The sequence below is a fragment of the Rathayibacter iranicus NCPPB 2253 = VKM Ac-1602 genome (genome assembly GCF_003149025.1).
Lineage (GTDB): Bacteria > Actinomycetota > Actinomycetes > Actinomycetales > Microbacteriaceae > Rathayibacter > Rathayibacter iranicus.
This window is the reverse complement of the sequence record NZ_QGDV01000011.1, coordinates 1-97,432: the sequence shown is the minus strand read 5'-3', so window position 1 is coordinate 97,432 and position 97,432 is coordinate 1. Positions and strand designations below refer to the sequence as shown.

Here is a 97,432-nt window from a genome sequence, read left to right as displayed (position 1 = left end):
CGATCGCGTCGCGCTTGTATTCCTCGGTGAAGCTTCGTCGGGTGGAACCCATGAAAGTAGTCTCCTACAGGTCGAGAACCCCAGCAACACACCCCGAGTCCACCAAAACGGGTACGGTCCAGTGCGCGGCGGACGCAGACCGTCGATTACCTCGATGTAGCGGTCCGTTTGGCCGTGCGGGTGCCCGACGTAGACCGTCGTGACCTCTCAGAAACTGTGGGTCACTTCTCATCCCCAGGAGTCTCGCGAATTCGTCAGCGAGATAGAGGCGCGTTGCTGAGAGAGCACATGAGCAGACGGAGCCGACGTTCGCCGCGGCGATGACCAAATTTCTCGTCGAGCTACGCAGGTGCTGGAGCAGGTTGCTCCTGCCGTCCGGGATCTAGCTGCTCAAGGCGCTCCACCTTCCCGTCCGATCGCGCAACTCTCGGGCGTGCGCCAATGTCTGACGTAAAGGGCAAGATGATCTGGTGACATGGAGCGCCCGCAACCCCCTCGACAACGCCACGCTTCGCAAAGCTCGTGGTGCGTTCTTCACGCCGCCGACGATCGCGTCCTTCGTCGCGAAATGGGCTGTTCGCTCGGCTCAAGACGCCGTGCTGGAGCCCTCCGCAGGTGACGCCGAGTTCCTCGTGCACGCCGTCGCCCGTCTACGCGATCTCGGGGCCGTCGAACCGCACGTGCACGGCGTTGAGCTGCACCAGTGGAGCGCCGACGTCGGCGCCGAACGAGTCGCCGATGCAGGCGGCAGCGTGGACATGACCGTCGGCGACTTCTTCGACACCCCGGCGGCCGCCCGTTACTCGGCCGTCATCGGGAACCCTCCCTACATCCGGTTCCAGGACTTCGCCGGCGACTCGCGCGCGAAAGCGCGCGCGGCAGCTCTGCGCGGCGGCGTCGCGCTCTCTGGTCTGGCCTCATCGTGGGCGGCGTTCACTGTGCACGGCGCGCTGAGCCTGCAACCCGGTGGACGCCTCGGCTACGTCCTTCCGGCGGAGCTCCTGCACGCGAATTACGCCGCTCCGGTGCGGCAGTTCCTGTTCGAAAACTTTTCGAGCGTGGACCTCGTGCTGTTCGAGGAGCGGGTGTTCGCAGAGGCGGAGACCGAATCGCTTTTGCTGCTCGCCGATGGCTACGGCGGCTCCACCGACCACGCCCGCGTCCGCCAGGTGAACAACGCTGACGCGCTCACTCCAGACATGCCGGCCGCCGCGACCTGGACCCCTACCGACCCGTCCGCAAAGTGGTCCGGGTCGACGGTGAGCCCGGAAGCCGCCGGCATCTACGCGAAGCTGATCCTCGGGGGCACGTTCACGGCGTTGAAGACCTGGGGTGAGACCACGCTGGGCATGGTCACCGGGAACAACAAGTACTTCGCGCTTAGCCCCGATCGCGTGGCTGAGCTGGGGCTTCTGCCTCGCGAGGTCCTGCGCCTCTCCCCGCCGGGATCGAGCCATCTTCGCGGGCTGGAGTTTTCGGCGCGCGCTCACGCAGACCTGGGACGCGCGGGGAAGCGGACGATGCTGTTCCGCCCGTCCGGGGATCCGTCCGACGCCGCCCGTGCTTACATCGCCCAGGGCGAAGCGGACGCCGTTCACACGGCCTACAAGTGCCGGGTGAGGAAGGACTGGTGGCGAGTACCTCTCGTTGCCAAGGCCGACATGCTGCTGACCTACATGAATGCCGACACTCCGCGCCTGACGACCAATAGTGCCGATGCGCTTCACCTCAACTCCGTTCACGGGGTCTACCTCTCCGCCGAGCACAAGAAGCTCGGCTGCGAGGTACTGCCCGTCGCCGCGCTGAACTCGGTCACGATGCTGGGCGCCGAGTTCACTGGGCGCGCCTACGGCGGGGGCATGTTGAAGATGGAACCCGGCGAAGCCGACCTGTGGGCGCTCCCCTCCCCCGCGGTAGTCGAAGCCGCGAGGGAAGAGTTGCTCGCCATCCGGCCGCAGGTTTCGGGGAAGCTCAGCACCGGAAACGTCGTAGACGCGGCGGACCTCGTGGACAACGTGCTCCTCATCGGCGCGCTCGGCATAAAACGGTCCGACGTCGCAGACATCCGCGCCGCCCGGGCGGCGCTTGCAGGTCGACGGGAAGCGAGGAGCCGACGTGGTAACGGTTGACGACCGGCTGGTGGCCGCGATCCGCTCCTGCGGATCGAAGCCCGGGAATGACGCCCCACAGGCGACCAAGAAAAACTACAACGAGAAGCTTTCCGCGGCAGTCGCCTTGGCGGTCTCGTCCGAGCTGCGTGCGCGCGGCATGGACGGCGCACGACCGATAGGCCCGAATGAGTCGGGTACGAGCGGCGCGGAGCGAAGGCTTGCAGGCGGTATCGGCGCGAAGAAGGTCGACGTCACGTGGGCCACAGAAGAGTCGGGCCTGATCCTCGCCGTCAGTGTCAAAACGATTCTTTTTCGCGACGGCAAGACCCTGAACTTCCAGAAAAATCTCACCAACCGCCGCGCCGACCTCCTCAACGAGGCGGTCACCCTGCATCGTCGCTTTCCTTATGCAGTGCTGGCCGCGCTGCTCATCTTCGACATCGGCGCCGAGAGCGACGGCACCGGGAGACGCCGGTCAACGTTTCTCAACGCCGGCCCTCGACTCCGACTCTTCACTGGCCGTCAGGATCCGGCAGGGCGCGATGAGCAGTACGAGAAGTTCTACGTACTCCTTGCCGACCTGAACGACAGCGCACCGTCGATCCGCGCGTTCGAAGCGAACGACCTCACGACCGAAGTGCCACTGGCGGAAGCATTTGACACTCTCGTCGCTCTGATCGGAGAGCGGAACTTCGATCTGTACGAGGGGCTCGACGGACAGGTCACGAAGGCCTGACCGGATCCGATATGACCTCCGCAGAGGAATGCGTCGATCAGGTCCAATCGCTACACACTTCTCGATGACGCAACCGGCCTCATCAGTACGCGAGCGCTGGCGGATAGACGGCACGTTGACGTGTCCTCATGACTGCTTGCTCGATCGGTTGCGAGATATCTCCCTGGCCCGCGCCCCCGCCCCACCCCTACGTTGGGAAAACGCACTCCGCACCCCACCGAGTTCCGATGGAGGAACCCCATGGCCACAACACCCGTGCTCCGCCGGATCGCGATCGCGTTGATCGCGGTCGTCTCGCTCGGAGCGGCGGGTGCCGCGCCGGCGTCCGCTCTCGACAGGCCCGTCTCCGGATACCTCAAGGACGCCGGGCTCTCGCCCGAGAAGATCCGCGACTTCCTCGGCGGGCCGGTCATCTCCCCCTCCACCTCGGTCGGCTACGGCGGCGCGGTCTCCTCGGTCGACGCCAACGCGAGCCGGGTGGGCCTGGAGGTCCTGAAGCGCGGCGGCAATGCCGCGGACGCCGCGGTCGCGACGGCCGCCGCTCTCGGCGTGACCGAGCCCTACAGCGCCGGGATCGGCGGCGGCGGCTACCTCGTCTACTTCGACAAGGCGACCGGCACGGTGAGCACCATCGACGGACGCGAGACGGCGCCGGCCGGCATCGCCTCGGACGCCTTCATCGATCCGGCGACGGGAGCCCCGTACCCCTTCAGCCCGGACCTCGTGTCCTCGGGCGTCGCGGTCGGCGTCCCCGGCACGGTGGCGACCTGGGATACCGCCATCGACCGCTTCGGCACCCTGCCACTCCCGGCCGTGCTGGCGCCGTCGATCGCGCTCGCGGCGAAGGGCTTCACGGTGGACGAGACCTTCCGCAGCCAGACACTCGAGAATCGCGAGCGGTTCCAAGCGTTCCCGGACACGGCGAAGCTGTTCCTCCCCGGCGGTGACGCGCCGAAGGTGGGCAGCACGTTCCGCAACCTCGATCTTGCGAAAACGCTGACCTTCCTCGCCGCCCACGGACCGAGCGCGTTCTATGAAGGTCCGCTGGCGGCCGAGATCGCCGACACGGTTCAGAACCCGCGGGTCGCCGCCGGATCGGACCTCCCCGCACCGGCCGGCTCACTGACGGCGACCGACCTCGCCGCCTACTCGGTGGTGGAGCAGGCGCCCACCCGCGTCTCCTATCGCGGACTCGACGTCTACGGCATGGCGCCGTCCTCCTCGGGAGGGATCGCGGTGGGCGAGGCGCTGAACATCCTCGAGAACCACGACCTCGGCGCGGAGGACACCGGCAGCGCGCTGCACCTCTACCTCGAGGCGTCCGCTCGCGCCTTCGCCGACCGCGGCGCCTACATCGGCGACCCGGCGTTCACCGACGTGCCCACCGAGACGCTCCTTAGCCAGGAGTTCGCGGACTCGCGGGACTGCACGATCGACCCGACGGTGGCATCCGTCCGTCCGGTCGCGCCGGGCGCTGTCGACGGATCGGGATGCTCGACCGCCCCCACCCCAGAGGAGTCCGACACCGAGAACATCTCGACCACCCACCTCTCCGTTGTCGACAAGTGGGGCAACGCCGCCTCTTACACGCTGACAATCGAGCAAACCGGCGGCTCGGCGATGACCGTCCCCGGGCGAGGCTTCCTCCTGAACAACGAAATGACCGACTTTTCCACGACGTTCGTCGACGGAGACCCGAACCGGATCGAGCCGAGCAAGCGTCCGCGATCATCAATGTCGCCGACGATCGTGCTCGAGGGCGGAGACGTCCGGTTCGTCATCGGCTCACCGGGAGGATCGACGATCATCACGACGGTGCTCCAGACGCTGGTCAACCGCATCGACCTCGGCATGACGCTCCCGGAGGCAGTGGCGGCGCCCCGCGCCTCCCAGCGCAACACCACAGCGACCTCGGCCGAGCCCGAATTCATCGAGGCGTACGCCGACGACCTCGCCCCCTACGCACAGCAGCTCACCCCCTCGGGCAGCACCTCCACCTCTGCCGCTCACATCGGTGCTGTGGCCGCCGTCGAAGTGGACCCTTCGGGCCGCATGACGGCGGTCGCCGAACCCGTCCGGCGCGGCGGCGGCGTCGGACTGGTGGTCGACCCGGAGAAATGACGCCGGTCCGACGACTCCTCCAGCAGCACCGTCGCCGCCCGCGGCCAGGCCCTTTCTGCGACGGAGATGTCGTCTTCGACCACATCGAGACGACTCCAGAACTCTGTCGCCGCGGGGAGCGCGGGCAGGAGCCCGCCGAGGTCAGCTCGGATCACGATCGGCCGCGTGCTTCTCCGATCGTGGCGGCGAAGAGGACTCCGGCTGAACAGACGTCGGAACATCCGCACATCCCCTCCCTCAGCTCTCTGCCCCACCCCTATCGTGGAGCCACTCCCCCACCCATTCTGGGGAGGCAGCACCCCTCATTCGACCCCGGGCACGGGCTCGGGCTCAACCTGAACACGGAGGTTCGAAGATGCCGTTTGTAACCACGGACGATGGCGTAGAGATCTATTACAAAGACTGGGGCAGCCCGGACGCGCAGCCCATCGTGTTCCACCACGGCTGGCCGTTATCCTCCGACGACTGGGATGCGCAGATGCTGTTCTTCCACGCCCACGGCTACCGCGTCATCGCAAGCGACCGCCGCGGTCACGGACGCTCGACCCAGGTGGGCACCGGCCACGACATGGACCACTACGCCAGCGACGTCAACGCCGTCGTCGAGCACCTCGACCTGCGCAACGCCATTCACATCGGGCATTCCACCGGCGGCGGCCAGGTTGCGCGCTACGTCGCGAAGTACGGCCAGCCGCAGGGCCGTGTGGCGAAGGCGGTCCTCGTCTCCGCAGTCCCTCCGCTGATGGTGCAGACGGAGTCGAACCCCGAGGGGACGCCGATGTCGGTCTTCGACGGCTTCCGCGAAGCGCTTGCCGCCAACCGCGCCGAGTTCTTTCAGGCCGTCGCCTCCGGCCCGTTCTACGGCTTCAACCGACCGGACGCGACTGTTTCACAGCCGGTGATCGACAATTGGTGGCGCCAGGGCATGACGGGCGGAGCGCTCGCGCACTACGACGGCATTAAGGCATTCTCCGAGACCGACCAGACCGACGATCTCACGGCCATCACCGTCCCCGTCCTCATCATGCAGGGCGACGACGACCAGGTCGTGCCCTACAAGGACGCCGCGCTGAAGCAGCACGAACTCCTCCAGAACTCCACACTCACAATCTACGAGGGCTACCCACATGGCATGTTGACGGTCCACGCCGACGTCATCAACCCCGATCTCCTGGCCTTCATTCAGGAGTAGCGCGTCGCCGCGCAGGTGCGTCCGGCAATTCCCGACGCACCTGCACACTCCCGGAAACGAGCACGTGTTACGAACACGAGAACTTCTGCTCCTCCATGAGCGGCTGAATAGCCCGAACCGCCACAATTACCCGGTCTTTCGACAGGAGTGAGCATCGTGATGGTTGCGCGCGACGAAATCCGAAAGGTGGATAGCCGACAGGAGAGTGGCGTCAATGACGGCCGTCGTCTCGCCGAGCGCGGACTCGACGTTCGGCTGCTCGTTGTCGTCGACGCCCTTGAGCATCACTTCAACCAACGCGATCGTGTGCTAAACGGTCGACTGATTGACGCCGATCGCCTCAGCAACTAACCTCTCGGTGAGCTTGTGGCGATAGTAGAGGAGGGTGACATGCGGCATTCTTGTAAGCGAGAGCTTGCAGCGGCCGTCCTCGACGCCGATGTCACACGACATCGTTCTCAATTCGTTCGGCGAAGATCGCGTATTGCTTAGCCGTCATTCCCATAGTAGTCTGGGTGCGTACGGGCTGGTTCCTTTGCGAAGAGCGTCTGTCAAAGGTTGCTCTTCAATCACAGCGGATCAGCCGATGTTATCCGTGACCGACACGCGCGAATCCATCTCGATCAATCGGATTTTACATAAGCCTCACTGTAGGCGTTAAGCCAAAAGGGAGAGGGGCAAGTAAAATGAGAGTAGTACTTGATCCAATCACTCAGGTTGAGTGGGTAGTGCCCCCTTTCGCAACTGCCGAGCGCACCCTTTTACGAGCTTCGAACGCCCGAGAAGGAAAGCTTTCGCGCATCGTGATCGGGCCAGATCATGGCACCCCGTATGCCCTATGGATAGATGACGACGCCGTCAGTGATCCTGAAGCTTTCAATATTCCGAAATCTCTTGCAGCAGCGCTGCGCGCCTGGCAGATTGCTTGGAGTACCAAATTTTTGCCTCAGGAACGATGGCTGGATTCAGTGCTGGAAGGGCAGTGGATCGCTGAGGGTCAACGCCTTCAAGCGAAAATAGAAGAACTGTTTTGGGATTCGGCTATTGTCGAACGTGGATTCTAGCGAGGTGGCACATCTCCGCTGATGCACCACCTCGCGTCAGATCAAGAAGGGTAGCAATTCAGGCGTCCCTGAGGGTAGCTTGTGATCAAGCGATCGCTATCATTTGACCAAATGGACAAATTTTTGAAGGTCCAAACGATCTTTCCAGTCTCAGTGTTAACAAAAATGATCTCTGCGACTCCACAGGTCTTTTTCGAGATTGAGTTTACCGCCCTGTAGTCGGGCCATGTAACGGTACTGCCGATAGATGCCGCCATGAGATCATCCCACGATTCAATCCCTTGAGCTTGCGAGTTCCAGCCAGCCTGACGCGCATAATTTAGATCGTTTTGCCACAGCTGCTCCTTACCGTTATTTCCATTTGTTCCTGATCGAATGTGCTTGTAACCATAATTATTCGTTCCGCACTTGAGGCGCACATCTTGGCCGGCGCCATCCCACCAGTGAACATACTCAGCAAACACTGCATTCTCGCTATTGAGGCCAAAGCAGTCTACCCACTGATTAAAGTCAATAAGCTGTGGAATCAGTTTCCTTTTAGAAGCGGTCTGCTTTGTGTTGTGCGGTAACTGGGCAATTGCGGCAGCAATTTTCTCGTCCGGGATAATGGATATTTCTCCATTAATTCGAGTCGCCATTTTCACGTGTGAGTCTATTCCACTCTCGGCTGATGCAAGAGGTGGTAAGCCCGCGGCTACCAGCACGATAGCGGAAACACTGATGATTATTCTGAACCAGTTTTTACCGCGCATCGCTTTCTTTGGAGATTTATCAAAATAAGCGAGTCGTACCCTAAACACGTTCGCACCCTATATGGCAGGGCAATGCCCTGGCAAGACTGCACGTGGCGAAATAGATACAAGTCGGATTTTGTGGGGACACATCGGGGGACATCTCGCGGTAGGTGTGAATCGATTCCAGCGTCGTGCCGCCAGTTTGAGAGCCACATGCAGTGAACATAATTTTGCTTTCTTCCCGCCCTTGCAGAGCGGGGCAGTAGTGCCCACGTCGAGACCACGCCCGCCAGCGACGTCAACGCCGATGTCAGCCTTCGACGGCTTCCGCGAAGCGCTCGCGGGCAACCGCGCCGAGTTCTTTCAGGCCGTCGCCTCCGGCCCGTTCTACGACTTCAACCGGTACCGAAGCCTCACAACCGGTGATCGACAACTGGTGGCGCCAGGGCACGAGGGGCGGAGTGCTCGCGCACGACGAGGGCTACCCACATGGCATGTTGACGGTCCACGCCGACGTCATCAACCCCGATCTCCTGGCATTCGTTCAGGAGTAGCGCGTCGCCGCGCAGGTGCGTCAGGCAATTCCGGACGCACCTGCGCACTCCCGGAAACGAGCACGTGTGCAAATAGAACTACCGGTCCTCGGCCTTAGTCCTTTATCTGCGCGGGCAGGGTTGCCTCGACCAGTCGAACCAATGCGTTCAGGTCGCGCTGTAAGCCCCCGGAAATGTCTCTCCGAAGAAGAGCCGCCCAGAGAAAAGCGATGGGACCTGACACTGTCGCGGAAGCCATCAGCTCCGTGCGCCCGTCCCGCTCGGTAGCCTCGTGTCTGAACACGAGCCGTGCCCCCGGGAGGAGTGTCGTGTCCTCGTAGAGGCGGTCAGGGACTAACGCAGTGACGATAAACTTCGAAGGTGGCCCCTTTTTGGGTCGCAGGACACCGCGTGTCCCGACGTGAAGCGGAGTAGGAGCGTCCATCGAGATCATATTCGAGCTCCACAGAGGGTGGTTGTGAAGGTCAATCCACTGAGCGTAAAACCCAGACGGGTGCGCGCGAGATACCGCTGAAGCTGAAGCGAGGAGAATCATGGCTACCACCATGCGGCATAAGTAAGCAATTGTCAACAATACGCGACAATCGTTGAATTCCTCCTTCTGATTCATCTGTCGCACGAATCGTCGGAAAGATGTTGCCGCTTCGAGAAGCCGCGGGGGTGAACGTGCGACGCATCGCAGCGACCCTCACTGCCGCGGTCGCGCGTCGAGACATACCAAACACGGCATTCTCTCCGTGGGACGATCATCTAATGGATCAGCTTCCCGTACAACGCGTCACCCTCGATTCGCTCAAGCTAGGCGAAGCCAGCTTTGCTACCGTCGAGGTCAGGCGCATCACTATCGCCCCGAACATCCACCCCGGCGCACACTGGCATAACGGGCCTGTGATCGGCATTGTGGAATCCGGGTCGGTTCACTTTCACGTGAAGGGCGAGGAGCCGGTGATCCTTCATGCCGGCGACACGTTCTACGAGCCCGCTGACACGACTATCGTCCGGTTCGACGCCACACACGAGGGCGTCACTTTCGTCGGCTGGTTCCCGCTCTCTGCCGGCACAGACACTGAACTGACAATGGGCGAATTCAGCCGCTCCTCACCTCGGCGCGCGTCTTCGCCGACCGACCCGCAGTAGCCGCCTCCTCTTACCCCACTCGTCTACCCGGCCGGAAGCTCCGCGTAAGCGCGCTTGACGCCGTTGTACCAGTCGAGCGACTTCCGGGGATGCCGCCAGCGGCCTTTCATGTCGTCGCGCGCTTCCGCGTGCGTCTCGTCGCCAGCCTTAACCGCCTCTCGCACGTGCCGGTCCTGAGCCTTGATGATCTCGTCGGCGGTCGCAGCCCGGTGCTCGACCGAGCAGGGTCCGCCTAGATCGCGGCAGGTCATGGTCTTCATCGCGTCCTCATTCCCGCCGTCGCGTCCGCGGCGACTCTCACTCTTTCGACGTTTAAGCGGCGGCGGATGTGACCGTCGACCTCAAGTCGAGGTAAACCCGCGCGTGTCGTCCTCGGCGGGACGCCGAACGACAGAGGCCAGAATGTCCGGCTCGGCACGGAAGACGATGGCCTCGACCACCCCGTGAACCACGGTGAAGTCGAAAGCCACCCGCGCTCGCCCGCGGTGAAACCAGGCCGCGCCCGGACGCCCGTCTACGAGTGCGGGTAGCGCCGCCCGCGCGCTGCCGTCGAAGAAGCCTGCGACCGCCTCCCGGCCCTCGATCCGCTGAGGTGTCCCCGCGGCAATGGCGGCAGCGTCGGCGCTCACACTCGCGCCGGGAGCGAGAAGGGCCAGCAATCGCATCAGATCGCTACCTCGCGCGGCCGCCATGAATGCGTCGACCACGTGCCGATCGGTGACCGGCCCGCCCCGCTGCGCGTCTGCGACCTTGGCGCGCGCTCGAGAGGCGAGCTTGCGTGCCGCGGCCGGAGTGCGACCGAGGATGTCACCGAGAGCGTCGAACTCGAATCCGAACGACTCGTGCAACACCCACGCGACCCGCTCGTTCGGCGTGAGGCGATCGACCACGACGTGCAGAGCCTGACCGACCGCCTCCCGCTGCATAGCCGCGTCCTCCGGGTCGCGCCCGGACGCCTCACCCCAGCCGGTCGAGTCGATCGGCAGTGGGATGCGCGCGCGCAACCGGTCAAGACACAGCCGACTGGTGACCGTCGTCAGCCAGGCACCGACATTCTCGAGCTCCGCCGTGTTCTCGTGCAGGCGCATCCAAACGACCTGCACGACGTCCTCAGCCTCGTGACGGTCATCGAGGATCCGCCCGGCAATACGCACCAGTCGGCCGCGCTCACGCTCGAAGATCTCCGACGACACCACGGGCTCACCCTAGGCCCGCCCCGAGACCCCGATAAGAGAGTGGCCGCATAGAGTTCTGGGATTCCGCCAGGAGGCACACCTCATCGAGAACGACCGAGGCCCGTCGGGAGCGAGTTGGGGAAGCCTGCGGCCGGATCCGGGCTGTACGGATTCTGCTCAAGAAGCATGTTCGGAGTTCTCACCCAGAAGGAAAAATTACTTATCTGCCGCTATTGTCACCAATCGCTCGCTCAAGCGACGCCATCCGGTCCGCGCCTGCCGCCCATTCGTCTCTGCGCGGTCGCGCCTGAACCATCTGGAGGAAGCCGCGCTCGGCGCCAGAGTTCCGCACACCTGGGACGCCGTCGCCTATCTAGCTGGGCGGTCTGCACGACCCAGACCCGACGTGCGGCTCGCGCCACCGATAGGCAGCATCTCCGTGCTCGTGTTCGAGAGAACCACGTTCAACGCGTCGACGAGGCAGGCCAGAGCGCTGCGATCGACGTGGAAGTAACGGCGCCGGACATCGACCTCGGAGCGGGGAGGCTCGACGGTCAGGATGCCGAGCCGTTCGAGAGCGACCAGGTGGTACCGCACGAGCACCTGGCTTACGCCGAGACGCGCGGCCAGCTCGGTGCCGGTGGCTCCGCCTTCTTGGAGGGCGAGCAGAGCGGCGACCTTGACCCGGTTGCCGAGCACATCAATCGCCCGGTCGAGGGCCTCCGTGAGATTGGCGGGGCGCACGTATTCTGACATTGAATCAGTATCACTGAGCTTGCCTCAGTCGGGCACGCAGTATTCATTCAGTTTTCGTGATGGTGCGGCGCCACCACGCGAGAGGGAAGCTCCTCCGCGAGACGTCGGACACCCGGCACGACTCCGCCACCTGCCACGGAAGCTCAGTCACACCGTGAAGTCCTCCGGCCACCCCCTCTCGACCAGCGACCGCCGCACCCGCTCGATATCCCCCTCCGAGGGCAGCTCCGAGGTCACCCCCGCGATCGCCGTGCCAACGTCGGCGCGAGAAGCGGGAGCTTCGGCCAGGCCTGCGGCCACCTCCGCGACCTCCGCGTCACTCAGACGTCGCCGAAGTAGCGCCAGGAGCGGTACGAAATCCTGCTCGGGCAACCCGGCCGGATACCCGGCGCGCAGCCAGCGCACGATGCGCGTGACCACGCCCTCGGGCGGATTCGGCTCGGCGAGTAGGTCCGGACCGGCGAGTGGCCAGCCCGCGCTCGCGAGACGCGCCGAGACTCGCGCGATGTCCTCGGGCAGCGCAGGTCCAAGCAGCAGCTGCTCGATCCGCCGACGCACGACGGCCGGTGACACGACGGTCTCGGCCCGCTCCGACTCCGACAGGAGCCGCGCGACGACCTGCTCGACCTCGTCGGTCGTGAGGCTCCGACGCAGCAGGCCGAGTAGCGGCAGGTAGTCCTGCTCGGGCACCCCGGCCGGATACCCGGCGCGCAGCCAGCCGACGACGCGGGCCACGATCCCCTCCCGCGCCGCGATCGGTTCGGTCGAGGCCACAATCAGCCCTTGGGGACGAACGTCGGGATGACGTGCTCGAAGCTGACCGACTGACCAAGTCCCGTGCCGATGATGATGCTGAGCCCGAGGGCGACGGCCGCCACGACCAGCGCGAAGCAGACCACGCCGATCCCGCGCAGGACCGGAGCGGGCAGGCCGCTCGAGGCATCGGGAGCACCCGCCACCGCGAACGAGCGGACGCCCACGGCGAAGAGCACGGGCAGGCCCGCTCCGAGAAGCACGGCGACAAGCGCTATCTGAGCAGCGGCAGAGAGGAAGAGGGGGAGCACGATGGGGTTCCTTTCGCTCAGACGTCGGCGGTCTCGGACGCGGGGCGAGCCGCGTCCTGCCACTCGTCGTTGACGTTGTGTGCGCCGATGCTGTCTCGGCGCGAGCGGAGGTAGATGGACGACGCGACGGCGACGAGAACCGCGGCCATGAGTAGGCCGCCGGCTGCGCCCGGAACCAGATGTCCGATCCACCACATGACGGCGCCGACGAGAGCCGCTGCCGGAAGCGTAATCACCCAGGCGATGACCATCCGAAGCGCCACTCGCCAGCGCACTTCGGCGCCAGGCCGGCCGACTCCGGAACCGAGGATCGAACCGGTGGCGACGTGGGTGGTCGAGAGCGCGAAGCCGAGATGGCTGGACGCGAGGATCACCGCGGCCGATGAGCTCTCGGCAGCCATGCCCTGCGGAGTGTCGATCTCGACGAGACCCTTGCCGACGGTGCGGATAATCCGCCAGCCGCCAATGTAGGTGCCGAGCGAAATCGCCAGCGCGCAGCTGAGTTTGACCCAGAAGGGGACCGACGCGGTGTCGCTCCAGCCGCCGGCCGCGATCAGCGCCAGCGTGATGACTCCCATCGTCTTCTGCGCGTCGTTAGTGCCGTGCGCGAGCGAGACGAGCGAAGCGCTACCGATCTGACCGATACGGAAGCCGCGGTGCAGGCTCTTCTCGGCAAGGTTCCCGACCACGCGGAACACGAGCCAGGTGCCGATTGCGGCGACCGCTCCGGCGAGCACGGGAGACATCAGCGCAGGCAGGATCACCTTGCCCACCACGCCGTCGAGCTTCGTGCCGTCGCCGGCCCAGTTCACTCCGTTGAGGCCGAGGCCCGCGAGAGCGGAGCCGATCAGGCCGCCGAACAAGGCGTGCGACGAACTCGAGGGTAGGCCGAGCAGCCAGGTCAGGAGGTTCCAGACGATGCCGCCGATGAGGCCGGCCAGCACGATCAGCAGCAGAGCGGATCCGCCGCCCTGAAGCAGCGCGGGATCCGGTGCGCCGGTCGAGTCCTGGATCTTGACCACCGCGTTGGTCACGGTCAGCGCGACCTCGATGCTCAGAAACGCCCCGACAAGGTTGAGCGACGCCGAGAGAGCCACGGCGACCTTGGGCTTCAAGGCACCGGTCGCGATGGAGGTGGCCATCGCGTTTGCCGTGTCATGGAAGCCGTTGGTGAAGTCGAAGGCAAGGGCCGTGACGACGACGAGCGCGAGCAGGATGAAGGGATCCACGGAGTCAGAATGCGCCCGCCTGAGGGAGCGTGCACGGCGTGGCGAGGAGGCTTCACCGAGTGTTCACTTGGCGGGGCACGCCCGCCCGAGTATACTGTGCGGATTCTCAGGCGGGCGGCACTCAGCGGTCGGCGTGCGGCAGCGGCGGGGTGAGGTCGGGTGTCCGCTCAAGATCAGGTGTCTGCTCCGGATCGGCCGTCTGCTCAGGGGCCGCTTCGGGCGCCGGCAGGGGGTGGGGCACGGAGGCGGAGGGGGCAACAGGGTCGGCGTCAATATCCGGGGTCGCGTCGGCGGTCGGCTCCTGCACAGGAGCGCTCGGCAGAGGCGGCGTGAGGTCGACCGGAGCGTCCGGTGCGGCATGTTTCGACGGGGACGGCTGGTTCTCGGCCGCCACGGCCCGCTTCGCAGCCTTCTGCTGCTTGCGCCGGAGCTTCTCGGTCTGCTCGGCCAACAGGCGCGCTTTCTTGCGCAGCTTCTTGCTGGAGTTGCGCACCGCCTCGTGCGCCGCTCGCACCGACTTCTCGGCCTTCTTCAGGGCCTTTTTCGCACGCTTCTGCGCGGCCTTATCCTTCGAGTCTGTGGACTTTTTGTCGCTGCCGGCCATGTCCCGATCCTCCGCTTCGTCGGCCGTATCCGGCCGTCATCGTCCACGGTAGCGACGGATGCTCCCGCGCGGACCGGCTGGCGACGACGGCTCCGGGGCGGTAGGGCGCGGGGCCTGGGAGTCGCGGGCGCGTCCGACCCTCCCCAGGGCCGAGTCGGGCAGTCTGAGAGGCATGGTCTTCCAGCGGAACCCCGGCGATCCCTCTGGCCACAGGGCCCTGCGTCGACCGCTGCGGGGTCCCCAACGCGACAAGTGGATGTGGTGGCGTCTGGGATCTGGAGTGGCTGCCACGGTTGCGGGACTGATCGCGTTGCTCGTCTTCACCGCGAATCGTTGAGGGAGCAGAGGCGCGATGTATCGAGGCGGCACACGCGGCAGCGTGGTGCATCAAAACGGCCACCTGCAATCGAGAGTCGATCGATACCGACAACCACTTGACTCCCTGGCGTTCTCTCAGGCGCGGTCCCCCCGAACACGGGTACTTTGGAGGGTCGCGTGACAGCGGCCCGCCCCCTGCCCCACCCGCCACTCCCACCCCTGAGCGGCGGCTGACCCGGAAACCTCTTCTACATGCACCGATTTGATCGCGCCTCGACTCCGACCCCCACCGGAGCCGAGACCGGCAGCCCGTCTGACCTCCCGACCCGTCGCTCCCTCCGCGAGCAGGAGTCTCGTCGCCGTCCGCACCGCGAGGCCTCGCGCCCGCGCGCCTCTGCCGTCGCCGCGATGACACTGGTGGCCGGGATCGCGATCACGACGACCATGCCCGCGTTTGCCGTCGGCGGCGCCGCCGACTCCGAGATCGCCCGCGACACGGCGAGCGCCGTGGCCGCCGTCCGTCCGCAGAGCTTCGTGGCTGCCGGAGTCGTGCAGCAGAGCGTCACGCGTGACGCGTTCGCCGCGGAGGCGAAGCCCGAGGTGCTGGTACCGACCGCCTCCCTCGACGCGATCACTGCCACCGCCGGCGAGTCGACCGCAGCCGCCGCAGGAGTCTCCGGTGCTTGGGTCTTGCCGATCTCCGGTTATGTCAGCAGCGGATACGGCCCGCGCCCCGACGCCCCCGTTGCCGGCGTGAATCTCTTCCACAAGGGCACCGACCTCGCCGGAGCATGTGGAACTCCAGTCCTCGCCGCGGCAAGTGGCACCGTCGAGGAGGCGTCCTACCAGGGCAGCTACGGCAATTGGATCCTGCTCGACAACGGCGGCGGCATCGAGACCGGCTACGCCCACAACAGCGAGCTGATGGTCTCGGTGGGCGAGACGGTGACCGTGGGCCAGGTCATCGCCCTGCGCGGCTCGACCGGCGCCTCAACCGGCTGCCACCTGCACTTCGAGACCCGCGTCAACGGCGAGCCCGTCGACGCCGAGCCCTTCATGTCCGCCCTCGCCATCCCCCTCGGCTAACCCCCGCCCGCCCCCCTTCCTCCCGAAATCTCGCGAAATGTCGCGAGATAGCTCAGTCCGGACGAGATGTGCTGCCGCGGCGGCCGATCTCGTCCGGACTGAGCTATCTCGTGGCAGACCCGGCGATCGGCGGGCCTTGGTTGGCAGCGGAGGCTGACCACGTGTCCAGGGTTGACCCCCAAGTAGGGCGTAGCGTGGAGCCCAATCGCATGCGGACGCATGGATAAGGACTCGCCGACCGCCCGGCTCCGAGCCCGCCTCTCATCGAGAAGGAGTCGTCATGACCAGTACCCGCTTCACCAACCGCACCGTCCTCATCACCGGGGGCGGCTCCGGACTCGGCCGTGCCACCGCCATCCGCCTCGCCGAAGAGGGCGCAAAGCTCGCCCTCGTCGACATCTCCGAGAAAGGCCTCGCCGCCACGGTCGACCTACTCCCCGAGGGCACCGAGTCGATCACCGTTACCGCCGATGTCTCGAAAGAGGTGGACGTCGACGCCTACGTCGCCCGCACCCTCGAGCGCTTCGGGCGAATCGACGGATTCTTCAACAACGCCGGCATTGAGGGCCGCCAGAACCGCACGGAGGACTTCACGGCCGACGAATTCGATAAGGTCGTCGCGATCAACCTCCGCGGCGTGTTCCTCGGCCTCGAGAAAGTGCTGAAGGTCATGCGCGAACAGGGTGCCGGCATGGTCGTGAACACCGCGAGCGTCGGCGGAATCACTGCGATCGGCAACCAGTCCGGCTACGCGGCCGCTAAGCACGGCGTCGTCGGCCTCACCCGCAATTCCGCTATCGAGTACGGCGAGTTCGGCATCCGCATCAACGCGATCGCCCCCGGCGCCATCTGGACCCCAATGGTCGAGAACTCAATGAAGCAGCTCGACCCCGAGAACCCGCGCAAGGCAGCCGAGGAGTTTATTCAGGTCAACCCGACCAAGCGCTATGGCGAGGCAGCCGAGATCGCCTCCGTCGTCGCCTTCCTCCTCTCGGACGACGCCTCCTACGTGAACGCCACCGTCCTCCCCATCGACGGCGGGCAGTCCATCAAATACTGAGCGGCCTGCCTGAGTGGGAGGGGCCCCGCACTACTGCGCGGCGCCCCTCCCCCGCCGAAGCAGCAACTCTGTCACGACGATCGCGATGGTGCAGTAGCAGCAGACGGGGACACTGAAGACGAGAGCCGTGAGCGCAGTGGTCCCATCGTCGGCGCCGAACCGGTCGGCCGCCACCACGACGACGAGGGCCAAGCCCAGGAGACACAGGACGGACGCAAGCCAGAGCGCAGGCCAGGGCGCTCGTCCGCGTAATGCATAGTAGGGAGCGCCAGCCGTGAGCAGACAGGCGACCGTGATCGACGCCGCGAGAACCAGCGGCCGCACGGCGTCGATCGCCTGCCACCCCGTTCCGTGCGCCGAGAGTAGGAGCAGCACCAGGGTCGCAACGACGGCGATCACCGCGCCGACGGCCACAAGCACACAAGCGACACTGAGAGAAGCGCGTAACCCGGGCGCCATGCTCCTCGTAGGCATCAATACTTCTTGCTTATTGCATATTTATCGAGAGCGCACGCGGTCTCGATCAAGCACATAAACCCTTGATTGTCTCGCTGGGAAACAGTAGTCCATGACTCAGTCCCCGCCGAGTCGCTGAATCGCGCATACATCTCATGGGCTGGCGCAGCACGACGATATCCAACAACCTCAACTATTCCGCTACGACATAATCTCATTCGTTCACCGTAACGGACGGCCCTTCGTGATTCACGTCTCGTATCCCCCGGAGGCACCGCCACCGCGGCACGGGCAGAATGGTGACGGTCCCGCCAGTGGCCGGACCTCGACCGCTACGGAGACATGCATGAACCCCACCGGGAGCTTTCGCGCCGCCCGCGACACCCTCCTGCGGCACCGCACCGATGCGGCGGCCGCACACGAGGCGTTCCAGTGGCCGGACGTCGGACCCTCCTTCAACTGGGCCGTCGACTGGTTCGACGCCATCGCGATCGGCAACGAGCGCACCGCCCTCTGGATCGTGGAGGAGGACGGTTCCGAGCAGCAGTATTCCTTCGACCGGATGCGCTGGCGCTCGGACGAGGTCGCTGCCTGGCTGCACTCGGTCGGCGTCGAGCAGGGCGACCACGTCATGCTCATGCTCGGCAACCGGCTCGAACTCTGGGAGTCAATGCTCGCGATCATGAAGCTGGGCGCGGTCATCCTGCCCACCACGACCCTGCTCTCGCCAACCGACCTGGCCGACCGCCTCGAGCGCGGCGAGGTCGCGCATGTGATCGCGGACGCCGCCGAGACGGCGAAGTTCACCGACGCGGCGGGCTCCTTCGGCCGCATCTGCGTTGGCGGAGCGGTCGATGGCTGGCTCGACTATGACGAGTCGCTCGAGCCGTTCGGAGTGAGCCCGTCGGTCACCGTCGCAAGCACCGACCCGTGCCTCATCTACTTCACGTCCGGCACCACCTCCAAGCCCAAGATGGTCGTGCACACACACGAGTCGTATCCCGTCGGGCACCTCAGCACGATGTACTGGCTCGGCGTCCGCCCTGGCGACGTGCATATGGCGATCAGCTCGCCCGGCTGGGGCAAGCACGCTTGGAGCTGCTTCTTCGCGCCGTGGAATGCCGAGGCGACAGTCTTCGTCTACAACTACAGCCGCTTCTCGCCGTCCGCCCTGCACCGCGAGCTCGACCGCGCCGCGGTCACCACCTTCTGCGCGCCGCCGACGGTGTGGCGGATGCTCATCCAGTCTGAACTCGGCGCGAAGCCGCGCGCGCTCGGCGAGATCTTGTCGGCCGGCGAGCCGCTGAACCCCGCGGTCATCGCGACCGTCGAGCGGGAGTGGGGCCTGAGCATCCGCGACGGCTACGGCCAGACCGAGACGACCGCGATCATCGCGAATCCGCCAGGAGCCCCGATCATGCCCGGCGCGATGGGGCGTGCGCTCCCCGGTATCGCGGTCGCGCTGATCGATCCGCTGACCGGCGAACCTGCCTCCACCGGCGAGATCTGCCTCGACCTCTCCGTCGAACCGGTCAACCTGATGTCTGGCTACCACGGCGACGACGAGCGGACCGAGCGCGCCCGCGTTGACGGCTACTTCCACACGGGGGATGTGGCGGTGCGCGCGACCGATGGGACGATCACCTTTGTGGGGCGCACGGACGACATCTTCAAGTCATCGGACTTTAAGATTTCGCCGTTCGAGGTCGAGAGCGTGCTGCTCCAGCATCCTGCTGTCGCCGAGTCGGCGGTCGTGCCGGCTCCGGATGCGGTACGTCACAGTGTGGTGAAGGCGTACATCGCGCTCGCCGAGGGCTGGGAGCCGACGGCTGCGACCGCTGGTGCGATCTTCGCGCACACCCGCGAACTGCTCTCCTCCTTCGAGCGGGTGCGGCGGATCGAGTTCCACCCACTGCCCAAGACGATCTCGGGCAAGATCCGCCGAGTCGAGCTGCGCGAGCGCGAGGAGGAGGCGTTCCGCCGCGGCGACGAGATTCCGACGGAGTGGCGGGCCGACCGGCTCTAGCCGGGGCGGCTCGCGCGCGGCCGAGACGCCGCGGTGCAGAGCGGAGACGTCACGTCCGGGCCAGTCTCAGCAGAGGGGTGCAGGTGGGAGCAGTACACCACGCCGTCAGCGGCGGACCGCGATCAGCTCGCCATGGTCGCGCGCGCCGGGGATACTACGCCGTGCGGTATGGGTCACGTCGAGGCGCGCCTCCTCGGCCAGCAGACGCAGTGTCTCGAGCGGATGGAACCAGGCCGGCGTGACCGCGTGGGCGAACACCTCCGTCCGCGGTCCCTCGAAGAAGCCGAGCAGGAGGCTTCCACCGGGTCGCAGCCGAGTGCTCAGGGCGGTGATCGCGCCAAGTAGCTCGGCGGGCGCGAGATGGATGAGCGAGTACCAGGCGAGAATCCCGCCGAGCGCATCAAAGTCTGCATCGAGTTCGAGCAGCGATCCAACCCGAAAGGAGGCGTAAGGAAATCGCGTCTGTGCCGAGGCTACGAACTCCGGCACCAGATCGACGCCCTCTACGGCGACACCGCGACAGCGGAGGAACTCCGTCTAGTGCCCAGGACCGCAGCCAACGTCGATGGCCGAGCCGGTGAGGCCGGCGACCCAGCGGGCGATCAGCGCCCGATCGTTTTCTGCGGCCGCCTCGACCGACCCGAGCAGTGCTATGTACTCGCCTGAGCGCGCCGCGTAGGCCTCCCGCACATCGCTCATCCCCCAAGCGTAGCGAGACGTGCCCCGTCCACCCCCAGCACCTCTCGAGAAGCCAAAAGTTGTCGCACTGGGCGTCGAGTGCGACAACTTTTGGACACTCGGGACACGCGGGTGGCGCGTTCTAGGGGGACGTTTGGCGCGAAAAACGGCGGGTTTCGACGGGACCGCGCGCCTGACTCCGAAGCCTTCGCGCCGACCGCTCCACGAGCCTGCGCCAGCCCCGATCATCAAGATGCTCCCGTGCTATTTCCGCCCTGAAGGAGAGCCCCATGGTCCTTGCCGCGTCCGACACGATTCTCCCTACCGCTGCCCTCGTGTTTCCTCTCCTTGTCGGCGCGGCTCTCGTCGCGTCTGGCGCGGGTGCGGCGTTCGTCGTGCTGCGCGATCCCGAACGGCGGACAGTCCTCCAGAGGTCCGCCGTTCTCCGCGCACGCACGGACCTCGCGATCGCGCTCGGCAACGCACGCGCCCAACGCGGACCGGTGCCGCGGATACTGATACTCGCCGCCCTGCGCATCGTCGCCGGTGTGCTGCTCCTGGTGACCGCTGGCCCGGCCTACACGACCGCCGCGATGGTCGCCGTGGCACTCTGCGCGTTCGGTCTCGCGGGGGCACTCCGGGCCTTCGCGAGCACATCTGTGGAACCGGCGCCGAGCCCGGCCGCCGTCGCCGCAGCGGCCGCCCTGCTCGCCTTCGCGACAGCATCCACAGCCCAGGGAATCCTTGGATTCACTGGCATCCCGGCCCAGCTCATGCGCCTCGACCAGCGCGACCTGAACTGGGCGGCGGCTCTCGTCGGTGTGCTCGCAGCGTGCACTCTCCTGCAGTTGGCGCGACGGAACTCAGCGCCCGAACAGGATGCGCGGAGGCACGGATGATACCTCGCCGCGCCGCCCCCGCCACCCTTTCGCGCCTCGTCCTGGACGGCACATACTCGCACGGTCTCTCCGAGCGACGAACCGTCCCCGTGATCACCTTTTGGATGCAGTTTCACAATGCAGGACCCGATGCGCTGCACGATCTCGCGCTGCTCTGTGGCACATTGACTGACGGCTCCGGTGCCGAACTCGAGTACGACGAGGCTCCGGTCACCGTTGCCGGGCGACCCGAGCGGGTAGCCCCGGGAGCGGGTTTCGTGGCCGTCGCGCACTACACGATCGCCGTACTGCGCGCCCCACGGATGCTCCGCCACTCGATCGTGCTGCGGGGCCGCACGGGCGAGGGGCGGGCCTTCACCGATGTCGCCGCACTCGACGTGCACCTCGACCCGCGACGCTCGCCCGGGGTCCGCTTCTCCGCCTCCTCCACAAGACCCCGAGCGTTGAGCTGGCGCTGAAAGGCGGATGCAGACGAATGAAAGCTGCTCAGAATGCTCCTTAATCGGGCAGGCTAGGGTCGTCGCGTCTCCCGAAGGACGCACAAGACGAGAGGACTTCGCCGTGATGGGGATCACAGAAGGCAGCAGAGCAACGATCGACCGCGGTGTGTCGCGACGCGATACAGCAGCAGCCGCCTGGCTCGCCGAGGGCGGCATGGACGTGCGCGCTCCCGGGGCGTTCCGCATCGTCGCCGATATCTTGCGGAGCGACGGCGTCGAGGTACTGCGGATTTGGCACACGCCTGGCCGCGTACACCGCACAGCACGCATCGGAGCCGGGGTGCGATTGCTGATCCCGCTCGAGGGCGCGCTGGTCATCCAGCCCGACGATCCGTCGGCGCTCGAGGTCACGCTCGATCCCGGCGATATCGCGTTCCTCCAGTGCGAGTCGTCGTACACGCTCGTCACCGACATCCCGAGCGCGCGCACGGAGATCGCGCTCGATCGCCCACTGCTCGGCCTCGTCGACTCGACGGACCGCGGCGCCGTCGTCACACACGCCGACGCGGCCAGCCGCGGCATCCTGCTCTCGACGGTCAACTCGACCTTCGGCTCGGCACTCGACGCCGACTCGCCCGCATTCCCGCTGGTCCGCGCCGCTCTCGAGCAGCTCGCCGGCGCGGTACTTGCCACCTCGCTCCCCCGAGAAAGCAGCGAGGACGTCTACACGCGGGCCCTCGCCCTGATCGCCGCGATGTCGGCGGATTCCCGCCTGTCAGTGCAGGAGATCTGCGAGCGCCTCGGCGTGCCCAAGCGCACACTCCAGCGCACCTTTGCGCGCAACGGCACCACGGTCTTCGACGAGATCCGCCGCGCACGCCTCACCACGGCCAGGGCGATGCTGGGCGGAAGCGAGGCCCCGCCCGCTCCGGAGCACGCGCTGAGCAGTTACGTGCGCTCGCAGCGGCTCCGGCGCGACCTCCGGCACCTCGAAACGGCGCCGACGGCGAACCTGGGCTGACCGGGGCAGGGGAGGGCGACCGCGGATTCGATGCCCTCGCCGCGTCTCAGTAGTCGATGCGGCCGCGGCGGTCGTGGAACTCGCCGGTCGGGCCATCGGGACCGAGCAGGGCGAGGGCGACGGTCGCATCGGTGCCCTCGGTGACGGTCTGGTGTCCGCCGTGGCCGTTGAAGTCGGTAGCGGTGTAGCCGGGGTCGCTCGCGTTGATGCGCATCGCGGGCAGGTTCTTGGCGTACTGGACCGTCAGAGCGATAACGGCCGCCTTCGACGCGGGGTACGGCACGGACGCGACGGGGAACTCGTCGCGACCCTCGGTGCTCAGCCAGCGCGGCCAGCCCACTCCGGAGGCGACGTTGACGATGACCGGCGCGGAGGAGCGGCGCAGCAACGGGAGGGCGGCCTGCGTGACGCGGACGATCCCGAGGACGTTGGTGTCGAGCACGCTCGCCATCGCGTCAGCGGTGAGGTCGTCGATTCCGGAGGAGGACCCGTGGATGCCGGCATTGTTCACGAGCACGTCGAGTTTTGGCAGCGACGCGAGAGCGGAGTCGACGCTCGCCTGGTCGGTGACGTCGAGACGGACGGGGTGGGCGCCGAGGTCGCGGGCAGCGCCGCCGTCGGCAGGATCGCGCATTCCCGCGTAGACGGTAAGGCCTGCCTCGAGGAGTCGTCGGGCGGTCTCGAGGCCGAGCGAGCGGTTCGCTCCAGTGATAAGTGTCGTAGTCATGGGTCCATCCTGCGCCGACGACGGCCGGACAGGCGAGCTACCGCTCGGCGGTCAGCAGCCGGTCGAGCGAGCGAGCGCTGATCCGAGCGCCGACCGCGATCGGCACGACTCCGGCGATCAGCATCGGAAGCGTCAGCATCACGAAGACCGGGTGGAGGAGCGTTTGCGCGCTCACTCCCGCCCAGACCGCGAGGAATCCCGCGACCAGCAGCGACCCCACGATCGCGATCACGGCGCCGGCCAGCACCGTCCTCGACCGCGCCCGGAGCATCGTGACGGCGGGCATGCCCATCGCGTCGAGGGCGCGGTAGAGGCCCGCCCGGTCGCGCAGATCGGCGAGCTGGGTCTCGATGCTGGAGCAGGTGGTCAGCAGGAGCGCCGCGGCGAGCGCCGCTCCCGCGCCTAGCTGGAGGTCGGGGTAGCCGGCGGCCTCGGCGGCGGGCATCGCCTCCTGAGAACCCAGCATCATCAGCATCAGCAGCAGCATCAGCACGACGAGAACGGTCGTGACGTACACCGCTGTGCCGGAGACCTGCCGCCACGTCATCCGTGGGTCTTCGAGCGCTGACCGCGCCGAGAGCAGCGTGTCGGCGGTGCGGGCCCGTTTCAGCGCGATCCCGGCGACGACGCGGATGACGAAGGGACCGGCAATTGTCATCACCGAGTTGTACGCCGCGATCGCGAGCGCCAGCGCGGGAAGAGCGAAGAGCCCCGCCGAGACGAAGGTCCCCGCGAGGATCGAGATCCCGAGGACACCGACCGCGGTGAGCAGACGCCGCCGGCCGACCCGGTAGGGACGCTGACGCCGCGACGCGCTGAGCGGATCGGCGACGACTCCCGCAATCGCCACTCGCGCGCTCAGCACGGCGATGCCGAGGATCGGGAGGACCACGGCGCAGACCGCTCCGAGGGGAGGGATGAGTTCCGCGAGGCCGGCGGCTCCGCCGCTCAGGGGCAGGATCGCGAGCACAGGGAGTGCGACGGCGAGGAGGAGCAGCGCGAGACCGATGCCCGCGGAGGTGATCGCGAGGGTCTCGATATCGACGACCCGCCGCAGGAGGCGGGGAGAGGCCCCCAGGAGCCCCAGGTGGGCGACCCGCGCCTCCCGCTCACGGGTCGACGTGCGTGCTGACGCGGCGACCACGTCGGCGATCGGAACGCTCAGCACCGCCGAGAGCACGACGCTCAGCACCTGTGCTCCGCCGTTGGTCACATCCTCGTGGGTCGTGCCGTACACGATCCACGTCACGAGGACGAGAGCGACGAACGTCGCGGCGGCCACGAGCAGGATCGGAGTGCGCTTGCGCGACTCCGATGCGCCGGGTCGCAGCAGCAGGGTTGCGATAGCCGGTGCGCTCATGCTGTCGCCGCCCGGACGACTCCACCGGCGATCTCGACCGCGCGCGAGCATCGGCGCGCGATCGCCGGATCGTGAGTGACGACGACCAGGGCGGCACCGCGGGACGTCGTCGCGGTGAGGAGGAGGTCGAGGACGGAGTGTGCGGTGCGGCCGTCTAGGGCGCCGGTCGGCTCGTCGGCGAAGACCACGGGCGCCTCGGTGATCTGCGCTCGGGCGATCGCCACCCGCTGTCCCTGACCGCCCGAGAGCTGGCCGATCCGCTGGCCCTGAAGGCCGTCGAGACCTAGCGGCGCGAACAGGCGATCGGCTCGCGTCTGCGCGTCCCGGCGGGAGCGACCCAGCAGCATCAGGGGCAGTGCGACGTTCTCGAGCGCGGTCAGCTCCGGCAGCAGGGCTCCGTGCTGGAACACGAAACCGAACTTCTCCCGCCGGACCTGCGCGCGGCGGGGGGAGTCGAGCCGCGCGAGGTCGAGGCCGCCCGTGAGGGTGACAGATCCGGAGTCGGGGACGAGGATGCCCGCGAGGATGTGCAGGAGGGTGGTCTTCCCCGATCCCGACGGGCCGAGGACAGCGACGGATTCACCGGAGTGAAGGGTCAGGTCGGCGTCAGTGAGCGGCGTGCTGGTCTCGTAGCGCTTCACGAGGCTGCGCGCTGTCAGAACGGGGGACGTGTCGATCATTGCAGGAGAATCCGTTCGGGTCGGAGGGAGGGGCGTCTGGCCAGTTCAGCGGCAGGGTCGGTCGGCGTCACCGCTAATCGGTCCAGACCAGCAGGGACGCGAAAACAACCAGGACCGGCACGCAGGCGATGAGGTGCAGCCAGCGGTGCTCGACGACGACTGCCGCGAACTCGCGGAAGAACGCACTGGGTACGAAGTAGGCGGATGTTCGGGCACCGATGACCTGCGCCGGCATCCCGAGTCGGCGCGTGAGGGTCGCGGCGCGGAGCACGTGGTAGTCACTGGTGACGACGAGGACGGGGCCGTGGCGACCGAGCGTGCCCAGCAGGGCTCGGGAGAGTTCGAGGTTCTCGCGCGTGTTCCGGGAGGCGGTCTCGGGATGGACGTCCTCGGGTCGTGCGCCGTTCGCCAGGAGGTACTCCGCCATCGCGGCTCCTTCGGCACGCGACTCGTCGGAGCCCTTGCCGCCCGAGGGGATCAGGAGGGGCGAGCGCCCCGCCTCCCGCTCGGCCCGGTACACCGCGAGCCCCCGGTCGAGCCTGCTCCGCAGCAGCGGGGGAACCTCGCCGTCGATCAGGCCTGAGCCGAGGATCACGATCACCTCGGGGACGAGAGCGAGGCGGATCCGCGCGTAGACCACGGAGTAGAGGGCGAACGCGAGGAACGCGGCGGCGAAGTACGCGGTGATCAGCACGATCAGCTCGGCGGGAACGGCCCCGTACTGGTTCAGCGGCCCGCCCGCGCTGCGTCTGTCACCGATTCCGACGCCGAGGTACAGGACCAGCACGACCGTCGGAAGCACGAGCACCAGAATCCCGACGAAGAGGGAGAGCAGATTGCCGAGGCTGCGGCCCTCGCGGCGCATCATTTGCACGCCGTTGACGAGGAGCGCGCCGCCCAGCGCCAGGATCGCGAGGGGCACGAGAACGAGAGCCGCCAGCGCGAGGTACTCGGCGACGACGGGTACCGCCTCGATGAGAAGCAGGAGGGGCGTGAAGACGGCGAAGAGGATCGCCGCGACCAGGAACACGCCGTTGCGGAGCATCCGCGGTTCACGCCAGCGGCCGTGGACGAAGAGCGCGAGGAAGAACAGGGCGAAGAGCGCACTCCAGAGGGCGGGCATCAGAGGGCGCCGAGTGCGCAGTCGCCGGGGCGGGGGCGCAGGGGCGGGGGGCTAGCAGGAGCGGCGAGGATGCGTCGGCCGATCGGGGGGCAGCTTAGGGGCATGGTGTCACTATGGTGGCCAGGAGTCGTCGCGCGCGTCGTCCCGCCGATCCATCTGTATGGTCCGCCGGAGGGAGGGCCGTCAGCCGGGCCCCGCGTCGCCGTTGCCGCGTGACCCGGACGAGGTCAGCGCGTCGGCACTGTTGCCGTCTCCCGGAGGGTCGCTCCGACGGAACCGGCGGCGTGCTGCATCCGACCAGTGGCGCTGGCTGGATACTCTGGTGGGTGACCTCGACACTTGTCGAGGTCCGTGGACGTCGAAGTAGGAGTCTTGCTGGATGGCTGAGCGAACTGTTCTGATAGACGATCTCACTGGAGCCGTGATCTCGGAGGGCCGTGGTGGCACGATCGTCTTCTCGATTGATGACTGCGATTACGAGATTGATCTAACCGCGGGGAACATCGGGAAACTGCACCTCGCACTCGCGCCGTTCGTCGCCGCCGCCCGACCGCTGTCCTCGGCTGCTCCCCAGCGCCGCGTGATCGCCGTTGCCGCCGGGGCGGGACGGAAGACTCCGGAGATGCTCTCGGCGATCCGGCACTGGGCACGTCGCCAGGGCTATGAGGTTCCGCGATCCGGCCGGATTCCGCGAGACGTCCAGGCGGCGTTCGACGCCGCTCACTGAGGCCGGCGGCGAGCAGGCGCGCGAGGACACTCGCACGACGGCAACTACTCCGGCCGCTCTTGTGCGCGGATTACTCCACCCGCGGCCACTCGCTCGTCATGTACGCCTCGATCGCGCGGTGCCGGAAGCTGTACGGCTTGCCGCGGTCGATGATCCCCCGCACGGTATCGAGGCGCTGCGCCGTCGTCCCGACCTCCGTCGCCCTCGAGAGGCCAATCTCCTGCGCGATCCGGGTGAGCGTCCGCTCGTGTGCGGGCACAGCCGCCATCGCATCGAGGAACATCCGCTCGCGCGGAGGCAGCCGCCCGAGGATCCGCTCGACGTGGGCCGCCGCCTCCCGCTGGGCTCCTCGCCACCCGGCGAGAACCTGCGACCGCGTGATGGTCGGGTCGGTCCCGGCGTACCAGGCGCTCTCGCCGGCGAGCTGAAACAGGAACGGCTCACCCCGGCAGAGATCGACGATCGCGGTGACCGCGTCGGCCTCCATGCGGATGCGGCCGGCCGCTCCTTCGCCGTTGGGCACCTCCCAGCCGGGCAGGACGAAGTCCTGAAGCGCCGCGACGATGTCCTCGTCGTCGATGGCCGTGAGCACCGTCGTCTTGAAACGGCGCGCGAAGGTGGCGCCCTTCTGCCCTCCCGCACGGTCCTCGAAGTCGGGCAGCCCGGTGAGGTAAACGGCGAGGGGCAGGAAACGGGTCACTCGAGCGCCTCCGGGCAGGGTGACGACCTCCTCGTGAGTAATGGCGTCGCCGAGAGCGATCAAGAGTTGTGAGAGGGCGCTCTCGTCCACGATGTTCTGCACCTCGTCGAGGTGAACGAGCGCGACGACCTCGTGAGCGATGGCCGCCCGACCCACTTCGACAAGCAGCTCGGTCAGCGCGGTGTGCGGCTCGGGCCCCTCCTGGCCGCGGAGGGTGAGCGAGAGACCCGCCGCGGCGACGGACTGCACGCGCTCGAGCCGGCTCGTGATCCGCTTCTCCCGTGCCGTGGCGAGACCAGCCATTTCTGCGAGCCCCAGCACTGCCGCCGCCACGAGTTTCAACGGATCGCCGCCCGAGGGGATCCGTAGCTGCGGCGTCACCCAGTCACCTTCGGCAGCCGCGTCCTGCGCGATGCGACGCACCAGGGATGACTTGCCGAGGCCAGGCTCACCGAGGATCGTGCGTCCCCGCTCGGGTAGGCCACGAAGGAGTCGGGGCCGGAGGACGTCGCGCCAGTCGCTCAGCTGCTCCGTCCTGCCCGCCCAGATTTCAGGGACGGCGTCAGAACCGGGACTGAATGGGTTGTCGAGAGCGGTACGCACGTTGGTAACGTTATCACCGGAGATGTTGGCGATAACTTTATCAAAATGCTTGTCCGGGCGACCGATGACGCTCCTCCACAGGGCGTGAAAAGGGCCTATCTTTCCCGTCGCGCGGGAGCGACCGCCTTCGTGGCGGTGGTCGGAGCGCTCGGTCCAGGCCGAGCCTCGTCGCGGCGGGCTCCTCGGAGTCTGGTCCGTCTCATCGGCGAGAGAAGCCGACGCGCATCCCGCCCACCATCGTGCCGGCCAGGTTGTAGAGCAGGGCAGCAATGGCGCCGAGTGCCGTGCTGACGATCGTGTTCAGCACACCAACGATGACCGTGAAGCCCATCACCTGCGGCAGCGACGGAATCAACTGCAGACCCTCCGCCTTGGGTCCGGCGAGCTGCTGAAGCAGAGCCCCGGCGTGGGCGAAGGCGTCCGTGCTAGCGAAGACTGCATAGGCAACGGGTACCGTGACGATCAGGATGACTGCCCCGGCAAGCCCAAGAAGAAATGCGATCTTCACCACCGACCAGAAGTCGATGTACGCGAGCGTAAGACGGATCCGCTCCGCCGGCTGGGTCGTCGCGGCCTTCTCGGCGGGTCCAGCCGCTGCACTCATCCTTGTGCCTCACTAATTGATGGGTGGCGCCTCCCCTGCAGACGGACGTCCGCAGGGCAGAAAGTAATCTCCGGTCCAGGAGATGCTCGGGCGGATGCCGCGGCGCCGACAACAGCCTGCCGAGTCTCCGGGCGGTCGGCGTCGCCCGCCGGTTCCATCCGGCTGCACCGCCCGGATGACATCTGCTCGGCACGCCTCCGCTCGGGCAGACGGGTGCCTCCCGAGTCACCTGAGTGCTTTCTCACAGTCAGCCCGCTCTACGCTCAGGGAATGGTGTCGGAGTGGCTGATGGTCGGGGTCGGCCTGGTCCTCACGGCCGGGACTGGCATGTTCGTGGCCGCGGAGTTCGCTCTGGTGAACCTCGACCGGCACGACCTCGAGGTACGGCAGGCGCGCGGGGAGAAGCGGCTGGGCGCGACAATCACAGCGCTGCGGATCACCTCCACGCACCTCTCCGGCGCGCAGCTCGGCATCACGCTGACAACCCTGCTGACGGGTTACACCTTCGAGCCCGCGATCTCGTCGCTCCTCGCCGGTCCGCTACGCTCCGCCGGCATCCCGGAGACGATCGTTCCCGGGATCGGCGCCGTGGTCGGCATTGTCCTGGCGACGGTGTTCTCGATGGTGATCGGCGAGCTGGTTCCGAAGAACTTCGCCCTCGCGCTGCCGCTGGCCACAGCCCGCTTCGTCGTGCCGTTCCAGGCACTGTTCACGACCGTCTTTCGCCCAGTGATCGCCCTGTTCAACAACACGGCCAACGCGATCATCCGCTCGTTCGGCATCGAGCCGAAGGAAGAGCTCTCGGGTGCGCGCAGCGCGGAAGAACTCTCCTCCCTCGTGCGCCGCTCCGCTCTGGAGGGCGTGCTGGATGCGGACCACGCGACGCTGCTCTCGCGCACCCTGCTCTTCAGCCAACGCTCCGCCGCCGACGTGATGACTCCGCGCACCCGGATGGCCTCGGTGCAAGCGGAGGACTGTGCCGCGGTCGTCATCCGCATTGCCGGCTCGACCGGCTTCTCGCGGTTCCCCGTGATCGGCCGCGACTCCGACGACATCCTCGGCATGCTGCACATCAAGCAGGCGTTCGCGGTCGCCCTGGACCGGCGCGCGGTGGTGACCGCGGGCGAGCTGATGGGGTCGCCGACGCGAGTCCCGGAGTCGATGGGCGTCGACACTCTGCTCGGGCTGCTCCGCGCCGAGGGGCTGCAGGTCGCGATCGTCTCGGACGAGCACGGCGGAACAGCCGGGATCGTCACGCTCGAGGACCTCGTAGAGGAAATCGTCGGCGAACTGGAAGATGAGCACGACCGCGCGCGCACCGGAGTCGTCCGGGCCGGCCGCTCGATCACCTTCGACGCTTCTCTGCGGCCCGACGAACTACTGGAGCGCGCCGGCGTCGCCGTGCCGGAAGACGAGGAATACGACACGGTCGCCGGCTACGTCACCGACGTCCTCGACCGCATCCCCGAACTCGGCGACGAAGTCACGGTCGCGGAGGGGGTACTGCGCGTCGAGCGGGTGGAGGGGACACGGGTCGACCGGCTCCGTTTCACCCCCTCGGCGCCGGAAGGGCAGGCGCCGCAGGACTGGATCGCCGCCAAAGACAAGCGCATACCCCAGAGGAGAAAGGACGTGACGTGATGGGCGAATACCTCCCCGGCATCATCTGGCTGGTGATCCTCCTGGCCGTCAACGCGTTCTTCGTCGGCGCGGAGTTTGCCGTGATCTCGGCCCGCCGCTCCCAGATCGAGCCGAAGGCCGAGGCCGGCAGCACGGCCGCGAAGACCACGCTGTGGGCGATGGAACACGCGACCCTCATGCTCGCCACCAGCCAGCTCGGGATCACCGTCTGCTCGCTGGTCATCCTCAATGTCTCCGAGCCCGCGATCCACCATCTGCTCGAAATCCCGCTCGGCGCCACACGCCTCTCCGGTGAGGCGGTCGGAGTGATCGCGTTCATCGTGGCGCTGCTGCTGGTGACGTTTCTGCACGTGGTGCTGGGCGAGATGGTTCCCAAGAACATTTCCTTCTCCGTTCCCACCCGCGCCGCACTGATCCTCGCGCCCCCGCTGGTGCTCGTGGCCCGGGTCCTCAATCCGGTGATCTGGACGCTCAACACGCTCGCGAACGCGATCCTTCGCCTGTTCCAAGTGGAACCCAAGGACGAGGCGACGTCGGCGTTCACGCTCGATGAGGTCGCGGGCATCGTGCAGCAGTCCACCCGCGAGGGCGTCCTGCTCGACAGGACCGGCGCTCTCTCCGCCGCAGTCGAGTTCACCGCGAAGACCGTCGGCGATGTCGAGGTGCCCATCAGCGAGATGGTCGTTCTGCCAGCCGGATCGTCGCCGGCGGACATCCAGGCGGCGGTGACGGAGCACGGCTACTCCCGCTACATCCTCACCGATGACGGTGAGCCCACCGGATACCTGCACCTCAAGGACGTCATGGACCTCGTCGAGCCGGCCAGCTTCACCGCACCCGTGCCGACCAAGCGGGTCCGCCGCCTCGCGTCCGCGTTCCGGGGCAGCGACCTCGAAGACGCTCTGGCGACCATGCGCCGCACCGGCGCGCACGTCGCCCGTGTGCACGACGAGGAGGGTCGAACCACCGGCGTGCTCTTCCTCGAGGACATCATCGAGGAACTCGTCGGCGAGGTCGACGACGCGACCCGTGTCTGACGCCTGGTCTCGGCGGGCATCCGGTTGGCGCCTGGTCGCGGGGAGTGTGAGCAACCGAGGTTGAGAGGGCCAATCAGCGCGTCAGGGGCACGATCGGACGCTCTCAACCTCGGTTGCAAACGAGATGCATCAGGTCCGGCCTTCTGATCGCGCTGGCCGGCGCGCTCCTCTCAGTGCCGCGTGGCTCGCTCGAGTAGCCCCGCGAACACGGCGTCATACGTCACCCTGACCTGATCCCAGGACGCCTCGAGGTCGACGCTCTCTGGCGCCTCGACCGCCGCAGCGAACCCGTGCTGCGCGTGCGGGACGGGCTGCGCGGGGAGCCGGAGGGTCTGGATGAACGCGCCGGTCTCGGGTTCAAAGGTGAGGGTGTGCGACGCGACGTTGCGGTCCCAGTCGGCGGACGGCCACGACAGGAAGGCGATATGCCGTAACGCCTCCCCGGGACCGGTCGCCGACACGTAGCTACCGAAGTGGTCCTCCCCCTCGGAGACGATCTTGTACGAGCCGTTGTCGAAGAGGATCAGCAGCGCCTCGGGGAACGGCCTCAGCCCGTACATAGCGGTGTAGCGCAGGGCCTCGACCGCGACCGGTCGGCCCAGCGGCACCGTGATCAGGGGAACGTCGTGCTCGGTCATTGTGTGGTTCCTTTCACCGTCTGGCTTGTTCCAGTGTGGAGTCCGGTCACCGTGGAGTCCGGTCACTGGCGGACGAGCACGAGGGTAGGCGGAGCCTGGTGAAAGGGACCCGGATGACGCTGAACGTCAGGTCAGCCTCGCCGGTCCGTCTCGCGCAGCGAGTGGATCATGCTCCGCAGCACCCGGGCCGCCGCGTCCCGTTCGTCCTCAGTGACCTCGCTCAGCATCCGCAGCTCGACGGAGCGGACCGCCGCCGACGCCTCCGCCAGGCTGCATCGGCCGCGGGCGGTGAGGCGGGCCGGCAGAGCTCTGCCGACCGGTGCCTCCGCGGGCCGCGTCACGAGCCCGTCGCGTTCGAGGGTCTGCAGCAGCACGTTCATCGACTGCCGGGTGACGAACGCGCCGCGCGCGAGTTCGGAATTGGACAGGCCGGGCCGCTGAGCCAGCAGCTCCAGGCAAGAGTAGTGCGTGACGCTCATGCCGAGCGGGCGCAGCACCGCCTCCATCGCAGCGCGCAGAGCGCTCGACGCCTCTTTCAGGAGGTAGCCGAGCGAGGTCTCTAGGTCGATACCGCCGTGACTCATGTCAACACTCTGACATATCTGTTGACTTGTGTCAGGTATCTGACATACCGTGGGGAATGTCACAAGGCTGACATCAACAGGAGGAACCCATGCCCGTCACCGGCCCCGACTTCATCTCTCTCCAGGTTCGCGACCTCGACGCCTCCCAGGCGTTCTACGAGCGCTACCTCGGCCTCGTCCGCTCCCCTGCCGGACCGCCGCACGCTGTTGTTTTCACGACTGCTCCGATCGCCTTCGCCCTGCGCGACATCGTGCCGGGCACTGACATCGACGCTGCGCCGCACCCCGGCGTCGGCGCGGCGATCTGGCTGCACGCCACCGGGGTGCAGGACATCCACGACGCCCTCGCCGCCGACGGCCACGGCATTGTCGCCGCTCCCGCCGACGGTCCCTTCGGCCACACCTTCACCTTTGCCGACCCCGACGGCTACCACATCACCCTGCACGACCGGGCCTGACTCCGGAGGCAGGGATGGTCGCCGTCAGGCCGTGCGCTGTAGGAGGAGCACACCGTCAACAAGCGTCACGCCGCCCCCGTCCGGGGCGGTCACCGAGCGTTCGCGGGTCTCGACCACGCGCGGCGTCCACTCGGCCGGATCGAGCGCGAGCGCCTTGAACTCCTCCTCCGGGCCCATCAGGTGCATCGCGCCGTGCCGATGCTCGTCGCCACTCGCCCACGGCGGAGGCGCGGCGTGCGAGACGACCGCGAGGTGGCCGCCCGGCGCGACGATGGACGCCGCGCGGCGCAGGACGTCCAGGCGCGGGAACTCGACCATCGAGTGCAGGAAACTCGCGGTGACCAGCTCGAACGGCCCCATCACCGGCCATTCCCCTGCGAGGTCCGCCTGGACGAAGACGACGTCGGCACCCTGCTTCGCCGCCGCCTCCCGCGCCCTGACGAGAGCGGTCTCGGAGAGATCGAGGCCGGTCACCCGCCAGCCGAGGGCGGCGAGCCAGAGAGCGTCCGCGCCCTCTCCCGCTCCAAGGTCGAGCACCCGCGCGGGCGGCAGCTCACCGACGAGCGCGACGAGCGCAGCGTTCGGCTGGCCCGACCAGATGCGTTCGGAGTCAGCGTAGCGAGCCTCCCAGTGCTCACGGGCGGTGGGCTCACGGGCGGTGCTCATGCGGATCCTTCTCTCCGGGCGGACGTTGCCGTTGCCCAGACTGACGATGCCGCTCCCACTCCACTCACGCCACTGATCGTGCCGATTCGGCACACCGAGGACCCTGGTGCGCCCTTCCCCGACGGGCCCTGAGCGCAATAGCGTCGAGGAATGGCCCTCCGTCTCGAAGAGATCATCGTCGACTGCACCGACTTCCGCACCCTCGGGCACTGGTGGCAGAAGGCGCTCGGCTGGGACCTCGTCGACGAGGACGACGACGGGATCGAGCTGCTCGCCCCCTCCGGCCGCGGCCCCAGCCTGCTTTTCCTCGACGTCCCCGAGCGGAAGACGCTCAAGAACCGGCTGCACCTCGACTTCGTGCCGGACGACCAGGAGGCGGAAGTGGCACGGCTCGTCGGTCTCGGTGCGACGCAGGTCGACATCGGCCAGGGCGAGCGCTCCTGGGTGGTACTGGCCGATCCGGAGGGCAACGAGTTCTGCGTCCTCTCGGCTCGCGAATAAGAGAACTCCGCTCCTTCGCGACACCTGTCGGGAGAGACCCGTCGAAAGAGCGCCTTCATGCACCGAATCAGCACGCATCCCAAGAAGTCAAGGGTAGAACGGGCGTTCTCACCGTCCTAGCATCGGCTGCAACGCGGATTCGGACCGGGCCGCGCAACGCCAAGGAGTGACCGTGACCGCAGAGGACGTGACCGCAGAGGAGAGGCCCGTCGCCCTGAAGGGGCAACGGCACTGCGACCTGTTGGCCGGGAACGTCCTCGAGAACCGCGGGACCGGGCTCTACGCCTACGCGTACCGCCTGACCCTCTCTGACGCCGCGGCCACGGCAGCCCTGCGCCACGCCGCCGTCACCCTGCGAACCGGCCGGCCTCAGGGCCTGGACGAGAAAGGCGCACTGGATCTCGCCCGCACCGAGATCGGCCGGGTCAGCCTTCAACGCGGCACACCCGAGCAGACCGAGTCGGCTCCTCCCGTGCTGGGTGAGAACGACCTGCTGCGCTCCGGATTCCACCGCCGCCTGCACGCCCTGCCGACGATCGAACGCCAGTGCTGGCTGCTGCGACACACCGGCGGGCACGACGTCGACGCCATAGCGGAGCTGCTGAGCATCCCGATGGAGCGTGTGCAGACGGCACTCGCCTCCGCCGCGCAGACGCTCGTAGCGGGCGAGCTGGCCGAGCTCAGCCACTGGTCGGAGTAGTTGCGGCGGAGTCGTCGCGGCGGGGCCTGAGAGCACCCCGGGTGCCCGAGGGACGCCGGGTCCAGCCTGCGGCGCCCCTCAGACGTCTGGTGCCCGACCGTCCAATGACGGCGGGAGGATCAGGTCAGTCGAGGTAGTCGACATCGTCCCACGGTTTGTGGAGGTCGCCGGTGTCCCGGTCGTCGTGCGGCACCTCGACCTCCTCGAAGATCACCGGTACTCCGGTCGAGATGAGGGCGCTGACCCGCCGGTTTCCGACGATGACGAAGTCGATCAAGCCACCGCCTGCCTGTGTCGCCTCGGTCGCCGAGCGCTTGAGACCATCGACATCGGTCCCTTGCGAGAGACCGTAGGCCTTGCCCTCGATGGTGACAGTGGTGCGGATCATCATGTGGCGCTGCTGCTCCTCGTCTCAGGTGCGATAACCCTACGAATCGAGGGCGCGTGCCTCCAGCCCTTGCGGCATCTCGCGAGGGGAGGGCGGGGAGGGCGGAGTCAACCCGGGTGCGTGGGGGCGGGCGGGCATCGTAGTGTCGAAATTCCGTACGTTCCGCATTCAGCGACAAGGAGGATCCGATGACTGAAAAGAACACTCCCGAGGACCCGCAGACCACCGACCCCGAGCACGTCGACCCCGAGACGGCGACCGACCCCGAGGGCGACCCCGTCGAGAACCCGTCCGGCTGAGCCTCCGCGAGACGGCCAGCTCCGTCCGCCATCCAGCGGGGGAACCCCGTCGAGGGGACCCGCTATCCGGGGCTCCCTCGATGGTTGAGGGTTCCCTCGGCAGAGAATTCTTTTGCGCGGACCGCTCCGAATTACCAGCACACCACAGAGAAGGAACATGGAAGGAAGACTGTGCCGATTCCCGCTGTCGACTACGCCCACGTCCGCCTGACCGTCCGCGACATCACGGTCTCACGCGCTTTCTACGACTCCGTCTTCGGGTTCGACGTCGCCTTCGAGGCGCCTGGGGAGGATGCTCCCGAGGAGCAGAAGGAGCAGCTCGCGTTCCTCTTCGGCGGGGTGATCTACCAGTTCCCCGGCGGACTGCTCGGACTGCGCCCCGTCGCCGCCGCGGCAGACAGCTTCGATGAGGACCGCGTGGGACTCGACCACGTGAGCTTCGCCGTCGCCGACCTGGCTGCCCTAAACTCTGCGGCGGAGGCACTCGACGCGCTCGGCATCGCACACAAGCCCATCAAGGACACCGGCCCGCAGAGCATCCTGGAGTTCCGGGATCCCGACAACATTGCGCTCGAGATCTCCTCGCCGAGCTAAGTCTCTGGACGAGTCGTGCGCAGCCCGCCCGCCCGCCCGCCACCATCCGGCCGTCGACTTCGGCGACCCACGACTCCATACCGCCGCCGCGCGAGAGCCACGCTACCCGCGCGTCGGCGAGAGCGACGTCAGTGTCCTCGCTGAATGCGGCGTCGATCATCGCGCTCATCTCAGACAGCAGTGCCTCGACGGGGCCGATCATGATCGACTCGGTGTCGGCGTCCGGGTGACGGAGACGGCGCTCGGCGTCTCCGCATCGGAGCGCAGCTGATCGCCGTAGGCGCGGAGGTAGTCGGAGCTCATCCGGGCAACGCTATCGGCTCACCCAGCGGAATCTCGGGCACTCTCGACCGTATCGAACGGCCCGTGAATGTCGGTCGCTGCGACGTTGACGATAACGCAGGTTCCGGCGACCGGCTCCGCGACACGCTGCACCTGCTCGCGCACGGCATCCAGTACGTCGCGCACCGGATGCGGGTACTCGACGACGAGGTCGATATCGACGGTGATGTCGTCGGCGGTCGCCGCGACCGTCACTCCGGGCCGTGTGCTCGTCCCCAGCACGTGGCGGGCGGCGCGGTCGAACTCGCGGGCCATGGCGCCGCCGAGGTGGTGGACGCCCGGGACGCGCTCAGCGCTCGCGGCCGCGGCAACGGCGACCCGGCTCTCGGTCGCCGCCGCTCCTCCCCTGTTCTCTATCACGCGCGCCCGCGAGCAGCGGCGGGGCGTGCACGGCTGATCGGTGAGAACGACACGACGATCAGGACCAGCCCGATCAGCGCGGCCACGGCGCCCGCCGCGGCGGTCAGCGCGATAGGGGTGGCAGCCGCGCCGAGCACGGCCGACGCTCCATCCTGCGGAGCCACGAGGAGAACGGGCTGCGCCACGAGCGCGAGCACCGCCTCCGTACTGAGCCATGCGAACAGGAGGAGGAGCACAGCGGCGAGCACGATCACGGCAGCCTCCGCACTCCAGGAACGCTGCGCGCGACGGCCGAGCAGGGACGACGTCACTGGACGCGGCTCTCGGACTCGTCCTCCGTGTCGTCCGCATCATCCGCGGGAATGTGCACGTCGGACACAGTCACATTCACTTCGGACGCCTCCATGCCAACGACCGAAGAGATGGCTTCGGACACAGCGGAACGGATATTGCCGGCAAGCGTCTGCAACGCGACCGGGTACTCTGCGACAACTGTGACGTCGGCCGCGACCTGCTTCTCGCCGACCTCGACCGAGATGCCCTGGCCGCGGTCTTGCGCGTTGATCGCGTGACGGATTGCGCCGAGAGCGCGGGCGGCTCCGTTGCCGAGGTCGTGCACACCCGGCACCTCACGGGCCGCGATGCCGGCGACCTTCTCGACGACCCCGTCGGCGATCGTGTTCTTGCCGACGGAGGTGGCGGTGCCGTGCTGAGCGGACGGGGCGGTGGTGGTCATGGCTTTCTCCTTTGGCTGAGGGCGAGGCCTGCGAGGCCGCGGTGCTCACAATCCGTGGCACATCATCAGGACGCGGCGCGAGTCCCGGTCGTCCCGGTGATTCAGCCAAGGTGCAGGAAAGACCGACGTCGGATGCGCTTCCCGGCCAGTTGCGTGCACGCACGAATGCCCGATCAGGTGGGCACGGCGGAACTGTCGTCCGCGCTCCTTGCGGTGCCGCTTTCGATTCCCATCGCGGGGACGGTCCATGTGGTGGCGGCGACGAGCGTGCGTCGGCCGGGATTCGCGGCCGACGGGTCTTCGATGCTCCAGCCGTCACCGAGGATGATGTCCTTCGTCGGGCCGATGAAATTGTCAGTCACTGCTTCTCCTCGGGAAATCAGAGATGGACGGGAGTCGCCCGCGGATGCCGCGCGCCGGCCATTTTCTGCACGTGCGCTCAGCAACAGTGCAGCGGCCGAGGCCTCCTGCGCGGTGCCTCCGCACTTTCTCGTCACCGCTTCTGCACACAAGCGTCTGCCTCTGGATTTATTGCACTCACGTCTCTTATGGTCGCTTTAGCAGGGCGACGAGGAAGGACCACGCGCATGACAAAGGCAGACCACGGGTGTACGCAGAGAGGCCCCGCCGCACGGGGCCTCTCTCATGATGCGTCGAATCAGGTGTGCACGTTAAAGCTGTTATCCGTCAGCTTGCCGTTGTTCCCAGAGTTGGTGTCCTCTGCGTTAGTCGGTCCAAAGAGGACGAAGGGTTTGATCCCGTCCTCGGTGCGGCCGGCGTCAGGAATTGTCCAGAAATTGATAACAATCTCAGCGGTTTGACCGGGCGCGAGTTTCTGCGAAGCGTTTTGGAAGACGAACACCCACCTACGGTTGTCGCCGGTGTCCAGGTAATCGATGACGTAGTCCCAGCCGTTTCCAGAGACGGGAAAGTGCGGGCGGGCGGAATTCATTTGGATACTGTAGTGCGGGAGGGTGAGGGAGGCCCTGACGCCTGTAATGGTATCCGGGCCGTCGTTGATCACCTTAGCGTGAACGAAGAGGCCGTTGTCCGCGTGGAATGTGCCGTCGGCCGGGACGTCCTGCTGCCCGCCCTGCGCATTCCAGGCGACGTAGGTGATCCGCAGATCCGCCCTCGCCGGCTGCGCGTTCGCGGCGGCCCCAGAGCCGGACGCAGCCGCCGCCGGAGTGGCGATCGCCACGCCCACCGCGGGCACGGTCCAGATCGCGGCCGAGACGAGCGTACGTCGGCCGGGATTCGCGGCCGAATTGTCTTCGATACTCCAGCCGTCGCCGAGGACAATGTCCTTCGTTGGGCCGGTGTGGTCATGAGTCATTGCGTCTCCTTGGGGAGTGAAGGAATGGACCGGAGGTATCGCCGGCCCCTGGCCCGGGCGTTCTCTGCGCAGGCACTCAGCAACAGTGCTGCTCAAGCAGCTCCCCGCACGGCGCTTCCGCAGCTTCTCGTCGCATTATCCGCAGAAAAGCGTTCAAGCCTCGAATCCTCCAATTTCGGTCTCCTAGGGTCACTCCGCGACAAGAAGAAGAAGTAGGAGAAGAGATCCACCGTGCGCGTGAGAAGAAGTAGGAGAAGAGATGCACCGTGCGCGTGAGGGGGCCGCCCAGAGCACGAACGGGGTGGTGATCGAACGGGGTGTGGGAGCGACCGGCCGAGCCGCCGCGAGTTGGCTGCACGCGAACGGTTTCGACGTCGTCGAGGACCCGCCCGTGGGCCGCGTGTTCGCAGACGTCGTCCGCTCGGACGGAATGACGGTCGCGCGGATGTGGCACTCCTTCTCCCAGCTGCAAACCCGGGATCACGACGCGGTGGACAACCTGACAATCACCCTCGTTCTCGAGGGCAGCCTGGCGGTGGCGGCCGGTCCTGCCCAGTTCACCCTCGAGAAGGGCGAGGGCTACCTGCGTCGAGCGGGCATCGGAGCGACGCTCGAGACCCTCGGATCGACCGGGACGATAGAGATCGCGCTCGGCGAGGACTTCGAGCGGCGCTTCGAACTCTCTGGCCTCTGGGAAGCGCTTCCACTGCCGGCGACCGGATCGACGCGGTTCCTGGTCGCGAGCAGCAACGCCTTTCTCTCCGCGTTCCCCACAGCCGGCCCAGGCTGGCATCTCTGGATGCTGGCCCTGGAGGCGATCACGGCGGGGACTCTTCTCGAGGCAGGCCGTTCAGCGGTGATGACGTCGCGGGCAGAGGCGGATATCGTCCGGCAGGCCAGGCGGATCATCCACGAGCGCTGCACCGACCAGGCGCTGACGGTCGCCGCCCTCGCCTCCCTCGTCTCCATCTCGGAGCGCCGGCTCTTCGAGGCGTTCGCCGCAGCCGGATCCACTCCGCGCGCCGAGATCGAGCGGGCGCGACTGCTCGTCGTGCGACGTCTGGCTGCCGGCCGGTCCACCCACCTTCTCGACTGGGAGGACGTCGCCGGCCGCACCGGATTCCGCAGCTCCCGAAGCCTGCGCGCGGCGCTGCGCAACCGCGCCCAGCAGGAGTGAGGGCGCACGTGGGCCGGATAAACGACTGCAAGCGCGGAGCGCAAAGCCTCACATGTCGAACATGTGTGTGCTGCGTACCTTCCTGCTTTTTTCCGCGCCACCTTGATTTAATGCTCGTCAACCTGACTAGAGTTTCGTCAGTGAAAAGCTAACTAAGGAGGACTAGCGTGCAAGCCACGAAATCTAGAATATCGCTCCGCCAGCTACCGCGACCGACGGTAACGGAAGTACGATCGTCTCCCAATGGAAGAACTCGGAGAAGCGAACGTTGTTCGTCCGATCAGGGGCGGGAATGGAAATAATGGTTTTGGTTGGGTGAAAATCCAGACCAAGCATAATCTTCACAAATTTCAAACCCTTCGTTTTGTGTCGAATAATCCGAAGGGGGCAACCTTTCAAGGCTCGGATGCTCTGTATGAGGCATATGCAAATAAGAAAGTGTGTACTGACGGAAAATGCATCTATACTGAGAGTGTGCCCGTGCGGCTCGTGATGGCATTCGAGTATGTTGAGACCTACTACGGTGTAGAGATAAATGGGACGTTGGGTGTCAAGACAAGCTACTGTCTCAACGAGAATAAGGCAGGTGATTGTCCCGACTGGGTTAACTCCGCTTTCGCGGATTCTGCCGCTTCGACAAGCTCGGTTGACGACGCGCCGACTGACAACAGCTCCGTCGAAATGAGCTACACCCCCCTGCACGGCGATGAATAAGGGGTGATTACCGTGTGCTCACCTCAAGTGTCCCGGTTCCTCGAACGGATTCGCGCCCGCGTGAACGACGGGCGCGATCCCCGAGCAGCGACCCTCGTCTGGGTTCGCGGCGCAGAAGACGCGGACGGCGCTGCAGTCGTCCTCTATCGGGAGCGCCCTGAGGGTCCGGTGCTCGGCCGGATTTACCGGCTCGGCGAATACGCGGCCATGTTCGACTCCCATTTGTCCATCGAAGATCTCGCCGACATCGCCTTCGCGGATGATCTCGCCGATCCCACTGGTACCGGCACGGAGAACCAAGTTCTGGATCGGCAGGCCGGCCTCGAGGAGGGCTCCGGAACGCAGTGGGTGTGAGGATCCGGACCGCGTGCGGTCAGCGTCGAAGCGTTTGGCTCGGCTTTTCGTCGAACCGCAGGCGATAGGCGCTCGCGAACCGGCCGAGGTTGCCGAAGCCCCACTCGCGCGCGACGGCGGCGACCGTCGTCGAGCAGGGGTCCCCCGCCGCGAGATCAGAGTGGGCACGGTCGAGGCGAATATCGCGCAGATAAACCGAGGGCGACACTCCGAGATGCCGCTTCGTCGCCTGCTGCAGGGTGCGAGTGTGCAGCCCGGCAGCGCGCGCGGCGTCGGCCGGGGTGATCGGTTCGTGCGCGTGATGCTGGAGAAAATCCAATGCCGCCCGAGTGCGGGAGCCGGAGGGTCGGCGCAGCGCGGCCGGCACCTCCCATGCCCGCCACGGGAACAGGAGGAGAAGCGCGCGGGCGAGGTCCAGTTCGGCGGTGAAGCGCACGAGCGGAGTGATCGTCGCCGTCGCCAGCGCGGCAGTCGCGGTAGAGACCGCGGCTTGCCAACGCGCCAGGACGCAGGGGTCCGCGTCGGCTCGGTAATCGAACGAGACCGGCTGACGGGGGCCCGTATGCATCTCCGTCGCGACATCCTCGAGGAACTCGGGCGCGAAGTGGATCAGGTTCAGCCGGTGCGGCTCGAACTCGAGCGCGAAGTGCCGCTCCGCCGGCAAGAGGAATGGCATCGAAAGCGCACCCGAGCGCGAGAACGGCGGCAAGTCCAGCCGTCCGCCGCCGGCCCGGAACCAACCGACGACGTACTCGCGCAGATTCGGCACGCGGCCGATGAGCGATCCGGAGCAGTCGGAGGTGCGCAGAGTGACGCGCTCGCTGCCGCGCACGGCATAGCGGTACGAGAAGTCGTGCTGCGCCGGGGCGACGCGGAATTCTCCTCCGCCGTATGCCTGGGAGTACACCGCGGAGGCGGCGGCGGGATCGTCTCCCGACGCCTCCAATCGCCGGTCGGCCCGCTGATCCCCGCTAAATGGGCTACCGCCCACGAAGGCCGACTCACCCCCCTGTCCGGACTCGCGAGATGCCATTTGTACTTATCTCCCTCGGCGTGTCGCGTACCCACGAGGCATCTCGTGGGACGGGATTCGGGCGGGGGACGTGGCGGTGTACTGGCGGGCGCACAGGAGGGTGGCAAGGGCGATCTCGAGGGCGTCGCCGCCGTAGTAGAGAAGGAGCGCGGCCTGCCGGTCGCTGTCCGACACAGCCTCGGCGTAGAGGACGGTGGCGAGCAGGGCGTGCGCAGCGATGCCCACTCCGAGCACGCCGAGGCGCAGGGCGAACGACGCGCGATGCGGTTGAGGGTCCACTCCGACGAGCGCCGCGGTCAGGAGGCAGCCGCTGAGCAGGAAGTGCACCCCAAGTACGAGGTGCAGCAGCGGATCGCCATGGGCCGCCACGAGCATGCCGGTCACGTGCACGACCCAGAGCGAGCCGGTCGACAGCAGCAGTGCCGTGACCGGGTGCGCGAGCACTCGCGCCGGCCGACTGCGCAGGAGTCGCGACAGACGGCGCGCGACGCTCACGTCGAGCGCACGCAGCGCGAGCGTCACGGGCGCCGACGACATCAACAGAAGCGGCGCCAGCATGCCCAACCCGAGATGCGTCAGCATCGCTCCACGCAGATCCGTATGCGACCACTGGGCGAGCGGCCCCACGAAGCAGAGCGCCGCGACCGCGAGACCGGCAAGCAGCAGCAGTGAGCGCCGGAGTGGCCACGGCCGCCCTCGCCGACGCTCAGCCGCTGCGGCGCCCATCGCGAGCACCGCCGCCGCGCTGAGCGGCACAAGCAGGAGAGCGCCGGGATCGAGCAACCCGTGCGCGGAGTGACCGATCACGCCGGCCGGGTCCGCAGACGCGCGAGGACCACGAGCCCGACGGCCAGCAGCGCTGCGCCGGAGGCGATCCACGTCGTGTCATAGAGCAGCAGATCGACGTCATAGCGCACTTGGTGCAGGCGAAGCACCTTGTGGTCGACGACTCCGTCCCACAGCTGGAACAGTCCGGCGCCCGTCACGACGCCGGCGATCACGGTCCGAGGGCGCAGCGGCGTCCGTCGCCGGGCGTCGGCCAAGAGGAAGAAGCCGCCGACGAGCGCGAGCACTTCCGCGGCGTGCAGCAGCCCGTCTGACGCCAGCCCGACCGCCGGGGTCGACCGGTCGTAGAAGTGGTGCCAGGCGAGGATCTGGTGGAACACGATCTCGTCCACGGCCGCCATGAGAGCAATCCCGACGAGGAGCGCACCCTGGAGGGTCCGGTCGCGCGAGCGATCGGTGTACCGCATCCGTCTTCCCCCCTCGCGCCACTGTGTGGCGCTGCCCCTGTCGCCCAGTCAACACCGAGGTACTCCCCCCTCGGGGCGCAAGCCCGCGCACGCCCCTCCCCCGTTCGAGGCCCGCCAATCCCTCCAACTCCTCCCTCCCACTTTTCCCTCGTGCACCCCGCTGACATGCCCAAGAATGCTGTCGACACGCCAAGGGCCACAACCATCTCGGGCACCTCGGCACGGGGGCTCGGGCACGGGGGCTCGGGCTCAGGCGCGCAGGCTCAGGGGCGGGTGGAGCTGCGGATCAGCAGCTCGGTGGGCAGCAGCGTCACGCGCTGCGCGTACGAGTGGTCGCCGCTGTGGTGCGAGACCACGAGGGCGCGTCCTGGCGAGGAGCTTGCCGCGTTAACTACAGCGGCTCAGAGGGTGTCCAGCCCGTCGCAGGATCGAAGTGCGACTGGGTGAGACGCCCGTCGCTACCGCGCCAGAACACGTTCCCTAGCCCGTTCGACTGCCAGGTTGCGGAGATCACCGGTGTGGAGATGCTGGAGCTTCCGGGCAGGTCGGAGGGAGCGGACCATCCGGTCGAGTACGAGACGTGCGCGATGGTGCGCGAAGCATTCCCATAGAGGACGTCGAGCTGATCGCCGCTGCCGGTGGAGACCGCGACGGGATCGACAGTAAGCCCCGATGCGAGGGCAACTCCCGTCTTTCGCCAGTCGGTGCCGTCGAAGGAGGACTGGACAAGGTTGCCCGAGGTGCTTCGCCAGAAAAGGTCGACCTTTCCGTCCTTCGCTACAGCACTCGGTGTTCCTGCGACGGTCTCGTCGGCGGGCAGTGCCGCGCTCGAGGACCATCCGTCCGGCTGGCTAGAAATGTGGAGGAGTTGCGCGCCGGGTCCTGCGTAGTACACGTTCACCACACCAGAGGTGGTGGCGACTGCGAACGGGTCGGCGGTGAGACCGGTTGCGAGGATCCCACCCGAACTCCAGACTCCACCGGTCGCGTAGGCGTGCCCGAGCGATCCGCGCGACCCGCGCCAAAAGACGTTGACATCACCGTTCTGACGGCGGACCGCGCTGATTCGGCCCGCAATCGAAGGACCCGCTGCAATGGGGGAGTCGCCGGTCCAGTCGGTGCCATCGAAGTAGTTGTGGCGCAGTGTTCCGGTCTGACTGACGTAAAACACGTCAATGGTGCTCTCCGCAAGGAGAACGCTCGGTGCCGAGCCAAGCCCGCCGCCCAGTGGGAGGTTCGCACTCCAGCCGCTCTGTGCCTGATAACGGTAATAAAGTTGCGGATCCTCGTCGCTGCCACGCCAGAACACGACCATACCGGCCGGATGCGGGACGGCGCTGACTGTGAATCGTGTCGAGTCCATCACGACCGGGTCCGGTGTCGAGACGGCGTCGAGCCGCGCGTTGATGAAGGCGTACGGATCGACGGCCGTCGTACCGGTGTAGCCGGAGGCCGTCGTTGCGATCGTGAGGTGAAGACGGTTTCCCGCAGACTGGGTACCGGTGTCTCCGACGTCCCCAATGGTCTGGCCCCGAGTCACGGACGTTCCGACGCTCAGGCCAGGACCGATCAAGTGGCAGTAGCCAGAGAAGTAACCGTCGGCATGGGAGATCACCACCACGTGCCCGAATGCCCCATTCCACTCGCTGATGACGACCGTGCCATCGGCGACCGCTGGTACGGACATCCCCGCCCGCTGCGAATAGTCGAGCCCGTTGTGAGCGCGGCCCGCATTATTGACCGCCGGAGCCTCCGCAAAACCATCGACCAGATCCGGATTAGCGAACGGATGGCGATACTGGACTGCGACGGCTGCCTGGGCGGACAGTGGTAACCCGACGAGGCCCGCCACCGTGAGCGCGCCCGCACCGCCCAGTACGACACGCCTGCGAAGTCCTGTCGGACCGACAGTGTGCATGGTTTCTCCAATGTGTGACTGTGGCAGAGGGCAGAGGGCGGTCACACATTTTTCACTGAGCACCCCACTCACGGGGCTGAGAAAAAACTTCCGACGATTATTCGCCTTGCGACAGGCAAATCTATTGTTTTCGACGGTCCTTGTCCAGAGCCTTACCCGCCCTCCACGCCACCCGTCTCTCCGCAGGGCACCTCCGTCACGTCGTCAGCGCGACCGCCGGCGGTGTGCGGGCCGCGGACACCGCCGGATACAGCCCGGCCAGCAGTCCGATCGCAAGAGTCGATCCGACGCCCGCGAGCACGATCCCCATCGGGACCGTGAAAGGCGCCGCGTTCGTTGTCGCGAAGACGGCGACGGCACCCGCGCCGATCCCGACACCACCGACTCCGCCGAGGAGCGAGAGAAGGAAGGCCTCCATCAGGAACTGCACGCGGATGTGACCGCGGGTGGCGCCCAGGGCCCGACGCAGGCCGATTTCGCGCCGACGCTCGAGAACCGAGATCACCATGGTGTTGGCGACGCCGATCCCGCCGACGAGCAGTGCCACTGAGCCGACGCCGAGGAGCAGCCCGGTGAAAGAAGCGTCAACCGCGGCGCGAGCGTGCAACGCGTCCGACGGACGCGTGACGCCGACGTGGCGGGGATGCTGCGGATCGATGCTTGCAGCGATCAGCGTCTGAATCCTCTCGACGGCGGAGTCGGCCGAGCGTTCGTAGACCGTCGTCGGACGGCCGTCCCAGTGCAGATCGGAGGTCGCGACAGAGGACGGTACCAGGGCGTTCAGATCGAGTTCCGGGGCGAGCGGCGATGGAGCGAGGAGGCCGATCACAGTGAAGTCGTGTCCCCCGAGCCACACAACCGTTCCGACCTTCTCGATCCCGAGGACTCGGGCGGCCTGCGACCCCAGCACCACGCTGGGGACGGCCTCGGTGGCTGTATCGAACCATCGGCCGACGGCGAGGCGGCTCTTCGTCACCTCGAGCAGCCGGTGATCGGCGACACTCACCATCAGGCCACGAGTGCGTCCCGGATCGACGAAGGAGTTGCGGTAGACGTTCGTCGTGGAGAGGTATGACGTCGCCGAAGCTGCCTCCGTTCCCTCGATCCTCAGGACTCTTTCGACGGCATTAGGCGCAAGAGGTGCCACCTCTGCTCCCGGGGTCGCCGCAGCCCCCGCGGTGAGGAGGTTCGTGCCGAGGAGATCGAGCTGCTGACCGAGCTTGGCCTGGCTGGTCGAGGAGATGCCGACGACGGCGACCATCGCGGCGATTCCCACCGCTATGCCGAGCGCGGAGAGAGCGGCTCGGAGGGGGCGGAAGCGCAGACCAGAAGCGCCCGCGCGCAAAAGGTCGACAGGAAGGAGTCGGGAGCGGTTCACGGCAGAACCTCCTCGGCAGGTGTCGCTCCACAGGTGTCAATCCGCCCGTCTCGGAGGGCGACGACCCGCGGCAGACTGTCGGCGAGCGCATGATCGTGGGTGATCACGACAACGCTCGTACCCCGCTCGTTGACCTCGCGGAGCAGAGCGACGACTCCGGCTCCGGAGACGGAGTCCAAGGCCCCCGTCGGCTCATCGGCAAGAAGAAGCGGCGCCTGCGAGACGAGTGCACGCGCGATGGCTACGCGCTGCTTCTCCCCTCCGGAGAGCTGGTGCGGTCGATGATCGAGCCGATGCCCGAGCCCGACACGTCCGAGCGCAGCGTCTGCGTCTCTCCTCCTGATGCGCCGCGGAACACCGGAGTAGAGAGCTCCGTTCGCGACGTTGTCCAGGGCGGTCAGGGTCTCATCGAGGTGGAACTGCTGGAAGACGAAGCCGAGTGTCGAGGCCCGGAGCCCGGAAAGCTGCCGCTCGGACAGTGTGGCGATGTCGACTCCCTCGATACGGACGCTGCCAGAGGTCGGCCGGTCGAGCAGGCCCATGATGTTGAGCAGGCTCGACTTCCCCGACCCGCTAGGGCCGACGATCGCCATCAGCTCGCCTCGATCGATCCGGAGTGAGATGTGGTCGACCGCGCGTACCGGCGGTGCGCCGTGATCACGGACGATGTCGTCGAGTTCGATCAGTGTGCTGCTCATGGCTGCGCCGACACCACCGTCGTACCCTCGGCCAAGCCTTCACCTGAAACCTCGACGAGAGCGTCCTCGTACAGTCCTGTCGTGACGGGCACAGTGCTGCGTGTCGCCCCATCGGTCACGACCTCGACGGCGAAACCGCCGCCGGGTTGAGCCAACAGCGCATCCACGGGAACCGCGAGAACGTTCTCGTGCCGCTCGCCGACGAGATCCACGGCGACCGGCCCCTCCTGGACGGCACCGAGCTGTGCAAGATCGGTCAGGGCGATCTCGATGGGGACGAAGCGGTCAGGGACGCTCTGGCCACCGGAGTCGGACTGCTTGCCTGCCTCGGCCACCGGCTGTCCGACGGAGCTGATAGAACCCGAGGTCGTCCTACCGTCCATGAGGGTCACGGTGACCGAAGAACCGACGGTCGCGAGCGCCTGCTTCGCGAGCGGCACCTTCACTGCCACGGAGGGCATCCGAGTGGTGAGGGCGGCGACTACCGTGCTGGCATCGACGACGGCACCCAGAGCGGTCGACGTCGACCCGACGCGCGCCGGCTCCGGGACGAACACGATCGAGGACTGAGACACGACGCCGGTCTCGGAGACGCCAATCGCCTTCTGCCACTTCTTCACGGCCTCCGTCGTGGGCTCGAGGAACTCCTCATCCGGGACACGGGAGAAGTAGCCGAGATCAGCGAGATTGCGCTCGAGCTGGAGCACGTCCTCCCCCTTCGCTCCCTGCGAGAGATCGCGCCAAACGGGGAACGATCCCCCGAGCAGAACCACCGGGCTCGTATCGACGCGGAAGAGCACGTCCCCCGGCGCGGGCTCGGACGTAGCGGCGGGCACCGCAGTCAGCGTTCCCGCCGAACGCGCCGTCAGAGTCGCAAGGGCGGGATGTCGGAGGTCTCCGGTCAGACGCTGAGTCGTCGCGAGGGTGGTCGACCTGACCTGCGCGACATATGCAGGCGGCACGGGAGCGGGAGCGGAGTCAGGACGAGCGCTGCTCGCAACGGTCCACACGGCGAGTGAACCGGCTGCCGTCAGCATGAGAGCGGCGGCGATGACCGCGACTCGTCTCCGTGAGGCGGTCACTGGTCGCCGCCGTCGGCGCAGACCTCGAACTGCTTCCAGTCGAAGTCGACGGGGAAGTCGTTCCAGTCGCCGGAGGGGGTCAGATCCGGAATGTTCGCGCCGTTCTTGCGGAGGCATTCGAACGTGAGCTGGGTGAGCATGCGGACGGCCGCCTGCTCCTCCGGAGTGAGGGGCTCGGGGTCTCCCACTTCGCTTTGGCAATCCTTCGACACTGTGGCGGCACGAGGATCGCTGTTCTTCGCCGGCCCGGTGTCCGCGACGCCGTTTCGTGCCAGGCAGGCGGTGAACTTCTCACTCCACTCGGCGTCCTTCCGCTCGGAATCACCTCGGAGCGACAGGGCACGCTCCTTGGTCATCGTCGAGGACGATCCGCCAGTCGAATCGGATGAGGACTCCAGCTGCTGCCCCGATGAGCTGCAGCCGGTAAGCAGGGTCGTGGCGATCAGCACGCTCCCCAGGAGCGAGGCAGCCCGGCCGGAAAGGGTGAAAGGCGAGGAGGTCATGATTGTTCCTTATCTGTCGATCGTTGTTGCGCCAGCATTGAGGCGCGTTGAAGGCACCGACGAGTCCGTCGGCAGATCAGAAAGAGCGCTTGTGCGCTACTCGAAGCGGATGGAACTCGGCAGCGTCGCGGTACGGGCGGCGCGGAAGGTGACGGCGAGCGAGAGCAGCAGGAGCGCCGCGACGGCGACAATCACGGCGACCAAGGCCACGCCTGGACCGTCGATGTGCCTTCCTGCACTGACGGCCTGGACGACGACCTCCGCGCACACGGCACCCGCGATCGCGGCTGCGGCGACAGCGAGGACGAAAGGCAGGGCGGTCTCAAGCGCAAGCACCCGCCGCAGCGCACTGAGCGGCATTCCCGTCAGCCGCAGCAACGCGAGGAGACGGCGGCGATCGAGCAGCTGCGCGACGGTGTTCGTCGCGAGCGTCAGGCCTGCTGTAACGGAGAGGAAGAGGAGCGCCGGGACCGCCAAGTCCTTGAATCGCTGGTCCTGGAGCAGGGAGGGCTGGTTCGCCCGTTCAGCGGGCGTGTGGAGGACGAGACGGACGGGCAGGCCGGAGGAGAGCAGGAGCGTGCGAGCCCGGTCGGTCGCCTCTGCCGAACCGTCCGTCCCGATGACGACAACGCCAGGACGGCCGCGCACAATGTCCGGAACGGGAGTCGCTGCGAAGGACTGGCCGTACAGACCGCCGAGATCGACCGAGAGCGAGCCTTCAGCCGGCACCAGACCCAGAGCGGCTGCGTCCTCACCTCGCACGACGAATCGGAGGCTGTCCTCGTCGCTCCTCACTCCCAGCGCTACCCCCGTCAGTCCCGGGATGCTGCGCCAGCGGTCCACCTTGTCCGTGTCGAGAGCCCCGTTTGAGGAGTCATCCGCGTCCAGGAATGCAGAGACCATCGTGGTCGTCGTGCTGCTCGTCGGCGGATCGACCGCGACGCTCATCCCTCCCGAGACGAGGGCGGAGACGAACACCGCTGCCGCCACGCCGCCGACCCCGCGGAACGCCTTCCGCGGGTTGCGCACCAGCCGATTCAGCGCGAGCGTGGCAGCTGCGCCGCGGGCGACCGGGACTGCGATCCGTGCGCCGGCGTGCAGCAAAATCGGACCGGCCGAGAGGAGCCCTGAGGCGACAAGCAGCACGCAGATCGCGAGTGCCGCCGTCTCCTGCGAGCGGGTGTCCGCGGAGGCGTCGGTGACGGCGGGGTGGCGGAGGACGATCAGGATCAGGCCGAATAAGCCGACGGCGAGGGGCACGAGACGCAGGAGCGACGGGCGCCGCTCGATCAGAGGGCGTTGCTGACCGAGGGGGCCTATCCTCCCGGCCAGAGCTCGGGCGCCGGCAACGAGCGCGGACCCGATGACGACAGCCCCCACCACCAGCAGTGCGCGGACATCGAAGCCCGGTACCAGGCCCGCAACGACGACACGGTCGGCGGGCATAGACAGGCGCAGGACCGACGAGAGCACGCTGAAGGCAGCAGCCCCCGCCATGCCTCCGACGAGAGCGAGGAGTGCGACCTCGAGCGCAGCCAAACGGGCGACCCGCCAGGGAGTCGCTCCGAGAAGACGGAGGGTCGCCAGACGTTCGGCGCGTTGCGCCCCGCCCAGATCAGTGATCGAGGCGAGGAGCATCAGCACCGGCAGCAGCAGGGCGAATGATCCAGCCACAGCGATCCCGTCATAAGCGGCCGACGCGAACGAGTCCGAGGACCACCCCGCCACGGAGTACCCACCAGCGGCCTGCACGGCGGCATTGGTCTTTCCTCGCACGATCGCCAGGGTCTCATCGCCCTCGAGCACACCGGTCGGCAGAACGCCGACGGGAGTGCCGTAGCGATCACCGAGCTCATTCGCTGGCAGGGCAGCAATGAGCCGCTGGAGCGCGGGCGACGCGACGTACTCGCCAGGCTCGGGCAGGGGAAGTCCGCCCGGTAGGCGGAGAGCAGGAGAGCCGGTCACCGCGACGTCGAGCTCGAGGATAGGCAGGCCACGCACGTAATCGATGCTCGAGATCGCGGAGATGGAGTCCGCTACGTGAGCCCCGTCTCTCAGCGGCACTTGCAGTCCCGAAACGACTTCGGCGTCGTTGCCGACATCGAGCCATGCGCTGCGGGTCGTCCGCTCGTGCAGAGCGTCGGCCGCGCTCCACAGCAGCATCACCAGGACGAGGCCGAGGGCTGCGCAGGCCACAACTGCGACGAGGCGTCGACGATTAGCACGATCACCGGCTGAAAGAGTACGCAGAAGCTCGAAGTCGTTCGTCATCATCGGTCCTGTCGTCGGGCGTCGCCGGTCGTGACCCGGCCGTCGCGCACGAATATCTCGCGGTCGGTGTAGGAGGCGGTGCGGGCATCGTGCGTGATGATCACGAGCGTCGTCCGGTTGACGCGGGCGACGTCTGTGAGCGTCTCCATCACCGACTCGGCGACGAGCGAATCGAGGGCGCCCGTCGGCTCATCCGCGAACAGGACGGCGGGTGCCGTCACCAGAGCCCTAGCGATGGCGACGCACTGAGCCTGCCCACCGGAGAGCTCGGTGGGCAGCTTGTGTGCGTGGTCGGCCACGCGCAGCTGGTCGAGCTGAGCTCGCGCCTGTGTCATCGCCCGCCGACGAGGCATACCGCTGAGGAGAAGGGGGATGCTGACGTTGTCCAGTGCGGAGAGTTCGGGGATGAGCTGACCGAACTGGAAGACGAAACCGAACTCGCGCAGCCGCAGCCGCGCCCGATCGGCCTCGGAGAGGTCGGAGACGACGAGGTCACCGAAGCGAACCTCGCCCTCGTCCGGAACGAGCACGCCGGCGAGCAAATGGAGAAGAGTCGATTTTCCGGAACCCGACGGGCCCATGACGGCGACGCACTCGCCACGTTCGATCTCAACGTCGATGCCGCGGACCGCCTTGGAGAGGCCGAACGAGAGCCGGAGTCCGCTGGCGGCGAGCACCGGCGATCGGTGGGAGCCGAGGACGACCATCGGCTCGCTCACGCGAGGACCTCCCGGCGGAGCTCGCTGAGCCGCGCGACGGTCAGATCGATGAAGCGGAGATCTGCGTCGATGTGGAGAAGAGCGTGGTCGCAGAGCAGCACAGTGACCAGGTCGGCGTCGCGCTTTCTCCGCGTGATCTCCCGCATGCGGTCGAGGTGCTCGATCTTCTGGAGGTCGAGCAGACGCTCGGCGTCGTCGCCGAGGACCAGTCCGATCACGGCCTTGGCGTAGAGATTGCTTTGCAGACCGGGTGCGGGAGCATCCGGCGTGAAAAGCCAGGTCCGGAGGCGGTCGCGTCCCAGCGGGGTGATCTCGTAGCGCTTGCGGTCCGGCCCCTGGCCCGCCTCCTCGCCGGCCAGGACGACGTACTTATCGCGGGCAAGGCGGGAGAGCGCGGAGTAGACCTGCCCGAACGCGATCGGGCGAGCGGCGGCGAACAGCTTGTCATAGCTGCTCTTGAGGTCGTAGCCGTGGGTCGGCCCGGAGCCGAGAAGGCCGAGCATCGTGAGGGTGGTGTCCATGGCCAGGAACACTACGCGCGGTGAATACACCGGGTGTCTACCTCGCCACTGCAAGGGCCGAAACGTGCCAGTCGGCGGTAGGAGAGAAGCGAGAACGCCCTCGTTGACAGTGTTTCGGCCGAACTTACCGTTCCCGCCCCAGCCGGTCGTCCGTCGGCTGCCGCAGCGCTCGGTGGCGTGACGCACCGCACAACGTCGGCTGAGAAGCCTCCTCGTCCACCGTCGGGGGTGAGACGGCCTCTCAGCCGACGTTGTGCGTCAGACCACGCCCGCCGCCGTCCCCGACACGACCAGATCGGCACGCTCACGCGTCGCCTCGATCAGCAGCGCATTAGCGCCGTCAACCTCGGATGCCCAAGCGGACGCCGCCTCCGGGGCCCGCCCGAACGAGACGTGCCGGTCGACCAGGCGCTCGAAGCGCTCGGCCTCGGGCGTCGCGCAGAACCATGCCTCGTCGAACTCGGCGCGCAACAGCGCCCAGGGACCCTCGTCCACCAGCAGGTAGTTGCCCTCCAGCACCACGAGCGACGCGGCCGGCTGCACGGCGAGCGCCCCCGCCACTCCCTCGTCGACCGTGCGCTCGAAGGTGGGCGCGTAGACCACGTGGTCGGTCTCGGCGCGCAGCCTCCGCACGAGGGCGAGGAAACCCCAGCCGTCGAAGGTATCGAGAGCGCCCTTGCGGTCGTGACGGCCGAGCTCGTCGAGCCTGGCGTTAGCGAGGTGGAAGCCGTCCATCGGGACGAAGGCCGCCGTCCCCTCCCCCGCGATCTCGTTTGCGCGGGCGACGACTGCGCGGGCCAGCGTGGTCTTTCCCGCTCCCGGACTCCCGGCAATGGCGACGATCGCGCGGCGTCCGGGGCCGGTCAGCGCAAGCGCGCGCCGGGCCAGCTCGTCAACGCCGGGCGCCTCGAACTCAGGCGTCGCCACGCGTCCCCTCCAACGCGTTCACCAGGAACGCGTGGGCGTGGCGGGCGAGCGCCGGGCCGTCATTCCACAGGTTTCGCCACACCGCGAGGTCATTCGAGAGAGTCGGCGAGACGACGGCCGACGAGAACGACTCGAAGGTGATCGGTCCGCGGTAGTCAATGGCGGCCAGCGCGTGGAAGAAGCTCGTGAAGTCGAGGTGGCCGCTGCCGAGGTAGCCGCGATGGTTCTCGCCGATGTGGACATAGCCGAGGCGATCCCCGACGAGCAGCACCGGGCGGAAGAAATCGTCCTCCTCGATGTTCATGTGGTACGTGTCGAGGTGAATCAGCACATTGTCCGCGCCGATGTCGTCGGCGAGTCGCAGTGCGTCGGCGGCGGTGTTGATGACGTTCGTCTCGTAGCGGTTGCAGATCTCCAGGCCGAGGGTCATGCCCTTGCCGGATGCCTCCGCGGCGAGGTCGGTCAACACCGAGACCACGTTCGCGCGGCCCGCCGCCGAGAGGGGTGCGCTGTACTTGCCGAGCGCACTGTAGAGGGCGCCGGTGAAGTGGGTGCCGCCGAGCGCGTGGGTGGTCTCGAGGGAGTCGGCGAGCAGCGTCGCGCCGCGGGCCACCACGTCCGGGTCGTCGCTGGAGACGTCGGCCGAGAAAGCGAGTCCGCGCGAGCAGACGATGCCCAGGTCGTTGGCCTCGAGGGCGGCGCGGGCGGAGTCGGTGTCGAGATTGGCGACGTCGTGCAGCGAGAGCTCGAGCAGGTCGAATCCGGCGGCCTTTGTCTGCTCGATCGTGGCAGTGACTTCGTCGGGGGTGGTGCCGCCGGCGAAGACGAGCGCGTGCACTCCGAGAGGGTTCGTGGGCATGGTGATACTCCTTGTTTCAAGGGCGGCTGGGTTCGAGGGTCGGCGGGTTCGAGGGTCGGCGTCAGGCCGCGAGGTCAGTGTCGAGAAGGCCCACGAGGAACGCGTGACCGGAGGTCGCGAGGGCGACAGGGTCGTGCCAGAGCTCCCGCCACAGGCTCATCCCCTCGGCCGAAGCCGTCGGCTGGATGCGCGGCGAGAAGCTCTCGAGGGTGAGCGGTCCACGGTAGCCGGAGGCGGCGAGCGCCGCCGCGAGGCCGGTCCAGTCGGTGCTCCCCGTGCCGAGTTCTCCGCGGTGGTTCTCGGAGGCGTGCACGTAGCCGAGCAGGTCGCCCGCGTCGCGGACGGCGGCCGGGAGGTCGACCTCTTCGAGGTGGGCGTGGAACGTGTCGAGGTGCAGCAGCATGTTGGGCGCGTCGAGCTCGCGGAGGAACGCAGCGGTCTGGGCGGCCGTGTTCAGCAGGTTGCTCTCGTACCGGTTGACGTACTCGGCGCCCAACGCGATGCCGGAGGGAGCGGCCGCCGCGGCGACCCTCCGCAGCACGTCGAGCGAACGCGAGCGGGCCGCCGCGTCGGCCGCGTGCTCGTACTTGCGCATGGCGGAGTAGGTGACTCCGCCGACGTAGCGCGCGCCGATCTCCTCAGCGAAGCGCACCGCGGCGAGCAGCCGCTCTTCACCGCGCACAGCGGTGGCGGCGTCGGTGATGTCGGAGTCGGCGTCCAGCGCGAGCGAGACGACCGCGTCGATCCCGTGCTCGTCGAGCAGGTCGCCCGTCCAGGGCGAGGGACCCTCGGGCGCCGGGATCTCGATCAGATCGAAGCCGATCGAGGCTGCCGTGCCGATCGCCCGGCGAGCCGACTCCGGCGTCCAGTCGCCCACGAGCAGCCCCGCGTGCACACCGATCGGCGACGAGCGCGACGTGCTCCCCCGATGCAGGAACTCGGGCAGCATCACGCGGCCTTCGCGCCGGTGATCAACGAGACGAGTTCGTCGCCGCTGGTCTCGGCAGTGCGGCGCCCCGCCACGGCGAGTCCGGCGCGCATCACCCACACCTGATCGCTCAGGCGCATGACCTGGTCGAAGTTGTGGCTGATCAGCAGCACCGCGACTCCGGCGTCGCGCAGTTTCAGGATGATCTTCTCGACCCGCGCCGTCTCCTGCACGCCGAGCGCCGCGGTCGGCTCGTCCATGATGACGATCTTGCTGCCCCAGCCGGCGGCCCGGGCAATGGCAACCGCCTGGCGCTGGCCACCGGAGAGACGGCGCACCTTGCTGGTGACCGGCGGGACGTTGACGGCGAGGTCGCCAAGCAACTCCTGAGCGGTCTTCTTCATCTGCTGGCGGTCGAGGAACCGCAGGCCGGGCACGCCTGACGTCAGCTCGCGCCCGAGGAAGAAGTTCTGCCAGACGGTCAGGTCCTCGACCAGGGCGAGGGTCTGGTGCACGGTCTCGATGCCGCCGTCGCGGGCGCCGAGCGGTGAGGTGAAGTGCACCACCTCGCCGTCAAGAGTGATGGTGCCGGAGTCGGCCGGGTGCACCCCGGAGAGGCAGCGGACGAGGGTGGACTTGCCCGCGCCGTTGTCGCCGATCAGGGCGGTGATCTCGCCCCGGCGCATCGCCATCGAGGCTCCCTTGAGCGCGTGCACGCCGCCGAAGGACTTCTTGATGTCCCGCGCTTCGAGCAGGATGTCGCTGGTCATGGCTGGGCTCACTTCTTCTGGTAGCGGGTAATGAGGGCGGCGAGCACGACCACCAGTCCGACGGCGAGCGGCTGGTAGAACTGCGAGACACCGAGCAGGGTCAGGCCGTTGGTGAGCGCGGTCAGGAGGAACGCTCCGATGATCGGGCCGACGATCTTGGCCGTGCCGCCGGTCAGGCTCACTCCGCCGAGCACGACGGCCGCGATGGAGTTAAGCAGGTACTGCGTATTGATCGCCGGCTCGGCCGCTCCAACCCGGGCGACGAGGAGCAGCGCGCCGATTCCGGCGAGCACCGCCGCGATGATGTACACCGCGATACGCACCCGTCCGGCCTTGATGCCGTTGGCGACCGCACTCTCCTCATTGCCGCCGACCGCCTGCACGTGCAGCCCGAAGCGGGTGCGGAACATGACGACCCACGCGACGACTCCGATGACCGCCGCGAGGATGATCGGGTAGCCGATGATCCCGATCGAGCCGGTGGTAAGGCGAAGCAGCTCCGGGCTGCCGACCGTGATCGGCTTGCCGTCGGAGACGATCAGCGCGAGGCCGGTCGCCACCGAGAGTGTGCCGAGGGTGGCGATGAAGTCGGTGACCTTGCCCCTCGCGATGAGGACGCCGTTGATCACTCCGATCAATCCCGCAAACGCGAGGGCCGCGAGCGCCGCGGGCCAGAAGCCCCAACCGGCGCTCCAAGCGAGGCCAAAGCCGACCGCGCCCACGGTCATCGTCGCCGAGATCGACAGGTCGATGCCTCCGGTCGTAATAACGAACGATTGGCCAATCGAGAGGATCACCAGGATCGCCGCGGCGACGAGCATCGCCTTGATGTTGCCGAGGCTGAGGAACGTGGGTGTCGCGATCGAGAACACGATCACGAGGGCGACGAGCCCGATCGGAGCGGCGTTCTCGGCCCAGAAGCTGAGCTGACGGACGTTCGCGAGCAGCGGGGACGCGCTCGCCTGCGGACGGGCGGGGACTGTGGTCATAGTCGCTTCCTGGGTGGGCACGGAGGGCCTACTTGCTCGCAACGAGCGCGGCCAGCGGGTTGTCGAACTCCTCGAACGGCTGCGGGAAGGCGCTGAGGGCCTGGTCGGCGCTCTCGCTGGTCACCAGCGCGGTCGGCGACTCGATCTGGGCGGGGATGCTCTTGCCGCCCTGTACCGCCTCGCACGCCTGGACGCCGAGCTGGCCGATCGCGTAGGGGTACTGGGCGACGGTCGCGGTGAGCCCGCCGTCCTTCACTGACTGCAACGCATCCTTGTTGCCGTCGACGCTGACCACCTTCACGGAGCCGGTGAGGCCCGCGTTCTCGACGGCCTTGACGATGCCCAGGCCCATGTCGTCGTTCGCGGCGAAGAACGCCGTCACGGTGGGGTTCGCGGCGAGGATGTCCGTCGCCTTGGTCAGCGCGACCTCGCGCTTCCAGTCGGCGGCCGCCTCCTGCACGACGGTCAGGTCGGAGCCGATCGCCGCGGTGAAGCCATCGACGCGAGCCGCGCTGGTGACGTCGCCCGAGACTCCGCCGATGACGGCGACCTCGGAGCCGGCGGGCAGCTGCTCGAGGAGGAAGTCGCCTGCCTTGCCCCCCGCAGCCTTGTTGTCGGTGCCGATGTAGGTGGTCACCTCGAGGTTCGCGGCCGTGACCGCGTCGGGGTCCAGCGGGCTATCGATGTTGACGATTGCCTTGCCAGTCGCCGAGGCGAGGGCCTGCACGAGGTTCGTGCCGCTGATTGGATTGACGATCAGGCAGCCGAAGTCCTGGCCGGCGACGGTGGTGAGCTTGTCGGCCTGGCCGGTGGTGTCGCCGATGTCGGCGGCGGCCTGCACCGAGACATCGACTCCGCTCTCGGTCGCGGTGTCCTCGATGCCGTTCTCCATCGCCTGGAAGAAGGGATTATCGAGGCCCTTGATGACCGCGGCGACCTTGGCCGATCCGGACCCTCCGGAGGCCGCGTCGCCCCCGGAGGAGGCGCAGCCGGTGAGGAGGAGGGCGAGGGCGCCCACCGGTGCGAGCACCGGAAGGAGTCGGCGCGCTGTGCGGTTCGTCATCCGTGAAGACATCGTCATCCTTGAAGATCTGGGGCACCACTGCGTGCCGATGTGTGAAAACTATCCCCCCTTTCGCGTTATGGCAATACGAAAGTACGACTACTTCCTGTTTTTCTTCGGCAGCCCTGTACGCTGACCGTGACAGAAGGGGGCGCCGATGACGGTGTACACGACCGGTGAGACCGGGTCGCATGTGGCGGACGTCCTCGCGCTGTTCCGCGAGCAGGGCGAAATCTCGCGCAACGCCGTGATGGAGCAGACCGGCCTCTCCCGCTCCACCGTCAACCAGCGCCTCGCGACACTCGTGGAACTCGGTCTGATCGCTCCCACCGCCGGCGGCGAATCCACCGGCGGGCGCCCCTCGAGCATGTTCGCGATGAACCTCGTCGGCACCGTGTTCCTCACCGCCGATATCGGCGCGAGCGGCTTCGTGGTCGCCGCCTGCGACCTGCGCGGCACGCCTCTTCGGCACGAGAACGGCGTCGTCGACGTGTGGGAGGGTCCCGACGCCGTCCTCACGCCCGTACTTGCCGCCTTCGAGCGGCTCCGGCAGGGCGACGCGGTCGCGGGAATCGGCATCGGCGTTCCCGGCCCCGTCGAGTTCGCCGCCGGACGGGTACGCAACCCGCCGATCATGACCGGCTGGGACGACTTCGACATCGCCGGCTACTTCGACGCGCCGTTCCCCGGCGTCCAGGTCGTCATCGAGAACGACGCGAACGCCCGCGCCCTCGCCGAATCACGGCACCACGGCTCCGACAACCTGATCAGCCTCAAGCTCGGCACCGGTATCGGCTCGGGCCTCGTTTTCAATGGTGCGACGATCCGCGGAGCAGTGGGGGCCGCCGGCGACATCGGCCACACCCGCGCGGTCACTGGCACGGTCGACGCCGATCCGCTGCCCTGCCGGTGCGGCAACGTCGGCTGCGTCGAGGCCTACGCGAGCGGATGGGCGCTGGTGCGCGATCTCTCCGCCGACGACCCCTCCATTACCCACGTCGCCGATGTCACCGCCCGCGTCCTCCGCGGCGACATGCGCGCCACCCAGGCCGTGCGCCAGGCCGGCCGCGTGCTGGGCGAGGCGGTCGCCGACCTCGTCAACATCCTCAATCCGCGCACCATCGTCGTCTCGGGCCAGCTCGGCGACTGCGGCGAGGTACTGATGTCGGGCCTGCGCGAGCGCGTGTACCTGCGGACGCATCCGCTGGCGACTCGGCACCTAACGATCCACACGTCTGACCTGGGCGAACTCGCCGGAGTGATCGGCCTCGCCCTCACGACGGCTGACCAGGTCTTCAGCCGCGACCGCTTCGACCGCGAGGGCGCGGCCGACACCACTCACGACACCGCCCACGAGGCCGCCGCGAGCTGAGCCCGCGTGCCACTCAGCGGCGGAGAGTCGCGGTGACGCGGCAGAGCACCTGCACGTGCGCCGGCGCCTCCGGGCTCACTTTCTCGGCGACCGCCTCAAACTCCCAGCCCGCCGCGGCGAGCCCGGCGATCTCGCCGCACAGCCAGTCCGGCACCCAGCCGATCGACTCGCCGGATTCCGTCGCCACCGTGTAGGCATCCGCGTTGAGGGCGTTACCGGGATCGGGCACGAGGACCAGCCCGGCGCCTGGTTCGAGGCGCAGGACGGACTGCGGGTGCTCCGGCCGGTGGCGTACCCCGGAGACGAAGAAACGGCCGACGAAGATCTCGGCTGTGCGGACTGGCTTCTCGATGACATGGAAGGTGTCAGTCGCTCGCTCCGCGCCCGTGCGCACCATGATCTCGACCGGGAGGTCGGGGGATGCGGCATCGAGCCCTAACCAAGCGAGATAGTCGTCGTAAGAGCCTCGCTCCGAGGACATCACACGATTCGCGAAGAACGGCGGAAGCGAAGGGCTCGTGTACTCCCCCTGCAATTCGGGGAACTCGGCGAGCGGGAAGAAGTCCTCGTCCGACACCGCCTCCGGTTCATAGCGGAAAACAAAGCCCTCGGCACCAACGGAGAGCACCGCGGCGCGCAGGAAGCGGCGGGTGCGCGGATTCTGCCAGACCAGCAGCAGCTCGCGGAGGCCGCGGGCCGGACGAGCACTGGGTCGATCAGCGAGAAGAGTCATCGAGGATCCTCCTCCGTGTCGTGTCCAACAGTCCTTCCGTGAAACTAGCGCATGCCGCCGACATCAGGCCTGTAGGGACCGCCGTGAGAATCTCGCGTACCGCGGACGGGTCGACAGCACTGAGCTGCGCCAACCAGAAGTCGCGGGCGTTCGGTGCTGCCAACTCGAGAGCGTCCCTTGCAACGTCGACCAGCAGAGGCTTACCTGCGAAGTGATGGCTCCTCCCCTTTTGAACCCACCTGTCGAATAACGCTGAGTCCGCGAGGCACGCGGCTCGTTTCTCCTCAGTCTCCTGAAATCCGAGCGCATTGCCGTGGTCGAACGACGGCGAGAGCATACGGTGTCCGCGACCGGCGATGACAGCCCAATTCTCGTCGTGCCTATCCCGCCCAGCGACCCAGGCGTCGAACAAAAGGTAGCCCGCCCAGACGTCGAAGCCACTCATTCCGGCGACGGCGCCGAAGCCCGCGGGAGCATCGACTCCGTCGAGCGCCCGTCGGACGGCCTCAACGGTGTAGCGCTCGTTAGGTCGCCGCCGAGTCGGGTCGTAGTGCCGGTCGGACTGGCTCAGGAGGCTGTTGCCGATCTCGAGGCGCTGGCTCTTGTCTCGCTCGATGACGTTTCTCGACATAATGCCGCGGCGTCCGCCCACCGTGGCCGGCCTCACCTGAGCGCAGGGGACCGCCAGTAGTCGCGCCAGATGAAAGGAGACCCATTCCGCCCAGTCCTCGCCCCGGGTCTCGCCGCCTCGCTGGCGCGCGAATTTGAAGAGCCAGAGATCGCTCTCTTCGACGAGCCAAAACTTCTCCTTCGTACCCAGCGGCTCATCCATGCCGTCCGACGGACCCTCGATGGTCATCGACTCCCACTTCGGCTGCATCCCGCCACGCTAAACCGCGTATTCCCGTTACCCCCGCGCCACGTCGCAACCCGAATGGTCCTGAGTTGCCCAAGAATGTCGCCGATTCGCTCGGCAAGCAGCATTCTCGGGCACCTCAACGCGCCCGACAGACGTAGCGTGGGGTGATGAATACATTCACTCTCCACAACGGTGTCGAGATTCCCGCCCTCGGACTCGGCGTCTTTCAGACTCCGCCCGACGAGACGCGCGCCGCCGTCAGCGCCGCGCTCGATGCCGGCTACCGGCACATTGACACTGCCGCCGCCTACGGAAACGAGCGCGAGGTGGGCGAGGCGATCGCCGGCCGCGACGATGTCTTCGTCGAGACAAAGGTGTGGATCAGCGACTACGGCTACGACAAGACGCTGCACGCCTTCGACAAGAGCGCGGGCAAGCTCGGTGTCGAGCGGATCGACCTCCTGATCCTGCACCAGGCCCTCCCGAGCGCTTTCGAGCGGACCCTCGACGCCTACCGCGCCCTCGAGACACTGCTCGCCGACGGCCGCGTGCGCGCGATCGGGGTCAGCAACTTCATGGTCGAGCACCTCACCCGCCTGCTTGCCGAGACCGACGTCGTTCCCGCGGTGAACCAGCTCGAGGTGCACCCCTACTTCCAGCAGCGTGGAGTGGAGCGCTTCGGCTGCGAGCACGACATCCTCACCCAAGCCTGGTCGCCGATTGGCGGGATCACGTCCTACCGCAACTCCCCCCGCCGCAGCTTCGATGACCCACTGCTCCTCGACCTCGGCGCCAAGTACGGCAAGTCGGCGGCGCAGGTCATGCTGCGCTGGCATCTTCAGGAGGGACGCCAGGTCATCCCCAAGTCGACGCGGCCCGAGCGCATCGCCGAGAACATCGACGTGTTCGACTTCGCGCTCACCGGCCCCGAACTCACCCGGATCGACGGCCTCGAGACCGGCGTGCGCGGCGGACCCGAGCCGGAGGCCGTGACGCTGAAGACCTACGACCGCGACATCCCGGAAGCCTGACACCCTCCGCCCGCGGCGGGAACACCAGGGCGGTCGCTGGCGTTGGCGTCTGCATGAGCGTTCCCCTCTCGATCCTCGACCTCGCCCCCATCGCCCCCGGCGAGACCGCCCGCGACAGCTTCGCCGCCTCCGTCGCCCTGGCCCAGGAGGCCGAGCGGAACGGCTACCGCCGCGTCTGGTACGCCGAGCACCACAACATGGCGAGCATCGCCTCCAGCGCGACCTCGGTGCTCATCGCCCACGTCGCCTCGCAGACCTCGACCATCCGCCTCGGCTCCGGTGGCGTCATGCTCCCGAACCACTCCCCCCTCACCATCGCCGAGCAGTTCGGCACCCTCGAGACACTGCACCCGGGTCGGATCGACCTCGGGCTTGGCCGCGCGCCCGGCAGCGACCAGGCCACGTTCCGCGCCCTGCGACGCGACCCCGACTCCTCCGAACGCTTCCCGCAGGACGTGCTCGAATTGCAAGCGTTCCTCGCCGGCGAGTCCCGAATCCCTGGCGTGAGCGCCACTCCCGGCGCCGGCACCCGAGTCCCGCTCTACATCCTCGGCTCGTCGCTCTTCGGCGCGCAGCTCGCCGCCGCGCTCGGCCTGCCCTACGCCTTCGCCTCGCACTTCGCTCCGGATGCTCTGCACCAGGCCGTTGCCGAGTACCGCCGCGGCTTCCGCCCCTCCGAGCAGCTCGACACCCCCTACGTCATCGTCGGCGTGAACGCGATTGCCTCCGACACCGAGGAGGATGCGCAGGAGCAATTCGCGCAGACGAAGCGCGCCCGCCTGATGATGCTGCTGCGCCAGAGCGGCCAGATCCCTGTTGGCCAGACCTTCGACGACGAAGAACTCGACGCCCTGCTCAGCGCGCCGATCGGCGCACACGTTGCGAGCATGACCACCTACACCGGTGTCGGCACCGGCGACCAGGTGGCCGACTACGTCGCCGACTTCGCCCGCTCGGCCGACGCCGACGAGGTCATCGTCGCGCACGGGTCGCTGCAGACGGAGGCGCGTCTGCGCTCGGTCGCGCTGCTTGCGCAGTCGAATGCCCGGGTCGCAGCGTAGGGACGTTCGCAACCGAGGTTGAGTGGGCCTTTTCCGCCCGTCTCGGCGTTGTCAGCCCCACTCAACCTCGATAACGAACGCCGTATGGCAGCGTGCTCTCTCAGAACACTCTGCAGGCTTTAGTCCCCGTTCATCAGCGCCACCGTCGGCGGGGATCTGCGCACTGGTGGGCTGCGCAACAGGTCACCCCTCCTCCCCGCCCCCTCGGTCCTGCCCGTCAGAGCGCGGCGAGGCGAGCGATCACGCCCTCTCCGAGGCGCGCAACATAGCCCTCGGGATCGGGCCCCGCGGGAGCGACCTGGACGTGGTCGATCCCGAGCGCCGCGTACTCCCCCATCGCCCGGACAAAAGCGTCGGGATCACCGATCGGATCACCCCCACCCGTGATCGTCTTCGTGATCGACTCATAATCGCGTCCACGTTCGTCGCAATGGCGGCGCAGAACGTCAAGCTTGTGCGCCACATCATCGGTACTCGTCGCAAAGAGGTTGCAAGCATCGCCATACTGCGCCACGAGCCGGAGCGTCTTGCGCTCCCCGCCTCCTCCGATCAGGATCGGCGGCCCCGGCTGCTGTACCGGCGCCGGGTGGTTGAGTGTTTCAGCGAGCTGGTAGTGCGCTCCCTCGAACGGACCGTCGTCCTCGCTCCACATCTGCCGGCAAATCTGTAGCGTCTCCTCGAGCCGCTCAAAACGCTCCTTCAACGGCGGATACGGCACGCCCAGCCCGAGATGTTCGCGCTCATACCAGGCCGCGCCGATCCCGAGCATCGCCCGCCCGCCCGAGAGCACGTCGAGCGTCGTGACGATCTTGGCGAGCAGCCCGGGATGTCGGTAGGTCACTCCGGTGACGAGCAAGCCGAGGCGGAGGCGTTCCGTCCGCCCCGCGACGAACCCGAGCGAGGTGTAACCCTCCAGCATCGGGTCTTCACTGGTGGCGAAAAGCTCCATTTGAAAGTAGTGGTCCATCATGGTGAACCACGCGCAGCCGACGTCCTCGGCCGTCCGCGCCGTCGCCCCGAGAATCGGCGCGATCCCCGCGCTCCCTCCCGGCAGAGTGAAGTTCATGAAGTGAATGCCGAGCTGCATGCGCGTCTCCTGTCGTCCGGATGCCCAGCTGCCAGTGTGCGCCGCGACGTCACCTGACACGCCGACACACCATGCCCTGAGCGGCGTCTCGCCTGGACGTCGGTGGTCCGCCGGGCGCTGGAGGGAGTCCCGGGATGCCACGCTCCAACAGCAACGGCTCCTTCGTTGGAGTTGGCGCCGACACCTCCCACTCCAGTTTGAGCGTGGCCTTGACGCTCCAACTCAACCGCCCGTGTGTTGGAGCGACGCTCCGCGCATGTCCGCGAAGATTGTGGCCGACGCCGACGCGGCTTCATCGGCGGCACGTCCTGTGTCGCCATGAGAGACACGTCAGGCTGACATGTCAAAAAGACGCCCGATTTTTGACATGTTCTTCGAACGTGTTCGTTACGCCCACACATCAATCGCCACCCCCGGCGGCACTCAAGGTGCTGTCAGCGGCCTCGAATCGAGAAGCCGGACGACCTTTTACCCGCAGCCTCACGCACCGACGCGGAACCGGTTCCCGTCGAACCCGACGACGTCGCCGACCACCAGCTGGCGGCCACGGCGGAGGTCGACCTCGTCGTTCACCGTCACGAGCCCCTCGGCGACGGATTCCTTCGCCTCTCCTCCCGAGAGGATGCCCGCGAACTTCAGAAACTGTCCGAGGCGGATTGTTCTGCCGCCGAGCGGGACGTCGACAGGCTCAGGAACAGCACTCATCGGACCTAGACCGCCGGGATGTCCGCGAACCGCGAGAAGTGCCCGTGGAAGCCCACCGTCACCGTGCGCGTCGGGCCGTTGCGGTGCTTTGCGACGATCAGGTCAGCCTCTCCCGCTCGCGGATTGTCCTTCTCGTAGGCACTCTCGCGGTGCAGGAGGATCACCATGTCGGCGTCCTGCTCGATCGAGCCCGACTCACGGAGGTCTGAGATGGCGGGCAGCTTGTCGGCCCGCTGCTCCGGCCCACGGTTCAGCTGCGAGAGCGCGATAACCGGCACCTGCAACTCCTTCGCGAGCAGCTTGAGCGCGCGCGAGAACTCGGACACTTCCTGCTGACGGCTCTCGACCTTCTTGCCCGAGGTCATCAGCTGCAAGTAGTCAATGACGACCATCTTGAGACCGACGCGCTGCTTGAGCCGACGGCATTTCGCCCGGATCTCGACCAGCGTCATATTGGGCGAGTCGTCGATGTACAGCGGAGCGTCATTGATCCGGCCGCGGGTGGAGGCGATGGTCGTCCAGTCGCGCTGGTCGACCGTGCCCTTACGCATGTGCTGCAACGGCACCGAGGCCTCGGCCGAGAGCAGGCGCATCGCGATCTCGCTGCGTCCCATCTCGAGCGAGAAGAAGATGGTGGGCATGTTGTGCTTGATGGCGGCGGCGCGCGCAAAGTCGAGCGCGAGGGTCGACTTACCCAGCGCGGGACGGGCGGCGACGATGATCATCTGCCCCGCGTGGAAGCCGTTCGTCAGGTCGTCGAGGTCGGCGAACCCGGTGGGAACGCCGGTGAAGGCACCGTCCTTGTGCGCGGCCGCCTCAATCTCGTCGATCGCGACGGTGACCGCGTCGGTCAGTGGGACGTAGTCCTCCGCTGTCTCGGACCCCGTGACGTTGTAGATCTCGGCCTGCGCCGAGTTGACCAGGTCGAGCACCTCGCCCTCGCCCTGATAGCCCATCTGCGCAATGCGGGTTCCGGCCTCCACCAGGCGACGAAGCAGCGCGCGCTCAGCGACGATGGACGCGTAGTAGCCCGCATTCGCCGCGGTCGGCACCATCGAGGTGAGCGTGTGCAGGTAGTCGGCCCCGCCGGCGCGCTGCAACTCGCCCTGCTTGGTGAGTTCGTCGGTCACCGTGATGACGTCGGTCGGCTCGCCGTGCGAGTAGAGCGCGAGGATCGCGTCGAACACGATCTCGTGCTTGGGGATGTAGAAATCAGTGCCCTTGACACTCTCGACGACGTCGGCGACGGCGTCTTTAGAGAGGAGCATGCCGCCGAGCGCGGACTGCTCGGCGAGAAGGTCGTGCGGAGGCGTCCGCTCGTTGCCGCGGGACTCGCCGCGACCGTCCCGCCCGTCCGAGCCGGGAACCGCCAGGTGCGCGATCGTCATGCCTTCGCCTCCTCCTGTCGGGTGCCTCGCGGAACGGATGAGCGTCCGGCCTGGCCTGTGCCGAGTCCTGGTCTACCAGTGACCTCCGACAGCGGAGCGCGATTGCCCGTCCGCGCGGGGCGCTGCGCCACCCTACGGACCACTCGCCACAGCACGCAAACCGGCCTGTGGAAAGAGCTGTGGACAACCGCGGAGAAACGCCGCGCCTACTGTGTGCAACATGTGGAGAACCCTGTGGGATTTGACGTCTCTTTGAAGTTTTTCCTGCCGCCTGACCAGGGGTTTTCTTCTTTCCACAGCTGTGCGTGAAAAGGAGCCTTAAGCCCGGGTTGAAGGTTGCTGTCGCCGGAGGGTGTATGTGGATAGTGCTGTGGACAACGGGAACGACAGAGGGCGGTGCGGCGGGACCGAGAAGTCCCATCGCACCGCCCTCTGCGGCGTTCTCGCAGCCCTACTTGGCCGCGACCACCTGCAGCTTCACCGTGGCCTGGATGTCGTCGCGCAGACGCACCACGGCCTCGTGCTCGCCAACACTCTTGATCGCGTTGGCGATCACGATCTTGCGCTTGTCGAACTCGCCGAATCCGGCCGCCGCCACCGCGCTTGCGACGTCCGAACTCTTGACCGAGCCGAAGAGACGGCCGTCCTTGCCGGCCTTGACCGTCAGCTTCACCCGGTTGGCCTCGAGGACCTGCTTGGTGTGCTGCGCCTCCTCGATGGTCTTGTGCTCACGAGCGGCTCGCGCCGACTTGATCTGCTCGACCTGCTTCTCGCCACCGCGGGTCCAGGCGATGCCGAAGCCCTGCGGGATGAGGTAGTTGCGGGCGAACCCGTTCTTCACGTCGACGACATCGCCGGCGGAGCCGAGCCCGTCGACCTCGTGGGTCAGGATGACCTTGGACATACCGTTACCTACCTTCCGCTGCCGGCGTAGGGCAGGAGCGCCATCTCGCGGGCGTTCTTGACGGCGCGGGCGATGAGGCGCTGCTCCTGCACGGAGACACCGGTGATGCGACGGGCGCGGATCTTCCCACGCTCCGAGATGAATTTGCGGAGGGTCGCGACGTCCTTATAGTCGATGACACCCACGCGGACCGACTTCGCGGGGGCCGCGTTCTTTGCGCCCTTGCCGCGGATCGGCTTGCGGCGGTCGCCGCTGCTCTTTCCAGCCATAGTGGTTTCCTTAGATTCTGGTTCGCCCCTACCCCGTCGCGAGTGATCGCGGTGCAGGTGGGGCGGGATTCAGGTGAGGAGAGCGCTCGAGCCGAGGCTCAGAACGGCGTCTCATCGTTGTAGCTGCCCGGAGTGCTCCACACGTCGCCGCCGGCCGGAGCGCTGGGCGCCCACGGTTCCTCAGCCTGCCCACCACGGTTGCCGCCGACGTTGCCGGAGCCCCCCTGGTTGCCGCCGCCGGAGCCGCCCTGGCCACCGCCGATCTGCCCGCCGTTGCTCTGACCGCCACCCGCCTGGCCTCGCCCGCCTCCGCCGGAGGTGCGCGTGACCTGCGCAGTCGCGTACCGCAACGAGGGCCCGATCTCGTCGATCTCGAGCTCGATGCTGGTGCGCTTCTCGCCTTCCTTCGTCTCGTACGAACGCTGCTTGAGGCGGCCGGTCGCGATGACGCGGCTGCCCTTGGTCAGCGTTCCCGCGACGTTCTCGGCGAACTCGCGCCAGACGGAGGCGCGGAGGAACAGCGCTTCGCCGTCCTTCCAGTCATTCGCCTGACGGTCGAAGGTGCGTGGCGTAGAGGCGATGGTGAAGTTCGCGACCGCAAGCCCGCCCTGCGTGTAGCGCAGCTCGGGGTCGGCCGTGAGGTTGCCCACCACGGTGATGATCGTCTCGCCGGCCATGAGCGCTACGCCTTGGGAGCGGCCGGAGCCTTGGCAGCCTTGCGGGCAGCCTTCTCGGCGGCAAGCTTCGCGGCGGCTTCGACCTGAGCGATACCCTCTTCGGCCCGCAGCACCTTGGTGCGCATGACAGCTTCGGACAGCTTCAGCTGACGGTCGAGTTCGTTCGCGGCGTCAGAGGTCGATGTGAAGTCGACGACGGCGTAAATACCCTCGGACTTCTTGTTGATCTCGTACGCCAGACGGCGGCGACCCCAGACGTCGACCTTGTCGACGGATCCACCATCGGTGCGGATGACGTTGAGGAACTTGTCGAGACTCGGAGCGACGGTGCGCTCATCGATCTCGGGGTCCAGGATGACCATGATTTCGTACTGATGCGTCACTAACCCACCTCCTTCGGACTAAACGGCCACGGTATTTCCGTGACAGGAGGGTATGTAGCATCTGCCCACTCCCGCGGACGCGACTGCGTCTGTTCATGGACAACCTCCACACCCTACCAGCCCCCTCCCCTCCTCCCCCACCTTCCCCCCTCTCTTCCGCGAAATGTCGCGAAATACCCCCGCTCGGACGAGATCCCCCGCCGCGGCAGCCCATCTCGACCGCCCCACCCGATCTCGCGCCCCCACACAGTTAGCGCGATGCCCACCACTCGCGGAGACGCTGCGTCGCGGGTTCCTCGCCGAGTGGACCCTCCTCTAGCCGCAGCTCCAAGAGGAACCGGTATGCCGCTCCCACCTCGGGGCCCGGCGCGAGATCGAGGATCGACATGATCTGCGTGCCATCGAGGTCGGGCCGCTTCGACGCGAGTTCCTCCTTCTCGGCCAGCTCGGCGATGCGCACCTCGAGATCGTCGTAGGCGTGCGCGAGCCGCTCCGCCTTGCGCCGGTTGCGCGTCGTCACGTCGGCGCGCGTCAGGATGTGCAGGCGTTCCAGTAGCGGCCCGGCATCGGTCACATAGCGACGCACCGCGGAGTCACTCCACGCCCCGTCCGTGTAGCCGAAGAACCGCAGGTGCAGCTCGATCAGCCGAGCGACCTGCATCGTGGACTGCTTATCGAACTTCAGCGCACGCATCCGCTTGACGGCGAGCTTCGACCCAACGAGATCGTGATGGTGAAAACTCACCGCGCCGCCGGCCTCGAGGCGCCGTGTCGCCGGCTTTCCGATGTCGTGGAGCAGGGCCGCGAGCCGCAGCACCACGTCCGGCGCAGCGTCCGGGTGCCGGGCCTCCTCCAGTGCGATTGCCTGTTCGAGCACCGTGAGGCTGTGCGTGTAGACGTCCTTGTGGTGATGATGCTCGTCTTGCTCCAAACGAAGGGCGGGCAGCTCCGGGAGGAAGTAACCAGCTAGTCCGGTGTCCACAAGCAGTTCCAGTCCGGCGCGCGGCGCGGCCGTCGCCAGCAGCTTGCAGAGTTCCTCCTGCACCCGCTCGGCCGACACGTCGCGAATCCGCCCCGCGAGTTCGGCCATCGCCCACTCGACCTCATCCGTGGTGCGAAAGCCGAGCTGCGACGTGAAGCGGGCAGCGCGCAGCATTCGGAGCGGATCATCGCCGAAGGACAGGTCGGCCGCGGAGGGAGTGGTCAGCCGCCCCGCGAGCAGGTCTTCCACCCCACCTGACGGGTCAACCAGCACGACCTCGGGGATCCGCAGCGCCATCGCGTTGACGGTGAAATCGCGGCGCACCAGATCGCCCTCGAGCGAGTTGCCGAACTCGACTTCGGGCTTGCGGCTCACGCCGTCGTAGCTGTCACTGCGGTAGGTGGTGATCTCAACCATCTCGCCCGCCACCCGTGCGCCGATGGTGCCGAACGCACGCCCAATGTCCCAGTGCGCCTCGGCGATGGGAGCGACGATGCGCACGATGTCGTGAGGGCGCGCCGACGCGGTGAAGTCGAGGTCGTGCACGCTGTGCCCGAGGAATGCGTCACGCACGGGGCCGCCCACGAGAGCAAGTTCGTGCCCTTCAGTAGCGAACGCCTCGGCCAGCCGCGCGACCGCCGGTGTCCGCGCGAGGGAGCGGAGTGTCTCGAGAGCGGTCTGGACGCTGTGCATTCGCCCGATCCTAGCCGGGCAGTACGGCCGCAGAGTCCGTAACCGTTAGAGCAGGTTACTAGCGAGATCGCCCCGCGCAGTCGACAGACCGGCAGCCCTAATGGGGCCTGCACGTAGAATCACCACCATGGAGGCCGAGTGAGTGCGATGCATCGGCGCGACCTCACCCCTCCTCGTCTTCCCCGGCTGCTCCGCCTCGCGGGAGCGGCCGTGCTGTCGGCGGTGCTTCTCGGCACGCCCGCTGTTGCCGAGCAGGCGCCCGCCAGCCTGAGCGCGACGGTCTTCCCCTCCGGAACCGTCACCGCGACGGTCGGGGCGGCAAACGACGGCGTCCTTCTGCTGAACCAGAATCTGCAGCTTTCGGTCGCCGTGCGCAACGGCACCACCCAGTCGGTCGACGCCGCCACCGTGAGCGTCGCCCTCTCTTACGCCACCCTCGACTCGCGCGCCGAGTTGCAGGCTTGGCTCGACGCTGAGGCCGACAACGACACCGATCCGGTCCAGGCGAGCGCCGAGGTTCGCCTCCTGCCATCCAGCACCGCCGAGGCAGTCGTCACCGTGCCGGTCGAGCAGATCCCGTTCTCGAATGACCGCACCGCGCTCGGCGCCCACGCGGTCCTCGTCACGATCACGGACCCCGACGGTGTGGTCTCGACCGCCCGCACCGCGGTGGAGCTGACCGAAAGCACCGCCTCTCCGCAGGAAACGGGCGTTAACGTCCTCGTGCCGCTCACCGTCCCCGACACGGCTGCCGGGCTGCTCTCGGCCGATACCCTGCGCGAGTACACGCAGCCCACGGGCACGCTTTCCCGACAGCTCGACTCAGTCTTCGGCCGCGCCGTGACGATCGGAGTGGACCCGCGCGTCCTTGCGTCCATCCGTGTTCTCGGCGGGTCGGCCCCGGACTCGGCGGTGACCTGGCTGCGGCGCCTCGAGGTCGCGCCCAATGACGTCTTCGCTTTGCCCTATGCCGATGCCGATATCGCCGCCCAAGCGCAGGCTGGGCTCGACACTCTCCTCACGCCCACCTCCTTTGAGTACGGCATCGACAACATCCGGTTCACCGACGCTTCTCGTACGGCAACCCCGGCGCCGGCCACGGGACCGGGCCAACCCGGCTCTCGCCCCGAGCGGCCAAGCACCGAGTCCCTACTCTCCCTCAACTGGTCATCAACCGTCGGCCCGCTCGCCTGGCCGATGACCGGGAGCGTCCGCACCGCCGACCTCGACGTTTACGCCGCGAGCGGTCTGACGCGCACGATTGTCTCCTCCGACGACCTCACGCTCCCCAAGGCCGTCGACACGGCCACTCGAGCGGTGGTCGACGGCCATGAGCTCGTCGTCGCCGATGGCCGCCTCTCGACCGGCTTCAGTGATGCGGTGAGCGCAACGACCGATTCCACATGGCGGGCGCGGATGAGCGCCCTCTCCGCAGAACTCGCGCAGGTGCAGCGCGAGGGTACGACTCCGGACGTCGTGCTCGCCCTCGACCGCGGCTCGGCGCTGGACGGAACCCGGCTCGCGCAGACGCTCGACGCGCTCGACGCGCTTCCCTGGGCACAGGGGACGTCATTCGGCACCGCCATGACGGCTCCCGCCACCGACGGAGTCACGATCGCCGACTCCGCGGAACCGGCTCAGCGCCTCAGGACAGTGAAGGACCTCCTCGCCACCGCCTCGCTCGTTGACTCCTTCTCTGCCGTGCTGCGCGAACCAGACCTGCTGCGCGGCAAGAGCCGCAACGATCTCCTCGCCCTGCTCGCCGTCGCCTGGCACGACGATGACACCGGCTGGGAGAAGGCCGTCGAGGCGAGTCGGAAGCTCGCCGACGGCACGCTCTCGTCGGTCCGCGTCGAATCCTCGGACAGCGTGCTCCAGCTCTCCCACGATTCGAGCATCCCGGTGTACGTCCGCAACGACCTGCCGTGGCCGGTAGAGGTGCAAATAGACGCCTCCACCTCCAACGCCGTCCTCGACATCGACGAGGAATCGATCAAGCCGGCCTCGATCGACGCCGGCTCGCAGGGCCGGCTGCCCATCCCGGTGAGAGCCCGCGTGGGCAACGGCGAGACGCAGGTGCGGGTGCAGCTCACTGCGCTCGACGGCACCCCGATCGGCATACCGACGAGCGTGGTGACCAGCGTGCGCGCCGATTGGGAGACGGTCGGGACGCTCGTTCTGGGCATCCTCCTCGTCGTCGTCTTCGGCGTCGGGATCCTCCGCAACATCCGCCGTCGCCGCCGAGGCGAGACTCCAGAGGATGAGGAGGACCCGAACGCACCGCTCGCGGTCCAGCCCGGCCTCGATGACCGAACGGACCCGCGTGGCTAGCTTCTCCCTCGGACGCGCGAGCGCAATCCTCGCCTCCGGCACGATGGTCTCGCGGGTCCTCGGCTTCATCATGTCGATCGTCTTCACCCAGACGGTCGGGCTGGTCGGGCAGGGCGCCGATGCCTTCACCATCGCCAACGGCCTGCCGAATACGATCTACAGCATCATCGCCGGAGGGGCGTTGAACGCGGTCCTCGTGCCGCAGATCGTGCGCGCCGGCCTCCACGCCGACGGTGGACGCGCTTACATCAATCGGCTCCTGACGCTCTCCTTCCTGCTGCTCCTCGTTGCAGCCGTCGCGGCGACCCTCCTCGCACCGGTGCTGGTTCAGCTGAACGCGTCGGACTACGGGCCGACGCAGTTCCGGCTTGCCGTCGCCTTCGCCTATTGGTGCCTCCCGCAGGTCTTCTTCTACGGGCTTTACACAATCCTCGGCGAGGTGCTCAACGCCCGCGGCTCCTTCGGCCCCTTCACCTGGACCCCCGTCGTCAACAACGTCGTGACGATCGCGGGTCTCGTCGCCTTCCAATCCCTGTTTGGAGTCGACTCTTTTGACCTCCGCTTCGCCTCCGCGTGGACGCCCGAAATGGTCGCGGTACTCGCGGGCTCGGCGACTCTGGGCGTCGCCCTCCAGGCGATCCTGCTCGTGTTCTTCTGGAAGCGGCTCGGTCTGAGCTATCGGCCCGATTTCCGCCTCCGTGGCGTAGGCCTCGGTCGGGCTGGCCGCATCGCCGTGTGGACCTTTGCGGCCCTCTTGCTGACCGTCGCGGCAGGCTTCGTCGAGAACTCGACGGTGAGCGGTAGCTCCGGCGACTATGCGTCGGCCACTGCACTGCAAAAGGCTTGGCTCATCTTCATGCTGCCCCACTCCGTGATCGCCGTCTCGGTCGCCACTGCCTACTTCACCCGGATGAGTGGGCACGCCGCCGCAGGCAGGATTGACGCTTTCCGCGCCGACGTCTCCGCATCGATCCGCATCGTCGGTCTCTTCCTGGTCTTCGCCGCGGTCGCCCTGGTCGTGTGCGCCATTCCCTTCGCCGTCGTCTTCTCCGACGACTTTGAGGCGATCGCGCCGATGGCCGCCATCATCACTGCCTACGTGGTCGTTCTGCCGCTCTTCTCAACCCTCGCAATCGTGCAACGAGCCTTCTACTCCCTCGACGACGGCCGAACTCCGTTCTTTTACACCCTCGTGCAGACCGCGATCGTGGTCATCGGCTGCCAGATCGCGCTCCTCGGGCCACCGGAGGCGACCGCTTTCATCGTCGCCTCCTCCGTCTCGCTCGGCGTCGCGGTCCAGGCGACACTCGCCTGCCTGCTCCTGCGGCGCCGCCTCGGCGGACGGGGCGGACAGGCCATCGTTCGGCGATTCGCCCAATACACCTTCGCAGCACTCCCAACAGGAGCGGTCGGAGGCGTCGTGATGCTCGTCCTCTTCGAGCAGGACGCATTCCCTGTGGCGGGGATGGCCTCCGCGATCATCTCGATGGCCATCGCAGGCACCATCATGGCGGTCGTCTACTTCGCCATCCTCTGGTTCCTACGGGTGCCGGAGTTGCGGACCCTAGCCGCTCCGTTCTTGCGTCGCCTTGGACGCTGACTCCCCAGCGCGGTCCACCTAAAATCCCTGATCGGAACGTCTTTCTCGCGAGCCAGCGACTCCGAACAACGCGGCGCGCCTGTCGGCGCTCCTCGTGCCCAGGCTCACGGAATAGTGCCCGCCTAGAATGTGTTGTAGCCCTCGGAGCCGCGGAAAGATCGAGCGCCCGGCCCCGGTTCGGCCTCACCGCCTCGCCCGTCACCGCTCACACAGATCCCGAGGAGTTGCCGTGCGCGACATCGTCATCATCGGATCCGGTCCAGCCGGCTGGACCGCCGCCATCTACGCGGCGCGCGCTGAACTGCACCCGGTGGTCGTCGCCTCCTCCGTCGAGATCGGCGGCGACCTCATGAATACGACCGACGTCGAGAACTTCCCGGGTTTCCCGAATGGCATCCTCGGCCCCGAGCTGATGACCGCGATGCAGGCACAGGCCGAGAAGTTCGGTGCTGAGACCTATTACGACGACGTCACCTCCCTCGACCTCGAGGGCGAGATCAAGACGGTGCACCTCGGCTCCGGAGAGAGCATCGAGGCGAAGAGCGTCGTCATTGCGACCGGTTCCGCCTACCGCCGGCTTGGCCTGCACGACGAGGACCGCCTCTCGGGACACGGAGTCTCGTGGTGCGCCACCTGCGACGGCTTCTTCTTCAAGGGCAAGACCATTGCCGTCGTCGGCGGAGGCGATTCTGCAATGGAGGAGGCGACCTTCCTCACGAAGCACGCGGCAAAGGTCTACATCATCCATCGCAAGGGCTCGTTGCGGGCCTCGAAGGTCATGCAGAAGCGTGCCTTCGACAACGACAAGATTGAGTTCGTCTGGAACTCCGAAGTGACCGGCATCACCGGTGAGAGCCACGTCAACGGCGTGAAGTTGCGTGACACAGTCGACGGCACGGAGTCGCGCCTCGAACTCGATGGTCTCTTCATCGCAATCGGCAACGACCCGCGCACTCACATCGTGCACGGCAAACTCGATCTCACGACCGAGGGCACGATCTCAGTCGTTGGCCGCTCCTCTCAGACCTCCGTTCCCGGCGTCTTCGCCGCGGGCGACGTCATCGACCCGACCTATCGTCAGGCCGTCACCGCCGCCGCCTCCGGAACGGTCGCCGCCCTCGACGCGGAGCACTATCTGGCCGCACTCGCCGATGGCATCGCCCACACCGAAGGCTCACCCCGAGCCGAACTCATCACCAGCTGACCCACTAGGCAGCACGCAGGAGCCGGTTCACCGGCTCGTGAAGGAGAAAACCGTATGTCCACCTCGAAGAGCGTCACCGACGCATCGTTCCAGTCCGACGTTCTCGACTCCGGGAAGACCGTCCTGGTCGACTTCTGGGCCGAGTGGTGCGGCCCCTGCCGGATGGTCTCGCCCATCCTCGACCAGATCTCGGCCGAGCACGGCGACAAGATCGAGATCGTCAAGCTGAACGTCGACGAGAACCCGCAGACCGCCGCGAAGTACCAGATCACGTCGATCCCGGCGATGAAGGTCTATCAGAAGGGTGAGGTCGTCAAGACTGTCATCGGCGCGAAGCCCAAGCCGGCGCTCGAGGCTGACCTGGCTGCATTCCTCTGAGTTTCGGCGCATCCTGATCGCCACACGGCAGCAGAGAACCCCCGTCGCCTCCGGGCGCGGGGGTTCTCCGCGTCCTGCGGATGTTTCACGTGAAACCCAGTCGCAGAGAAAGGTCGGGCCACGAAAGGTACAGTGGCGTTCCGGCTCCCCGCGGCATGCTCAGGAGTGGCCGCTATTGTAGACAGACTTGGCTCCCGTCGAGTTGTCCTTATCCACCGAGCGAAGCGAACCCCATCGTGACCAACCGCGGAACCAATCTCGATCCCTGGTACGACTCTTATGCGGAGCGCACGGCCGGTTTGGCCGCCAGCGAGGTCCGAGCGCTGTTCGCGGTTGCGTCACGTCCCGAAGTCGTGTCGCTTGCGGGTGGTATGCCGTTCGTGGCAGCGCTCCCCCAGGACCTCGTCTCTGGCGCTATCGATACGGTCATGCGTGAGCAGGGACCTATCGCCCTACAGTACGGCTCCGGCCAGGGCTTCCCGGTCTTGCGCGAGCAGATCCTGGACGTGATGGCGCTCGAGGGGATCTCGGCCAGTGCGGATGACGTGGTTGTCACCACGGGCTCTCAGCACGCACTCGAGCTGGTCTCCAAGCTCTTCCTCGATCCAGGGGATGTCGTGCTCTCCGAGGGCCCGAGTTATGTGACCGCGATGGTGATCTTCCGCTCGTATCAGGCTGAGATCGAGCACATCCCCATGGACGAACACGGCCTGATTCCCGCAGCCCTCCGTGAGCACATCGCTCGGGTGCGCACTGCGGGCAAGACGATCAAGTTTTTGTACACCATCCCGACCTTCCATAATCCGGCGGGGGTCACCCTGAGCTGGGAACGAAGGGTCGAGATCCTCGAGATCTGTAAGACCGAGGGCATTCTCGTCCTCGAGGACAACCCGTACGGATTGCTCTATTTCGAGGATGTGCCACCGAAGGCGATGCGTTCGCTGGAGCAGGACGGCGTCATCTACCTCGGCACCTTCTCCAAGACGCTCGCTCCCGGCTTCCGCGTCGGCTGGGCCCTCGCGCCACATGCGATCCGCGAACGGTTAATTCTCGCGAACGAGGCGGCCGTACTGAGTCCCTCGTCCTTCAGTCAACTCGTGATCTCCAAGTACCTCGAAACAGCCGACTGGCGAGCTCAGATCGATACCTTCCGTGGCGTCTATAAAGAACGCAAGGAGGCGATGTTACGCGGTCTACAGACACATCTCCCGCAGCTGACGTGGACCGATCCGAACGGTGGCTTCTACGTGTGGCTCACGCTGCCGGCCGAGCTCGACTCAAAGGCGATGCTCCCCCGCGCTGTGAAGGAACTTGTGGCCTACACTCCCGGAACCGCGTTCTACGGCAATGGCGACGGACGGCAGAACATCCGGCTCTCGTTCTGCTACCCCACCCCCGAACGGATCGGTGAGGGCATCCGCCGACTCGCGACAGTGATCAGCGGTGAGCTCGATCTTTTGTCCACCTTCGCCGGCACCGGTTCATTGGCGAATGCGGACACGCGCGCACAGGACAGCCTCCTGCCTCCCGCTGCCTCCTGACAGCCCCTCCGCTTGTCGATTGAAAGAAAGCCCTGGTCATGACCGATATTTCTGTGCTCGACCGTCCTCTTGACATCATCGTGATCAGCGGAGGCATCAGCCACGAACGCGATGTCTCGCTTCGCTCTGGGCGGAGGGTAGCCGACCGTCTGTCGGCGATGGGCCACCGGGTGGCGATGCACGAGCCGGATGCAGCACTGCTGACCACTCTCCTTCACAAGCGTCCGGACGTCGTCTGGCCCGCAGTGCATGGAGCGAGTGGCGAAGACGGCGCCCTGCTCGGCCTCCTTGAAGCCGCCGGATTCTCGTACGTCGGCTCGCGCACCGACGCTGCTCGCCTCGCGTGGTTCAAGCCAACAGCGAAGACCCTCGTCGCGCGCGCCGGCTTCTCGACACCCCACTCCATCACGCTTCCCCGCGAGACGTTCCGTGAACTCGGAGCCGTCGGCATTCTTGAGCAGGTGGTCGCGCACCTGCCTGGCCCTCTGGTCGTCAAGCCCGCGCAGGGTGGCTCCGCGCAGGGTGTCAGCATCGTCTTGGACCCCGAAGAACTCCCTCGGGCGATGGTCGAGGCGTACACCTACGGCGAGGTCGTGCTGATCGAGCAGCAGATTCGTGGAACCGAGGTCTCTGTCGGAGTCCTCGATCTGGGTGACGGAGCCTTTGCATTGCCTCCGGTCGAGATTGAACCCGTCGCTGGGCGCTACACCTTTGAAGCTCGATACAACGCGGGGGAGACGCGGTTCTACACTCCGGCGAGGATATCGTCGGAACAACTTGAGGACGTCTGCCGCGTGGCAGTGGCAATTCATGAGCTTCTCGGTCTCCGCCACTTGTCGCGGATCGATTTCATCGTGGACGGATCAGGAACGCCGTGGTTCTTCGACGCGAATGTCTTGCCCGGGATGACCGAGACGTCCCTGGTTCCGCAGGCAATCGAGGCGTCCGGCCGGTACCTCGGCGACGTGTATTCGACTCTCGCCCGTCTGGCGATCGACAGCTAACGCCGTTTCACGTGAAACATTCGCCCTCGTACGACCGCCACGGTGACGCCGGGCAACCCGTGATGGCAAGAATGGCGATCTGGCTCCTTGCGCGGCGATAGCTACAGTAGGTCGATCTCGCCACCATCCCGCTGTTGGATCGCTGTGGTGGGTGCCCTCTAGTCGGGTCACACTGAGAGCCTTCCTGCGGTCAGCGCGCCACGGAGCAAGCACGCTCTCCGTCTCGGCAACCGCCCGTATTGGGCGAGCAACTGAATCGGTGCGGAAGGCGGTCGACATCGGCGCAGTGCAACTGCGCATACGAAGGCAACACGCCCTCCTCGATCAGGACGAGGTGATCGAATCAGCGTCGCTCGCCGCGCCCTGTATCTCGGGCTGGCCCGTGCGGCCCGCTAGCCCTCAGTCCGCTTCCCCTCCGAAGATTCTGGCGATTCAGCAGCACCTCGTCGCCACCACCCCTACGATCGTTTCACGTGAAACGGTCCTAGGGGGCCAGCGACACTTCCGAGGGCTCACCGATCTCCGCGAGAATCCGGTTAAGGTCTTGGATCGACGCGAAGTCAATGACCATCTGGCCCTTGCGCGCACCGAGAGTAACCTTGACGCGCGTATTCAGTCGATCGCCGAGATGGTCCGCGATCGAAGACAGGTGCCCCGAATGTCCGCCCGGCTCCTCTGGCATAACGCGTGCGGACAACTTGGGAGCCTTCATGTGCGCCGCTGCCGCCTCCGCCGCCCGTACCGACAGGTCCTCGTTAACGATCTTGTCGGCGAGCCGCCGCATCGCCTCGATGCTTTCAAGGGACAGTACGGCTCGAGCGTGCCCCGCCGTCAGGACCCCGGCCGCGACACGCGCCTGCACCTCGGCGGGCAACCTCAGCAAGCGCAACGTGTTCGAGATTTGCGGACGCGACCGGCCAAGCCGAGTAGCCAAGGCCTCCTGGGTAATGCCGAAGTCACTGAGCAACTGTTGGTAGGCCGACGCCTCCTCCAGCGGATTGAGGTCGGCACGATGCAGGTTCTCGAGGAGCGCGTCCCGCAGCATGTTCTCGTCGGCGGTGTCCTTAATTACCGCCGGAATCGTCGTCAGCCCGGCTGCCTTCGACGCACGAAAGCGCCGCTCACCCATCACAAGTTCGTACTGCGCACCGCCAACCTCTGACCGTGGCCGGACAACGATGGGCTGCAACACGCCGAACTCGCGAATGCTGTGAACCAGTTCGGCGAGGTCATCCTGGTCGAACACGGACCGGGGCTGTGCGGTATTCGGAACGATTTCAGTCAGGGGGAGTCGTGCCAGGCGAGCGCCGGGAACCTCGAGCAGCTCTTCCGCCCGAACGGAATCTCCGACCTGATCAGGGAAAAAGACATCCACGGGGCGCGAACGCGATTCGTCACTCGTCGGAATCAGCGAGCCGATCCCTCGGCCAAGTCCGGTGCGCTTCGACGCCATCAGCGTTTCTCTCCTTCGGTCTGGGCACTGGTTGTGAGTCGAGCACCACGACGTGCGATTTCCGCCGCCGCTTCGAGGTAGGCCAGCGAACCTGAGGACTGCGGGTCATAGCTAATGACACTTTGGCCATAGCTCGGCGCCTCAGAGATGCGCACATTGCGCGGAATCACGGCGCGAAGAACCTCCTTCGGGAAGTGCTCGCGCACATCAGCCGCAACCTGCTGGGAAAGATTCGTGCGCCCGTCATACATGGTGAGCAGAATCGTCGATACGCCGAGGTTGGGGTTGAGGTGACGTTCGATAAGATCGATGTTTTTGAGCAACTGGCTCAATCCTTCGAGAGCGTAGTACTCGCACTGGATCGGGATGAGAACCTCCCGCGCCGCGACGAAGGCATTGATAGTCAGCAGGCCGAGGGACGGCGGGCAATCGATGAAAACGTAGTCGAAGGGCTCCGCCATGTCATCGAGCATCCGGTCGAGCGCCCGGCGCAGGCGTTGCTCCCGCGCAACGAGCGAGACAAGTTCAATCTCGGCGCCGGCAAGATGGATCGTCGCCGGCACGCCGTAGAGCGAGGCGAACTCCGGGCTCTTCTGAACGACATCCGCAAGGGGAGTGTCGTTGACAATCACGTCGTACACGCTCGCCGTCTCTGCGCGGTGCTCAATCCCCAGTGCAGTAGAAGCATTGCCCTGCGGATCAAGGTCGATCACGAGCACCTTCGCCTCTCCCCGCGCGAGCCCGGCCGCGAGGTTGACGGTCGTCGTCGTCTTGCCGACGCCACCCTTCTGATTCGAGATCGTGATGACCCGCGTCGATTCCGGCTTCGGCAGCGGCTCCGCAGTAAGCAGAGCACGTCGCCGCGTCATGTCGGCAATCTCGCGCGCGAGCGGAGTGGAGGAGTCGAAGCCCCCAGACAAGCCGGCGGAATCGGATTGTTTCACGTGAAACCTCTACTCAGCGGGGGGAACGGATGACGGCACCGAGGAGTCGACGGTCGGGGAATCGGGCTGATCACTGCGTCGTCGTGGCGATCATCCCACTGTAGCCCGGACCACCCTCGTCAACTCGGAGAGCACGCCGGTGCCGAGAACCGTCACCTCTGGAGGGGAGAGACGGAACCGTGTGATTTGCTTCGAAGCCGCCTCAATCTCCTTCTCCGCACTGACGCCCTTGAGGAGCACGAGCTCGCCACCCGGACGAAGAAGAGGCGCAGTGAGCGGGATCAACTTGGAGAGAGCACTCACCGCTCGTGCTGTCACTTGATCGAGTGGTTGTGGAAGTCGGACCTCCTCAGCACGAGCCCGTATAATTGAGACATTATCGAGTTCAAGTGCATCGACCTGTTGTTGCAGCCAAAGAATCCGACGCTCCATGGGTTCAATGAGCACAAAACGCACGTCGGGCCTCACGATCGCCAGTACGAGCCCGGGAAGACCCGCGCCACTCCCGACGTCACCAACGACTCCTGGCCGCAGCAGAGGAGCCACCAGGGCGCTATTGAGAACATGGCGCGTCCACAAGCGGGGGAGTTCGAGCGGTCCGATCAGCCCGCGCTCCTCGCCCTGCTCGGCCAGCGCCGCCGTGAAAAGTCGGAGCACCGGGAGCCGCTCGCCAGCAATCGCGGAGGCAGCAGTCGGTTCCGGCTCGAGAGTCGGCTCCACAGCACTCAGCCGCGGGTGATGACGGTGTGACGCTCGCGTGACTCGCCGCGCGACTCTGAGACGAAACCACGCTCGCTCACCATGTCATGCACCAATTTGCGCTCGTACGACGACATCGGCGGGAGCGACGCCGACGTGGCTCCGGCCTCGATGCGCTCGATAGCGCGGTCGACCAGCTGAGCCAGCTCCGCCTCCCGAGCATCGCGTGAGCCGCCGATGTCGAGGATCAGGCGAGAGAACGCACCGGTCTTCGTCTGCACCGCCAGCCGGGTGAGTTCCTGCAGGGCCTGGACCGCATCGGGACGTGAAAGGACGCGAAGGTTCGTGTCACCCGATGCGGTCACCGAGAGATAAGCGCGGCCATTGCGCACCTCGATGTCAATGTCGCCGTCGAGGTCGCAGATATCGAGGAACTCCTCGATGTAGTCCGCGGCGACGTCACCCTCCTCCTCGAGTTGCGAGAGCGTCGATTCGGGCGCCTCGTCAGTTCCTTCCGGGACGGACTCCACGGCGACGCGGGTCTCCTCCTCCGAGCCGGTCTGCTCGAAGATCTGTATCGGATCGGTCATGACTGCCCTACTTCTTTCCAGCTTGCTTCTTGGAGCGGTTCTTGCTCACGGGCTGCGAGCGCTGCACTGCCTTCTTCTCGACGAGGGTGACGGAACCAGCGGCGGTTGTCTCCTCGACGAGCTTGCCCTTGCGGCGCAAGCGCTCTTCGCGCGCCTTGGCGGCCTCGCTGCCCGGAGTCGGCATGTTCCGGATGACGATGAACTGCTGAATCATCGTCCAGATGTTCGAGGTCAGCCAGTAGAACATGACGCCGAGAGGGAACGCGAAGCCCGAGAAGGCGAAGACGAGAGGAAGGATGTAGAGCAGAATGCGCTGCTGCTTGAAGGTCGGCGATGCCTTGGCCTCGGGCGACATGTTCTTCGAGACGATCTGAAGCTGGGTGATGAACTGCGACGCGGTCATCAGGACCACCATGATCACCGCGATGACGATGACCGGCTCCTGGCCACCCTGCGCGAGCGCACCTTGAATCGACTGGTGTAGCGGGGCGACACCGAAGAGGTTGGCCTCGCCGAACTGGCGGGCGAGCGTCTCATCGAGCGGACCGACACCCTTCTGGCTGTGCTGGGCCGCGTTCAGCACCGAGAACAGGCTGAAGAAGATCGGCATCTGGATCAGCAACGGCAGGCATGAGGCGAGCGGGTTCGTCCCGGTCTTTTTGTAGAGCTCCATGGTCTCGCGGGACATCGCCTCGCGGGACAGCTGATCGCGCTTGCCCTTGTACTTGTCCTGGATCTTCTTGAGCTGAGGCGCGACCTCGAGCATCCGACGCTGGCTCTTGATCTGCTTGACGAAGATCGGGATGAGCGCGGCGCGGATGACGATCACGAGGCCCACGATCGAGAGCACCCAGGTGATGCCTGCCGCCGCCTCCATGCCGGTGAACGTCAGCAGCTGGTGGAAGGCGACGAGGAGCAGCTCGACCACCCATTTGAGGGGCCAAAGGATCGTGCCGATGAAGTCCATGAAGTGAGGTCAGTCCTTTCGAGGACCCACGACGAACCCGGCTCGCGTCACGGCGAAGCGGATCCGGCCGGGAGCCGGTCGGTGCAGAGGGATCGAGGTCGGGACATCATCGACTCCGCCGGCCGCCCACGGGTGGCAGCGGAGGAGCCGACGGGTCGCGAGGACGGAGCCGAGGACGAGCCCGTGGAGCTGGACCGCCTGAAGCGCGTACGCGGAGCACGAGGGGTAGTAACGGCAGACGTCACCATAAAGCGGGGAGATGGTCGCGCGGTAGACGACAAGCAGGAGGATGCCGAGATTCCGCGGCAGCAGCAGCACACCCCAAGCCAGCCGTGTCGGCCATGAGGCGGCGCGGGGGAGTACCGCGGTCATCGGGTACCTCCGGCCTTCCGCGAGATCCGCGCCATCGCGTTCACGAACTCTTGACGCAGTTCGGACCACGGCGCCTCGGCACTGCTCGGCAGCGCGCGGATGACCACGTCTGTTCCCGGATCGGTCTGCGCCACGAATTCGAAGGCCACCGCTTTGAGCCGACGGCGGACGGTGTTACGCGTCACGGCCGTTCCGACCGTCTTCGAGACGATGAAGCCGTACCGCGCAGGAGTCGCTTCGGAGGTCCGCCGGACATAGGTGACGGTGTGCGGTCCCGTGGACCGCACACCGCGACGGACGACAGTCCGATACTCGTCTCCGTGGACGATGCGATTGGCTCTGGCCAGCACCGCTGGTCGGTACCGCTCGGTACTACGCGGAGAGCTCGGTGCGCCCCTTGGCGCGGCGAGCGCTCAGGATGGCGCGACCAGCACGGGTACGCATGCGCAGGCGGAAGCCGTGCACCTTGGCGCGACGACGGTTGTTCGGCTGGAAGGTTCGCTTGCTCATAATCAGATCTCCACGTACGTGTTCCGCGGCGCGAACCGGCGCCGCCCTCACGGGCAGCGACTCCGGATCCTCCGGGAAGAAAGGATGCCCGGCTTCGACCCTGCGGGGCCCGCGAGGGCTGCTCGAACGACACCGGGCAGGCGTCAACTGATTAAAGCTACGGCCTGCACCGTCACCGGTCAAATGTGGTCACCGCGAAACCTCGATTCTGCACTCGGTACGGCGCTGTCGCTGCATTGACACGCGGGTGTCGCTGTGGTGGATTTGTCTCCCGTCGACTCCGTTCGTTACCGTGTTGAACCGCAGTTATCCACAGGCTGACCCGCGTTCTTTCCCGCCCGCGCTGGAATCGCCCGGGATCGGTGGACAAACCTGTGGAGAGACCGACCCGCCTCCGGCTCGTTCGAGCACGGGGCGTCCACTCCCGATCCAGCTCTGGCCGCGCACACGGGGCGAAGACGTCCGACAGAGATTTCACAGCGACACCGACTTCACAGCGACACCGACAAAGTGACGAGGACCGGAGACACATGCCAGACGAGACGTCGATGGTCGATGCGTGGAACGTGATCCTCGGCGCACTGTCTCAGGATGAGCGGATCACTGCTCCCCTCTACGGCTTCGTCTCGCTCGTGGAGCCCAAGGGCATCATGGCGGGCACCTTCTACCTCGAAGTCCCCAACGAGTTCACCCGCGGGATGCTCGAGCAACGTGTCCGCGTCCCCCTCCTCAGCGCAATCGGCACCCTCGACGACTCCTTCGGCGTGACAACATTCGCGTTCGTCGTGAATCCGGACATCGAGCACGAGCCACTGAATGCTCCCTCGGCACAAGAGTCGATCAACCCGTTCGAGCCGGTCACCGGCTCCTCCGCGACACTCGCCCCGGTTCGCGCGGTGGAGGAGCTGCGGACGATGCCGGCAACCGACACCCGACTGAACCCTAAGTACAGCTTCGACAACTTCGTCATCGGAGGATCGAACCGCTTCGCCCACGCCGCCGCGGTCGCCGTCGCCGAGGCCCCCGCCAAGGCGTACAACCCGCTCTTCGTCTACGGCGACTCCGGACTGGGCAAGACACACCTTCTGCACGCGATCGGCCATTACGCCATGAGCCTGTATCCGGGAATCCGCGTGCGGTACGTGTCGAGCGAGGAGTTTACCAACGACTTCATCAACTCGATCGCGAACAACCGGGGCAACGCGTTCCACGGCCGGTACCGCAACGTCGACATCCTGTTGATCGACGACATCCAGTTCCTGCAGGGCAAGGCGGAGACGCAGGAGGCGTTCTTCCATACCTTCAACCAGCTGCACGACCACAATAAGCAGGTCGTGATCACCTCCGATCTGCCGCCGAAGGCCCTGACCGGCTTTGAGGACCGGATGCGCTCGCGCTTCGAGTGGGGCCTGATCACCGACGTACAGGCGCCCGACCTCGAGACGCGCATCGCGATCCTTCGCAAGAAGGCCGTCAGCGAGAAGCTGCTCGTCCCCGACGAGATCCTTGAATTCATGGCGTCGAAGGTGTCGAGCAATATCCGCGAGCTCGAGGGGACGCTCATCCGCGTCACGGCGTTCGCGAGCCTGAACCGCACGCCGGTGGACATGTCCCTGGTGCAGACAGTACTGAAAGACCTGATCACGCTCGACGAGGACAACGTCATCTCGCCGGTCGACATCATCAATCACACCGCCGACTACTTCAAGCTCACGGTCGACGACCTCTACGGCTCGTCCCGCTCGCAGGCGGTGGCCACCGCGCGCCAGATCGCCATGTACCTCTGCCGCGAGCTGACTAACCTGTCACTCCCCAAGATCGGGCAGCTGTTCGGCAACCGCGACCACACCACCGTGATGTACGCAAACAAGAAGATCTCGGAGCTGATGAAGGAGCGCCGCAGCATCTACAACCAGGTCACCGAGCTGACCACCCGGATCAAGACCAACCGCTAGCGCCGGAGGCGGCCGCGCCTCAGCACAACCGCTGTCGCCGGAGGGCGAGCGCTCTCCCGGAAGCCAGCGTTGACTCGTCGCGCTGAGGCCGTGCTCTGATGCCGCTTGCTTCGATCAGCGACCCGCAATCGGTAACGGAGCGGAACACCGAGGGTGTCAGTGGTGCCAATTCGGAGCGATTTCCACAGTGTGAAGAACCTGTGGATAACTGTGGACAACCGCGCTCGATCTGTGCGGCTGGACCATCCACCTGTGGAGGACGACCGGTCGGCACGGATTGCTCCACAGGCCGTCCACGACCGCGCTCACATTCCCTCCACAGAGCTGACCCCGCCGGATCCCAGCGTTCCGTAGGCTCCAGGACTGCTTTCCACAGTTTCCACACGTGTTAACACTGTTAACGCAGTTCTCTTCTTTAATCAGGGGCAACCGGCAACCTCTCCACAGCGCCTCCGGACCGCTCGTGAGTCGCCCCCTTCCGAACTCGCCGAGCCCGACAGGTACGATGGGCGACGGTCTTCGTCCGCGACTCGTCAGGGGTGTACTCGTGAGGTTCCAAGCCAACCGCGATGTCTTCAGCGAGGCGGTGTCCTTTGCGGTGAAGCTGCTTCCGCAGCGCACGACCTTGCCGATCCTCTCGGGGGTACTGATCGAGGCGACGGCAGAGGGTCTGACACTCTCCTCCTTCGACTACGAGGTCTCTGCGCAGACGCAGATCGCTGCCGATGTCGAAGAGACGGGGACCGTGCTGGTCTCAGGGCGCCTCCTCGCCGATATCGCGAACCGGTTGCCGAACGCTCCCGTCCGCATCGCCACGGAGGAGTCGCGCGTCTCGGTCTCGGCCGGCTCGGCCCACTTCACGCTGCTGCAGATGCCCGTGGAGGAGTACCCGAGCATCCCCGAGATCGACGCCTCCACCGGCCTCGTCCCGGCCGACGCGTTCGCGGCCGCCGTCGCGCAGGTCGCCGTTGCCGCCTCCCGCGACGATGTCACTCCCGTCATCACGGGAGTGCAGCTCGAGATCACCGAGAACACGATCGGACTCGTCGCGACGGATCGCTACCGCGTCGCCGTCCGCGAGATCGACTGGGACAACGGCGACAATCCCGCACCGAGCCAGCCGCTGACGGCACTGGTGCCGGCACGCACGCTGCAAGAAGTCGGCAAGACCTTCGGGCACTCCGGCACCATCTCGGTCGCAATCACCAACCGCGACGAGCGCGAGCTGATCGCGTTCACCGCCGACCGCAAAACGGTTACCTCGCTGCTGATCAAGGGCAACTTCCCGCCCGTGAAGCGCCTCTTCCCCGCCTCCGTCGAGAACTACGCGGTCATGGCGACCAGTGACCTCATTGAGGCCACCCGTCGTGTCTCGCTCGTGCTTGAGCGCGAGGCCGCCCTCCGCTTCAGCTTTAGCAGCGACGGACTCACGCTTGAGGCGATCGGCTCGGAGCAGGCGCAAGCCTCCGAGAGCATCGACGCAATCGTGACCGGGGACGACGTGGTCGTCTCCCTCAAGCCGCAGTTCTTGCTCGATGGGCTCGCCGCGGTGCACTCGGAGTTCGTGCGGATCGCGTTCACGAAGACCGAGAATCCCAACAAGCCCGGCCCGGTCCTGATTACCGCGCAGACCTCTCGGGAGCAGCCCGGCAGCGACAGCTACCGCTACCTTCTCCAGCCCAACCTGCTGCTGCGCTGACCACCGCTCGCGGATCGCAGCGCCGCGACCGATCCGCTCCCGACGAGCGCCCGCCCGCCGGACAACGAATCCAGGAAGGTTCATCATGCACATCGGACTCGTCGGCCTCGGCAAGATGGGCGACAACATGCGCTCCCGCCTCCGTGAGAAGGGTGTCGAGGTCACCGGCTTCGACCGCAATCCTGACGTCTCAGACGCTGCCTCACTCGACGAGATGATCGCCGTGCTTCCCTCCCCCCGCGTCGTCTGGGTCATGGTCCCGTCAGGTGAGATCACCGACGCGGTCATCACTGACCTCTCCGAGAAGCTCAGCGAGGGCGACCTGGTTATCGACGGCGGCAATTCGCGCTTCACCGAGGACTTCAAGCACGACGCGCTGCTGAAGCCAAAAGGCATCCACTACATTGACGCCGGAGTCTCCGGCGGAGTCTGGGGCCTCCAAAATGGGTACGGCCTCATGGTTGGCGGACCGAAAGAACTGGTCGACTACGCGATGCCCGTGTTCGACGCGCTGCGCCCCGAAGGTCCCCGCGAGGAGGGTTTCGTCCATGTGGGCGAGGTCGGCGCCGGCCACTACGCGAAGATGGTGCACAACGGTATCGAGTACGCATTGATGCAGGCGTTCGCCGAGGGATATGAACTACTCGAGACGCGCAGCGACATCATCAAGGACGTCACCGGCACCTTTAAGGCATGGCAGCGCGGGACAGTCGTCCGCTCCTGGCTACTCGAACTCCTGGTCCGCGCGCTTGAGCAAGACCCGGACTTCACGAACATCGAGGGCTACGTGCAGGACTCGGGTGAGGGCCGATGGACCATCGAGGAAGCCATCAACAACGCCGTACCGGTACCCACGATCAGCGCCTCTATCTTCGCGCGCTTCGTCTCGCGCCAGGAGGACTCCCCGGCGATGAAGGCGGTCGCGGCGCTCCGCAACCAGTTCGGCGGGCATAGCGTCAAAGCCGTGGATTGAGTCCACGGGTGAGGCCGGTCCTTGCCCGGCCTCACGGCGGTCGGCTTCTCGAGGGGGTGGCGTTTCGCAAAGCCCGTGACGGACGGCGACCTGCGGCCCGCCGCCCCCGTGAGGCAGGGATGCTCTCACGAGGGCGGCGGGCCTTCGGCCGCCTTTACCTTTCAGGAAGGCTGGCGGCAGGAGGAGGTTGGCGGCGGGGAGGGAGAAAGAGACCGCCGACGCAGGGTGGTCGAGTAGCTCCGCGGGCGGGTCGAGACTTGTGGGCGGGGACAGAGAGTCGGGAGGAGCGGGACGTGCGGGTGACGCAGCTAGCGCTCAGCGACTTTCGGAATTACGAGGCGGTCGACGTCGAGCTGGTTCCGGGGCCGAACCTCTTTGTGGGGCGCAATGGACAGGGCAAGACGAACCTCGTCGAGTCGCTCGGCTACCTTTCCACGCTCGGGTCGCATCGGGTCTCGAATGATCAGGCGCTGATCCGCGCCGGACGTGATAGCGCGGTGGTGCGAGCCCGCCTCCGCAACGGGGAGCGGGAGCTGCTGGCCGAGGTCCAGATCAATCGCTCCTCCGCCAATCGCGCGCAAATCAACCGCGGCGGCATTAAGCCCCGGGAGCTGCCCCGTTTCTTCTCGAGCGTCCTGTTTGCCCCGGAGGATCTGCTGCTCATCCGCGGGGATCCATCGGCCCGGCGTCGCTTTCTCGATCAGCTCATCGTCCTCCGCTCGCCGAGGATGAGCGCCGTGCAGGCCGACTATGAGCGCGTACTGCGCCAGCGCAACACGCTCCTGAAGTCTGCCCGGGCCAGCGGTATCCGCGAGACGTCGAAGCTCGGCACTCTCGATATTTGGGATGAACGCCTGGTCGCACTCGGCTCCGAGATCATGCAGTCGCGGCTCACGCTGGTACAGGAGCTGAGTGGACCGGTGCGCGCGTCCTATGAGGCGGTCGCCGGCGCGGATCAGCGGCCGATGCTCCACTCTCGCCTCAGCATCGAGGGCGCGATCGACGACGAGTCGGTCGAGCAGACCGGCTCTCCGTCTCGACCGGTGAGCGAGGGGCTGGCGGAGGCATTCGTGTCCGCGCTCACCGGGGTCCGCCGCCGCGAGCTCGACCGCGGGATGTCGCTCGTAGGGCCGCACCGCGACGACGTGCAGTTCAAACTCAACGGTCTCCCGGCGAAGGGGTACGCGAGCCACGGCGAAAGTTGGTCGTTCGCGCTCGCCCTCAAGTTGGGCGCGGCGGAGCTGCTGCGCCTCGACTCCCCCATGGGCGACCCGGTGCTCATGCTGGACGACGTGTTTGCGGAGCTGGACTCGCGGCGGCGCGAGCGTCTTGCCTCCGTTGTCGCCGACTACGAGCAGGTGCTGATCACCGCGGCGGTCCTCGACGACGTGCCGGAGGAATTGGCCGCACATACCGTGCGGATCGAGGCGGGACGGATCATCGGCGCGGAACCCGCCGCCGCTACGTCGCCGTCGGATCAGCCGTCATCCGCCGCCGGGGAGCAAACCGATGGCTGACCCCTCCCGCCGCGGCACCCCTGCCCCCGATTCCGAAGCCGCCCGTGTTTACCGCCACCTCAAGGACGTGTTCGGCGCCGACGGCCCTCGTCGCATCCGCAAGACGGTGGAGCGTGCTGAGCCCAAAGGTGACGCGATTCCGTTTGGCAAGGGCCGCGACCCGCACGATCTCGGCGATGTCCTCGACTCCCTCACCGTCAAACTGGGCTGGACGGCGCCGCTCGCTCAGGGCGATCTGATGTCGTCGTGGACGGCGATCGCGGGCGAGGAGACTGCCAAGCACTCCACTCCCGTCGGCGTGGTGGATGGCGTGCTGACCGTGGCCTGCGAGTCGACGGCGTGGTCGACCCAACTCCGCTTGATGCGGATTGAGATCATGAACCACATCGCCGTCAACTTTCCCGATGCCGGGATCGCCTCGATCCGTTTCCAAGGACCAGACGTCCCGAACTGGAAAAAGGGCCGCAGGTCGATTCCAGGGCGTGGTCCGCGCGACACCTATGGCTGACAACGCATTTTCGGTCGGCCGCTGAAGTTTCGCGCCGCAGATCGCCGCTCAGCGCCGCGGCGACGTCTCGCGCGCGGTAGAATGGAGGGTCGCCGAACGACAGCGACTCCGCCCCGCGGGGGACTCCAGATCCTCGCGTGCGCCGCGACGGACCGTCAGAGGAGAACTCCACAGCTATGACACAAGAGCCGAACGACTCCACGTCACCCGCAGCGAACGACCTGGAAGCGAACGGCTCCGTCGCCCCCTCCGCTCCGCACGAGAGCATGTCGACCAAGTCCTCTGGCGACTACGGCGCCAATCAGATCCAGGTCCTCGAGGGTCTCGAGGCCGTCCGCAAGCGTCCGGGCATGTACATCGGCTCTACCGGCCCGCGCGGTCTGCACCACCTGGTTTACGAAATCGTCGACAATGCGGTCGATGAGGCTCTTGCCGGCTACTGCGACAACATCGAGATCGTCATGCGCGCCGACGGAGGCGTCACCGTCGCCGACAACGGCCGCGGCATTCCGGTCGACATGCACCCGACCGAGGGCATCTCGACCGTCGAGCTGGTGCTGACCGTGCTGCACGCGGGCGGCAAGTTCGGCGGAGGCGGCTACGCGGTCTCCGGTGGCCTGCACGGCGTCGGCTCGTCCGTCGTCAACGCCCTTTCAGCGCGCCTCGAGGTCGAGGTCAAGCGCCAGGGTGCGGTGTACCGGATGAGCTTCACGGATGGAGTCCCGAACGCTCCGCTCGAGAAGGGTGAGGCCAGCGACGAGACCGGTACCACCATCACCTTCTGGCCGAACTCCGGGATCTTCGAGACGGTCGAGTTCGACTACGAGACCCTTCGCGCGCGATTCCAGCAGATGGCGTTCCTTAACAAGGGCCTGCGCATCGCATTGACCGATCAGAACGAGGTCGAGTTCGATGGAGAGGGCGAGGACGAGACCGAGGGCGACCGCACCGATGTCTTCCATTACGAGAAGGGCCTTGTCGACTACGTCGAGTACATCAACTCGCTGAAGAAATCTGATCTGGTGCACTCCGAGATCATCGACTTCGAGTCGGAGGATACCGAGCGGCGCATTTCGCTCGAGGTCGCGATGCAGTGGACGACGGCCTACACCGAGAGCGTCCACACCTATGCGAATACCATCAACACCCATGAGGGCGGCACTCACGAGGAGGGCTTCCGCGCCGCGCTGACTTCTCTGGTCAACCGTTACGCGCGGGCGAATAACCTTCTGAAGGAGAAGGACGAGAATCTTTCGGGCGACGATATCCGTGAGGGCCTCACTGCTGTTGTCTCGATCAAGCTGGGGGAGCCGCAGTTCGAAGGCCAGACCAAGACGAAGCTCGGCAACACCGAGGCGAAGGCGTTCGTGCAGCGCGTCGCGGGGGAGCAGCTCGCCGACTGGTTCGACCGCAATCCGAGCCAGGCCAAGGACATTATCCGCAAGGCCATTCAGGCCGCGTCCGCCCGCATGGCGGCGCGCAAGGCACGCGAGACCGCGCGACGAAAGGGCCTACTCGAGGGCGGCGGGATGCCCGGCAAGCTCAAGGACTGCCAGTCGAAGGATCCGTCAGTCTCGGAGATCTTCATCGTCGAGGGGGATTCGGCGGGCGGATCCGCCGTGCAGGGTCGAAACCCCGAGACGCAGGCGATCCTCCCCCTGCGCGGCAAGATTCTGAACGTCGAGAAGGCGCGCCTCGACCGGGCGCTCGGCAACAACGAAGTCCAGGCGATGATTACCGCCTTCGGCGCCGGTATTGGCGAGGACTTCAACCCCGATAAGGCGCGATACCACAAAATCATTTTGATGGCGGATGCTGATGTCGACGGCCAGCACATCACGACCCTCCTTCTCACGCTGCTCTTTCGCTACATGCGCCCGCTCATCGATCTCGGCTACGTCTATCTCGCGCAGCCGCCGCTCTACCGCCTCAAGTGGTCGAACGCGGCACACGAGTACGTCTACAGCGATCGCGAGCGCGACGCGCTGCTCGCCCACGGTGCAGCGAGCAACAAGCGAATGCCGAAAGACAACGGCATCCAGCGTTACAAGGGCCTCGGCGAAATGGATTATAAGGAGCTGTGGGAAACCACGATGGACCCCGCCACTCGGACCCTCCTCCAGGTCACTCTCGACGACGCGGCCGCCGCGGACGAGATCTTCTCCACCCTGATGGGTGAGGACGTCGAGTCCCGCCGCTCCTTCATCCAGAAAAATGCCAAGGACGTCCGTTTTCTCGACATCTAGACGTCCCGAGCACCTGACGACGATCGCGTTCGCGCGACGCACGAGCTGAGAAGACAGAGACTATGGCAGACGAAGCAGACACCCCCACCGGACCGGATGCCGGCGACGACATCGTCACCGAGACCGGCGTGGTCATCCACGGGCACGACAAGATCGAGCCCGTCGACCTCCAGCTCGAGATGCAGCGGTCGTACCTCGACTACGCGATGAGCGTCATCGTCGGCCGCGCCCTCCCAGAGGTGCGCGACGGCCTCAAGCCGGTGCACCGCCGCGTCATCTACGCCATGTACGACGGCGGCTACCGTCCCGACAAGGCGTTCTCGAAGTGCTCCCGCGTCGTCGGCGACGTGATGGGCCAGTTCCACCCGCACGGCGATTCGGCGATTTATGACGCTCTCGTTCGCCTGGTGCAGCCGTGGAGTCTCCGCTACCCGCTCGCGCTCGGCCAGGGCAACTTCGGCTCCCCCGGTAACGACGGCGCTGCCGCTCCGCGGTATACCGAGACCAAGATGGCTCCGCTCGCGCTCGAGATGGTCCGCGATATCGACAAGAACACTGTCGACTTCCAGGACAACTACGACGGCCGCACGCGGGAGCCGGCGATCCTCCCGGCGCGCTTCCCGAACTTGCTGGTCAACGGCTCCGTCGGTATCGCCGTCGGCATGGCGACCAACATCCCACCGCACAACCTGCGCGAGGTCGCTGCCGGCGCCAAGTGGGCGCTCGAGAATCCGGAGGCGACGCGCGAAGAGCTCCTCGAAGCGCTCTTGCAGCGGATCAAGGGCCCGGATTTCCCCACGAGCGCCCAAATTCTCGGCGTGCGCGGTATTCAGGACGCCTATCGCACGGGCCGCGGGTCGATCACGATGCGTGCCGTCGTGACGATCGAGGAGATCCAGGGACGCACCTGCCTCGTCGTCACTGAGCTTCCGTATCAGGTCAACCCCGACAATCTCGCGATCAAGATCGCCGAGCTGGTCAAGGATGGTCGCGTCTCGGGTATTGCCGACATCCGCGACGAGACGTCCGGCCGCACCGGTCAGCGTCTCGTGATCGTGCTCAAGCGCGATGCCGTCGCGAAGGTCGTGCTCAACAACCTCTACAAGCACACTCCGTTGCAAGAGAACTTCGGCGCCAACATGCTCGCGATCGTCGACGGGATCCCGCGGACCCTCTCGCTGGATGGCTTCATTCGCGCGTGGGTCGACCACCAGGTCGAGGTGATCGTCCGCCGTACGCAGTTCCTGCTTGACGAGGCGGAGGCGCGGATCCACATCCTGCGCGGCTACCTCAAAGCACTCGATGCACTCGACGAGGTCATCGCGCTCATCCGCCGCTCTCCCACCGTCGAGGAGGCCCGCGATGGCCTGATGGAGCTGCTCGACATCGACGAGGTGCAGTCGCGCGCCATTCTCGACATGCAGCTGCGCCGCCTCGCCGCGCTCGAGCGCCAGAAAATCATTGATGAGCACGACCGCATCCAGGCCGAGATCGAGGATTACAAGGCCATCCTCGCGAGCCCGGCCCGGCAGCGAAGCATCATCTCGGACGAGCTCGATGAGATTGTCGACAAGTTCGGCGATGACCGGCGCACAGAGATTCTCTTCGGCTTCGACGGAGACATGAGTGTCGAGGATCTGATTCCCGAGGAGGAGATGGTCGTTACCGTTACCCGCGGCGGTTACCTCAAGCGCACGCGCAGCGACTCCTATCGGGCTCAGCACCGCGGCGGCCGCGGCGTGCGCGGCGCACAGCTGAAGGCCGACGACATTGTCGAGCACTTCTTCGTCACCACCACGCACCACTGGCTCCTCTTCTTCACGAACACAGGACGTGTGTACCGGGCCAAGACGTACGAGCTGCAGGAGGCGGGCCGGGACGCCAAGGGTCAGCACATCGCCAACCTGCTCGCGCTCGAGCCGGGAGAGCAGATCGCGCAAATCCTCGATATTCGCGACTACGAAGCCGCTCGCTACCTCGTTCTCGCGACGCGCGACGGCCTCGTGAAGAAGACGGCACTCTCCGAGTACGACACCAACCGCTCGGGCGGGATCATCGCGATCAAGCTCCGAGACGGCGACGAGCTGGTCTCGGCGCTGCTGGTCGAGGAGGACAGCGATGTGCTGCTCGTCTCTCGCAAGGGAATGTCGATCCGCTTCACCGCGTCCGATGAGGCACTGCGTCCGATGGGGCGCTCCACCTCGGGCGTGCGAGGCATGTCCTTCCGTGGGGAGGATCGCCTCCTCGATGCGAACGTTGTCAGCGACGAGGGCTTCGTGTTCGTCGTGACCGAGGGAGGCTTCGCGAAGCGCACCGCAGTAGACCAGTACCGGTTGCAGGGTCGCGGCGGATTGGGGATCAAGGTAGCCAAGCTCGAGGAGAAGCGCGGCGACCTGGTCGGTGCCATCATCACCGAGGAGGACGACGAGGTGCTCGTCGTGCTCGCCAGCGGCAAAGTGGTACGCTCTGCCGTGGCCGAGGTACCGGCCAAGGGTCGCGACACCATGGGAGTCGTCTTCGCACGATTCGCCGAGGACGACCGCATCATCGCACTCGCCAAGAACACCGAACGCAATCTCGACGCCCAGGACGAGGATCCCGACGCCGCGGCGCCGGCCAAGTCCGCTCCGGTGTCGGAGGAGGATGGGTCCGTAGATGAGTAGCACCGTCGCCGAGAAGCTCGCCAGGAAATCCGCGAAGAGCCCGGCGGCGAAGCAGGTCCGGCTCAAGCTCGTCTACATCGACTTCTGGTCGGCCGTGAAGTTGTCGTTCTTACTCGGGCTCTCGCTCGCGATCGTGACGATCGTGGTGGTGTACCTGGTGTACACCGTGCTGGCGCAGACGGGCGTGTTCGCTCAGATCAACGGCCTCATCCAGGACGTCGCCGGGGCCCAAGCCTTCGATCTGAATACTGTGATCTCGCTGCCCCAGGTGATGGGGTTCGCGATCGTCGTCGCGGTCCTGAACACCATTGTCACCACCGTGCTCGGTGCCATCATCGCGCTGCTGTACAACCTCAGCGTCAAGATCACCGGCGGCCTGCTGGTCGGCTTCACGAACCAGTAGGACGTGGTCGACCGATTGGGATTCTGGCGGCGTGTACGGTAGAGTCTCCTCTGGTCATCCGGGGGTATAGCTCAGGCGGTTAGAGCGCTTCACTGATAATGAAGAGGTCCCAGGTTCAAGTCCTGGTACCCCCACTGTGCTGTTCGGTCGGCCGCGTTGCGCGCGGCAGACCGAACTTCCACTACCCGCGCGATGGCGCTCGGGGCCTTAGCTCAGTTGGTAGAGCGCCTGCTTTGCAAGCAGGATGTCGGGAGTTCGATTCTCCCAGGCTCCACAATTTTCCCGCTCCGCAGTCGTCCGGAATCCCCGTATCTCTGCTCTCAGGCATGCACGGTCGAGCGTCGTCCTTTGCTCCGTCTCCTTCGCAGCGTCGGGAGTTCGGGCTCGGCCGTTTGCCCGTAGACGAGAATAAGGATCCCTGAAATTATGGGCTAGCGCGTTATCTCATAATTTTGCTGGAGGTGTTGATGGATTCGAACTCCGCCGGTGCCATCACGGCCTGGCCCGCCCTCGAATGGGAGCAGCAGTGGTGGACGTCGTCCGCTCAACGTAGCTGGAGAGTCGGCGACGAGGACCCCGGGCGCTCGTCCTACCGGGCCGCCGTCCCAGCATCGATTGCCGCACTGTCGCCCGCGCTGCACTCCGAGACTCTCGATGACGCCGACGAGGCCGCTCGTGAGTTGAGTCGTCTCGATGCGGAGCTGGGCGCCGGAGTGATCGGATTCGCGCCGGTGCTGCTGAGATCCGAGGCCTCCTCCTCCTCCCAGATCGAGAACCTCACGGCGTCCGCCCGCTCTGTCTTCAGCGCAGAACTCGGCGCCCACTCGGGCAGGAATGCGGAATTGATCGTCGCGAACACGCGAGCGATGAGCGCAGCACTGAACCTCGCCGAGGAAATCAGTGCGACGTCGATCATGCGCATGCACGCGGTGCTGCTCGCGGATCAGCCGCGCCACACACCGGGGCAGTGGCGACAGGAGCCAGTGTGGATCGGTACACGAGCAGACAGTCCGGTCGACGCCGAGTACGTCGCACCACGGTTCGAGCGAATCCCCGACCTCATCGACGATCTGACTGCATTCACGGTCCGCCGTGATCTGCCCCCACTCGTCCTCGTCGCTCTCAGCCACGCTCAGTTCGAGACAATCCATCCCTTCACGGACGGGAACGGGCGCACGGGGCGCGCGCTGGCACAGTCCGTCCTCCGATACCGCGGAGTCACTCGGACGGTCGCCGTCCCTGTCTCCGCCGGACTCCTCTCCGACGTCGCCGGCTACCACCGGGCCCTCACCTCGTACCGGGAGGGAGA

Annotated in this window: 105 protein-coding genes and 2 tRNA genes; 44 read left to right on the top strand and 63 right to left on the bottom strand. The window is 66.6% G+C overall.

From position 1 onward, the window contains the following. Positions 1-470 precede the first annotated feature (470 nt). From B0H03_RS11865 to B0H03_RS11850, 4 genes are all read left to right on the top strand, one after another. The gene (locus B0H03_RS11865; protein ID WP_206612070.1) at positions 471-2,129 is read left to right on the top strand and encodes an Eco57I restriction-modification methylase domain-containing protein; all 1,659 of its coding nucleotides are present in this window, start codon (positions 471-473) and stop codon (positions 2,127-2,129) included. Then, entirely contained in the window at positions 2,116-2,847 is a 732-nt protein-coding gene (locus B0H03_RS17115) for a hypothetical protein (protein WP_237399551.1), read from the top strand. The genes B0H03_RS11865 and B0H03_RS17115 overlap by 14 nt, the downstream gene beginning before the upstream one ends. Positions 2,848-3,087: 240 nt before the next feature. After that, positions 3,088-4,968, top strand: coding sequence for a gamma-glutamyltransferase (ggt, locus tag B0H03_RS11855; RefSeq protein ID WP_104265681.1), 1,881 nt, complete (start codon positions 3,088-3,090; stop codon positions 4,966-4,968). A gap of 355 nt (positions 4,969-5,323) precedes the next feature. Then, positions 5,324-6,160 (top strand): alpha/beta fold hydrolase, encoded by an 837-nt coding sequence (locus B0H03_RS11850; RefSeq protein ID WP_104265682.1) that lies wholly within the window; start codon positions 5,324-5,326, stop codon positions 6,158-6,160. A gap of 126 nt (positions 6,161-6,286) precedes the next feature. On the opposite strand, the gene B0H03_RS16650 is transcribed toward B0H03_RS11850, so the two are convergent. After that, positions 6,287-6,445: a hypothetical protein gene (locus tag B0H03_RS16650; protein ID WP_160487356.1), complete on the bottom strand. Its 159-nt coding sequence runs from the start codon at positions 6,443-6,445 to the stop codon at positions 6,287-6,289. Positions 6,446-6,469: 24 nt separating this feature from the next. Continuing rightward, positions 6,470-6,613 (bottom strand): transposase family protein, encoded by a 144-nt coding sequence (locus tag B0H03_RS16055; protein WP_119854497.1) that lies wholly within the window; start codon positions 6,611-6,613, stop codon positions 6,470-6,472. 233 nt (positions 6,614-6,846) lie between these two features. Here B0H03_RS16055 and B0H03_RS16260 point away from each other — a divergent pair, with 233 nt between their 5' ends. Next, complete coding sequence (locus B0H03_RS16260; RefSeq protein WP_133248943.1) at positions 6,847-7,224, top strand: hypothetical protein; 378 nt, start codon at positions 6,847-6,849, stop codon at positions 7,222-7,224. Positions 7,225-7,265: 41 nt separating this feature from the next. On the opposite strand, the gene B0H03_RS16255 is transcribed toward B0H03_RS16260, so the two are convergent. Continuing rightward, entirely contained in the window at positions 7,266-8,024 is a 759-nt protein-coding gene (locus tag B0H03_RS16255; RefSeq protein ID WP_127844007.1) for a hypothetical protein, read from the bottom strand. 356 nt (positions 8,025-8,380) lie between these two features. On the opposite strand from B0H03_RS16255, the gene B0H03_RS17265 reads away from it, so the two are divergent. Continuing rightward, positions 8,381-8,512: a hypothetical protein gene (locus B0H03_RS17265; protein ID WP_258062068.1), complete on the top strand. Its 132-nt coding sequence runs from the start codon at positions 8,381-8,383 to the stop codon at positions 8,510-8,512. A 753-nt stretch (positions 8,513-9,265) separates the two neighbouring features. Continuing rightward, entirely contained in the window at positions 9,266-9,649 is a 384-nt protein-coding gene (locus B0H03_RS11835; RefSeq protein ID WP_160487355.1) for a cupin domain-containing protein, read from the top strand. A gap of 23 nt (positions 9,650-9,672) precedes the next feature. Here B0H03_RS11835 and B0H03_RS11830 read toward each other — a convergent pair whose 3' ends face one another. The 7 genes from B0H03_RS11830 to B0H03_RS11800 all read right to left on the bottom strand — a co-directional run bounded on the left by B0H03_RS11830 (position 9,673) and on the right by B0H03_RS11800 (position 14,477). Continuing rightward, a complete protein-coding gene (locus B0H03_RS11830; RefSeq protein ID WP_104265685.1) occupies positions 9,673-9,909 on the bottom strand; it encodes a DUF1059 domain-containing protein in 237 nt (78 codons plus the stop codon). A gap of 81 nt (positions 9,910-9,990) precedes the next feature. Then, entirely contained in the window at positions 9,991-10,845 is an 855-nt protein-coding gene (locus tag B0H03_RS11825; protein ID WP_104354378.1) for a sigma-70 family RNA polymerase sigma factor, read from the bottom strand. A 348-nt stretch (positions 10,846-11,193) separates the two neighbouring features. Then, the gene (locus B0H03_RS11820; protein ID WP_104265687.1) at positions 11,194-11,580 is read right to left on the bottom strand and encodes an ArsR/SmtB family transcription factor; all 387 of its coding nucleotides are present in this window, start codon (positions 11,578-11,580) and stop codon (positions 11,194-11,196) included. A 147-nt stretch (positions 11,581-11,727) separates the two neighbouring features. Then, entirely contained in the window at positions 11,728-12,354 is a 627-nt protein-coding gene (locus tag B0H03_RS11815; RefSeq protein ID WP_241560454.1) for a DUF3349 domain-containing protein, read from the bottom strand. A 2-nt stretch (positions 12,355-12,356) separates the two neighbouring features. Further along, positions 12,357-12,644: a hypothetical protein gene (locus B0H03_RS11810; RefSeq protein WP_104265688.1), complete on the bottom strand. Its 288-nt coding sequence runs from the start codon at positions 12,642-12,644 to the stop codon at positions 12,357-12,359. A 17-nt stretch (positions 12,645-12,661) separates the two neighbouring features. Next, positions 12,662-13,873 (bottom strand): inorganic phosphate transporter, encoded by a 1,212-nt coding sequence (locus tag B0H03_RS11805; protein ID WP_104265689.1) that lies wholly within the window; start codon positions 13,871-13,873, stop codon positions 12,662-12,664. Positions 13,874-13,994: 121 nt separating this feature from the next. Next, a complete protein-coding gene (locus tag B0H03_RS11800) occupies positions 13,995-14,477 on the bottom strand; it encodes a hypothetical protein (RefSeq protein ID WP_104265690.1) in 483 nt (160 codons plus the stop codon). Positions 14,478-15,047: 570 nt separating this feature from the next. On the opposite strand from B0H03_RS11800, the gene B0H03_RS11795 reads away from it, so the two are divergent. Together B0H03_RS11795 and B0H03_RS11790 are read left to right on the top strand one after the other, a co-directional pair. Then, a complete protein-coding gene (locus B0H03_RS11795; RefSeq protein ID WP_104265691.1) occupies positions 15,048-15,881 on the top strand; it encodes a M23 family metallopeptidase in 834 nt (277 codons plus the stop codon). 280 nt (positions 15,882-16,161) lie between these two features. Continuing rightward, positions 16,162-16,941 carry a glucose 1-dehydrogenase gene (locus tag B0H03_RS11790; RefSeq protein WP_104265694.1) on the top strand — a complete coding sequence of 260 codons (780 nt, stop codon included), beginning with the start codon at positions 16,162-16,164 and terminating at the stop codon, positions 16,939-16,941. Positions 16,942-16,971: 30 nt separating this feature from the next. Here the strand turns inward: B0H03_RS11790 and B0H03_RS11785 are convergent, their stop codons facing one another. Beyond that, a complete protein-coding gene (locus B0H03_RS11785) occupies positions 16,972-17,415 on the bottom strand; it encodes a hypothetical protein (protein WP_127844008.1) in 444 nt (147 codons plus the stop codon). Between the two features lie 328 nt (positions 17,416-17,743). Here B0H03_RS11785 and B0H03_RS11780 point away from each other — a divergent pair, with 328 nt between their 5' ends. Continuing rightward, complete coding sequence (locus B0H03_RS11780) at positions 17,744-19,423, top strand: AMP-binding protein (protein ID WP_104265696.1); 1,680 nt, start codon at positions 17,744-17,746, stop codon at positions 19,421-19,423. A 105-nt stretch (positions 19,424-19,528) separates the two neighbouring features. Here B0H03_RS11780 and B0H03_RS11775 read toward each other — a convergent pair whose 3' ends face one another. Next, positions 19,529-19,912, bottom strand: a complete 384-nt coding sequence (locus B0H03_RS11775) for a class I SAM-dependent methyltransferase (protein WP_104265697.1) — start codon at positions 19,910-19,912, stop codon at positions 19,529-19,531. A gap of 48 nt (positions 19,913-19,960) precedes the next feature. Further along, entirely contained in the window at positions 19,961-20,122 is a 162-nt protein-coding gene (locus B0H03_RS16645) for a hypothetical protein (RefSeq protein ID WP_160487354.1), read from the bottom strand. A 269-nt stretch (positions 20,123-20,391) separates the two neighbouring features. Here B0H03_RS16645 and B0H03_RS11770 point away from each other — a divergent pair, with 269 nt between their 5' ends. The 3 genes from B0H03_RS11770 to B0H03_RS11760 all read left to right on the top strand — a co-directional run bounded on the left by B0H03_RS11770 (position 20,392) and on the right by B0H03_RS11760 (position 22,461). Continuing rightward, complete coding sequence (locus B0H03_RS11770; protein ID WP_104265698.1) at positions 20,392-21,000, top strand: hypothetical protein; 609 nt, start codon at positions 20,392-20,394, stop codon at positions 20,998-21,000. Further along, the gene (locus tag B0H03_RS11765) at positions 20,997-21,458 is read left to right on the top strand and encodes a hypothetical protein (protein ID WP_104265699.1); all 462 of its coding nucleotides are present in this window, start codon (positions 20,997-20,999) and stop codon (positions 21,456-21,458) included. Before B0H03_RS11770 ends, B0H03_RS11765 begins: the two co-directional genes overlap by 4 nt. A gap of 106 nt (positions 21,459-21,564) precedes the next feature. Next, on the top strand, positions 21,565-22,461 hold the full coding sequence (locus tag B0H03_RS11760) for an AraC-like ligand-binding domain-containing protein (RefSeq protein WP_181075080.1): 897 nt from the start codon (positions 21,565-21,567) through the stop codon (positions 22,459-22,461). 46 nt (positions 22,462-22,507) lie between these two features. On the opposite strand, the gene B0H03_RS11755 is transcribed toward B0H03_RS11760, so the two are convergent. The 4 genes from B0H03_RS11755 to B0H03_RS11740 form a co-directional block, all read right to left on the bottom strand. Beyond that, on the bottom strand, positions 22,508-23,188 hold the full coding sequence (locus tag B0H03_RS11755) for an SDR family NAD(P)-dependent oxidoreductase (RefSeq protein ID WP_104265701.1): 681 nt from the start codon (positions 23,186-23,188) through the stop codon (positions 22,508-22,510). Between the two features lie 37 nt (positions 23,189-23,225). Next, positions 23,226-24,548, bottom strand: a complete 1,323-nt coding sequence (locus tag B0H03_RS11750) for a hypothetical protein (RefSeq protein ID WP_104265702.1) — start codon at positions 24,546-24,548, stop codon at positions 23,226-23,228. Further along, entirely contained in the window at positions 24,545-25,228 is a 684-nt protein-coding gene (locus tag B0H03_RS11745) for an ABC transporter ATP-binding protein (RefSeq protein WP_104265703.1), read from the bottom strand. Before B0H03_RS11745 ends, B0H03_RS11750 begins: the two co-directional genes overlap by 4 nt. A gap of 73 nt (positions 25,229-25,301) precedes the next feature. Beyond that, positions 25,302-26,351 carry a YdcF family protein gene (locus B0H03_RS11740; protein WP_104265704.1) on the bottom strand — a complete coding sequence of 350 codons (1,050 nt, stop codon included), beginning with the start codon at positions 26,349-26,351 and terminating at the stop codon, positions 25,302-25,304. A gap of 379 nt (positions 26,352-26,730) precedes the next feature. On the opposite strand from B0H03_RS11740, the gene B0H03_RS11735 reads away from it, so the two are divergent. Further along, complete coding sequence (locus B0H03_RS11735; RefSeq protein WP_104265705.1) at positions 26,731-27,078, top strand: histone-like nucleoid-structuring protein Lsr2; 348 nt, start codon at positions 26,731-26,733, stop codon at positions 27,076-27,078. A gap of 70 nt (positions 27,079-27,148) precedes the next feature. On the opposite strand, the gene B0H03_RS11730 is transcribed toward B0H03_RS11735, so the two are convergent. After that, positions 27,149-28,381, bottom strand: a complete 1,233-nt coding sequence (locus tag B0H03_RS11730; RefSeq protein WP_104265706.1) for a P-loop NTPase family protein — start codon at positions 28,379-28,381, stop codon at positions 27,149-27,151. Positions 28,382-28,580: 199 nt separating this feature from the next. Next, the gene (locus tag B0H03_RS11725) at positions 28,581-28,985 is read right to left on the bottom strand and encodes a DUF3566 domain-containing protein (protein ID WP_104265707.1); all 405 of its coding nucleotides are present in this window, start codon (positions 28,983-28,985) and stop codon (positions 28,581-28,583) included. 273 nt (positions 28,986-29,258) lie between these two features. On the opposite strand from B0H03_RS11725, the gene B0H03_RS11720 reads away from it, so the two are divergent. Next, entirely contained in the window at positions 29,259-30,626 is a 1,368-nt protein-coding gene (locus B0H03_RS11720) for a hemolysin family protein (protein WP_104265708.1), read from the top strand. Then, a complete protein-coding gene (locus B0H03_RS11715; RefSeq protein ID WP_104265709.1) occupies positions 30,626-31,663 on the top strand; it encodes a hemolysin family protein in 1,038 nt (345 codons plus the stop codon). The genes B0H03_RS11720 and B0H03_RS11715 overlap by 1 nt, the downstream gene beginning before the upstream one ends. A 170-nt stretch (positions 31,664-31,833) precedes the next feature. Here the strand turns inward: B0H03_RS11715 and B0H03_RS11710 are convergent, their stop codons facing one another. Further along, entirely contained in the window at positions 31,834-32,301 is a 468-nt protein-coding gene (locus B0H03_RS11710) for a hypothetical protein (RefSeq protein ID WP_104265710.1), read from the bottom strand. 131 nt (positions 32,302-32,432) lie between these two features. Next, complete coding sequence (locus B0H03_RS11705; RefSeq protein ID WP_104265711.1) at positions 32,433-32,885, bottom strand: MarR family winged helix-turn-helix transcriptional regulator; 453 nt, start codon at positions 32,883-32,885, stop codon at positions 32,433-32,435. An 89-nt stretch (positions 32,886-32,974) separates the two neighbouring features. Here B0H03_RS11705 and B0H03_RS11700 point away from each other — a divergent pair, with 89 nt between their 5' ends. Beyond that, positions 32,975-33,343: a VOC family protein gene (locus tag B0H03_RS11700; protein ID WP_104265712.1), complete on the top strand. Its 369-nt coding sequence runs from the start codon at positions 32,975-32,977 to the stop codon at positions 33,341-33,343. 24 nt (positions 33,344-33,367) lie between these two features. Here B0H03_RS11700 and B0H03_RS11690 read toward each other — a convergent pair whose 3' ends face one another. Next, a complete protein-coding gene (locus B0H03_RS11690; RefSeq protein WP_104265713.1) occupies positions 33,368-34,009 on the bottom strand; it encodes a class I SAM-dependent methyltransferase in 642 nt (213 codons plus the stop codon). A 150-nt stretch (positions 34,010-34,159) separates the two neighbouring features. Between B0H03_RS11690 and B0H03_RS11685 the strand changes: the two genes are divergently transcribed. Together B0H03_RS11685 and B0H03_RS11680 are read left to right on the top strand one after the other, a co-directional pair. Further along, positions 34,160-34,510 (top strand): VOC family protein, encoded by a 351-nt coding sequence (locus tag B0H03_RS11685; protein ID WP_104265714.1) that lies wholly within the window; start codon positions 34,160-34,162, stop codon positions 34,508-34,510. Between the two features lie 172 nt (positions 34,511-34,682). Then, positions 34,683-35,210 carry an RNA polymerase sigma factor gene (locus tag B0H03_RS11680; RefSeq protein ID WP_104265715.1) on the top strand — a complete coding sequence of 176 codons (528 nt, stop codon included), beginning with the start codon at positions 34,683-34,685 and terminating at the stop codon, positions 35,208-35,210. Positions 35,211-35,334: 124 nt separating this feature from the next. Here the strand turns inward: B0H03_RS11680 and B0H03_RS11675 are convergent, their stop codons facing one another. Continuing rightward, positions 35,335-35,601, bottom strand: coding sequence for a hypothetical protein (locus B0H03_RS11675; RefSeq protein WP_104265716.1), 267 nt, complete (start codon positions 35,599-35,601; stop codon positions 35,335-35,337). 467 nt (positions 35,602-36,068) lie between these two features. Between B0H03_RS11675 and B0H03_RS11670 the strand changes: the two genes are divergently transcribed. Next, on the top strand, positions 36,069-36,491 hold the full coding sequence (locus tag B0H03_RS11670; RefSeq protein ID WP_104265717.1) for a VOC family protein: 423 nt from the start codon (positions 36,069-36,071) through the stop codon (positions 36,489-36,491). 321 nt (positions 36,492-36,812) lie between these two features. On the opposite strand, the gene B0H03_RS16640 is transcribed toward B0H03_RS11670, so the two are convergent. From B0H03_RS16640 to B0H03_RS11650, 5 genes are all read right to left on the bottom strand, one after another. Next, complete coding sequence (locus B0H03_RS16640) at positions 36,813-37,193, bottom strand: Asp23/Gls24 family envelope stress response protein (protein ID WP_160487352.1); 381 nt, start codon at positions 37,191-37,193, stop codon at positions 36,813-36,815. Then, positions 37,190-37,504, bottom strand: coding sequence for a hypothetical protein (locus B0H03_RS16635; protein ID WP_160487351.1), 315 nt, complete (start codon positions 37,502-37,504; stop codon positions 37,190-37,192). Before B0H03_RS16635 ends, B0H03_RS16640 begins: the two co-directional genes overlap by 4 nt. Beyond that, entirely contained in the window at positions 37,501-37,929 is a 429-nt protein-coding gene (locus B0H03_RS11660; RefSeq protein WP_104265719.1) for an Asp23/Gls24 family envelope stress response protein, read from the bottom strand. Before B0H03_RS11660 ends, B0H03_RS16635 begins: the two co-directional genes overlap by 4 nt. A gap of 173 nt (positions 37,930-38,102) precedes the next feature. Then, complete coding sequence (locus B0H03_RS11655; protein WP_104265720.1) at positions 38,103-38,291, bottom strand: hypothetical protein; 189 nt, start codon at positions 38,289-38,291, stop codon at positions 38,103-38,105. A gap of 296 nt (positions 38,292-38,587) precedes the next feature. Continuing rightward, complete coding sequence (locus B0H03_RS11650) at positions 38,588-39,265, bottom strand: hypothetical protein (RefSeq protein ID WP_104265721.1); 678 nt, start codon at positions 39,263-39,265, stop codon at positions 38,588-38,590. A 259-nt stretch (positions 39,266-39,524) separates the two neighbouring features. On the opposite strand from B0H03_RS11650, the gene B0H03_RS11645 reads away from it, so the two are divergent. The 3 genes from B0H03_RS11645 to B0H03_RS11635 all read left to right on the top strand — a co-directional run bounded on the left by B0H03_RS11645 (position 39,525) and on the right by B0H03_RS11635 (position 41,510). Continuing rightward, on the top strand, positions 39,525-40,442 hold the full coding sequence (locus B0H03_RS11645) for a hypothetical protein (protein WP_104265722.1): 918 nt from the start codon (positions 39,525-39,527) through the stop codon (positions 40,440-40,442). Between the two features lie 243 nt (positions 40,443-40,685). Beyond that, entirely contained in the window at positions 40,686-41,156 is a 471-nt protein-coding gene (locus B0H03_RS16250) for a hypothetical protein (RefSeq protein ID WP_127844009.1), read from the top strand. A 27-nt stretch (positions 41,157-41,183) separates the two neighbouring features. After that, positions 41,184-41,510, top strand: a complete 327-nt coding sequence (locus B0H03_RS11635; protein ID WP_104265724.1) for a hypothetical protein — start codon at positions 41,184-41,186, stop codon at positions 41,508-41,510. Positions 41,511-41,529: 19 nt separating this feature from the next. Here B0H03_RS11635 and B0H03_RS11630 read toward each other — a convergent pair whose 3' ends face one another. The 17 genes from B0H03_RS11630 to B0H03_RS11555 form a co-directional block, all read right to left on the bottom strand. After that, on the bottom strand, positions 41,530-42,543 hold the full coding sequence (locus tag B0H03_RS11630; protein WP_104265725.1) for a helix-turn-helix transcriptional regulator: 1,014 nt from the start codon (positions 42,541-42,543) through the stop codon (positions 41,530-41,532). Between the two features lie 6 nt (positions 42,544-42,549). Further along, complete coding sequence (locus tag B0H03_RS11625) at positions 42,550-43,350, bottom strand: cytochrome c oxidase assembly protein (RefSeq protein WP_104265726.1); 801 nt, start codon at positions 43,348-43,350, stop codon at positions 42,550-42,552. Next, positions 43,347-43,796: a DUF2243 domain-containing protein gene (locus tag B0H03_RS11620; protein ID WP_104265727.1), complete on the bottom strand. Its 450-nt coding sequence runs from the start codon at positions 43,794-43,796 to the stop codon at positions 43,347-43,349. Before B0H03_RS11620 ends, B0H03_RS11625 begins: the two co-directional genes overlap by 4 nt. A 391-nt stretch (positions 43,797-44,187) precedes the next feature. Then, entirely contained in the window at positions 44,188-45,714 is a 1,527-nt protein-coding gene (locus B0H03_RS11615) for a peptidoglycan DD-metalloendopeptidase family protein (protein ID WP_104265728.1), read from the bottom strand. 196 nt (positions 45,715-45,910) lie between these two features. Further along, positions 45,911-47,092, bottom strand: a complete 1,182-nt coding sequence (locus B0H03_RS11610; RefSeq protein WP_068256664.1) for an ABC transporter permease — start codon at positions 47,090-47,092, stop codon at positions 45,911-45,913. Next, complete coding sequence (locus B0H03_RS11605; protein ID WP_104265729.1) at positions 47,089-47,790, bottom strand: ABC transporter ATP-binding protein; 702 nt, start codon at positions 47,788-47,790, stop codon at positions 47,089-47,091. Before B0H03_RS11605 ends, B0H03_RS11610 begins: the two co-directional genes overlap by 4 nt. Further along, positions 47,787-48,872 (bottom strand): peptidoglycan-binding protein, encoded by a 1,086-nt coding sequence (locus B0H03_RS11600; protein ID WP_160487350.1) that lies wholly within the window; start codon positions 48,870-48,872, stop codon positions 47,787-47,789. Before B0H03_RS11600 ends, B0H03_RS11605 begins: the two co-directional genes overlap by 4 nt. Next, positions 48,869-49,375 (bottom strand): hypothetical protein, encoded by a 507-nt coding sequence (locus B0H03_RS16630; protein ID WP_160487349.1) that lies wholly within the window; start codon positions 49,373-49,375, stop codon positions 48,869-48,871. The genes B0H03_RS11600 and B0H03_RS16630 overlap by 4 nt, the downstream gene beginning before the upstream one ends. A gap of 96 nt (positions 49,376-49,471) precedes the next feature. Next, positions 49,472-51,646, bottom strand: a complete 2,175-nt coding sequence (locus B0H03_RS11595; RefSeq protein ID WP_104265731.1) for an FtsX-like permease family protein — start codon at positions 51,644-51,646, stop codon at positions 49,472-49,474. Beyond that, the gene (locus B0H03_RS11590) at positions 51,646-52,365 is read right to left on the bottom strand and encodes an ABC transporter ATP-binding protein (RefSeq protein WP_337189972.1); all 720 of its coding nucleotides are present in this window, start codon (positions 52,363-52,365) and stop codon (positions 51,646-51,648) included. The genes B0H03_RS11595 and B0H03_RS11590 overlap by 1 nt, the downstream gene beginning before the upstream one ends. After that, a complete protein-coding gene (locus B0H03_RS11585) occupies positions 52,362-52,886 on the bottom strand; it encodes a PadR family transcriptional regulator (protein ID WP_104265750.1) in 525 nt (174 codons plus the stop codon). Before B0H03_RS11585 ends, B0H03_RS11590 begins: the two co-directional genes overlap by 4 nt. Before the next feature lie 258 nt (positions 52,887-53,144). Beyond that, the gene (locus tag B0H03_RS11580; RefSeq protein ID WP_104265732.1) at positions 53,145-53,813 is read right to left on the bottom strand and encodes a nucleoside/nucleotide kinase family protein; all 669 of its coding nucleotides are present in this window, start codon (positions 53,811-53,813) and stop codon (positions 53,145-53,147) included. After that, positions 53,800-54,672, bottom strand: coding sequence for a sugar phosphate isomerase/epimerase family protein (locus tag B0H03_RS11575; RefSeq protein ID WP_104265733.1), 873 nt, complete (start codon positions 54,670-54,672; stop codon positions 53,800-53,802). Before B0H03_RS11575 ends, B0H03_RS11580 begins: the two co-directional genes overlap by 14 nt. A 61-nt stretch (positions 54,673-54,733) precedes the next feature. Continuing rightward, a complete protein-coding gene (locus B0H03_RS11570) occupies positions 54,734-55,621 on the bottom strand; it encodes a sugar phosphate isomerase/epimerase family protein (RefSeq protein WP_109714882.1) in 888 nt (295 codons plus the stop codon). Continuing rightward, positions 55,621-56,370 carry an ATP-binding cassette domain-containing protein gene (locus B0H03_RS11565; protein WP_104265735.1) on the bottom strand — a complete coding sequence of 250 codons (750 nt, stop codon included), beginning with the start codon at positions 56,368-56,370 and terminating at the stop codon, positions 55,621-55,623. The genes B0H03_RS11570 and B0H03_RS11565 overlap by 1 nt, the downstream gene beginning before the upstream one ends. Before the next feature lie 8 nt (positions 56,371-56,378). Further along, on the bottom strand, positions 56,379-57,359 hold the full coding sequence (locus B0H03_RS11560; RefSeq protein WP_104265736.1) for an ABC transporter permease: 981 nt from the start codon (positions 57,357-57,359) through the stop codon (positions 56,379-56,381). Between the two features lie 28 nt (positions 57,360-57,387). Beyond that, complete coding sequence (locus B0H03_RS11555; protein ID WP_104265737.1) at positions 57,388-58,422, bottom strand: substrate-binding domain-containing protein; 1,035 nt, start codon at positions 58,420-58,422, stop codon at positions 57,388-57,390. Here B0H03_RS11555 and B0H03_RS16625 point away from each other — a divergent pair. Both B0H03_RS16625 and B0H03_RS11550 read left to right on the top strand, forming a co-directional pair. Next, positions 58,409-58,558, top strand: coding sequence for a hypothetical protein (locus tag B0H03_RS16625; protein WP_160487348.1), 150 nt, complete (start codon positions 58,409-58,411; stop codon positions 58,556-58,558). The genes B0H03_RS11555 and B0H03_RS16625 overlap by 14 nt on opposite strands. Before the next feature lie 21 nt (positions 58,559-58,579). Next, positions 58,580-59,794 (top strand): ROK family transcriptional regulator, encoded by a 1,215-nt coding sequence (locus B0H03_RS11550; protein ID WP_104265738.1) that lies wholly within the window; start codon positions 58,580-58,582, stop codon positions 59,792-59,794. Between the two features lie 13 nt (positions 59,795-59,807). Here the strand turns inward: B0H03_RS11550 and B0H03_RS11545 are convergent, their stop codons facing one another. Further along, on the bottom strand, positions 59,808-60,527 hold the full coding sequence (locus B0H03_RS11545; RefSeq protein WP_104265739.1) for an HIRAN domain-containing protein: 720 nt from the start codon (positions 60,525-60,527) through the stop codon (positions 59,808-59,810). Beyond that, on the bottom strand, positions 60,511-61,407 hold the full coding sequence (locus B0H03_RS11540; protein WP_104354379.1) for a hypothetical protein: 897 nt from the start codon (positions 61,405-61,407) through the stop codon (positions 60,511-60,513). The genes B0H03_RS11545 and B0H03_RS11540 overlap by 17 nt, the downstream gene beginning before the upstream one ends. Positions 61,408-61,553: 146 nt before the next feature. Here B0H03_RS11540 and B0H03_RS11535 point away from each other — a divergent pair, with 146 nt between their 5' ends. Then, positions 61,554-62,417, top strand: coding sequence for an aldo/keto reductase (locus tag B0H03_RS11535; RefSeq protein WP_104265741.1), 864 nt, complete (start codon positions 61,554-61,556; stop codon positions 62,415-62,417). Positions 62,418-62,470: 53 nt separating this feature from the next. After that, entirely contained in the window at positions 62,471-63,478 is a 1,008-nt protein-coding gene (locus B0H03_RS11530; protein WP_104265742.1) for an LLM class flavin-dependent oxidoreductase, read from the top strand. 217 nt (positions 63,479-63,695) lie between these two features. On the opposite strand, the gene B0H03_RS11525 is transcribed toward B0H03_RS11530, so the two are convergent. From B0H03_RS11525 to B0H03_RS11490, 8 genes are all read right to left on the bottom strand, one after another. Next, positions 63,696-64,565, bottom strand: a complete 870-nt coding sequence (locus B0H03_RS11525) for an LLM class F420-dependent oxidoreductase (RefSeq protein ID WP_104265743.1) — start codon at positions 64,563-64,565, stop codon at positions 63,696-63,698. Positions 64,566-65,045: 480 nt separating this feature from the next. Beyond that, the gene (locus tag B0H03_RS11520; protein ID WP_104265744.1) at positions 65,046-65,270 is read right to left on the bottom strand and encodes an RNA-binding S4 domain-containing protein; all 225 of its coding nucleotides are present in this window, start codon (positions 65,268-65,270) and stop codon (positions 65,046-65,048) included. 5 nt (positions 65,271-65,275) lie between these two features. Continuing rightward, the gene (gene dnaB / locus B0H03_RS11515; protein ID WP_104265745.1) at positions 65,276-66,658 is read right to left on the bottom strand and encodes a replicative DNA helicase; all 1,383 of its coding nucleotides are present in this window, start codon (positions 66,656-66,658) and stop codon (positions 65,276-65,278) included. A gap of 451 nt (positions 66,659-67,109) precedes the next feature. Continuing rightward, the gene (rplI, locus tag B0H03_RS11510) at positions 67,110-67,562 is read right to left on the bottom strand and encodes a 50S ribosomal protein L9 (protein ID WP_104265746.1); all 453 of its coding nucleotides are present in this window, start codon (positions 67,560-67,562) and stop codon (positions 67,110-67,112) included. Between the two features lie 8 nt (positions 67,563-67,570). Next, positions 67,571-67,831, bottom strand: a complete 261-nt coding sequence (gene rpsR / locus B0H03_RS11505) for a 30S ribosomal protein S18 (RefSeq protein WP_055784551.1) — start codon at positions 67,829-67,831, stop codon at positions 67,571-67,573. Positions 67,832-67,929: 98 nt separating this feature from the next. After that, positions 67,930-68,508, bottom strand: coding sequence for a single-stranded DNA-binding protein (locus B0H03_RS11500; protein ID WP_104265747.1), 579 nt, complete (start codon positions 68,506-68,508; stop codon positions 67,930-67,932). 5 nt (positions 68,509-68,513) lie between these two features. Further along, the gene (rpsF, locus tag B0H03_RS11495) at positions 68,514-68,870 is read right to left on the bottom strand and encodes a 30S ribosomal protein S6 (protein WP_202130147.1); all 357 of its coding nucleotides are present in this window, start codon (positions 68,868-68,870) and stop codon (positions 68,514-68,516) included. A 271-nt stretch (positions 68,871-69,141) separates the two neighbouring features. Beyond that, the gene (locus B0H03_RS11490; protein WP_109714881.1) at positions 69,142-70,566 is read right to left on the bottom strand and encodes a CCA tRNA nucleotidyltransferase; all 1,425 of its coding nucleotides are present in this window, start codon (positions 70,564-70,566) and stop codon (positions 69,142-69,144) included. A 147-nt stretch (positions 70,567-70,713) separates the two neighbouring features. Between B0H03_RS11490 and B0H03_RS11485 the strand changes: the two genes are divergently transcribed. The 6 genes from B0H03_RS11485 (at position 70,714) to B0H03_RS11460 (ending at position 78,624) form a co-directional block, all read left to right on the top strand. Beyond that, positions 70,714-72,897: a DUF6049 family protein gene (locus B0H03_RS11485; protein WP_237399554.1), complete on the top strand. Its 2,184-nt coding sequence runs from the start codon at positions 70,714-70,716 to the stop codon at positions 72,895-72,897. Continuing rightward, the gene (murJ, locus tag B0H03_RS11480; protein ID WP_241560455.1) at positions 72,890-74,497 is read left to right on the top strand and encodes a murein biosynthesis integral membrane protein MurJ; all 1,608 of its coding nucleotides are present in this window, start codon (positions 72,890-72,892) and stop codon (positions 74,495-74,497) included. The genes B0H03_RS11485 and murJ overlap by 8 nt, the downstream gene beginning before the upstream one ends. A 229-nt stretch (positions 74,498-74,726) precedes the next feature. Then, positions 74,727-75,701, top strand: coding sequence for a thioredoxin-disulfide reductase (trxB, locus tag B0H03_RS11475; protein ID WP_104265754.1), 975 nt, complete (start codon positions 74,727-74,729; stop codon positions 75,699-75,701). Positions 75,702-75,755: 54 nt separating this feature from the next. Further along, the gene (gene trxA / locus B0H03_RS11470; RefSeq protein ID WP_104265755.1) at positions 75,756-76,079 is read left to right on the top strand and encodes a thioredoxin; all 324 of its coding nucleotides are present in this window, start codon (positions 75,756-75,758) and stop codon (positions 76,077-76,079) included. A gap of 236 nt (positions 76,080-76,315) precedes the next feature. Then, positions 76,316-77,620 carry an aminotransferase-like domain-containing protein gene (locus tag B0H03_RS11465; RefSeq protein WP_241560456.1) on the top strand — a complete coding sequence of 435 codons (1,305 nt, stop codon included), beginning with the start codon at positions 76,316-76,318 and terminating at the stop codon, positions 77,618-77,620. Positions 77,621-77,658: 38 nt separating this feature from the next. Continuing rightward, entirely contained in the window at positions 77,659-78,624 is a 966-nt protein-coding gene (locus tag B0H03_RS11460) for a D-alanine--D-alanine ligase family protein (protein WP_104265757.1), read from the top strand. A 484-nt stretch (positions 78,625-79,108) separates the two neighbouring features. On the opposite strand, the gene B0H03_RS11455 is transcribed toward B0H03_RS11460, so the two are convergent. From B0H03_RS11455 to rpmH, 8 genes are all read right to left on the bottom strand, one after another. Beyond that, the gene (locus tag B0H03_RS11455) at positions 79,109-80,077 is read right to left on the bottom strand and encodes a ParB/RepB/Spo0J family partition protein (protein WP_104265758.1); all 969 of its coding nucleotides are present in this window, start codon (positions 80,075-80,077) and stop codon (positions 79,109-79,111) included. Beyond that, positions 80,077-80,946: a ParA family protein gene (locus B0H03_RS11450; protein WP_104265771.1), complete on the bottom strand. Its 870-nt coding sequence runs from the start codon at positions 80,944-80,946 to the stop codon at positions 80,077-80,079. The genes B0H03_RS11455 and B0H03_RS11450 overlap by 1 nt, the downstream gene beginning before the upstream one ends. A 165-nt stretch (positions 80,947-81,111) precedes the next feature. After that, positions 81,112-81,741 (bottom strand): 16S rRNA (guanine(527)-N(7))-methyltransferase RsmG, encoded by a 630-nt coding sequence (gene rsmG / locus B0H03_RS11445; protein WP_104265759.1) that lies wholly within the window; start codon positions 81,739-81,741, stop codon positions 81,112-81,114. A gap of 5 nt (positions 81,742-81,746) precedes the next feature. Beyond that, positions 81,747-82,310 (bottom strand): Jag family protein, encoded by a 564-nt coding sequence (locus B0H03_RS11440; RefSeq protein ID WP_104265760.1) that lies wholly within the window; start codon positions 82,308-82,310, stop codon positions 81,747-81,749. Between the two features lie 7 nt (positions 82,311-82,317). Next, a complete protein-coding gene (gene yidC / locus B0H03_RS11435; RefSeq protein WP_104265761.1) occupies positions 82,318-83,277 on the bottom strand; it encodes a membrane protein insertase YidC in 960 nt (319 codons plus the stop codon). Between the two features lie 9 nt (positions 83,278-83,286). Continuing rightward, a complete protein-coding gene (yidD, locus tag B0H03_RS11430) occupies positions 83,287-83,649 on the bottom strand; it encodes a membrane protein insertion efficiency factor YidD (RefSeq protein WP_104265762.1) in 363 nt (120 codons plus the stop codon). Further along, positions 83,646-83,999: a ribonuclease P protein component gene (gene rnpA, locus B0H03_RS11425; RefSeq protein WP_104265763.1), complete on the bottom strand. Its 354-nt coding sequence runs from the start codon at positions 83,997-83,999 to the stop codon at positions 83,646-83,648. The genes yidD and rnpA overlap by 4 nt, the downstream gene beginning before the upstream one ends. A 22-nt stretch (positions 84,000-84,021) precedes the next feature. After that, on the bottom strand, positions 84,022-84,159 hold the full coding sequence (gene rpmH / locus B0H03_RS11420; protein WP_027692766.1) for a 50S ribosomal protein L34: 138 nt from the start codon (positions 84,157-84,159) through the stop codon (positions 84,022-84,024). Positions 84,160-84,689: 530 nt separating this feature from the next. On the opposite strand from rpmH, the gene dnaA reads away from it, so the two are divergent. The 11 genes from dnaA to B0H03_RS11365 form a co-directional block, all read left to right on the top strand. Then, the gene (gene dnaA / locus B0H03_RS11415) at positions 84,690-86,114 is read left to right on the top strand and encodes a chromosomal replication initiator protein DnaA (protein WP_104265764.1); all 1,425 of its coding nucleotides are present in this window, start codon (positions 84,690-84,692) and stop codon (positions 86,112-86,114) included. 547 nt (positions 86,115-86,661) lie between these two features. Beyond that, entirely contained in the window at positions 86,662-87,813 is a 1,152-nt protein-coding gene (gene dnaN / locus B0H03_RS11410; protein WP_104265772.1) for a DNA polymerase III subunit beta, read from the top strand. A gap of 85 nt (positions 87,814-87,898) precedes the next feature. Continuing rightward, the gene (gene gnd, locus B0H03_RS11405; RefSeq protein ID WP_104265765.1) at positions 87,899-88,786 is read left to right on the top strand and encodes a phosphogluconate dehydrogenase (NAD(+)-dependent, decarboxylating); all 888 of its coding nucleotides are present in this window, start codon (positions 87,899-87,901) and stop codon (positions 88,784-88,786) included. 293 nt (positions 88,787-89,079) lie between these two features. Next, on the top strand, positions 89,080-90,303 hold the full coding sequence (gene recF, locus B0H03_RS11400; RefSeq protein ID WP_104265766.1) for a DNA replication/repair protein RecF: 1,224 nt from the start codon (positions 89,080-89,082) through the stop codon (positions 90,301-90,303). Further along, on the top strand, positions 90,296-90,811 hold the full coding sequence (locus tag B0H03_RS11395) for a DciA family protein (RefSeq protein WP_104265767.1): 516 nt from the start codon (positions 90,296-90,298) through the stop codon (positions 90,809-90,811). Before recF ends, B0H03_RS11395 begins: the two co-directional genes overlap by 8 nt. 266 nt (positions 90,812-91,077) lie before the next feature. Continuing rightward, positions 91,078-93,057, top strand: a complete 1,980-nt coding sequence (gyrB, locus tag B0H03_RS11390; protein ID WP_104265773.1) for a DNA topoisomerase (ATP-hydrolyzing) subunit B — start codon at positions 91,078-91,080, stop codon at positions 93,055-93,057. A gap of 62 nt (positions 93,058-93,119) precedes the next feature. Next, positions 93,120-95,720, top strand: coding sequence for a DNA gyrase subunit A (gyrA, locus tag B0H03_RS11385; protein WP_104265768.1), 2,601 nt, complete (start codon positions 93,120-93,122; stop codon positions 95,718-95,720). Further along, positions 95,713-96,123, top strand: a complete 411-nt coding sequence (locus B0H03_RS11380) for a DUF3566 domain-containing protein (protein ID WP_104265769.1) — start codon at positions 95,713-95,715, stop codon at positions 96,121-96,123. The genes gyrA and B0H03_RS11380 overlap by 8 nt, the downstream gene beginning before the upstream one ends. Before the next feature lie 60 nt (positions 96,124-96,183). Further along, positions 96,184-96,257: transfer RNA gene (locus tag B0H03_RS11375), tRNA-Ile, on the top strand. 67 nt (positions 96,258-96,324) lie between these two features. Next, positions 96,325-96,397 (top strand) — tRNA-Ala (locus B0H03_RS11370). Positions 96,398-96,590: 193 nt separating this feature from the next. After that, the coding region (locus B0H03_RS11365; RefSeq protein ID WP_109714886.1) for a Fic family protein at positions 96,591-97,432 on the top strand (842 nt) is incomplete at its 3' end.

Excerpts from the sequence above, each read along its gene's own strand:
- B0H03_RS11550 (WP_104265738.1), top strand. The coding sequence starts at position 58,580 with ATGACGGTGTACACGACCGGTGAGACCGGGTCGCATGTGGCGGACGTC.
- B0H03_RS11485 (WP_237399554.1), top strand. The coding sequence starts at position 70,714 with ATGCATCGGCGCGACCTCACCCCTCCTCGTCTTCCCCGGCTGCTCCGC.
- B0H03_RS11520 (WP_104265744.1), bottom strand. The coding sequence starts at position 65,270 with ATGAGTGCTGTTCCTGAGCCTGTCGACGTCCCGCTCGGCGGCAGAACA.
- B0H03_RS16055 (WP_119854497.1), bottom strand. The coding sequence starts at position 6,613 with ATGTCGTGTGACATCGGCGTCGAGGACGGCCGCTGCAAGCTCTCGCTT.
- B0H03_RS16650 (WP_160487356.1), bottom strand. The coding sequence starts at position 6,445 with ATGCTCAAGGGCGTCGACGACAACGAGCAGCCGAACGTCGAGTCCGCG.
- B0H03_RS16630 (WP_160487349.1), bottom strand. The coding sequence starts at position 49,375 with ATGACCTCCTCGCCTTTCACCCTTTCCGGCCGGGCTGCCTCGCTCCTG.
- B0H03_RS11615 (WP_104265728.1), bottom strand. The coding sequence starts at position 45,714 with ATGCACACTGTCGGTCCGACAGGACTTCGCAGGCGTGTCGTACTGGGC.
- B0H03_RS11820 (WP_104265687.1), bottom strand. The coding sequence starts at position 11,580 with ATGTCAGAATACGTGCGCCCCGCCAATCTCACGGAGGCCCTCGACCGG.
- B0H03_RS11850 (WP_104265682.1), top strand. The coding sequence starts at position 5,324 with ATGCCGTTTGTAACCACGGACGATGGCGTAGAGATCTATTACAAAGAC.
- B0H03_RS11555 (WP_104265737.1), bottom strand. The coding sequence starts at position 58,422 with ATGACGAACCGCACAGCGCGCCGACTCCTTCCGGTGCTCGCACCGGTG.
- B0H03_RS16250 (WP_127844009.1), top strand. The coding sequence starts at position 40,686 with ATGGAAGAACTCGGAGAAGCGAACGTTGTTCGTCCGATCAGGGGCGGG.
- B0H03_RS11705 (WP_104265711.1), bottom strand. The coding sequence starts at position 32,885 with ATGAGTCACGGCGGTATCGACCTAGAGACCTCGCTCGGCTACCTCCTG.
- B0H03_RS11755 (WP_104265701.1), bottom strand. The coding sequence starts at position 23,188 with ATGACTACGACACTTATCACTGGAGCGAACCGCTCGCTCGGCCTCGAG.
- B0H03_RS11560 (WP_104265736.1), bottom strand. The coding sequence starts at position 57,359 with ATGACCACAGTCCCCGCCCGTCCGCAGGCGAGCGCGTCCCCGCTGCTC.
- B0H03_RS11690 (WP_104265713.1), bottom strand. The coding sequence starts at position 34,009 with ATGAGCACCGCCCGTGAGCCCACCGCCCGTGAGCACTGGGAGGCTCGC.
- yidD (WP_104265762.1), bottom strand. The coding sequence starts at position 83,649 with ATGACCGCGGTACTCCCCCGCGCCGCCTCATGGCCGACACGGCTGGCT.
- B0H03_RS11525 (WP_104265743.1), bottom strand. The coding sequence starts at position 64,565 with ATGCAGCTCGGCATTCACTTCATGAACTTCACTCTGCCGGGAGGGAGC.
- B0H03_RS11790 (WP_104265694.1), top strand. The coding sequence starts at position 16,162 with ATGACCAGTACCCGCTTCACCAACCGCACCGTCCTCATCACCGGGGGC.
- B0H03_RS11450 (WP_104265771.1), bottom strand. The coding sequence starts at position 80,946 with ATGACGCGGCGACGTGCTCTGCTTACTGCGGAGCCGCTGCCGAAGCCG.
- B0H03_RS11795 (WP_104265691.1), top strand. The coding sequence starts at position 15,048 with ATGCACCGATTTGATCGCGCCTCGACTCCGACCCCCACCGGAGCCGAG.
- B0H03_RS11620 (WP_104265727.1), bottom strand. The coding sequence starts at position 43,796 with ATGCGGTACACCGATCGCTCGCGCGACCGGACCCTCCAGGGTGCGCTC.
- gyrA (WP_104265768.1), top strand. The coding sequence starts at position 93,120 with ATGGCAGACGAAGCAGACACCCCCACCGGACCGGATGCCGGCGACGAC.
- B0H03_RS11570 (WP_109714882.1), bottom strand. The coding sequence starts at position 55,621 with ATGCTGCCCGAGTTCCTGCATCGGGGGAGCACGTCGCGCTCGTCGCCG.
- B0H03_RS11745 (WP_104265703.1), bottom strand. The coding sequence starts at position 25,228 with ATGATCGACACGTCCCCCGTTCTGACAGCGCGCAGCCTCGTGAAGCGC.
- B0H03_RS11535 (WP_104265741.1), top strand. The coding sequence starts at position 61,554 with ATGAATACATTCACTCTCCACAACGGTGTCGAGATTCCCGCCCTCGGA.
- B0H03_RS11595 (WP_104265731.1), bottom strand. The coding sequence starts at position 51,646 with ATGACGAACGACTTCGAGCTTCTGCGTACTCTTTCAGCCGGTGATCGT.
- B0H03_RS11725 (WP_104265707.1), bottom strand. The coding sequence starts at position 28,985 with ATGAGTGCAGCGGCTGGACCCGCCGAGAAGGCCGCGACGACCCAGCCG.
- B0H03_RS11780 (WP_104265696.1), top strand. The coding sequence starts at position 17,744 with ATGAACCCCACCGGGAGCTTTCGCGCCGCCCGCGACACCCTCCTGCGG.
- B0H03_RS11440 (WP_104265760.1), bottom strand. The coding sequence starts at position 82,310 with ATGACCGATCCGATACAGATCTTCGAGCAGACCGGCTCGGAGGAGGAG.
- B0H03_RS11455 (WP_104265758.1), bottom strand. The coding sequence starts at position 80,077 with ATGGCGTCGAAGCGCACCGGACTTGGCCGAGGGATCGGCTCGCTGATT.
- B0H03_RS11700 (WP_104265712.1), top strand. The coding sequence starts at position 32,975 with ATGCCCGTCACCGGCCCCGACTTCATCTCTCTCCAGGTTCGCGACCTC.
- B0H03_RS11460 (WP_104265757.1), top strand. The coding sequence starts at position 77,659 with ATGACCGATATTTCTGTGCTCGACCGTCCTCTTGACATCATCGTGATC.
- B0H03_RS11395 (WP_104265767.1), top strand. The coding sequence starts at position 90,296 with ATGGCTGACCCCTCCCGCCGCGGCACCCCTGCCCCCGATTCCGAAGCC.
- B0H03_RS11530 (WP_104265742.1), top strand. The coding sequence starts at position 62,471 with ATGAGCGTTCCCCTCTCGATCCTCGACCTCGCCCCCATCGCCCCCGGC.
- B0H03_RS11715 (WP_104265709.1), top strand. The coding sequence starts at position 30,626 with ATGGGCGAATACCTCCCCGGCATCATCTGGCTGGTGATCCTCCTGGCC.
- B0H03_RS11830 (WP_104265685.1), bottom strand. The coding sequence starts at position 9,909 with ATGAAGACCATGACCTGCCGCGATCTAGGCGGACCCTGCTCGGTCGAG.
- B0H03_RS11765 (WP_104265699.1), top strand. The coding sequence starts at position 20,997 with ATGATACCTCGCCGCGCCGCCCCCGCCACCCTTTCGCGCCTCGTCCTG.
- B0H03_RS11800 (WP_104265690.1), bottom strand. The coding sequence starts at position 14,477 with ATGGCCGGCAGCGACAAAAAGTCCACAGACTCGAAGGATAAGGCCGCG.
- B0H03_RS16645 (WP_160487354.1), bottom strand. The coding sequence starts at position 20,122 with ATGAGCGATGTGCGGGAGGCCTACGCGGCGCGCTCAGGCGAGTACATA.
- B0H03_RS11605 (WP_104265729.1), bottom strand. The coding sequence starts at position 47,790 with ATGAGCAGCACACTGATCGAACTCGACGACATCGTCCGTGATCACGGC.
- ggt (WP_104265681.1), top strand. The coding sequence starts at position 3,088 with ATGGCCACAACACCCGTGCTCCGCCGGATCGCGATCGCGTTGATCGCG.
- B0H03_RS11675 (WP_104265716.1), bottom strand. The coding sequence starts at position 35,601 with ATGATGATCCGCACCACTGTCACCATCGAGGGCAAGGCCTACGGTCTC.
- B0H03_RS11835 (WP_160487355.1), top strand. The coding sequence starts at position 9,266 with ATGGATCAGCTTCCCGTACAACGCGTCACCCTCGATTCGCTCAAGCTA.
- B0H03_RS11645 (WP_104265722.1), top strand. The coding sequence starts at position 39,525 with ATGCACCGTGCGCGTGAGGGGGCCGCCCAGAGCACGAACGGGGTGGTG.
- B0H03_RS11735 (WP_104265705.1), top strand. The coding sequence starts at position 26,731 with ATGGCTGAGCGAACTGTTCTGATAGACGATCTCACTGGAGCCGTGATC.
- B0H03_RS11650 (WP_104265721.1), bottom strand. The coding sequence starts at position 39,265 with ATGACTCATGACCACACCGGCCCAACGAAGGACATTGTCCTCGGCGAC.
- dnaA (WP_104265764.1), top strand. The coding sequence starts at position 84,690 with ATGCCAGACGAGACGTCGATGGTCGATGCGTGGAACGTGATCCTCGGC.
- gnd (WP_104265765.1), top strand. The coding sequence starts at position 87,899 with ATGCACATCGGACTCGTCGGCCTCGGCAAGATGGGCGACAACATGCGC.
- B0H03_RS11500 (WP_104265747.1), bottom strand. The coding sequence starts at position 68,508 with ATGGCCGGCGAGACGATCATCACCGTGGTGGGCAACCTCACGGCCGAC.
- B0H03_RS11545 (WP_104265739.1), bottom strand. The coding sequence starts at position 60,527 with ATGACTCTTCTCGCTGATCGACCCAGTGCTCGTCCGGCCCGCGGCCTC.
- rpsR (WP_055784551.1), bottom strand. The coding sequence starts at position 67,831 with ATGGCTGGAAAGAGCAGCGGCGACCGCCGCAAGCCGATCCGCGGCAAG.
- B0H03_RS11710 (WP_104265710.1), bottom strand. The coding sequence starts at position 32,301 with ATGACCGAGCACGACGTTCCCCTGATCACGGTGCCGCTGGGCCGACCG.
- B0H03_RS11630 (WP_104265725.1), bottom strand. The coding sequence starts at position 42,543 with ATGGCATCTCGCGAGTCCGGACAGGGGGGTGAGTCGGCCTTCGTGGGC.
- B0H03_RS11490 (WP_109714881.1), bottom strand. The coding sequence starts at position 70,566 with ATGCACAGCGTCCAGACCGCTCTCGAGACACTCCGCTCCCTCGCGCGG.
- rpmH (WP_027692766.1), bottom strand. The coding sequence starts at position 84,159 with ATGAGCAAGCGAACCTTCCAGCCGAACAACCGTCGTCGCGCCAAGGTG.
- B0H03_RS11685 (WP_104265714.1), top strand. The coding sequence starts at position 34,160 with ATGGCCCTCCGTCTCGAAGAGATCATCGTCGACTGCACCGACTTCCGC.
- B0H03_RS11750 (WP_104265702.1), bottom strand. The coding sequence starts at position 24,548 with ATGAGCGCACCGGCTATCGCAACCCTGCTGCTGCGACCCGGCGCATCG.
- yidC (WP_104265761.1), bottom strand. The coding sequence starts at position 83,277 with ATGGACTTCATCGGCACGATCCTTTGGCCCCTCAAATGGGTGGTCGAG.
- B0H03_RS11585 (WP_104265750.1), bottom strand. The coding sequence starts at position 52,886 with ATGGACACCACCCTCACGATGCTCGGCCTTCTCGGCTCCGGGCCGACC.
- B0H03_RS11660 (WP_104265719.1), bottom strand. The coding sequence starts at position 37,929 with ATGACCACCACCGCCCCGTCCGCTCAGCACGGCACCGCCACCTCCGTC.
- B0H03_RS11575 (WP_104265733.1), bottom strand. The coding sequence starts at position 54,672 with ATGCCCACGAACCCTCTCGGAGTGCACGCGCTCGTCTTCGCCGGCGGC.
- B0H03_RS11540 (WP_104354379.1), bottom strand. The coding sequence starts at position 61,407 with ATGCAGCCGAAGTGGGAGTCGATGACCATCGAGGGTCCGTCGGACGGC.
- B0H03_RS11565 (WP_104265735.1), bottom strand. The coding sequence starts at position 56,370 with ATGACCAGCGACATCCTGCTCGAAGCGCGGGACATCAAGAAGTCCTTC.
- B0H03_RS16260 (WP_133248943.1), top strand. The coding sequence starts at position 6,847 with ATGAGAGTAGTACTTGATCCAATCACTCAGGTTGAGTGGGTAGTGCCC.
- B0H03_RS11785 (WP_127844008.1), bottom strand. The coding sequence starts at position 17,415 with ATGCCTACGAGGAGCATGGCGCCCGGGTTACGCGCTTCTCTCAGTGTC.
- dnaB (WP_104265745.1), bottom strand. The coding sequence starts at position 66,658 with ATGACGATCGCGCACCTGGCGGTTCCCGGCTCGGACGGGCGGGACGGT.
- trxA (WP_104265755.1), top strand. The coding sequence starts at position 75,756 with ATGTCCACCTCGAAGAGCGTCACCGACGCATCGTTCCAGTCCGACGTT.
- rplI (WP_104265746.1), bottom strand. The coding sequence starts at position 67,562 with ATGTCCAAGGTCATCCTGACCCACGAGGTCGACGGGCTCGGCTCCGCC.
- B0H03_RS11740 (WP_104265704.1), bottom strand. The coding sequence starts at position 26,351 with ATGCCCGCCCTCTGGAGTGCGCTCTTCGCCCTGTTCTTCCTCGCGCTC.
- B0H03_RS11770 (WP_104265698.1), top strand. The coding sequence starts at position 20,392 with ATGGTCCTTGCCGCGTCCGACACGATTCTCCCTACCGCTGCCCTCGTG.
- B0H03_RS11760 (WP_181075080.1), top strand. The coding sequence starts at position 21,565 with ATGGGGATCACAGAAGGCAGCAGAGCAACGATCGACCGCGGTGTGTCG.
- rpsF (WP_202130147.1), bottom strand. The coding sequence starts at position 68,870 with ATGGTCATCCTGGACCCCGAGATCGATGAGCGCACCGTCGCTCCGAGT.
- B0H03_RS11380 (WP_104265769.1), top strand. The coding sequence starts at position 95,713 with ATGAGTAGCACCGTCGCCGAGAAGCTCGCCAGGAAATCCGCGAAGAGC.
- gyrB (WP_104265773.1), top strand. The coding sequence starts at position 91,078 with ATGTCGACCAAGTCCTCTGGCGACTACGGCGCCAATCAGATCCAGGTC.